Source organism: Streptomyces daghestanicus (genome assembly GCF_020521275.1).
GTDB lineage: Bacteria > Actinomycetota > Actinomycetes > Streptomycetales > Streptomycetaceae > Streptomyces > Streptomyces griseoviridis.
Genome location: NZ_BNDX01000002.1, coordinates 1,020,420 through 1,135,762, shown reverse-complemented (window position 1 = coordinate 1,135,762; position 115,343 = coordinate 1,020,420). Strand labels below are relative to the sequence as shown.

73 protein-coding genes and 3 pseudogenes (2 of these 76 cut by a window edge) are annotated in these 115,343 nt (G+C 72.9%); 41 read left to right on the top strand and 35 right to left on the bottom strand.

All coding sequences use genetic code 11. The features are described from left to right. From Sdagh_RS04940 to Sdagh_RS04930, 3 genes are all read right to left on the bottom strand, one after another. On the bottom strand, nt 1–887 hold the 5' portion of the coding sequence (locus tag Sdagh_RS04940) for a methylmalonyl-CoA mutase family protein (protein WP_190077813.1). Its footprint begins 415 nt before the window's first position; the window shows 887 of its 1,302 coding nt (coding positions 1–887); the start codon lies at nt 885–887; its stop codon lies beyond the left edge, outside the window. A 14-nt stretch (nt 888–901) separates the two neighbouring features. After that, nucleotides 902–1,792, bottom strand: a complete 891-nt coding sequence (locus Sdagh_RS04935) for an ROK family protein (protein ID WP_229879877.1) — start codon at nt 1,790–1,792, stop codon at nt 902–904. A 79-nt stretch (nt 1,793–1,871) separates the two neighbouring features. Beyond that, complete coding sequence (locus tag Sdagh_RS04930) at nt 1,872–3,278, bottom strand: FAD-binding oxidoreductase (protein WP_372478411.1); 1,407 nt, start codon at nt 3,276–3,278, stop codon at nt 1,872–1,874. A 287-nt stretch (nt 3,279–3,565) separates the two neighbouring features. Between Sdagh_RS04930 and Sdagh_RS04925 the strand changes: the two genes are divergently transcribed. After that, nucleotides 3,566–4,339, top strand: a complete 774-nt coding sequence (locus tag Sdagh_RS04925; protein ID WP_189422085.1) for a thioesterase II family protein — start codon at nt 3,566–3,568, stop codon at nt 4,337–4,339. Nucleotides 4,340–4,444: 105 nt separating this feature from the next. On the opposite strand, the gene Sdagh_RS04920 is transcribed toward Sdagh_RS04925, so the two are convergent. Further along, a complete protein-coding gene (locus tag Sdagh_RS04920) occupies nt 4,445–5,920 on the bottom strand; it encodes an MFS transporter (protein ID WP_190011061.1) in 1,476 nt (491 codons plus the stop codon). Nucleotides 5,921–6,030: 110 nt separating this feature from the next. After that, a complete protein-coding gene (locus Sdagh_RS04915; RefSeq protein ID WP_190077812.1) occupies nt 6,031–7,203 on the bottom strand; it encodes a 3-deoxy-7-phosphoheptulonate synthase in 1,173 nt (390 codons plus the stop codon). Nucleotides 7,204–7,449: 246 nt separating this feature from the next. Between Sdagh_RS04915 and Sdagh_RS04910 the strand changes: the two genes are divergently transcribed. Together Sdagh_RS04910 and Sdagh_RS04905 are read left to right on the top strand one after the other, a co-directional pair. Then, nucleotides 7,450–8,208, top strand: coding sequence for a hypothetical protein (locus Sdagh_RS04910; protein WP_190077811.1), 759 nt, complete (start codon nt 7,450–7,452; stop codon nt 8,206–8,208). Further along, nucleotides 8,205–9,242: a 3-dehydroquinate synthase family protein gene (locus tag Sdagh_RS04905; protein ID WP_189422089.1), complete on the top strand. Its 1,038-nt coding sequence runs from the start codon at nt 8,205–8,207 to the stop codon at nt 9,240–9,242. The genes Sdagh_RS04910 and Sdagh_RS04905 overlap by 4 nt, the downstream gene beginning before the upstream one ends. 64 nt (nt 9,243–9,306) lie before the next feature. On the opposite strand, the gene Sdagh_RS04900 is transcribed toward Sdagh_RS04905, so the two are convergent. Continuing rightward, nucleotides 9,307–9,741, bottom strand: a complete 435-nt coding sequence (locus Sdagh_RS04900) for a type II 3-dehydroquinate dehydratase (protein ID WP_189422090.1) — start codon at nt 9,739–9,741, stop codon at nt 9,307–9,309. A gap of 223 nt (nt 9,742–9,964) precedes the next feature. Here Sdagh_RS04900 and Sdagh_RS04895 point away from each other — a divergent pair, with 223 nt between their 5' ends. The 3 genes from Sdagh_RS04895 (at nt 9,965) to Sdagh_RS04885 (ending at nt 16,099) form a co-directional block, all read left to right on the top strand. Next, a complete protein-coding gene (locus Sdagh_RS04895) occupies nt 9,965–11,128 on the top strand; it encodes a DegT/DnrJ/EryC1/StrS family aminotransferase (protein WP_189422091.1) in 1,164 nt (387 codons plus the stop codon). Next, on the top strand, nt 11,125–12,882 hold the full coding sequence (locus Sdagh_RS04890; RefSeq protein WP_189422092.1) for an HAD-IA family hydrolase: 1,758 nt from the start codon (nt 11,125–11,127) through the stop codon (nt 12,880–12,882). Before Sdagh_RS04895 ends, Sdagh_RS04890 begins: the two co-directional genes overlap by 4 nt. 289 nt (nt 12,883–13,171) lie before the next feature. After that, complete coding sequence (locus tag Sdagh_RS04885) at nt 13,172–16,099, top strand: ATP-binding protein (RefSeq protein ID WP_190077810.1); 2,928 nt, start codon at nt 13,172–13,174, stop codon at nt 16,097–16,099. 7 nt (nt 16,100–16,106) lie between these two features. Here the strand turns inward: Sdagh_RS04885 and Sdagh_RS04880 are convergent, their stop codons facing one another. Both Sdagh_RS04880 and Sdagh_RS04875 read right to left on the bottom strand, forming a co-directional pair. After that, nucleotides 16,107–17,972 carry an FAD/NAD(P)-binding protein gene (locus Sdagh_RS04880; RefSeq protein WP_226534579.1) on the bottom strand — a complete coding sequence of 622 codons (1,866 nt, stop codon included), beginning with the start codon at nt 17,970–17,972 and terminating at the stop codon, nt 16,107–16,109. Beyond that, complete coding sequence (locus Sdagh_RS04875) at nt 17,969–18,454, bottom strand: GNAT family N-acetyltransferase (RefSeq protein ID WP_189422094.1); 486 nt, start codon at nt 18,452–18,454, stop codon at nt 17,969–17,971. Before Sdagh_RS04875 ends, Sdagh_RS04880 begins: the two co-directional genes overlap by 4 nt. Nucleotides 18,455–18,648: 194 nt before the next feature. Here Sdagh_RS04875 and Sdagh_RS04870 point away from each other — a divergent pair, with 194 nt between their 5' ends. Genes Sdagh_RS04870 through Sdagh_RS36420 form a run of 5 tightly spaced genes read left to right on the top strand, consistent with a single transcriptional unit; the run spans nt 18,649 to nt 25,252 of the window. After that, entirely contained in the window at nt 18,649–19,611 is a 963-nt protein-coding gene (locus tag Sdagh_RS04870; protein WP_189422095.1) for an amino acid ABC transporter permease, read from the top strand. Between the two features lie 8 nt (nt 19,612–19,619). After that, a complete protein-coding gene (locus Sdagh_RS04865) occupies nt 19,620–20,372 on the top strand; it encodes an amino acid ABC transporter ATP-binding protein (protein ID WP_190077837.1) in 753 nt (250 codons plus the stop codon). A gap of 19 nt (nt 20,373–20,391) precedes the next feature. After that, entirely contained in the window at nt 20,392–21,327 is a 936-nt protein-coding gene (locus tag Sdagh_RS04860) for an ABC transporter substrate-binding protein (protein ID WP_189422096.1), read from the top strand. Continuing rightward, on the top strand, nt 21,327–22,400 hold the full coding sequence (locus Sdagh_RS04855) for an LLM class flavin-dependent oxidoreductase (protein ID WP_190077809.1): 1,074 nt from the start codon (nt 21,327–21,329) through the stop codon (nt 22,398–22,400). The genes Sdagh_RS04860 and Sdagh_RS04855 overlap by 1 nt, the downstream gene beginning before the upstream one ends. Before the next feature lie 35 nt (nt 22,401–22,435). Next, nucleotides 22,436–25,252 (top strand): helix-turn-helix transcriptional regulator, encoded by a 2,817-nt coding sequence (locus Sdagh_RS36420; RefSeq protein ID WP_190077808.1) that lies wholly within the window; start codon nt 22,436–22,438, stop codon nt 25,250–25,252. Here the strand turns inward: Sdagh_RS36420 and Sdagh_RS04840 are convergent. After that, on the bottom strand, nt 25,219–25,611 hold the full coding sequence (locus Sdagh_RS04840) for a winged helix-turn-helix transcriptional regulator (protein ID WP_189422099.1): 393 nt from the start codon (nt 25,609–25,611) through the stop codon (nt 25,219–25,221). The genes Sdagh_RS36420 and Sdagh_RS04840 overlap by 34 nt on opposite strands. Nucleotides 25,612–25,691: 80 nt before the next feature. Between Sdagh_RS04840 and Sdagh_RS04835 the strand changes: the two genes are divergently transcribed. The 8 genes and pseudogenes from Sdagh_RS04835 (at nt 25,692) to Sdagh_RS04805 (ending at nt 52,415) form a co-directional block, all read left to right on the top strand. Beyond that, nucleotides 25,692–26,492 (top strand): shikimate dehydrogenase family protein, encoded by an 801-nt coding sequence (locus Sdagh_RS04835; protein ID WP_226534577.1) that lies wholly within the window; start codon nt 25,692–25,694, stop codon nt 26,490–26,492. Between the two features lie 150 nt (nt 26,493–26,642). Next, the gene (locus tag Sdagh_RS04830) at nt 26,643–39,857 is read left to right on the top strand and encodes a type I polyketide synthase (RefSeq protein ID WP_226534575.1); all 13,215 of its coding nucleotides are present in this window, start codon (nt 26,643–26,645) and stop codon (nt 39,855–39,857) included. Nucleotides 39,858–39,886: 29 nt separating this feature from the next. Next, nucleotides 39,887–43,435, top strand: a pseudogene (locus Sdagh_RS04825) (type I polyketide synthase); the annotation flags it as partial. Continuing rightward, a pseudogene (locus tag Sdagh_RS37155) lies at nt 43,409–44,464 on the top strand (beta-ketoacyl reductase); the annotation flags it as partial. The pseudogenes Sdagh_RS04825 and Sdagh_RS37155, both read left to right, overlap by 27 nt. Next, complete coding sequence (locus tag Sdagh_RS04820) at nt 44,461–48,381, top strand: type I polyketide synthase (protein ID WP_373301913.1); 3,921 nt, start codon at nt 44,461–44,463, stop codon at nt 48,379–48,381. The pseudogene Sdagh_RS37155 and the gene Sdagh_RS04820, both read left to right, overlap by 4 nt. Before the next feature lie 19 nt (nt 48,382–48,400). Next, nucleotides 48,401–49,189, top strand: a complete 789-nt coding sequence (locus Sdagh_RS04815; RefSeq protein ID WP_189424755.1) for an arylamine N-acetyltransferase family protein — start codon at nt 48,401–48,403, stop codon at nt 49,187–49,189. Nucleotides 49,190–49,203: 14 nt separating this feature from the next. Beyond that, nucleotides 49,204–50,802 (top strand): bifunctional 3-(3-hydroxy-phenyl)propionate/3-hydroxycinnamic acid hydroxylase MhpA, encoded by a 1,599-nt coding sequence (mhpA, locus tag Sdagh_RS04810; protein ID WP_190077804.1) that lies wholly within the window; start codon nt 49,204–49,206, stop codon nt 50,800–50,802. A gap of 200 nt (nt 50,803–51,002) precedes the next feature. Further along, on the top strand, nt 51,003–52,415 hold the full coding sequence (locus Sdagh_RS04805) for a pyridoxal phosphate-dependent decarboxylase family protein (RefSeq protein ID WP_189424758.1): 1,413 nt from the start codon (nt 51,003–51,005) through the stop codon (nt 52,413–52,415). A 21-nt stretch (nt 52,416–52,436) separates the two neighbouring features. Here Sdagh_RS04805 and Sdagh_RS04800 read toward each other — a convergent pair whose 3' ends face one another. Both Sdagh_RS04800 and Sdagh_RS04795 read right to left on the bottom strand, forming a co-directional pair. Further along, nucleotides 52,437–53,699: a hypothetical protein gene (locus tag Sdagh_RS04800; protein ID WP_190077803.1), complete on the bottom strand. Its 1,263-nt coding sequence runs from the start codon at nt 53,697–53,699 to the stop codon at nt 52,437–52,439. Nucleotide 53,700: 1 nt separating this feature from the next. Then, nucleotides 53,701–54,543: an alpha/beta fold hydrolase gene (locus tag Sdagh_RS04795; RefSeq protein ID WP_226534572.1), complete on the bottom strand. Its 843-nt coding sequence runs from the start codon at nt 54,541–54,543 to the stop codon at nt 53,701–53,703. Between the two features lie 217 nt (nt 54,544–54,760). On the opposite strand from Sdagh_RS04795, the gene Sdagh_RS04790 reads away from it, so the two are divergent. Beyond that, entirely contained in the window at nt 54,761–56,605 is a 1,845-nt protein-coding gene (locus Sdagh_RS04790) for an AMP-binding protein (protein WP_226534569.1), read from the top strand. Between the two features lie 283 nt (nt 56,606–56,888). On the opposite strand, the gene Sdagh_RS04785 is transcribed toward Sdagh_RS04790, so the two are convergent. After that, nucleotides 56,889–57,791, bottom strand: a complete 903-nt coding sequence (locus tag Sdagh_RS04785) for an alpha/beta fold hydrolase (RefSeq protein WP_189424762.1) — start codon at nt 57,789–57,791, stop codon at nt 56,889–56,891. A 103-nt stretch (nt 57,792–57,894) separates the two neighbouring features. Between Sdagh_RS04785 and Sdagh_RS04780 the strand changes: the two genes are divergently transcribed. The 12 genes and pseudogenes from Sdagh_RS04780 (at nt 57,895) to Sdagh_RS04720 (ending at nt 79,674) form a co-directional block, all read left to right on the top strand. Further along, on the top strand, nt 57,895–58,374 hold the full coding sequence (locus tag Sdagh_RS04780; protein ID WP_189424764.1) for a CGNR zinc finger domain-containing protein: 480 nt from the start codon (nt 57,895–57,897) through the stop codon (nt 58,372–58,374). 180 nt (nt 58,375–58,554) lie between these two features. Further along, nucleotides 58,555–63,960: a sacsin N-terminal ATP-binding-like domain-containing protein gene (locus Sdagh_RS04775; RefSeq protein WP_190077802.1), complete on the top strand. Its 5,406-nt coding sequence runs from the start codon at nt 58,555–58,557 to the stop codon at nt 63,958–63,960. A gap of 337 nt (nt 63,961–64,297) precedes the next feature. Next, complete coding sequence (locus Sdagh_RS04770) at nt 64,298–64,546, top strand: hypothetical protein (protein ID WP_190077801.1); 249 nt, start codon at nt 64,298–64,300, stop codon at nt 64,544–64,546. 877 nt (nt 64,547–65,423) lie between these two features. Then, nucleotides 65,424–65,723, top strand: a complete 300-nt coding sequence (locus Sdagh_RS04765; protein ID WP_189424768.1) for a DUF6342 family protein — start codon at nt 65,424–65,426, stop codon at nt 65,721–65,723. A gap of 547 nt (nt 65,724–66,270) precedes the next feature. Continuing rightward, entirely contained in the window at nt 66,271–66,924 is a 654-nt protein-coding gene (locus Sdagh_RS04760; protein ID WP_226534701.1) for a vWA domain-containing protein, read from the top strand. Nucleotides 66,925–66,958: 34 nt separating this feature from the next. Next, nucleotides 66,959–68,380 (top strand): protein kinase domain-containing protein, encoded by a 1,422-nt coding sequence (locus Sdagh_RS04755; protein WP_190077800.1) that lies wholly within the window; start codon nt 66,959–66,961, stop codon nt 68,378–68,380. A gap of 371 nt (nt 68,381–68,751) precedes the next feature. Beyond that, nucleotides 68,752–71,790 carry a DEAD/DEAH box helicase gene (locus Sdagh_RS04750; protein WP_189424775.1) on the top strand — a complete coding sequence of 1,013 codons (3,039 nt, stop codon included), beginning with the start codon at nt 68,752–68,754 and terminating at the stop codon, nt 71,788–71,790. Between the two features lie 124 nt (nt 71,791–71,914). Then, entirely contained in the window at nt 71,915–73,222 is a 1,308-nt protein-coding gene (locus tag Sdagh_RS04745; protein ID WP_226534567.1) for a hypothetical protein, read from the top strand. 4 nt (nt 73,223–73,226) lie between these two features. Continuing rightward, the gene (locus Sdagh_RS04740; RefSeq protein WP_190077798.1) at nt 73,227–75,593 is read left to right on the top strand and encodes a hypothetical protein; all 2,367 of its coding nucleotides are present in this window, start codon (nt 73,227–73,229) and stop codon (nt 75,591–75,593) included. Continuing rightward, nucleotides 75,590–77,524 (top strand): DUF2357 domain-containing protein, encoded by a 1,935-nt coding sequence (locus Sdagh_RS04735; RefSeq protein ID WP_190077797.1) that lies wholly within the window; start codon nt 75,590–75,592, stop codon nt 77,522–77,524. Before Sdagh_RS04740 ends, Sdagh_RS04735 begins: the two co-directional genes overlap by 4 nt. Before the next feature lie 779 nt (nt 77,525–78,303). Continuing rightward, nucleotides 78,304–78,908 (top strand): annotated as a pseudogene (locus Sdagh_RS36830) (transposase family protein); the annotation flags it as partial. Between the two features lie 265 nt (nt 78,909–79,173). Continuing rightward, nucleotides 79,174–79,674: a cupin domain-containing protein gene (locus Sdagh_RS04720; protein WP_189424784.1), complete on the top strand. Its 501-nt coding sequence runs from the start codon at nt 79,174–79,176 to the stop codon at nt 79,672–79,674. Nucleotides 79,675–79,767: 93 nt separating this feature from the next. On the opposite strand, the gene Sdagh_RS04715 is transcribed toward Sdagh_RS04720, so the two are convergent. Continuing rightward, the gene (locus Sdagh_RS04715; protein ID WP_189424786.1) at nt 79,768–80,622 is read right to left on the bottom strand and encodes an MBL fold metallo-hydrolase; all 855 of its coding nucleotides are present in this window, start codon (nt 80,620–80,622) and stop codon (nt 79,768–79,770) included. A gap of 158 nt (nt 80,623–80,780) precedes the next feature. Here Sdagh_RS04715 and Sdagh_RS04710 point away from each other — a divergent pair, with 158 nt between their 5' ends. Beyond that, nucleotides 80,781–81,677 (top strand): helix-turn-helix domain-containing protein, encoded by an 897-nt coding sequence (locus tag Sdagh_RS04710; protein WP_190011041.1) that lies wholly within the window; start codon nt 80,781–80,783, stop codon nt 81,675–81,677. A 619-nt stretch (nt 81,678–82,296) separates the two neighbouring features. Here Sdagh_RS04710 and Sdagh_RS04705 read toward each other — a convergent pair. Continuing rightward, nucleotides 82,297–84,300 carry an AfsR/SARP family transcriptional regulator gene (locus tag Sdagh_RS04705; protein ID WP_226534561.1) on the bottom strand — a complete coding sequence of 668 codons (2,004 nt, stop codon included), beginning with the start codon at nt 84,298–84,300 and terminating at the stop codon, nt 82,297–82,299. Between the two features lie 259 nt (nt 84,301–84,559). On the opposite strand from Sdagh_RS04705, the gene Sdagh_RS04700 reads away from it, so the two are divergent. Next, nucleotides 84,560–85,948, top strand: a complete 1,389-nt coding sequence (locus Sdagh_RS04700; RefSeq protein ID WP_190077796.1) for a dihydrolipoyl dehydrogenase family protein — start codon at nt 84,560–84,562, stop codon at nt 85,946–85,948. A 54-nt stretch (nt 85,949–86,002) separates the two neighbouring features. Here Sdagh_RS04700 and Sdagh_RS04695 read toward each other — a convergent pair whose 3' ends face one another. From Sdagh_RS04695 to Sdagh_RS04665, 7 genes are all read right to left on the bottom strand, one after another. Continuing rightward, the gene (locus Sdagh_RS04695) at nt 86,003–86,623 is read right to left on the bottom strand and encodes a histidine phosphatase family protein (protein WP_189424792.1); all 621 of its coding nucleotides are present in this window, start codon (nt 86,621–86,623) and stop codon (nt 86,003–86,005) included. 5 nt (nt 86,624–86,628) lie between these two features. Beyond that, entirely contained in the window at nt 86,629–87,507 is an 879-nt protein-coding gene (gene gnd / locus Sdagh_RS04690; RefSeq protein ID WP_226534552.1) for a phosphogluconate dehydrogenase (NAD(+)-dependent, decarboxylating), read from the bottom strand. A gap of 28 nt (nt 87,508–87,535) precedes the next feature. Then, on the bottom strand, nt 87,536–88,462 hold the full coding sequence (gene opcA, locus Sdagh_RS04685) for a glucose-6-phosphate dehydrogenase assembly protein OpcA (RefSeq protein WP_226534550.1): 927 nt from the start codon (nt 88,460–88,462) through the stop codon (nt 87,536–87,538). Then, nucleotides 88,459–90,036 (bottom strand): glucose-6-phosphate dehydrogenase, encoded by a 1,578-nt coding sequence (gene zwf / locus Sdagh_RS04680; RefSeq protein WP_226534699.1) that lies wholly within the window; start codon nt 90,034–90,036, stop codon nt 88,459–88,461. The genes opcA and zwf overlap by 4 nt, the downstream gene beginning before the upstream one ends. A 56-nt stretch (nt 90,037–90,092) precedes the next feature. Beyond that, on the bottom strand, nt 90,093–90,338 hold the full coding sequence (locus Sdagh_RS04675) for a DUF2630 family protein (RefSeq protein ID WP_189421643.1): 246 nt from the start codon (nt 90,336–90,338) through the stop codon (nt 90,093–90,095). 39 nt (nt 90,339–90,377) lie between these two features. Beyond that, nucleotides 90,378–90,851, bottom strand: coding sequence for a Dps family protein (locus tag Sdagh_RS04670; RefSeq protein ID WP_189421642.1), 474 nt, complete (start codon nt 90,849–90,851; stop codon nt 90,378–90,380). 455 nt (nt 90,852–91,306) lie between these two features. Next, nucleotides 91,307–92,095, bottom strand: a complete 789-nt coding sequence (locus Sdagh_RS04665) for a glycine betaine ABC transporter substrate-binding protein (protein ID WP_189421641.1) — start codon at nt 92,093–92,095, stop codon at nt 91,307–91,309. Nucleotides 92,096–92,207: 112 nt separating this feature from the next. Between Sdagh_RS04665 and Sdagh_RS04660 the strand changes: the two genes are divergently transcribed. Continuing rightward, complete coding sequence (locus tag Sdagh_RS04660) at nt 92,208–93,137, top strand: LysR family transcriptional regulator (RefSeq protein ID WP_189421640.1); 930 nt, start codon at nt 92,208–92,210, stop codon at nt 93,135–93,137. 49 nt (nt 93,138–93,186) lie between these two features. Here Sdagh_RS04660 and Sdagh_RS04655 read toward each other — a convergent pair whose 3' ends face one another. From Sdagh_RS04655 to Sdagh_RS04630, 6 genes are all read right to left on the bottom strand, one after another. Beyond that, nucleotides 93,187–93,714, bottom strand: coding sequence for a YbhB/YbcL family Raf kinase inhibitor-like protein (locus tag Sdagh_RS04655; protein WP_190011425.1), 528 nt, complete (start codon nt 93,712–93,714; stop codon nt 93,187–93,189). Between the two features lie 88 nt (nt 93,715–93,802). Continuing rightward, complete coding sequence (locus Sdagh_RS04650; protein WP_308288733.1) at nt 93,803–94,888, bottom strand: NADP-dependent oxidoreductase; 1,086 nt, start codon at nt 94,886–94,888, stop codon at nt 93,803–93,805. Nucleotides 94,889–95,115: 227 nt separating this feature from the next. Then, nucleotides 95,116–95,511, bottom strand: a complete 396-nt coding sequence (locus Sdagh_RS04645) for a GlcG/HbpS family heme-binding protein (protein ID WP_226534549.1) — start codon at nt 95,509–95,511, stop codon at nt 95,116–95,118. 165 nt (nt 95,512–95,676) lie between these two features. Beyond that, complete coding sequence (locus Sdagh_RS04640) at nt 95,677–96,339, bottom strand: NAD(P)H-binding protein (RefSeq protein WP_190078004.1); 663 nt, start codon at nt 96,337–96,339, stop codon at nt 95,677–95,679. Between the two features lie 256 nt (nt 96,340–96,595). Continuing rightward, entirely contained in the window at nt 96,596–97,039 is a 444-nt protein-coding gene (locus Sdagh_RS04635; RefSeq protein ID WP_190011424.1) for an SsgA family sporulation/cell division regulator, read from the bottom strand. Between the two features lie 133 nt (nt 97,040–97,172). Then, nucleotides 97,173–97,454: a WhiB family transcriptional regulator gene (locus Sdagh_RS04630; protein ID WP_189421635.1), complete on the bottom strand. Its 282-nt coding sequence runs from the start codon at nt 97,452–97,454 to the stop codon at nt 97,173–97,175. Between the two features lie 301 nt (nt 97,455–97,755). On the opposite strand from Sdagh_RS04630, the gene Sdagh_RS04625 reads away from it, so the two are divergent. The 3 genes from Sdagh_RS04625 to Sdagh_RS04615 all read left to right on the top strand — a co-directional run bounded on the left by Sdagh_RS04625 (nt 97,756) and on the right by Sdagh_RS04615 (nt 106,134). Next, nucleotides 97,756–100,473 carry an AAA family ATPase gene (locus Sdagh_RS04625; protein ID WP_226534547.1) on the top strand — a complete coding sequence of 906 codons (2,718 nt, stop codon included), beginning with the start codon at nt 97,756–97,758 and terminating at the stop codon, nt 100,471–100,473. Nucleotides 100,474–100,687: 214 nt separating this feature from the next. Continuing rightward, the gene (locus tag Sdagh_RS04620) at nt 100,688–103,528 is read left to right on the top strand and encodes a helix-turn-helix transcriptional regulator (RefSeq protein ID WP_190078001.1); all 2,841 of its coding nucleotides are present in this window, start codon (nt 100,688–100,690) and stop codon (nt 103,526–103,528) included. Next, the gene (locus tag Sdagh_RS04615; RefSeq protein ID WP_190078000.1) at nt 103,525–106,134 is read left to right on the top strand and encodes an AAA family ATPase; all 2,610 of its coding nucleotides are present in this window, start codon (nt 103,525–103,527) and stop codon (nt 106,132–106,134) included. The genes Sdagh_RS04620 and Sdagh_RS04615 overlap by 4 nt, the downstream gene beginning before the upstream one ends. Before the next feature lie 210 nt (nt 106,135–106,344). Here Sdagh_RS04615 and Sdagh_RS04610 read toward each other — a convergent pair whose 3' ends face one another. Continuing rightward, nucleotides 106,345–107,154 (bottom strand): class I SAM-dependent methyltransferase, encoded by an 810-nt coding sequence (locus tag Sdagh_RS04610; RefSeq protein WP_189421632.1) that lies wholly within the window; start codon nt 107,152–107,154, stop codon nt 106,345–106,347. Between the two features lie 126 nt (nt 107,155–107,280). After that, nucleotides 107,281–107,955, bottom strand: coding sequence for a TetR/AcrR family transcriptional regulator (locus Sdagh_RS04605; RefSeq protein WP_189421631.1), 675 nt, complete (start codon nt 107,953–107,955; stop codon nt 107,281–107,283). A gap of 64 nt (nt 107,956–108,019) precedes the next feature. Between Sdagh_RS04605 and Sdagh_RS04600 the strand changes: the two genes are divergently transcribed. Together Sdagh_RS04600 and Sdagh_RS04595 are read left to right on the top strand one after the other, a co-directional pair. Further along, nucleotides 108,020–109,459, top strand: a complete 1,440-nt coding sequence (locus Sdagh_RS04600) for an aldehyde dehydrogenase (RefSeq protein WP_190077999.1) — start codon at nt 108,020–108,022, stop codon at nt 109,457–109,459. A gap of 89 nt (nt 109,460–109,548) precedes the next feature. Beyond that, nucleotides 109,549–110,562: an aldo/keto reductase gene (locus tag Sdagh_RS04595; protein WP_226534546.1), complete on the top strand. Its 1,014-nt coding sequence runs from the start codon at nt 109,549–109,551 to the stop codon at nt 110,560–110,562. A 21-nt stretch (nt 110,563–110,583) separates the two neighbouring features. Here Sdagh_RS04595 and Sdagh_RS04590 read toward each other — a convergent pair whose 3' ends face one another. The 6 genes from Sdagh_RS04590 to Sdagh_RS36405 are packed head-to-tail and all read right to left on the bottom strand — an operon-like array spanning nt 110,584 to nt 114,284. Further along, on the bottom strand, nt 110,584–111,672 hold the full coding sequence (locus Sdagh_RS04590; protein ID WP_190077998.1) for a HoxN/HupN/NixA family nickel/cobalt transporter: 1,089 nt from the start codon (nt 111,670–111,672) through the stop codon (nt 110,584–110,586). Next, entirely contained in the window at nt 111,659–112,084 is a 426-nt protein-coding gene (locus Sdagh_RS04585; RefSeq protein ID WP_189421628.1) for a hypothetical protein, read from the bottom strand. Before Sdagh_RS04585 ends, Sdagh_RS04590 begins: the two co-directional genes overlap by 14 nt. A 4-nt stretch (nt 112,085–112,088) precedes the next feature. Beyond that, the gene (locus tag Sdagh_RS04580; protein WP_226534395.1) at nt 112,089–112,925 is read right to left on the bottom strand and encodes an aquaporin; all 837 of its coding nucleotides are present in this window, start codon (nt 112,923–112,925) and stop codon (nt 112,089–112,091) included. A 35-nt stretch (nt 112,926–112,960) separates the two neighbouring features. Next, the gene (nthA, locus tag Sdagh_RS04575; RefSeq protein ID WP_226534394.1) at nt 112,961–113,635 is read right to left on the bottom strand and encodes a nitrile hydratase subunit alpha; all 675 of its coding nucleotides are present in this window, start codon (nt 113,633–113,635) and stop codon (nt 112,961–112,963) included. Nucleotides 113,636–113,640: 5 nt separating this feature from the next. Continuing rightward, nucleotides 113,641–113,952: an SH3-like domain-containing protein gene (locus Sdagh_RS36410; protein ID WP_189421625.1), complete on the bottom strand. Its 312-nt coding sequence runs from the start codon at nt 113,950–113,952 to the stop codon at nt 113,641–113,643. Next, nucleotides 113,949–114,284: an SH3-like domain-containing protein gene (locus Sdagh_RS36405; protein WP_189421624.1), complete on the bottom strand. Its 336-nt coding sequence runs from the start codon at nt 114,282–114,284 to the stop codon at nt 113,949–113,951. Before Sdagh_RS36405 ends, Sdagh_RS36410 begins: the two co-directional genes overlap by 4 nt. A gap of 460 nt (nt 114,285–114,744) precedes the next feature. On the opposite strand from Sdagh_RS36405, the gene Sdagh_RS04565 reads away from it, so the two are divergent. Further along, on the top strand, nt 114,745–115,343 hold the 5' portion of the coding sequence (locus Sdagh_RS04565; RefSeq protein WP_189421623.1) for an alcohol dehydrogenase catalytic domain-containing protein. The gene runs 421 nt beyond the window's last position; 599 of the gene's 1,020 nt are visible here — the first part of the coding sequence; its start codon is at nt 114,745–114,747; its stop codon lies off the right edge, out of view.

The following is a 115,343-nucleotide window of genomic DNA, read 5'->3' as shown; positions in this document are numbered from 1 at the left end:
AGCGGGACCACCGCGGCCGTCGGGCCCGTCGCGCGGGCCGGGGCCGGCACCCGGGCGGGACGGCGCGGCATCCGCGCACGCGGGTTCTCGACGCCGAACTCCTCGCGCAGCACACGCGCCCAGACGCGCCGCGCGGCACGGAGGACCGCGGCCTCGTCCGGGGCCGTCGTGCGGGCCGCGAAGCGGAAGGACAGACGGGGCGCGAACTCGGCGGCGTCCAGGCCGGCCGCGATCGCGGAGCGCACATAGGCGACACCGTTGGCGAGGGTGAAGGCGATCTCCTGCGCGGGGAGGGCGCCCGCCTCGGCCATGCGGTGGCCCGAGACCACGATCGGGTTCCACCCGGGCATCTCGGCCCGGCAGTACGTGAAGACGTCCGCGGTCAGCCTGAGCGACGGCCCGGGCGGGAAGATGCACGCCCCGCGCGCGATGTACTCCGCCAGCACGTCGTTGCGGACGGCGCCGGTCAGGCGGCGCACGGCGACGCCCTGCTCCTCCGCCACCAGTTGGTACAGCAGCACGAGCAGGGCCGCCGGCGCGTCGATCGTCAGGGAGGTGGACACTCCGTCCAGCGGAACGCCGCTGAAGAGGACGCGCATGTCGTCGAGGGAGTCGACCGCCACGCCGGCCTTGCCGACCTCACCGCGGGCGCGCGGCGTGTCGGAGTCGTGCCCCCTGCGGGTGGGAAGGTCGAACGCGACCGACAGCCCTCTGACGCCCTGCCCGATCAGCTGCCGGTAGCGTTCGTTGGACGCCGTCGCCGTGCCGGAACCGGCGTACCGGCGCTCCGCCTGCCGCTCCGCCGTGTCCCGGCCGCCCGGCTCCTCCGGCCCGTGGACCGGCGGGACCCGTCGGTCCGGCTCCGCGCGTCGGCGGCTCCGAGGCATCACTCACTGTCCCTTCAGCCACGGGGCCGCGGGTGTTCGACGACAGCGGCGGCACCGGCCCGGTGCGCCGTCCCGAAGGTCTCCTCGGCGAGCAGGACGGCCCCCCGGAGCGAGGACCGTCCGCCGAGGGCGGCCGGCCGGACCTCGACCGGCGGGACACCGGGCCGGGCCAGTTCCCTCACCCGCTCGGCGACCGAGTCCACCAGTGCGGGCAGGCCCGCGGCGAAACCACCGCCCACGCGGATGACCTCGGGATGGGCCAGCTCGCAGATGCCGACCGCGGCACGGGCCAGGGCGGCGGCGGTCTCGTCCACCGCCGCCCTGGCCCACGGCTCGCGGGCAGCGAACGCCTCCACCAGTGCGGGGAAGTCGGTCTCCCGGCCGCGCAGTTCCGCGGCGCGGCGCAGGGTGGCCGGCCCGGAGGCGACCGCCTGCACACAGCCCCGGCGTCCGCAGTCGCATCTCGGTCCGTCGCGGTCGATCAGCAGGTGCCCGACCTCGCAGGACCCCCGGGCCGGCCCCGGCCACGACCGTCCCCCGACGACCAGACCGCCTCCGATGCCGGTTCCCACGCCGAGGTAGAGCAGGTTCGCGACGCCCGCTTCCCGGGCTTCGGCCAGCGCCGCGAGGTCGCCGTCGTCCGCGAACACCGACGGGGTGTCCGGGAACACCCGGCCGACGGCGGCCGTCAGGTCGAGACCGACCCAGCTCGGCCGTCCGGGCCAGGTGAGCACCGTACCGTCCGGGCCGCAGACCGCCGGCACGGCCAGTCCGACGCCCCGGAGCGGTGCCGGGTCGTTCCGCAGCAGCGCCCGGACCCGTTCGGCGATCAGGTCCATGTCCGCCGCGGCATCGCTGTCCGCGGGCCACCGGAACGTGTCCTCCAGCGCGCCCGCGCCGTCCACGCGGCCCTCGACGCGCAGGGCGACCTTCGTCCCGCCGATGTCGATACCGAGGTAACTGATGCCGCCTCCTCTCCTCGGGTCAGCTGCCCACGCTCTGACCGTGGTGGAACACGTTGCCCGGGTCGTACGACGTCTTCACCCGCAGCAGTCTGGCGTAGTTGTCGCCGTAGTACGCCCGCTTCCAATCGGAGAGACGCGGGTCGGGGAAGTTGATGTACGCCTCCCCCGTAGACGCCGGTTCGATGATGCGCGATCCCCGGTCCACCCAGTCGACCATGGCGGCCTCGTCGTCCGCGGGCGGCGTCGCCGACGACGTCATCGCGGCGAAGCCGGTCATGAACTGGGCGGTGCGGTGCCAGTACGCGGTCTCGGTCCGGCTCGTCTCGTTCGCCCGGCCGCCGGTCGCGGTGAAACTGAGCAGGCGGGTCTGCCCGGCGTACCGTTCCCGGTCGTAGAAGGCCAGTGCGTCCGCCAGGACCGATCCGGTCACCGGACGGTCGTAGATCCGGGTGCGTTCGCGCAGCACGCCGTTGCGGGGCAGTGCGGCGTCCGGGTTCTGGCCCACGAGGTGGCACTCACGGGTGGTCAGCTCTCCGCAGCCGTACACCCGGCGCATCACGTCGCCGTAGGAGAGTTCCGCGACCTCCTTGGTGACCGGCGCGGTGCCGGCCTCGGCGGCCATGGCGTTCAGCTCGTTCTCCAGTGCGCTCCGCTGCCCCCAGTAGGCCCCGCTGATCGTGATGGTCGGGATGTTCCCCGAGGCGGCGTCGGGCAGGACCACCAGCAGGGCGGAACCGAGGTCGTACGGGCCGGCGACGCTCCACTCCTGCCACGCCTCCAGCACCTCCTGGGCCTTGTCCCAGGGCCACTCGGTGTGGAAGAAGACCCCGCGCGGCTGCTCGATGGGGCGGACCTCGAAGTCCAGGACGATGCCGAAGTTGCCGCCGCCGCCACCGCGCAGCGCCCAGAACAGCTCCGGCCGCTCGGTGGCCGAAGCGGTGACCAGCCGACCGTCGGCGAGCATGACCTTGGCCGACACGAGCCGGTCGGACGCGGTGCCGTACTTGCGTGTCTGGTGTCCGACACCGCCGCCGGAGACGAACCCGCCGGGGCACACCGTCGGGCAGGTCCCGGTCACGATCTGACGGTCGTACGGTTCCAGTGCGGTGAGCGCGTCGATGGCCTTCACCGCGGGGCCGACGTGGACGCTCCGGCTCCCGACGCCGACGTGGTCGAAGGCCGACAGGTCGATGACCAGGCCCTCGCCCGTCGACCAGCCGGCGAGGTTGTGACCGCCGCTGCGAGTACGTACTTCCACTCCGTGCTGCTGTGCGAACAACAGGCACGTGCGGACGTCCGCCACGGTCCGGCAGTAGGCGACGCCCGCGGGATTCACGGCGCTGAACTCGCCGAGGTAGACGGTCTTGGCGTTCTGGTAATTGCCGTCGGACGGGCGTACCAGCTCCCCGTCGAGCGCATTCTCCAGGGCATCCCAGTCATTCGGAGCCGTGGTGCCCGAAACAGCGCCGGCGAAAGCCGCTGACGATATGGCTCCGGTCGTGGCGGCTGCGGCCAGTCCGCTTGCGACCCTGAGAAGAGTTCTCCTGCTCGGCATACTATCCGTCCCTTCGGTAACCCCCCGAACCGTAAGGACCGCGAAGCAGGGAAAGGAACCCCTATAAACCCCCTCAAGTGGCTTACCGATCGAAGCTTGCCGACTGCTCGGATACATGCGACGTTAGCCGCGGTGTGACGATTCCCGGAAGGACGCGCATGACTCTCTCTGCCATCGAAGCGAACGAATGGATACGCCGTTACCATCCCTCACCGGAAAGCCGGGCAGGTCTTGTCTGCTTCCCGCATGCCGGCGGTTCCGCTCCCTATTTCTCCCCGGTGTCCACCGCCCTCGCTCCGTCGTACGAGGTCACGGCCGTCCAGTACCCGGGCCGCCAGGAGCGCCGGCACACGCCCTGCATCGACGACATCGGCGAACTGGCCCGCCGCTCCCACGCCGCGCTGACGCGGGCCGGCGTCGTCGGGTCCGGGAGGCCGGTGGCCCTCTTCGGGCACAGCATGGGCGCCGTGGTGGCCTTCGAGGTGGCCCGGCTGATGGAACGGGAGGGGGGCGCCGGGCCGGTGGTGCTGTTCGCGTCCGGACGCCGTGCCCCGAGCCGCTTCCGGGAGGATCACGTCCATCTCCGCGACGACGCCGGCATCATCGAGGACATCCGCGCGCTGGGCGGCACCGACTCCCGCATCCTCCAGGACCGGGAACTGCTCGACCTGATCCTGCCCACCCTGCGCAGCGACTACCGCGCCGTCGAGCGGTACCGGCGGGGCACGGACGTCCGGATCGGTGCGCCGGTCACCGTCCTCGTCGGGGACAGCGATCCGCACACCACCCGTCAGGAGGCGCTCGCCTGGGGCGACCACACCTCGGGCGGCTGCGAGGTGCACACCTTCCCCGGCGGTCACTTCTACCTGGAGGACCAGCAGGCGGCGGTCCTGCGGACCATCACCGAGAACCTGGAACGCCTGCTGCCCTGACGGGCCGGGCGGCGGACGGACGGCGGCGGAGGCCGGGACGGTGTCCCGGCCTCCGCCGTGTGCGACCGGTGCGGCCGGGTGCGGGCCGCGGGCCGGCGGGGCCGGTCAGCCGGTGACGAGGTCCGACTCGGAGGCGTCCGTCGGACCGCCGGCCGGCTGCCGGCGCTCCGGCTCCTTCTTCGCGAGCATGACGGCCCCGATGACCAGGGCCAGCAGCACGAACCCGGCGGCGAGCAGGAAGGCCGCGTGATAACCACCGAGCAGCGCGTCCGGCTCGGCCTTGCCCGCGGCCGTGAGGTCGTCCGTGCGGGAGCTGACCACCGCGCTGAGCACCGCGAGGCCGATGGCGCCGCCGACCTGCTGGGTGGTGTTGAACAGGCCGGAGGCGATGCCCGACTCCTCGGGCGTGACGGAGGACATGCCGAGCCCCATCATCGCCGGGGCGGCCAGACCGAAGCCGGCGCCCATGAAGAGGCTGGCGGGCAGGAAGTCCACCACGTAGGTGCCGTCGACCCGGGCGAACGAGAGCATCACGAAGGCCGCGATGATGAGGACCAGGCCCGTGAACAGCATCGGGCGCTGCCCGAACTTGGTGATCAGCCGGGCGGACAGCCCCAGGGAGATACCCGCGATCACGACCGCGATCGGCACGAATCCGAGGCCCGCCTCCAGGGAGCTGTAGCCGAGCACGCGCTGGACGTACAGGGTGCCGAAGAAGAGCAGACCGAACATGCCCGCGATCATCATGAACTGCACGATGTTCGCCGCGGTCAGGCTGCGGGAGCGGAAGATGCCCAGCGGCAGCAGCGGCTGCGCGGCGGTGGCCTGGCGCACGACGAAGCCGACGAGCAGCAGGATCGACAGCAGGCCGAGGAGCAGCGTCTGGGCCGAGCCCCAGCCGGCCTGTTCGGCGTCGACGATCGTGTAGACCAGCAGTGTCATGCCCGCGGTGACCAGCACGGCGCCGAGGAAGTCGGTCCCCTTGCTCAGCCCCTGGCCCCGGTCGCGCTCGATCCGGCCGAGACCGACCAGGATGAGGACGGCACCGATCGGGGCGTTGATGAAGAAGATCCAGTGCCAGCTCAGCGTGTCGGTGAGCACACCGCCGAGCAGCGGTCCGACCGCGCCGCCGCCCGCCGAGGCGAAGCTGTAGGCGCCGATGGCCTGCGCCACCTTGCGCGGCTCGGAGAAGGTGGTCGCGACCATGCCGAGAATGCAGGCGGAGGCGACGGCGCCGCCGATGCCCTGGATGAACCGGAACAGGATCATCGTCGCCTCGCTGGACGCGAACCCGCACAGCAGCGAGGCGAGGCTGAACAGCCCGACACCCGTGAGGAAAACGACCTTACGGCCGATCAGGTCACCGAGTCGTCCCGCCAGGAGAAGCAGGCCGCCGAACGGAATGACATAGGCGTTGACGACCCAGACCAGATTTTCCGAGGAAAAGCCGATCCCCCGCTGTACCGCCGGAAGTGCCACGTTCACGATGTTCTGATCGAGCACGATCATCAACTGGCCGAGGCACAGAACGCTGATCGTCAGCCACGGCGATTTACTCTTTTGCAGGGCGGGCTGGCCCATCTCCGGTCGCCTCCATTAGTGCACCGTTTGTTACAGCAGCCATGATGCGTGCCCGTGGCGGGGAACGGAAGAAGGCACTTCTTTGTGCCACAGACACATCGGTGTGCCTTTCACGTCCGGCCCTTCGACAGCGCCGCCACGCGGTGGGCCACTTCCATCGCCTGGTCGGCGTTGAGCCGGGGATCGCAGAGACTCTCGTAGCGTCCGGTGAGGCCATGGGCAGTGATACCCCGGGTACCGCCGAGGCACTCGGTCACGTCGTCCCCGGTGAGTTCCAGGTGCACCCCGCCCGGGTGGCTGCCGAGCGCGTGGTGCACCGCGAAGAAGCCCTCGATCTCGTCGGCGATGTCGTCCAGGTGCCGGGTCTTGTAGCCGATCGCCGACTCACGGGTGTTGCCGTGCATGGGATCGCACTGCCAGACGACCTGGCGGCCGGTCGCGGCGACCCGTTCGACGAGGGGCGGGAGCACGTCCCGGACCCGGGTGCTGCCCATCCGGCTGATCAGGGTGAGCCGTCCGGGTTCGCCGTCCGGGTCGAGCCGCTCGACGTACTCGGCGACCTGGTCGGGCCGGGTACCCGGGCCGATCTTCACGCCCACCGGATTGGCGAGCAGCGCGGCGAACGCGAGGTGCGCGCCGTCGGGCCGGCGGGTGCGCTCGCCGATCCACAGGAAGTGCGCCGAGCCCGCGTACGGCCGGCCGGGCTCGTCCGGGTCCGTCACCAGCAGGGCGCGCTCATAGTCGAGGAGCAGGGCCTCGTGGCTCGTGTAGACGTCGGCGGGGTGCCCCGAGCGCAGCATGCCGAGGGTGGCGCGGGCGTTGCGGTAGCCCTCGATCATCCGCACGGGGTCGGGGACGCGCGACCCCGCGTCGGGGGCCGCCGCGTTGACGATGTCGCCGCGGTAGACGGGCAGCCCCAGACCGTCGACGGGCCGGGAACGCGGCTTGGCGTACTGACCGGCCAGCCGGCCGACCGTGATCACGGGCAGCCCCGCCTCGTCCGCCAGGACCGCGGCCATCCGCCCCAGGGTGGCGACGGTGCCCCGGACGTGGTCCGGGGTGTTCCCGGCGAAGGTCTCGGCGCAGTCCCCTCCCTGGAGCAGGAAGGCCTCGCCCCGGGCGACCTGCGCCAGGTCCCCGCGCAGCCTCCGGACCTGGTCCGGAGTGACGAGCGGGGGCAGCGTCGCCAGGAACGCGGAGACCGAGCGCACCTGCTCCGGGTCGGGCCACGGGGGCTGCTGCGCGGCCGGCCTGCCCAGGGCCTCGGAAATCCGGTCACGCATTTCTCGGGAAAGGCCGGATTGTTCCTCGGCCGCATTGTCCGTCTGAACAGTCGGATGCATAGGGTCATTGAAACGGCAGGGGCGAACCCCTAGCAGTACCCCTAACCACTCCCTCACTTTCTCCGGTACGGCTCCGGGGGCCTTCGTCAATTGCCCTCCGGTCACCGTGATCCCTAGGATCGGCGACGTCCAGGACCGGCCCCGCGAAGATCGAGGTGGATCGTTTTGGCGCGTCAATGGCTGTTCGTGCGCCTGTATGGCGCCGCAGGGGCGGCCACGTCCCTGCCCCCCGTACTGCCGCGCCTGGCGCGGTACCTCCGGTCGGCCGCCCCCGGAGCCTGTTTCTTCTTCTCCCGCGCCGACGGCCCGGCGGGCCCGGCGGTCGACGCCTGGGTGGACTGCGATCCCCGGGCCCGTCCGGAGGTGGTGGAGTTGCTGCGCGCGCGGACCGGACCGCCGTGGCGGCTCGCCGTGCGGCAGGACGTCCGGCGCACCGCCGACCAGGCGCTTGAGAGCGGCCGGGACGTGACGGACGAACTCGCGGCGGTGTCCACCGCCTTCGCCCTGGCGGTGCTGCCGGAGGGCGCGCCGGACCCGGAGGAGGCGTTCCGGCTGGGCGTGACCCACCTGCGGGACCTCGTCGGGCTGCTCCCCGAGGACGCCGGGCCGGGGTTCCTCTTCCAGTGCTGGCAGCTCTGGAGCGCGGCACTCCCGCCGAGGCGGCGGGAGGAACTGGCCGTGGAGGCGGACGTGCGGGCGGCCACGGTGCCGCACCCTCGGTCGGAAGCCCGGCATGCCTACCTGGAGGGCACGCGGCAGGTCCTGCGGCGGGGTCCGGCCGGCGGCCTGCCGGAGCCGTACCTGCTCCTGCACCACGCGGGCGCCACGCACGACCGGCTCGGCATACCTCCCGCCTGGGGTGCCGCGGCGGCGCTCACCGTACGCAACGAGCTGACCGCACGGCCCGCACGGCTGCCGGCCACCGCGTCCGGGGGCCGGATATGAGCGCCCCGGCGACGCGCGAGGCGGGCTCCCGTGTCCGGGTGGAGTTGCGGGAGCGCTCCTACGACGTGCACATCGGCGCCGGCACCCGGCACCTGCTGGCCGAGTGCGTGGCCGGAGTCGGCGCCTCGCGTGCCGTGGTCGTCTCCGCGCGCCCGGCTGAGTGGGTGCCGGACCCGGGGGTGCCCCACCGCGTGATCGAGGCGCGGGACGGGGAGCAGAGCAAGACGCTGGAGACCGTGGGGAACCTGTGCCGCCAGTTCGCCGACGCCGGGCTCAGCCGGGGCGACGTGGTCGTCTCCTGCGGCGGCGGGACCACCACCGACACCGTCGGCCTGGCCGCCGCGCTCTACCACCGGGGTGTTCCGGTCATCCATCTGCCGACCTCGCTGCTCGCCCAGGTGGACGCCAGCACCGGGGGCAAGACGGCCGTCAACCTGCCCGAGGGGAAGAACCTCGTCGGCGCGTACTGGCAGCCCAGCGCCGTCCTGTGCGACACCGACTACCTGCGCACCCTGCCCGAGCGGGAGTGGCTCAACGGCTACGGCGAGATCGCCCGCTGCCACTTCATCGGCGCCGGCGACCTGCGTCGGCTCTCCACGGTCGAGCAGATCACGGCGAGCGTGCGGCGCAAGGCGGAGATCGTCTCCTGCGACGAACGGGACACCGGCCTGCGGCACTTGCTCAACTACGGCCACACGCTCGGGCACGCCCTCGAAGTGGAGACGGGCTTCCGGCTGCGGCACGGTGAGGCGGTGGCCGTCGGCACGGTGTTCGCGGGCCGGCTCGCCGGGGCGCTCGGCCGCATCGGCCCGGAGCGGATCGAGGACCACCTCGCCGTCGTACGGCACTACGGGCTGCCCTGGCGGCTGCCCGCGGGCGTCGACGACGAGGCGCTGGTCCGCCTGATGAAGCTGGACAAGAAGGCGCTCGGGGGCCTGGCCTTCGTCCTCGACGGGCCGGCCGGCGCGGAGCTGGTCCCCGGCGTTCCGGAGGCCGTGGTGAAGGAGTGCCTGGCGGGGATGGACCGCGACTGAGACGGGACCCGGGGGCGGCCGGGTGCCGGGGCGTGACGCCCCGGCACCCGGCCGCCCTCGGGCGTCACTCGGGGACGAGGTGCAGCAGTGCCTTCGCCGCCAGGCGGTACCCGTACGCCCCGAGACCCACCACGACTCCCCCGGCGAGCGGTGCGATGACCGACTCGTGCCGGAACGACTCGCGCGCCCAGACGTTGGAGAGGTGCACCTCGATCCAGGGGCGCGGGTAGGCGGCCAACGCGTCGCGCAGGCTCCAGCCGGCGATCATCAGGGCGCCCGGGTTGACGATCGCGCCGACGGTGTCGGGGTGGTCGTTGACCGCCCGGACGAGGGTGCCCTCCGAGTCGTCCTGGACGCTGGACACCGTCCAGCCCCGGTCCGCGACCTCCTCCGCCACGGCCTTCTCGATGTCGGCCAGAGTGTCGGTCCCGTAGATCTCCGGCTCACGGCGGCCGAGGATGCCGAGATTGGGGCCGTTGAGCAGCAGCAGCCGGCTCATGACACCACCTTTTCAATCGACGATGCTCACCCCATTTCTAGCCCCAGATATACCGGGCGCGAAACCGTGGAAAAACGGACTGGACACAGGGGGGTTGTAGGGGGTGGGCCACCGAGTTCACGTCAGGTATTTTCGACAAGCGCGCGGTCGACCACTCCCGCCGCTTCCCGAGAGGCATATCCCTCCGTCGAAGAACTTCTCCAGTGAGTAAAGGACAGGGACCGTGAGCATTTCCCGAGACGTTCCGGAATTCCCGGCTTGGCCGCAGTTCGACGACGCCGAGCGCGTCAATCTCCTCCGCGCCCTGGAGCAGGGCCAGTGGTGGCGCATGGGGGGCAGCGAAGTCACCGAGTTCGAGCGCGAGTTCGCCGAGTATCACGGCGCCGAGCACGCGCTGGCGGTGACCAACGGCACCCATGCCCTCGAACTCGCGCTCCAGGTGCTGGGGGTGGGTCCGGGCACCGAGGTGATCGTGCCGGCGTTCACCTTCATCTCGTCGTCCCAGGCCGCGCAGCGTCTCGGCGCCGTCGCCGTGCCGGTCGACATCGACCCCGGCACCTTCTGCATCGACCCCGCCGCCGTCGAGCGCGCGATCGGGCCGAGGACGGCCGCCATCATGCCGGTGCACATGGCCGGGCACATCGCCGACATGGACGCCCTGGAGAAGCTGTCCGCCGACAGCGGCGTGCCGCTGATCCAGGACGCGGCCCACGCGCACGGCGCCCGCTGGCAGGGCCGCCGGGTCGGTGAGTTCCCGTCGGTCGCCGCGTTCAGCTTCCAGAACGGCAAGCTGATGACCGCCGGAGAGGGCGGCGCCGTGCTGTTCCCGGAGGGCGAGCAGTACGAGCAGGCGTTCCTGCGGCACAGCTGCGGGCGGCCGCCGGCCGACCGCGGCTACTTCCACCAGACGTCGGGCTCCAACTTCCGCATGAACGAGCTCTCGGCCGCGGTGCTCCGCGCCCAGCTGGGTCGTCTCGACGGTCAGATCAGCCTGCGCGAGGAGCGCGCGCCGCTGCTCACCCGGCTCCTCGACCAGATCGACGGCGTGACGGCGCAGAGCCGCGACGAGCGGTGCGACCGCAACCCGCACTACATGATGATGTTCCGGCTCCCCGGCATCACCGAGGAGCGCCGCAACGCCCTGGTCGACAAGCTGATCGCGCGGGGCGTGCCCGCCTTCGCCGCGTTCCGGGCGATCTACCGCTGCCCCGGCTTCTGGGAGACCGGCGCCCCGGAGCTGTCCGTGGACGAACTCGCCGCCCGGTGCCCCACCACCGAGGCCGTGCACCAGGACACCATCTGGCTGCACCACCGCACGCTGCTGGGCACCGAGGAGCAGATGCACCGGATCGCCGACGTCGTCGCCGACACCCTGGCCACGGCATGAGCCGGCGTACCGGCGAAGGGCCGCTGCGCGTCGCGGTCGTGGGAGCCGGCTGGGCCGCGCGCTCCATCTGGCTGCCGCGGCTCACCGCGCACCCCGCGTACCGCGTCGTCGCGGTCGTGGACCCCGACCCGGAGGCGCGCGAGGCCGCGAGCCGGGACGCCTTCCCGGCGCTGGCGTCCGTGCGGGACCTCGCGCCGGACACGGTGGACCTCGTCGTCGTCGCGGTCCCCAACCATCTGCACGCCGCCGTCGCCGAGACGGTCCTCGGCGCCGGTGTCCCGGTGTTCGTGGAGAAGCCGGTGTGCCTGTCGTCGGCGGAGGCCGACCGGCTGGCGGCCGCCGAGTCGGCCGGCGGCGCGGTGCTGCTGGCCGGGAGCGCGGCCCGGTACCGCACCGACGTGCGCACCCTGCTGGAGCTGGCGGAGTCGGTGGGCACCGTCCGGCACGTCTCGCTGGGCTGGGTCCGGGCGCGGGGCGTCCCGAGCGGCGCCGGCTGGTTCACGCAGGCGCGGCTGTCCGGCGGCGGCGCACTGATGGACCTGGGCTGGCACTTGCTGGACGTGGCCGGGCCGCTGCTGGGCAACGCCAAGTTCCGGCACGTCCTCGGAGCGGTGTCGGACGACTTCCTCACCGACGGCGCCGCGCGCGCCGGATGGCGCGAGGACGGCCCGACGGAGATCTCCGGTGACGTCGAGGACACCGCGCGCGGCTTCCTGGTGGCACCCGACGGCCCCTCCGTGTCGGTCACGGCCTGCTGGGCCTCGCACCGGCCGGACGACGTCACCACCCTGGTCGTGGAGGGCAGCACGGGCACGCTGAGCCTGACCTGCACGTTCGGTTTCAGTCCCGCGCGCCAGGAGCACTCGGTGCTCACGCTGACCCGGCGCGGGCAGGAGACGGTCGTACCGGTCTCCGGGGAGCCGGTCGGCGCCGAGTACGACCGGCTGCTCGACGGCCTGCCGGCGCTGCTGGCGGACCCCGCCTCCCGCGGTCTCGCGGTCCGCGAGGCCGCCCGCAACGTCGACGCCATCGAGCGGCTCTACGACTCGGCGGCGTCGACGCGCCGGACGGCGCGGCCGGCGGCACCGGTGCCGCACCGGGACCGGCCGCTGCGGGCGGTGGTCTTCGACCTCGACGGCGTCGTGGTCGACAGTTTCGAGGTCATGCGGCAGGCGTTCACCCTTGCCTACCGTGAGGTGGTCGGCGACGGCGAGCCGCCGTTCGAGGAGTACAACCGGCACCTCGGGCGGTACTTCCCCGACATCATGCGGATCATGGACCTGCCGCTGGAGATGGAGGGGCCGTTCGTCCGGGAGAGCGCGCGCCTGGCCGACCGGGTCACGCTCTTCCCCGGGGTCCACGACCTGCTGCGGCTGCTGCGCCACCATGGCGTGAAATGCGCGGTGGCGACGGGCAAGGCCGGCTGGCGGGCCAGGTCGCTGCTCGACCGTCTCGGCGTCCTGCCGCTGTTCGACCACGTCATCGGATCGGACGAGGTGGCCCGGCCCAAGCCGGCCCCCGACATCGTGCTGCGCGCCCTCGACCTGCTCCGGGTCGACCCCGAGGAGGCGATCATGGTCGGTGACGCGGTGACGGACCTGGCGGCGGCCAGGGACGCGGGCGTGGCGGCGGCTGCCGCGCTGTGGGGCGAGACGGACGAGCGGTCGCTGCTCGCCGCCGCGCCCGAGCACACCCTGCGCAAACCGGCCGATCTCGCCGAGTTGTGCCTGCCCGCCGAGGCCGCCCTGGCCTGATCCGACCGGACCCGGCCGGACCTCCGGCCGGGTCCGCGGACGCTCCGCTCCTCCTTGTGCAGCGCCGTCGTTCTCTCGCCCCGGGCGCGTGCGGTCCCCGATGATTTTGAGCCAGTTGGCCGTGGACCGACAAGAAAACGCGCTTGCGGTTTATTCTCCCTGAGGGTGTTCGTTGTCACGTACAGTCGCATCGGCGGGACTGACAGCCAGCTTCAACCGAGTGGGGGACCGGTGATATGAGAGCCAATGAGGAGTGTCCGTCACCAACTCCCGACGGACAGGGTGCTCGATGAGGTTCTCCATACTCGGGCCGCTGAACATAACCGACAAGGGACGTCCCGTTCCTCTGGGGAGCGTCACCCAGCGGGCCCTGCTCGGTTATCTCCTGTTGCACGCGAATACCGTGGTGGCGACCAGCAGACTCCTGCAGGCCCTGTGGCGTGAGGAACCGCCGCCCACCGCGAGGAAGATCGTCCAGAACGCGATCTCCGGCCTGCGCCGCACCCTGGCCGAACCCGACGGCGACCGCTCCAAGCTCCTGGTCACCCATGCGCCCGGCTATGTGCTGCGCGCGGACCCGGCGACCATCGACAACTGCGAGTTCCAGGAACTGGCCAGGACCGGCCGGGCGGCACTGGCCGCCGGGCAGTGGGACGAGGCCGACCGCCACCTGCGCCAGGCGCTGGCTCTGTGGAAGGGCCCCGCGCTGGCCGACCTCGTGGAGGACGGCTACGACTGGCCGGAACTGACCGCCTTGCAGAACGCCCGGCACTCGGTGCTGGAGAACCGGATGGACGCGGCCCTCGCCGCGGGCCGTCACCTCGACGTCATCGGCGAACTGGAAGCCGTCGTCAGCACCGACCCCCTGCGCGAACGCCTGTGCCGGCAGCTCATGCTGGCGCTGTACCGCTCCGGTCGGCAGGCCGAGGCCCTGCGCGCCTTCCGCCGCACCCGCGCCGCCCTGGTCGAGCAGCTGGGTCTCGATCCCGGTCCGGAACTGCGCGAGCTGGAACGGGCGATCCTCGATCACGACCCCTCGCTGGTCAGCGGCGGAACGGCGATCCGCATGGCCTCACGGGGGACGACGGCTCCCCCGCCCCCCGGCGGCGCCGAGACCGCCGAGCCGTCCGCTCCGGCGGCAGCGCCCGGCACGCCGCCGGACACGGCCGCCGGTCCCGGACGGACGGCCGGCGGCTCCCCCGACCGTCCCGAGGACGAGCACAAGCGGGTGACGGCCGTCTTCGTCCGCGTCGACACCTCGGACTGCTCCGTCCCTCCCGAGGTGCTGGACCGTCTGCTCCAGCAGGTCCGCTCCACCGTGCGGCAGCAGACCTGCCTGTACGGGGGACGGAACCACGGCTCCATGGGTCCGGTCATCCTGTCCCTGTTCGGCACCGCGCAGACCCAGGAGGACGACGTGCTGCGGGCGGTCCGGATGGCGCTGGACGTCGCCGCGTACGCCGAGCAGGGGGTCCGGCTGCGGGTCGCCGTCTCCAGCGGGGACGCCCTGGTCCTGCGGGCGCCCGCGACCGAGGCGGACGACGAGCCCGTGGACGTCGCGGGCCGGTTCATGGAGACGGGACTCGGCCTGCTCCTGGAGGCCGCCCCCGGTGTCGTACGGGTCTGCGACACCACCCGGCAGGCCTGCGCGGAGCATTTCGGCTTCGCGACCACCGGCGCGAGGCCCGGTGGGCACGACGTGACCGTGGCGCTGCGGCCCGCGCTGGCGAGCCGGACCCATCTGCCGTTCGTCCAGCGGGACCGCGAACTGGAGCAGTTGCGCTGGTGGGTCGAGGAGGTCCGGCGCAGCAGGCGTCCGCACCTGGTGACCGTGCTCGGTGTGGCGGGCATCGGCAAGAGCCGGCTCATGCATGAGCTGCGCCGGGACGTCACCGGGCGGCCCGGGATGGGCTGCCTGGTGGGCTGCAACCGGGCGCTGGGGCCCAAGGAGCCGTACACCGCGCTGGCCGGCGTGGTGCGCGCCTACCTCGGTACGAAGGACGACGACCCGGCGCCGGAGCAGAACGGCAGGCTCGACGCCGCGGTGACCGACCTCGTGGGCACCGGACCGATCTCGGCCCAGCTGGCCGACGCGTTGCGCCCCTTGCTCTGCGCGGCCACCGGGGACGAACCCGGCCGGCACGCGCTGGCCGACCCGGAGCGTCGGCAGGCGGTGTTCACCGCGTGGCGCAGGTTCGTCGAGGAACTGGCGGTGCGCGAGCCGCTGCTGATCATCCTGGAGGACCTCCACCGGACCGACGACGCGCTGCTGGAGTTCGTCGGCGACCTCACCGAGAACGTCGGCAGCCTCCCCCTGCTCGTCGTCGTCACGGCCCGGCCCGAGCTGGTCAACCGCTCGCCGTACTGGGCCAGCGGGCGGCGCAACGCCACCACGATGAGCCTGGAACCGCTCTCCCGCACGGGCATCGAGGCCCTGCTGAGCAGCGTGGCCCGCCCCGGATCGGGCGCGCACGGGGCCGAGTCGTATGCCACCTTGACGGAGCAGTCCGGCGGCAACCCGCTGTTCGCGCTGGAGTACGCCCGCACGCTGGACGGCGCGGCGGACGACGATCCACCGCGGTCGGCGTGTGTCCGTCCGCGGCGCTCCGGGGCCGAGCCGCCGGTGCCGCCCCGGGTGCACGGCATCATCTCGGCGCGGCTCGACACCCTGCCGGCTGCGGAGAAGTCACTGCTCTACGACGCGTCCCTGTTCGGCAGCCCCTTCTACGAGCTGGAGCTGGCCGCGCTCAGCGACCGGGACCCCGAGGAGATCCAGGAGTGCCTCAGGTCCTTGGAGCGGCGCGAGTTCCTCCAGCGCTGCCGGCTGGGGCCGGAACTCGGCTCCGTCGAGTACGACTTCGTCCACAAGCTCGTCGGCGCGGTCGCGTACTCGCGCATGTCCCACGCCCGGCGGGCGGAGAAGCACCGCAGGGCCGCGCAGTGGCTGGCGGACCATTCCAACCGGCCGCTGACGCTGCTGGTCCACCACTGCCGGCAGGCGGTGGGCCACACCCGCGACGCGAACCTGTCCGTCAAGGACATCTCCGCGCACGTCTGCGACATCCTGATCGGCGCGGGGCAGCAGGCGAAGCGGCGGCGGGTGCCCGGGGCCGCCCGGTACTGCTACCGCTCGGCGCTGGAGTTCTGCGCCACGGGTGACCCGCGGTGGGAGGTGTTGCGGCGCCGGCTGTACGAGGACGCGAAGTCTCCGGTCTGACACGCGGTCACCCCGGTGACACGGCGGCGGCCAGGGCGGAACGGGCCACCGCGTCGGTGAGGCGTGAGGAGACCGGGTCGGCGCCGGGACGGGTGAAGTTCCCGCCGGCGAGGGCGGTGGTGAAGGGGCCCAGCGCGAACCGCCGCGGGTGCCTTCGGCCCGCCGCGTCCAGCACGGCGCCGTCCCGGCCGTCCACCGCGGCCAGCCCCGTGCGGTGGCGGAACCCGTCCTCCGTGCCGCCGCTCTCCCACAGTCCGCCGCGCGCGTACAGGGACCGGAGCAGCGGGTCCCTGCTGGCGGGCAGGGCACCGACGGGCAGCCGGGCCTCGACCAGTGCCCCGGCGGTCACCGGATCGCCCGGCACGGCGGGGCTGCCCGCCTCGAACCGGCCGGCGGCGGCGCGCACCCACATGTCCGGTCCGACGAACCGCACCACACCGGCCTCGGCCAGGGCGATCAGCTCGCGGATCCGGCCCGGCGGCGGGCCGCTGGCCAGATGGTTGAAGAAGCCCGCCCACCATCCGTCCACGTCGGCCGCGCGCGAGCGGAGCGAGAACCGGCCGCCGTCCAGCAGGGCGGGAAGCCGGCCGAACACCGACAGCAGCCCGTGGACGGCGCCCAGGTGCGCGCTGTGCCGGGGGTCGGACCGGCGCTCCAGGGCGGTACGCAGATACCCGCCGACGCCTCGTCGCAGAGCGGCCCGGTCGGGGAACGCCGCCTCGCCGAGGGGACGGTCCAGGGCGGCGAGGTCCAGGACGTCGGCGGGGTCCACGACCGTGCGCCGCAGCAGGTCACGCAGCTCACGGCTGTCCCAGGCGGCCGCTGCGTACTGTTCCGCGAACGCGTCGAGACCGCACCGCACCCGGTCGGGGTGGGCGGTGAACAGTTCGTGGTAGTAACCCCATCCGATCTCCTTGGCCGCGTGCGGCCACACGTCGCGGAAGAACTCCAGTCGCCCGGGTGTCTCGCGCAGGACGCGCTCCGGATCGAAGAACCCGGGCGGAGGGGGCGGGGAGGACAGCGCGTAGGCCGGCTTGGGCGGGAACGGCACTCCGCGCCGGGAACCGGCGTACAGCACCGGCTCCTCGCCGCTCGGCAGGTACCGCAGGCCGTCCGGTCCGTCCTCGGTGTACCGGCCCCCGCGTCCCTCGGTGACCAGCACCATCAGGTCGACGAAGGCCAGGCCGAGTCCGCGTACGAGGACCCGGGCGCCGGGCCGCAGGACGGAGAGGTCCTGGTCGGCGGTGTAGCCCGGCGGGAGGTAGCACAGTCCGTGGCGCTCGGCGTGGGCGGCCATGGCCTTCTGATCGGGCGAGAGCTCCACCTCCTGGTGCCCGACGGCGAGCACCACGGCGTCGGCCTCCACGGCCCCTCCGCCCGCGAGCACGACCCGCTGGCGCCCGCCGTGGTCGCGCACGTCGACCGCCCGGTCGCGGTGGTGGTGGAACCGGGCGCCGGGGGGAAGGCCGGCCACCGCCCGTTCGAACACCCAGGTCAGATAGTGGCTCTGGAGCCGGCGGGTGGGGTACGAGGTCTCGGACAGGTTCTCCAGTTCCCGGGCCACGCCGGGGTCGTCGACGCCCTTCCCCCGCTGCCGGGCCCAGTCGTGCAGCGAGGGCCCGGACCGGATCGGCCCGGCGCAGGTCACACCGGCGTCGGTGAACATGGTGACGTGCGCGGCCATCGTGTTGAGCATCAGCAGGGGTGACTGGTCGTGCCGCCAGACCCGTCCCGGGCCCGGCCGGCACGGGTCGATCAGGTGCACGTCCAGGGGCCGCTCGCCGAGCAGTTCGGCGGCGTTGGCGCCCAGCCGCTCCAGTACCGAGACGCCGCTCGGTCCGGCACCGACGATCACCACCGTCACCGGCGTCACAGCGCCTTCTCGAAGCAGAGCGCGGGCCTGCCGTCGGCGGGCGCCGGACGGCAGGGCACCCGGCGGTAGCCGACGGAGCCGTACAGTCCGCTCGCCTCCGGCTGCCGGGGACCGGTCGTCAGGTACAGCCTGTGGTATCCCAGCCGCCGCGCGGCCTGCTCGATCTCGGCGAGGACGCGGCTGGCCAGCCCGAGCCGGCGGCGGCGCGGGTGGGTCCAGATCCGTTTCAGCTCCGCGGTCTCGGCGTCATGGCGGCGGAAGCCGCCGCCGGCCACGGTCTCGCCGTCGAGGGTGAGGACCAGGAAGCCGCCGTGGGGCGGGGCGAACTCGTCCCGTGCGGAGCGGCTCATCTCGTCGTGGGCCGAGGGTCCGTAGCGGGCCACGTACTCCTCGGTCAGGCCCAGGTGCAACGGCGCGACCCGGGGGTCGTCGGCCGGCACCCGGTGCACCTCGATCCGCGCCGCGTCCCACGTCGGTTCCATGCGCCCCAGTCGACCAATCCGGGTTGCTCCGGTCAACCGCGTATGAGCCCTCGGTAACCGGCCAGTGGGCGCGCCCACCGCCCGGTAACTCCGGGCGAACTGCCCGTCTGCGGCCGTTGAAACGTGATCGCCGTCCTCTTTAGGTTCGAGCACGACCGGGTCGGACCACGCCATGTCGCAACGGGGAAGTACTGATGACATCTGCGTCCTTTCACGCCACCGGCGATGTGGTGGACACATCGGGCCGACGCGGCGCCCACGAGCTGCTGGCCCTGCGCCGGGTCCCCGCGCCCAGACCCGGCCGCTGGCTCGCCAGCGCGTTCCTGCTCGTGCTCCTCGCGCAGTTCCTGCACGGGCTGGTGACCAACCCGGGGTGGGAATGGCCGGTGTTCCGGGAGTTCTTCGTCGAGGGCAGCATCATGCGGGCGCTCGGCCTGACGCTGGAACTCACCGCGTACGGCACCGCGTTGGGCTTCTCGCTGGGACTGGTCATCGCGCTGATGCGTCTGTCCGGCAGCTGGCTGCCGGCCTCGGTGGGCTGGCTGTACGTGTGGGTGTTCCGTTCGGTCCCGCTCATCGTCCAGCTGCTGTTCTGGTTCAATCTCGCCTACCTGTACGACCGGTTGTCGTTCGGCGTGCCGTTCGGGCCGGAGCTCGTCTCCGTGCCGACCATGCGCCTGGTCGGGCCCATGGGCGCGGCCGTGCTCGGACTGGCGCTCCATCAGGCGGCGTACGCGGCGGAGATCATCCGTTCCGGCATCATCTCGGTCGACCGCGGCCAGGTGCTGGCGGCGGCCGCCCTGGGCATCCCCCGCCGGCGCCAGCTCTCCCGGATCGTGCTGCCCCAGGCGATGCGGTCCATCCTGCCGAATGCCTTCAACGAGTTGATATCGCTCCTCAAGGGCACGTCGATCGTGTCCGTGATGGCCTTGGGCGACCTCTTCTACCAGACGCAGGTGATCTACGGCCGCAACGGCCGCGTGGTCGCCCTCGTCATGGTCGCCACGATCTGGTACGTGATCCTCACCGGGCTGCTCTCCGTCCTCCAGTACTACGTGGAGCGGCGGTTCGCGCGCGGCGGGTCCCGGGCCCTTCCCCCCACACCGCGGCAACGGCTGCGCGCGGCGCTCTCCGGTACGGGGAAGGCGGCGCGGTGAACACCCCGATGGTCGAGATCGTCGACGTGCACAAGAGCTACGGCGCCACCAGCGTGCTCAAGGGTGTCGATCTGGTGGTGAAACCGGGAGAGGTCACGGTACTGATCGGCCCGTCGGGCGCCGGCAAGTCGACCCTGCTGCGGATGATCAACCACCTGGAGAAGGCCGACCGCGGCCTGGTCCTGGTCGCCGGGGAGCTGATCGGGTACCGGCGGGCGGGCAAGCACCTGCGCGAGCTGCGGGAGAGGGAGGTCCTGCGGCAGCGGACCGGCATCGGGTTCGTCTTCCAGGACTTCAACCTGTTCGCCAATCTCACCGTCCTCGACAACGTCGCCGAGGCGCCCCGGTCCGCGCAGGGCCGTCCCGCCAAGGAGGTGTACCCGCTCGCCCGCGAACTCCTGGAGCGGGTCGGGCTCGCGGACAAGGCCGACGCCCATCCGCGTCAGCTCTCCGGCGGCCAGCAGCAGCGCGTCGCGATCGCGCGCGCCCTGGCCCTGGAACCGAAGCTGCTGCTGTTCGACGAGCCGACCTCGGCACTCGACCCCGAGCTGGTCGGCGAGGTCCTGGACGTCATGAAGTCGCTGGCCGCCACCGGCACGACCATGATCGTGGTCACCCATGAGATGGGCTTCGCCCGGGAGGTCGCCGACCAGGTGGTCTTCATGGCCGACGGCCGGGTCGTGGAGCAGGGGCCGCCGCAGCAACTGCTCAGGACTCCGGCACACGAGCGCACCCGCGCGTTCCTCAACAAGATCCTTTGATCCCACACGGAGACAACCAATGCGTCGATTCCTGGCGGGTGGCTGGGTGTTCCTGCTCCTGCTGACCGGGTGCGCCGACGGCAAGGAGCCGACGGCCGCCACGAGTTCCGGCCTCAATCTCACCCCGCAGCAGAAGCGGCTCACCGCCACCGAGGTCGACGAGGTCGCCGCGCTGGTGCCCGAGCGCGTGCGCCGGGCCGGTGTCCTGCACATCGGCGGCACGATCGACAACACACCACCGCTGAGCTGCTACGCGACCGACAACAAGACTCCCATCGGGTTCGAACTGGACATCGCCGTCCTGGTCGCGGGGGTGATGGGTCTGAAGCCGGACCGTGAGATCACCTCATGGGAGAACATGTTCCTGGGCGTGGACAGCGGGAAGTACGACGTGGCGTTCTCCAACATCTCGGTCACCGAGGAGCGGATGAAGACGTACGACTTCGCCAGCTACCGCCGTGACCGCCTCGGTTTCGAGGCGCGGGAGGGCAGCGACCTGAAGGTCGACGAGCCGGCCGATCTGGCGGGCAAGAGCGTCGCGCTGGCCTCCGGGTCGACCCAGGAGAAGATCATGCTGGAGTGGAGCGCCGAGAACCGCGAGGCCGGGCGCCCCGCGATCGACATCCAGTACTACCAGAAGGCGTCCGACTACTACCTGGCGCTCCAGTCGGGACGGGTGGACGTCTACGTCGGTCCCAGTTCCAGTGTCGTCTACCACGCCGAGACCACCGGCCAGACGGAGCTGGTCGGTGTGGTGGACAGCGTGACGGACACCATCGACAGCCAGGTCGGCGCCATGAGCCGCAAGAACGACGGAACGGCGAAGGCGGTCGCGGCGGCCGTGAACGAGCTGATCCGTGACGGCAAGTACCAGAAGGTGCTGGACCGCTGGGGCCTGGGCGACCAGAAGATCAGCGAGTCGCTGGTCAATCCGTCGGTCGGGGAGGGCGCCTGATGCGGACCCCGTTGTACCTCGGGGCCGCGCTCGACGGTCTCGGCGCCCACCCGGCCGCCTGGCGGCTGACCGGCACGCCTCCCGAGGCGCTGTTCGACCCGGAACGCGTCGTGGCGCTCGCGCGCCTCGCCGAGCAGGGCGGACTGGACCTGGTCACCCTCGACGACCAGGTTCCCGCCACCCCGGAGCCGGGGCACGCCCACGGTTCCCTCGATGCCTGGCTGGCCCTCACCCTGGCGGCCTGCCGGACCTCGCGCATCGCCCTGTTCCCCACCGGTGTCGCCCGGGGCGAGCCGGCGGCGACGGCGGCCAGGGCGGTCACCCTGGACCGCATCGCCGGGGGCCGCGGCGGCTGGCGTCCCCGGGTGGCGCTCAGCGACGATGAACGGCGCCGGGCCACCGCCGATCCGGAACGCTACGCCGCCTTCACCGAGGAACGCTTCGCCCACGCCGAGGAGTTCGTCGCCTCGGTCGCCGCGTTCTGGGACAGCCGGCGGGAGGAGTCCGTGCTCAGTTCGCACGCCGTCGATCTGTCGGGAGACCATCTCGCGGTGTCCGGGCACGCCCGGGTGCCGACGCCGTCCTCCGGTCCGCCGATGACCGCGGTCCTGGCCCACTTCAGCACGCCTTTCCGGCTTGCCGCGCGCCATGCCGACCTCGTCTTCGTCACCCCGTTCAGCCGTGCCGACGTCGACGCCGTCCGCGAGGAACTGGACGGGCTGTGCGCGGCCCTCGGAAGGGCACGGGCGCCGCTCGCCGTCCTCGCCGACCTCGACGTGGTGGTCGCGGGGACCGAGTCCGAAGCGGCCGAGCGCAGGGACCGCCTCGACCGCTGGATACCGTTCACCTCCGATTGCGCCACCTTCACCGGAACGCCGGAACAATTGGCGGACCTCATGGCGGAATGGCACAGAGACGGCGGGGTCGACGGTTTCCGGATTCGCCCGGCCGTGCTGTCCGACGACCTCACCGCGGTGGTGGAAACCGTGGTGCCGTGTCTGCGTAAACGGGGTCTGCTGGACGACGCGCCCCGTGTTCCACTGCGCGCCCGGCTCTTTGGCGCTTCAGTCTGATTCCGCGTTACCACGTTCACTCTGGGGGAGACGTCATGCTTTTACTGGAACGTGAGAAACACAAATCACTGCTGAAGTCGCTCGTCGGTGCATGTCTGGCCGGCCGGGGACAGGTGCTGCTGATCGAGGGCGTGGCGGCGAGCGGCAGGACGGCCCTGCTGCGCCAGGCCGTCGAGGACGCGGAGCGGGCGGGCCTGCTGGTCATGCGGGCCTCGTGCTCGCCGGTGGAGAAGGACCTGGCCGGGAGCGTCCTCAGCCAGCTCCTGCTCAGCATTCCGGCGCCGGGCGCCCTGGCCGATCAGGCGGTACCGGGCTACCACGAGTTCTGCCGGCAGATCCTGCGCCTGACGGCGCGGGCGCCGCTGGTCGTCGCGGTCGACGACATCCACCACGCCGACGCCGAGTCGGCACAGAGCCTGCTGTACCTGGCCCGCCGGCTGGGAGCGGCCCGGGTCCTGCTGGTGGTGACCTCCCAACGGGACGACGGGCAGGCACCGCCCCTGTTCACCGCCGAACTGCCGTGCGGACCGGGGACCCACCGCCTGGAGGTGGAACCGCTGTCCGAGGACGGCACGGCCGCCCTGCTGGCGGACCGCCTCGGCCCGCGGCCCGACACGGCCCGGCTCGCGACCGAGTTCCACCGGATCAGCGGCGGCAACCTGCGGCTGCTCGACGCGCTGACCGAGGACGTCCGTCGCGGCGGCCGCAACGGCCGCGACCACGTCACCGCCCGGGGGTACGGCGCGGCCGTGGTCGGGCTGCTGCGGCGCGGGGAGCCGGCCGTGCTGCGCACCGCGCAGGCGCTGGCCGTCCTGGGCGGGCGCGGCACTCCGGAGCGGGTCGCCCGGCTCACCGGCCTCGACCAGGAGCACGAGACGGGCACCGGAACCCTGACCGGGTCCGCGTCGGTGGAGCGCGCGATCGCCGCGATGACGGCGACGGGTCTCCTGCGGGACGGCCGGCTGCCACACCCGGCGGCCCGCGAGGCCGTCCTCTCCACCGTGACCGGCGCCGAACGCGCCACCCTCAACCAGCGCGCGGCACGGCTGCTGCACGGTCTCGGGGAACCGGCGTCGGCGGTGGCGTGCCACCTCGCGCAGGCACGCCGGCGGGTGGAGCCCTGGGCGGTGCCGGTGCTCGTCGAGGCCGCGGAACAGGAACTGCTCGCCGAACGGAACGAACGTGCCGCCCGCTATCTGGAGCTGGCACACGAAGCCTGCCCCGACCCGGCCGACCGCGCCGCCGTGCTGGCGAAGCTGACCGACGCGCGGTGGCGGGTCAGTCCGTCGGCCGCGGCCGGGCACCTGACGCCCCTGGTGGCCGCGGCGCGGACGGGAGACCTCGGTGACGACTGCCTGCCGGACCTCGTGCGGCAACTCCTGTGGCACGGCCGGCACACGGACGCCGCCGCGGTGCTCGGCCGGCTGCGCGAGGCGGCCGCCTCGGACGCCCCGCTGGCGCAGGAGGTCCGCCACCTCGACTCCTGGCTGGCCTTCTCCCACCCCCGGTTCGCGCACCGGCGGACCCAGCCGGCCGCCCGAGCCGCGTTCGGCGGCCCCCCGGCCGCCGGCCGCGCCCTGGCGACACCGGCCGGCAACGACCCGTGGCTGGCGCTGGCCGGATCACTCTGCGACCAACTGGTGAGCGGTGGCGGCGGCGACCGGGCGGCCGCACTGGAGCGGTCCCTGCGCAACCTCCGTTCCCGCGGCAACCCGGCGTGGGCGCACGAGACCGCGGCCCTCGCCCTGCTCGGCCTGCTCGACCTGGGCCGCTACGACCTGGTGCTGCAGCGGTGTGCCGCGCTGGGCGCGGCCGGCGGCGAGGACGAGGCACCGACCTGGCACGCCGTACTGGCGAGCCTGCGCGCGGAGGCGCTGCTGCGCCGCGGCGATCTGGAAGACGCGCTGCGGACGGCGCGGGAGGCCCTCACCCTGCTGCCGGCCCACGCCTGGGGGGTGGCCGTCGGGTTCCCGCTGGGCACCCTGATCACGGCGGCGGTGCGGTCGGGCGACACGGAGACGGCCGAACGGTACCTGGCGTTCTCCCCGCCCGAGGCGATGTCCCAGAGCCGTTTCGGCCTCTACTACCTGCACGCCCGCGGCACCTACCACCTCGCCGTCCAGCGGGCCTACGCCGCGCTCGCCGACTTTCTGGCCTGCGGTGATCTGGTCCCGGCCCTGGGGCTGGAGGCCGCGGCGCCGGTCCCCTGGCGCACCAGCGCCGCCGAGGCGTGGCTGCGGCTGGGCAACGACGACCGGGCGCGCCGCCTGGTCCGGGAGGAGCTGGCCTGCTCGGACGCCTCGGGCGGCGTCGGCAGTGCTCGGGGCCGGTCGCTGCGGATGCTCGCCGCGGTCAGCACTCCCGAGCGGCGACCGCAGTTGCTGCTGGAGGCCGTCGAGCTGTTCGAACAGTACGGGGAGCAGTACGAGCAGGCGCGGGGCCTGGCCGACCTCGGCTACGCCTACTCGGCCCTGGCCGACAACCGCCGGGCCAGGACGACGCTGCGCCGGGCCCGGTATCTCGCCACGTCCTGCGGGGCGGCGCCGCTGGGCGAGGAACTGCTCGCCTTCCAGGGGACCTCGGACACGTCGGTGTCCTGCGAAGACGACGGCAGCCGGCTGACGGAGGCGGAGCGACGCGTCGCGCACCTGGCCGTGCTCGGCTACACCAACCGGGAGATCGCGGCGAAGCTCTACATCACGGCCAGCACCGTGGAGCAGCACCTGACCAGGATCTACCGGAAACTCGACATCAAGCGCCGCCGGGATCTCCCGGCCGACCTGGGCACCACCACCCTGCACGGGCGTCAGCGGCACGCTCAGCGGCCGTCGACCAAGCGCTCGGCGTCGTAGGCGTGCCGCGCGGCGGAGATCTCTTCGCGGTGCCGGGTGGCCCAGTCGGTGAGCGAGAGGAGTGACTGATGCAGTTCCTGCGCCATGTCGGTGAGCCGGTACTCGACCCGGGGCGGGACGGTGGCGTACACCGTGCGGGTGAGCAGGCCGTCCCGCTCCAGGTTCCGCAGGGTGAGCGTGAGCATCCGCCTGCTGATGCCCTCGATCGACCGCTCCAGCTCCGTGAACCGCACCGGGCCGCGGGCCGCGGCGACGATGATCAGGATGCTCCACTTGCCGGCCACGCGGTCCAGCACCTCGCGCACCGGACATGCCTCGCCGACGATCTCGTGCGGCGCTTCCGTCTTCACCTGCGGCATGGGACAGCTCCTTCCCCCACCTCCCATGGTGCCAGCCCGGTGTCCCCTGTTACAACCGCGTGCCCGACGGGAGGCCGGAAGTGACCGGAACCCCTCTGTCAGGCACGACGCGGCTGTACGCGGTCCTGGGCGACCCGGTGACCCAGGTCCGGGCGCCGGAGCTGGTCAACCCGGTCCTCGCCGCCCTCGGCGTCGACGCCGTGGTGGTGCCCGTGCACGCCCCGGCGGAGCATCTCGCCGCCGTCGTGGGCGGCCTGGTCCGGGCGGGCAACGTCGACGGGCTGCTGGTCACGGTTCCCCACAAGGCCGCCGTGTGCGCCCTGGCGGACGAGCTGGGGCCGGCCGCCGCGCTGAGCGGTACCGCCAACGCGATGCGGCGCGGTGCCGACGGCCGCTGGCTCGCCGACAACTTCGACGGGCTGGGCTTCGTCCGCGGGCTGGAGGCGTCCGGGCATCCCGTGCGGGGCAGACGGGTGGTCCTGGTCGGGGCGGGCGGGGCCGGGAGCGCCGTCGCGGTGGCCCTGCTGATGGCGGGCGCCGGGCCGGTCTGCGTACGGGACGTCGACGAAGGCCGGCTCGCCGGGCTGCTGGCGCGGCTCGGCTCCCGGTGGCCGCGGACCGTCCGTGCCGAGGCCCCGGGGGACCTGGCGGCGGCCGACCTCGTCGTCAATGCCACACCGCTCGGGATGCGGCCGGGGGACCCGCTGCCCTTCGACCCGGCCGCCGTCCGGGCGGACGCGGTGGTGGCGGACATCGTCATGAAGCCCCACGAGACCGCCCTGCTGCGGGCGGCGGCCGCCGCGGGCCGGCGGGTCCACCACGGTGTTCACATGCTGGAGCAGCAGGTGCCATGCTACCGGGAATTCTTCGGCTGGCCCTGAATTCGGTGCCGCCTTAGGGGTATTGCCTCCGTCCGGCCGTCAAGTCAGGGATGACTTAGGGGGTTTGATAGGGGCTCCGCACTCCGGAATTCACGCGAGACTCGAAGTCGCGCTCACGCGCTTCTCGCCGTGCCTAGGAGTGATTACCGGATGCTGCGCACAGAACTGATTCGGCCCCTGCCCGAGACTCTGATCGAACACGCCGCCCGACTCGGCGGGAAAATCGCTTTCGCCGACGCCCGGCGTCAGGTCAGCTACGCCGAACTGGAGCTGCGGACCCGGTTCATCGCGGGACACCTGACCGGGTTGCGCGTGCATCCGGGCGACCGGGCGGCGCTCTACCTGGGCAACTGCGTGGAGATGGTCGAGAGTTACCTGGCCCTCACCCGGGCGAACGTGATCGGCGTCCCGCTCAATCCGCACTGCACCGACGCCGAGCTGGAGTTCTTCCTCTCCGACAGCGGCGCCCGCGTGGTGATCACCGACGCCACCCACGTCGAGCAGCTCCAGCGCGTGCTGGGAGACGCCGAGTACCCCCGGATCGTCGTCACCGGCGATCGCCGGGTCCCGGCCGGGACGGTGGCCTTCGAGGCCCTGGCGGGCGCGGAGCCGGAGACCGGTGCCCGGGACGACCTGGGCCTCGACGAGGTCGCCTGGATGCTCTACACGTCGGGGACCACCGGAAAGCCCAAGGGGGTGCTCTCGACCCAGCGCAACTGCCTGTGGTCGGTGGCCGCCTGCTACGTGCCGGTGCCCGAACTGACCGCCGACGACCGGGTGCTGTGGCCCCTCCCGCTGTTCCACAGCCTGTCGCACATCGCGTGCGTGCTGGCGGTCACCTCGGTCGGCGCCACCGCGCGGATCACCGACGGGTACTCGGCCGACGAGATCCTGTCCGTCCTGCGCGAGGAGTCGCCGACCTTCCTCGCCGGCGTGCCCACCATGTACCACTACCTGGTGCAGGCCGCGCAGCAGCAGGGGGTGCGGGCTCCGGACCTGCGGGTCGGCCTGGTCGGCGGGGCGGTGACCACCCGGTCGCTGCGCGCGTCCTTCCAGGAGACGTTCGGCGTCCCCCTGCTGGACGCCTACGGCAGCACGGAGACCTGTGGTTCGATCACCATCAACTGGCCCACGGGGGCTCGGGTCGAGGGGTCGAGCGGCCTGCCGGTGCCCGGACTCAACGTGCGCCTCGTCGACCCGGAGACCGGACGTGACGTGTCGGCCGACGAGGAGGGCGAGGTCTGGGTCAGCGGCCCCAATGTGATGGTCGGTTACCACAACCGGCCGGAGGAGACCGCGCAGGCGCTGCGCGACGGCTGGTACCGCACCGGTGACCTGGCCCGCCGTGACGAGGCCGGCTACTTCACCGTCACCGGCCGGATCAAGGACCTCATCATCCGGGGCGGCGAGAACATCCACCCGGGTGAGATCGAGGACGTGCTCCGGGGAGTGCCCGGCGTGGCGGACGTCGCCGTGGCCGGCAAGGCCCACGACATCCTGGGCGAGGTCCCCGTCGCCTTCCTGGTGCCGGGTCCGGAGGGGCTCGACACGGACGCGCTGTTCGCGGCCTGCCGCGAACGGCTCTCCTACTTCAAGGTGCCCGAGGAACTGTACGAGGTCACGCGCATTCCGCGTACCGGTTCCGGCAAGGTCACCCGGCGCCTGCTGCTGGACCGGCCCGCCCGGCTGCGGGCCGCCGGCAGCAGTTCCTACGAGCACCTGTTCCGGGCCGACTGGCTGCCGCTGCCGCCGGAGGGGCCGGCCGTACCCGGCGCCAGCAGCGCACCGGCGGGCGCGGACCCGGCCGGTCCGCGGTGGGTGATCGCCGGTGAGGCCGGCGCGGACCTGGTCGCCGGCCTGGAGTCGGCCGGTGCCGAGGTGACGCACCTGGTCGACGGAGTGCCCCCCGCCGAGGCCGCGCCGGCCGATGTGGTGGTGGTGCCTGCGGGCGCGCCGGACGCGGAGCCGGCCGGTCTGGTGGCGGACGTTTCCGCCCGGGTCCGGGCCTGGCTGGCGCAGGAGTGGCCCTCCCCGGCGCGGTTGGTCGTCCTCACCCGCGGTGGGGTCGCCACCGGTCCGGCCGAGACGCCCCACCCCGCGCAGGCCGCGGTGGCGGGGCTGGTACGCGGGCTGCGGGCCGGACACGGCGACCGGCTCGTGCACGTGGACCTGGAGGCCGCGGCCGGCTCCGGTGGCACGCTGCCCGCGGAGCTGCTGCGTGCCGTGGCGGCGGGGGACGAACCGCAGGTGGCCGTGCGGGCCGGCAGCGTCGTCCGGCCGTCGCTGGAGCGGCTGGCCGTGCGCTCCGGCGGGGAGACGGTGTTCGGTCCGGCGCGTACCGCGGTGGTGGCGGGCGCGGACACGGTGGCCGGTGCGGCGGTGGCACGCCACCTCGTCACCGGTCACGGGGTCCGGCACCTGGTGCTGGTCGGTGACCGGGGCGAGGACGACCTCTCCGTCGCCGGCCTCGCGGCCGAACTGACCGGGCTCAAGGCGACGGTGACGGTGACCGGCTGCGATCTCACCGATCGCGCGGCGCTGCGTGAGGTGCTGACGGGCCTGCGCCGCCCGCTCGCCGGTGTGGTGCACGTCCCCTCCGGTCCCTTCCGGCTCGCGGCCGCGCAGGCGGCGGCGCTGGACGAGGTGACCGCCACCGTCGAGGGGGCGGCCCTGGTGCTGCTGCCCTCGGCCGCGGGCACGCTGGGTACGGCCCACGACCCGGAGGACGCGGCGGTGGCCGCGTACTGCGACGCGCTCGCGCTGCGGCGGCGGGCCGGGGGGCGGGCGGGGCTGTCGCTGTCCCTGGGACCGTGGGCCGACGAACCGGAGGCGACCCTGCCGTCGGGTGTGGGCACCCTGGCCCTGCGTGAGCTGCTGACCGTGGTGGACGCCGCGCTGATGTCCGGCGAGGCGGTGGTCAGCTCGCTGAAGCTCGACCCGATGACGCTGCACGGCGGCGACACCGTTCCGGCGGTGCTGCGCGGACTGATCGACACCTCGGCGGGGGCGTCGGCGGACACCGGGCGCGCGGAGGAGTTCCGGGCGCGGCTCGCCGGGCTGCCCGAGGCCGAGCGGCTGCACATACTCGTCACCGCGGTGTGCGACGCGGCGGCGGAGACCGCCGGGCGGGCCCGGGGCACCGTGTCCCCGCAGCGGGCCTTCAAGGAGATCGGCTTCGGCTCGCTCCAGGCCGTGCAGTTGCGGAACCGTCTGGTGGAGGTGACGGGTCTGCCGCTGCCGACCACTCTGGCCTTCGACCGCCCGACCCCTGGGGCGGTGGCCCGGTTCGTGCTGGACGAGCTGTCCGGTGGCGCCGAGGAGACCACTGCCGCGGCGGTGGAGGGCCGCGGTCCGGCCGAGGACGACCCGGTCGTGATCGTCTCCATGGCGTGCCGGCTGCCGGGCGGCATCGCCTCCCCCGAGGACCTGTGGACCTTCGTCGACCAGGGCCTCGACGGGATCACCGCGTTCCCCTCGGACCGCGGCTGGGACCTGGCGGGGCTGTACGACCCCGACCCCGAGCGGTCCGGCAAGACCTATGTCCGCGAGGGCGGTTTCCTCCAGGACGCCACCGGGTTCGACGCGGACTTCTTCCGGATCTCCCCGCGTGAGGCGCTGTCGATGGACCCCCAGCAGCGGGTGTTCCTGGAGACCTCGTGGGAGCTGTTCGAGCGTGCGAGCGTCGACGTCACCTCGCTGCACGGCAGCAGGACCGGGGTTTTCGCCGGCGTGATGAACCAGGAGTACGGCATGAGCCTCGCGGGCTCGGACGACGACACGGAGGGCTACCGGAGCACCGGGACGGCCTCCGCCGTCGTCTCGGGCCGGGTGGCCTACACGTTCGGGTTCGAGGGTCCGGCGGTGACGGTGGACACGGCGTGCTCGTCGTCGCTGGTGGCACTGCACCTGGCCGCCCAGTCACTGCGCTCCGGCGAGTGCGACCTGGCCCTGGCCGGCGGTGTCGCGGTGATGGCCCAGCCGACGTCCTTCGTGGAGTTCTCGCGGCAGCGGGGGCTGGCACCGGACGCCCGCTGCAAGGCCTTCGCCGCCGCGGCCGACGGCACCGGCTGGTCCGAGGGCGTCGCCCTCGTCCTCCTCGAACGCCTCTCCGACGCCCGCCGCAACGGCCACACCGTCCTCGCCGTCGTCACCGGCTCCGCCGTCAACCAGGACGGCGCCTCCAACGGCCTCACCGCACCCAACGGCCCCTCCCAGCAACGCGTCATCAACCAAGCCCTCGCCAACGCACACCTCCAACCCCACGACATCGACCTCGTCGAAGCCCACGGCACCGGCACCACCCTCGGCGACCCCATCGAAGCCCAAGCCCTCATCAACACCTACGGCCGCCACCGCGACCCCGACCACCCCCTCTGGCTCGGCTCCCTCAAATCCAACATCGGCCACACCCAAGCCGCCGCAGGCGTCGCCGGCATCATCAAAACCGTCCTCGCCCTCCACCACCGCACCATGCCCCGCACCCTCCACATCGACCGGCCCACCCCCCACGTCGACTGGTCCACCGGCACCGTCCAACTCCTCACCCAACCCCGCCCCTGGCCCCACACCACCCGCCCCCGCCGCGCCGCCGTCTCCGCCTTCGGTGTGAGTGGGACCAACGCGCACGTGATCCTGGAGGAAGCACCCGCCACCCCCGACACCACCGACACCACCACCCACGACGAACCCGACACCACCGGACAGGTCATCGACTGGCCCCTGTCCGCCGCCACCCCCCAAGCCCTCACCGACACCGCCCGACGCCTCCTCCACCACCTCGAACAACACCCCCACCACACCCCCACCCACATCGCCCACCAACTCACCCACCGACCCCACCACCACCACCGCGCCGTCATCACCGCCACCCACCACGACGACCTCCACCGCGCCCTCACCGCCCTCACCACCAACACCCCCGACCCCGCCCTCACCACCGGCACCCCCACCACCACCGGCAAAACCGTCTTCGTCTTCCCCGGCCAAGGCACCCAATGGGCCGGCATGGGCGCCACCCTCCTCGACACCCACCCCGTCTTCACCCACACCATCAACGCCTGCGACACCGCCCTCGCCCCCCACCAGAACTGGACCGTCACCGACGTCCTCCGCCAAACCCCCGACGCCCCCACCCTCGACCGCGTCGACGTCGTCCAACCCGTCACCTTCGCCGTCATGACCGCCCTCGCCCGCATGTGGCAACACCACGGCATCCACCCCGACGCCGTCATCGGCCACTCCCAAGGCGAAATCACCGCCGCCCACATCGCCGGCGCCCTCACCCTCGACGACGCCGCCCGCATCATCGCCCTCCGCAGCCAAGCCATCGCCCGCCGCCTCGCCGGCCACGGCGCCATGATGTCCGTCCCCCTCCCCCACACCGAACTCACCCCCTGGACCACCCCCCACCAGCACACCATCGACATCGCCACCATCAACGGCCCCACCACCACCGTCATCGCCGGCGACCCCACCACCATCGACCACCTCCACACCCAACTCAACAACCACAACATCCGAGCCCGCAAAATCCCCGTCGACTACGCCTCCCACACCCACCACGTCGAACAACTCCACGAAGAACTCACCCACCTCCTCCACGACATCACCCCCCACACACCCACCACCCCCATGTACTCCACCACCGACACCACCTGGATCACCGGCCCCCACCTCAACGCCGACTACTGGTACCGAAACCTCCGCCAGACCGTCCACTTCCACACCGCCACCACCACCCTCGCCGACACCGGCCACCACACCTTCATCGAAATCAGCCCCCACCCCGTCCTCACCCCCGCCATCCAGGAAACCCTCACCCAACACACCACCAACCCCACCACCACCATCCCCACCCTCCGCCGCAACCAACACGAACCCACCACCTTCCACACCGCCCTCGCCCACCTCCACACCCACACCCACCACACACCCACCTGGCACACCACACCCACCCCACCCACCACACCCCACACCCCCCTCCCCACCTACCCCTTCCAACACCACCACTACTGGCCGGAGCCCGCGACCCCGGACTCCGCCACCGTCGCCGACCCGTACGAGGCGCGGTTCTGGGAGGCGGTGGACCGGGCGGACGTGGAGGCGCTCACCAGCACGCTGGACGTCACCGGCGAACGGGAGCGCGAGGTGGTCGCGTCCGCCCTGCCGGCCCTGACCGACTGGCGGCGGCGCACGCGGCACGAGCACGCCGTGGAGTCGTGGCGGTACCGCGTCGTCTGGCGCCGGCTGGGGGTCGTCACCTCGGACCGGTTCTCCGGCACGTGGCTCACGGTCGTTCCCGCCGGCTTCACCGAGGACGCCCGGGTGACCAGGACCCTGGACGCCCTGCGGGGCTACGGCGCGGACTGCGTGGTGCTGGAGACCGCGGACGACGACCGGACGGCGGTGGCCGACCGGCTGGCGGCCGAGGGAGTGGCGTCCGCCGGGTACAGCGGTGTCCTGTCGTTCCTCTCCCTGGACGAGCGGCCGCACACCGGCTTCCCGGCCGTGCCCAACGGCCTGATGCTGCTGGCCGCTCTGGTACCGGCGCTGGCGGACCTCGGTGTCACCGCGCCGCTGTGGTCCGTGACGATGGGCGGGGCGGAGGCGGAGGACGGTCCGTGGATCGGCCCGTCGGACGCGCTCACCTGGGGGTTCGGCCTGGTGGCCGGGCTGGAGTACCCGCGGCTGTGGGGCGGTTCGGTGGACCTGCCGGCGGAGCCGGACGAGCGGGTGCTGCGGTACCTCGCCGGTGTGCTGCGCGGTCAGGGGGACGAGGACCAGGTCGCGATCCGTCCCTCCGGTGTGTTCGGGCGGCGGCTGGTGCGGGCGGCGTCGGACGGGCCCGCCGGACGGCGGACCTGGACGCCGCGCGGGACGGTGCTGATCACCGGCGGTACCGGCGGTGTCGGCGGGCAGATCGCCCGCCGGCTGGCCGCCACCGGCGCGGAGCACCTGCTGCTGGTGAGCCGTGGTGGCGCGGAGGCCGAGGGCGTGCGGGAACAGGTGGCCGCGCTGGAGGAGTCGGGTGCCGCCGTGACGGTGGCCGCGTGCGACGTGGCCGACCGGGACGCGCTGGCCGCCGTGATCGAGGCCGTACCGGACGACCGGCCGCTGACCGCCGTCATCCACGCGGCGGGCGCGGGCCAGCAGAGTTCGATCGCCGAGACCTCGCCGGAGGAGTTCTCCCGCATCATCGCGGGCAAGGTGCTCGGCGCCCGGAACCTGGACGACGTGCTCGGCGACCGGACACTCGACGCCTTCGTGCTGATCTCGTCCAACGCCGGGGTCTGGGGCGGTGGCGGCCAGGGCGCCTACGCCGCGGCGAACGCCTTCCTCGACGCGGTGGCCCGGCAGCGGCGTGCCCGTGGCCGCACGGCGACCTCGATCGCCTGGGGCTCCTGGGCAGGAGCGGGACTCGGTGCGGTGGACGGTGCCGCCGAGCGGCTCGCCCGGCTGGGTGTGGTCGCCATGGATCCGGAGCCGGCCCTGCGGGCGCTGGTGCACGCGGTGGAACACGACGAGACGACCGTGTCGGTCGCCGACATCGACTGGTCCCGGTTCGCCCCCGGCTTCACCGCCGCCCGGCCCAGCCCGTTGCTGAGCGAACTGCCGGAGGTGAACGCGGCGTTGCGGGAGCTGGACGGTGCGGCGGGCGGTGACCGGTCCGGTTCGGACCTGGCCGGCCGGCTGGCCGAGCTGTCCGAGGGGGACCGCGAGGCCGCGGTGCTCGACGCGGTGCGGACCCACGCGGCGGCCGTGCTGGGGCACCGTGACACCACGAACGTGGCCGCGGAGACCGCGTTCACGGACCAGGGTTTCGACTCCATGACGTCGGTGCAGTTGCGCAACGCCCTGGTCAAGGACTTCGGGCTACGGCTGCCGACCACCCTGCTCTTCGACCACCCGACGCCGCGGGCGCTGGCCCGGTTCGTGCTGGACGAGCTGTCCGGCGACGCGGAGGAGGCCATCACCCCGGCCAGTGCCGGTCCGGCCGAGGACGACCCGGTCGTGATCGTCTCCATGGCGTGCCGGCTGCCGGGCGGCATCGCCTCCCCCGAGGACCTGTGGGAGCTGCTGGCCTCGGGCGGGGAGGCGCTGTCCGACTTCCCGACGGACCGCGGCTGGGACATCGACGCCATCTACGACCCCGAGCCCGGGGTGCCCGGCAAGACGTACACCCGCAGGGGCGGTTTCCTCGACGGCGCGGGGGACTTCGACGCCTCGTTCTTCAAGATCTCCCCGCGTGAGGCGCTGGCGATGGACCCGCAGCACCGGGTCTTCCTGGAGAGTTCCTGGGAGGTCTTCGAGCGGGCCGGCGTCGATGTCACCGCGCTGCGCGGCAGCCGGACGGGGGTGTTCGCCGGTGGGTTCCACACGGGGTACACCATCGGCGCGGATCTGATCGGGGAGGGGGTGGACGGTTACACGTCGCACAACAACCTGCCGAGTGTGCTGTCCGGCCGGGTGGCCTACACGTTCGGGTTCGAGGGTCCGGCGGTGACGGTGGACACGGCGTGCTCGTCGTCGCTGGTGGCACTGCACCTGGCCGCCCAGTCGCTGCGCTCCGGCGAGTGCGACCTGGCCCTGGCCGGCGGTGTCGCGGTGATGGCGCGGCCGTCGACGTTCGTGGAGTTCTCGCGGCAGCGGGGGCTGGCCGCGGACGGCCGGTGCAAGGCGTTCGCCGCCGCGGCCGACGGCACCGGCTGGTCCGAGGGCGTCGCCCTCGTCCTTCTCGAACGCCTCTCCGACGCCCGCCGCAACGGCCACACCGTCCTCGCCACCGTACGGGGAAGCGCCACCAACCAGGACGGCGCCTCCAACGGCCTCACCGCGCCCAACGGCCCCTCCCAGCAACGCGTCATCCGCCAGGCACTGGCCAACGCGGGGCTGCGGCCCAGGGACGTCGACGCCGTCGAGGCGCACGGCACCGGCACCGTGCTGGGCGACCCCATCGAGGCACAGGCGGTGATCAGCACCTACGGGCAGGACCGGGAGCCGGGACAGCCGCTGTGGCTGGGTTCGCTCAAGTCCAACATCGGCCACACCCAGGCGGCCGCGGGCATGGCCGGTGTCGTGAAGTCTGTGCTGGCCATGCGCCACGGTGCGCTGCCGCGGACCCTTCACGTGGACGCGCCGACACCGCATGTCGACTGGTCGGCCGGCGAGGTACGGCTGCTGACCGAGGAGGTGCCCTGGCCGGAGGCGGACCGCCCGCGGCGTATCGGCATCTCGGCCTTCGGTGTGAGTGGGACCAACGCGCACGTGATCCTGGAGGAAGCACCCACCACCCCCGACACCACCGACACCACCACCCACGACGAACCCGACACCACCGGACAGGTCATCGACTGGCCCCTGTCCGCCGCCACCCCCCAAGCCCTCACCGACACCGCCCGACGCCTCCTCCACCACCTCGAACAACACCCCCACCACACCCCCACCCACATCGCCCACCAACTCACCCACCGACCCCACCACCACCACCGCGCCGTCATCACCGCCACCCACCACGACGACCTCCACCGCGCCCTCACCGCCCTCACCACCAACACCCCCGACCCCGCCCTCACCACCGGCACCCCCACCACCACCGGCAAAACCGTCTTCGTCTTCCCCGGCCAAGGCACCCAATGGGCCGGCATGGGCGCCACCCTCCTCGACACCCACCCCGTCTTCACCCACACCATCAACGCCTGCGACACCGCCCTCGCCCCCCACCAGAACTGGACCGTCACCGACGTCCTCCGCCAAACCCCCGACGCCCCCACCCTCGACCGCGTCGACGTCGTCCAACCCGTCACCTTCGCCGTCATGACCGCCCTCGCCCGCATGTGGCAACACCACGGCATCCACCCCGACGCCGTCATCGGCCACTCCCAAGGCGAAATCACCGCCGCCCACATCGCCGGCGCCCTCACCCTCGACGACGCCGCCCGCATCATCGCCCTCCGCAGCCAAGCCATCGCCCGCCGCCTCGCCGGCCACGGCGCCATGATGTCCGTCCCCCTCCCCCACACCGAACTCACCCCCTGGACCACCCCCCACCAGCACACCATCGACATCGCCACCATCAACGGCCCCACCACCACCGTCATCGCCGGCGACCCCACCACCATCGACCACCTCCACACCCAACTCAACAACCACAACATCCGAGCCCGCAAAATCCCCGTCGACTACGCCTCCCACACCCACCACGTCGAACAACTCCACGAAGAACTCACCCACCTCCTCCACGACATCACCCCCCACACACCCACCACCCCCATGTACTCCACCACCGACACCACCTGGATCACCGGCCCCCACCTCAACGCCGACTACTGGTACCGAAACCTCCGCCAGACCGTCCACTTCCACACCGCCACCACCACCCTCGCCGACACCGGCCACCACACCTTCATCGAAATCAGCCCCCACCCCGTCCTCACCCCCGCCATCCAGGAAACCCTCACCCAACACACCACCAACCCCACCACCACCATCCCCACCCTCCGCCGCAACCAACACGAACCCACCACCTTCCACACCGCCCTCGCCCACCTCCACACCCACACCCACCACACACCCACCTGGCACACCACACCCACCCCACCCACCACACCCCACACCCCCCTCCCCACCTACCCCTTCCAACACCACCACTACTGGCTGAAGACGGACGGCACGGCCACCGACATCGGTGCGGTGGGCCTGGACGGCAGCGGGCATCCGCTGCTCGGCGCGGTCGTACGGCTTCCGGAGTCGGACGCGGCCGTGTTCACCAACCGCGTCTCCCTGCGCACCCAGCCCTGGCTGGCCGAGCACGCCCTCTCCGGGACGGTGCTGGTGCCGGGCACCGCGCTGCTGGAACTCGTGGTCCGCGCGGGTGACGAGCTGGGGGCGACCGCGGTGTCGGAGCTGGTGGTCGAGGCGCCGCTGACGCTCCCGGAGACCGGCGGGACACAACTGCGGGTCTTCGTCGGCGAGGCCGACGACACCGGCCTGCGGCCGGTCACCGTGCACTCGCGCGCCGACGACGCCGACGTGGACGCGGCCTGGACCCGGCACGTCGCCGGACAGCTTCACACCGAGCCCCGCCCGGCACCCGCCGCCGGCCCGGAGAGCTGGCCGCCCGCCGGCGCCGAGCCCGTCGCGGTGGACGGCTTCTACGACGCACAGCGCGCGGCCGGCTACGAGTTCGGCCCGCTGTTCCGGGGCCTGCGGGCCGTCTGGACGCGGGGCGAGGAGGTCTTCGCCGAGGTGGAGCTGCCGGACGACACCGACCTCTCCGCCTTCCTGCTCCACCCGGCGCTGCTGGACTCGGCCCTGCACGCCGCCGCGTTCCTGCCGAGCCGGCGCGGCGAGGAGACACCGGCCCGGCTGCCGTTCGCCTGGAACGACGCCGTGCTGCACGCGACCGGTGCCACCGCCCTGCGGGTGCGGGTCAACCCGGTGGGCGCCGACGACATCGCGGTGGAGGCGACCGACCCGACGGGCGCCCCGGTCGCCTCGGTCGGCAGGCTCGTCACCCGTCCCGTCGACACCGACCGGGTCGGCGCCGGGGCCGGCGTCGCCGACATGCTGTTCACCACCGGCTGGACCCCGCTCCCGGTGGACGGCGCGCGACCGCCGGCCGAGCCGGAGCCGGACACCGTGCTGGACCTGACGGACGACCGCGCCGCGGACGAGGACCTGCCCCGGCGCTCCAGGGACCTGGTCACCCGCGCGCTGGAGGCGATCAAGGCGCACCTGGGCGCGGCCGAGCCCACCGCCCCGCTGGTGATCCTCACCCGCGACGCGCGGCACGACCCGGCCATGGCCTCGGTGTGGGGACTGGCCCGGGTGGCGCAGTCGGAGAACCCCGGGCAGGTGGTTCTGGCCGACGTGGACGACACGGCCGCGTCCCGGGCGCTGCTGCCCGCCGCGGTCGCCACGGGCGAGCCGCAACTGGCCCTGCGCGACGGTGCCGTCCTTGTACCACGGCTGACCCGGCTGCGGTCCGAGGAGACCGGACCGGTCGGACTGGACGCGGAAGGCACCGTGCTGATCACGGGAGGCACCGGCACGCTGGGCGCACTGGTCGCCCGGCGGCTGGTCACGCACCACGGTGTACGGCACCTGCTGCTCACCAGCCGGCGCGGCTCCGACGCACCGGGGGCCGGGCGGCTGCGCGACGAACTCACCGCCCTGGGCGCCACCGTGACCGTCGCGGCCGCCGACATCGGTGACCGCGCGGCGGTCGCCGGCCTCCTCGCGGGCATCCCGGCGGACCACCCGCTCACCGCCGTGATCCACAGCGCCGCCGTACTGGACGACGGAGTGCTCACCTCGCTCGACGCCGAGCGGGTCGACAGGGTCTTCGGCCCGAAGGTCGACGGCGCCTGGAACCTGCACCTGCTCACCGAGCACCTGGGCCTGTCGGCGTTCGTCCTGTTCTCGTCGGCCTCGGGCACGCTGGGCAACGCGGGCCAGGGCAACTACGCCGCGGGCAACGGGTTCCTCGACGGTCTGGCCGCCTACCGCCGACGGCTCGGGCTGCCCGGGCTCTCGCTGGCCTGGGGCCTGTGGGAGCAGGCCAGTGAGATGACCGGCGCGCTCCTGGACGGCACGCGCGGGCACCTCAAGCGGGAAGTGCTCGCGATGAGCGACGAGGAGGGCCTGCTGCTCTTCGACGCCGCGCTGCGCGGGGACGGCTCGGCTCAGGACCCCTCCGTGGTGGTGCCGGTCAAGCTCAGCCTCACCGCGCTCCGGCAGTCCGCGAACCCGCCCGCCGTGCTCGGGGACCTGGTGCCCCGCACCCGGCCCACCGCACGGCAGGCCGCCGCCGAGCCGTCGGACTCCTTCCTCGACCGGCTGCGCCGGGTCACCGCGCCGGAACGGTCGAAGCAGCTCCTCGACATGGTGCTCGCGCACACGGCGGCCACGCTGGGCCACGCGGCGCCGGGGGCGGTCGACGGACGCCAGGCCTTCAAGGACCTGGGCTTCGACTCGCTGGCCGCCGTCGACCTGCGCAACCGCATCGGCGCCAGTACGGGTCTGCGGCTGCCGGCGACCCTGGTGTTCGACTACCCCACCCCCACCGCGCTCGCCCGTCACGTGGAGCAGCAGCTCGGCCTCGGCGAGGAGGGGGGCGGCGACTCGGGTGTGGACGGCACGGCCGCCGCGGTCCTCGCGGAACTGCACCGGCTGGACGCCTCGCTCGACCGGCTGCTGCTGGAGCCCGACGACCGCGCGGAGGTGGCGGACCGGCTGCGCAAGCTGGCGGCCAAGTGGCACGGCTCCGGCGCTGCGGCCGACTCCGACCTGGAGCTGGCGACCGACGAAGAGATCCTGCGGCTCGCGGAAGCCGAACTGGACCTGCCCCAGGCCCCGAACGCGTGAAGGAGTCCGCCGTGACCAATGACACCAAGCTTCGTGATTACCTGAAGCGCACCCTCGTCGAACTGCGGCAGGCCCGCGAGAAACTGCGGGAGGCGGAGGCCGCTTCCCAGGAGCCGGTCGCCATCGTGGGTATGGGCTGCCGGCTGCCCGGGGGCGTCGCCGGCCCCGAGGACCTGTGGCGGCTGGTCGACTCCGGGACGGATGCCGTCGGGCCCTTCCCCGACGACCGCGGCTGGGACGTGGCGGGCCTGTACGACCCCGATCCCGACGCGCCGGGCAAGGCGTACGTCCGCGAGGGCGGGTTCTTGCACGACGCCGCCGGGTTCGACGCGGAGTTCTTCGGCATCTCCCCGCGTGAGGCGCTCTCGCTCAACCCGCAGCAGCGGCACCTGCTGGAGGTGTCCTGGGAGACCATCGAGCGGGCCGGCATCGACCCGGCCTCCCTGCAGGGGAGCCGGACCGGGGTGTTCGCCGGCGTGATGTACCACGACTACGCCCCTCCCCTGCGGGAGACGCCTCCCGAGGTCGAGGGCCTGCTGAGCATCGGCAATTCCGGCAGCGCGGCCTCGGGCCGGATCTCGTACACCCTCGGGCTGGAGGGTCCGGCGGTGACGGTGGAGACGGCGTGCTCGTCGTCGCTGGTGGCACTGCACCTGGCCGCCCAGTCGCTGCGCTCCGGCGAGTGCGACCTGGCCCTGGCCGGCGGTGCGGCCATCATGGCGGCGCCCGACACGCTCGTGCATTTCTCGCGGCAGCGGGGGCTGGCACCGGACGCCCGCTGCAAGGCCTTCGCCGCCGCGGCCGACGGCACCGGCTGGTCCGAGGGCGTCGCCCTCGTCCTCCTCGAACGCCTCTCCGACGCCCGCCGCAACGGCCACACCGTCCTCGCCGTCGTCACCGGCTCCGCCGTCAACCAGGACGGCGCCTCCAACGGCCTCACCGCACCCAACGGCCCCTCCCAGCAACGCGTCATCAACCAAGCCCTCGCCAACGCACACCTCCAACCCCACGACATCGACCTCGTCGAAGCCCACGGCACCGGCACCACCCTCGGCGACCCCATCGAAGCCCAAGCCCTCATCAACACCTACGGCCGCCACCGCGACCCCGACCACCCCCTCTGGCTCGGCTCCCTCAAATCCAACATCGGCCACACCCAAGCCGCCGCAGGCGTCGCCGGCATCATCAAAACCGTCCTCGCCCTCCACCACCGCACCATGCCCCGCACCCTCCACATCGACCGGCCCACCCCCCACGTCGACTGGTCCACCGGCACCGTCCAACTCCTCACCCAACCCCGCCCCTGGCCCCACACCACCCGCCCCCGCCGCGCCGCCGTCTCCGCCTTCGGAGCCAGCGGGACCAACGCGCACGTCATCGTCGAAGAGGCACCCGCGCCGCCCGAGACCACCGACCACGAGCCCGTCTCCGCCGCCGTCGAGGTGGTCGCCTGGCCCCTCTCGGCACGGACGCCGGCCGCCCTCGCGAAGGCAGCCGGGCGGCTGGCCGACCACATGGCGGCCGCCGAGGACACCGGAGCGGCCCGCACGGCCCGCGCGCTCGCCACCACCCGGGCCCACCTGGACCACCGGGCCGTGGTCGTCGGGGCGGACCGGGAAGAACTGCTGGACGGGCTCCGGGCGCTCGCGGCCGGCGCCTCCCCCGAGTCCGTGGTGACGGGACGGGCGGGGACGGGCAGGCTCGCGTTCGCCTTCTCCGGGCAGGGAAGCCAGCGGCTCGGCATGGGCCGGGAGCTGCACCGGCGGCTGCCGCCGTTCGCGGAGGCGTTCGACGAGATCTGCGCGGAGCTGGACAAGCACCTCACCGTTCCGCTGCGCGAGGCCGTGTTCGCGGAACCCGGTACGCCCGCCTCCCGGCTGCTCGACACCACCGCGTACACCCAGCCCGCGCTGTTCGCGCTGGAGGTCGCCCTGGCCCGGGTCCTGGCCGGGTGGGGGGTGCGGCCGGACGTCGTGGTGGGGCACTCCATCGGCGGGATCGCCGCGGCGCATGTCGCGGGTGTCCTCTCCCTCACGGACGCGGCCGTACTGGTCACCGCGCGGGGCCGGCTGATGCAGGCCCTGCCCGCCACCGGCGCCATGGTCGCGGTCGGTGTGAGTGAGGAGGCGATACGGCCGTTGCTGGCCGGGCATGAGGACGCCGTGGCCCTCGCCGCCGTCAACGGGCCGGAGTCGGTCGTGCTCTCCGGGGACGAGGACGTGGTGCTCGCCCTCGCGGAGCGACTGCGCGAGCGGGGACACCGCACCAAGCGGCTGGCCGTCAGCCACGCCTTCCACTCGCCCCACATCGACGCGATGCTCGACGAGTTCGGGCGGGTGGCGGCCGAGCTGGCGTACACCGCCCCCGTCGTCCCGGTGGTGTCCGACGTCACCGGTGAGCCCGCCGACCCGGCCGAACTCGCCAGTGCCGCCTACTGGGTCCGGCACGCCCGCGCCGCCGTCCGGTTCAGCGCCGCCGTGCGCACCCTGGAGAGCACCGGGGTGACGACGGTCCTGGAGCTGGGGTTCGGCGACACCCTCGCCGCGCTGGTGGGGGACAACAGCGAGACCGTCGGCGCCGTTCCCGCACTCCGCCGCGGCCAGCCGGAACTGCGGTCGCTGACCGGCGCCCTCGCCCAGGTGTACGTCCGCGGGCACACGGTCGACTGGCCGGCTCTGTACCCGGCACCCGGCGCGCACCCGCCCCTGCCGACCTACCCGTTCGAGCACCGGCGGTTCTGGCTGGAGCCGGTGCGCACGGCCGATCTCGGTGCCGTCGGCGCGGACCCGTCGGGGCACCCGCTGCTGGGCGCGGCGGTCGCGCTGCCCGGGTCGGACGGGGTGGTGTTCGCCCACCGCCTCTCCCCGGCGTCCCATCCGTGGCTCCGTGAGCACGTCGTCGCCGGGGCCGTGGTGGTTCCCGGTGCCGCCCTGGTCGAGGCGGCCGTCCGGGCGGGCGACGAGGTCGGGGCGGGCACCGTCGACGAGCTGGTGATCGAGACGCCCGTGGTGCTCCCCGAGGACCGCGGGCTCCAGCTCCGGGTGACCGTGGGCGCGAAGGACTCCGACGGGCTGCGGCCGGTGGCCTTCCACTCCCGGCCCGACGGGGCCAGGGACGCCGAGTGGACCCGGCACGCGACCGGATTCCTGTCCGGGACCCCGGTGACCGGCGCGGAGCTGCGCGACTGGCCGCCCGCCGGGGCGGAGCCGGTGCCGCTGACGGACTTCCACGAGCGGCTGGCGGAGACCGGCCTGGAGCTGGGTCCGCTGTTCCGGGGGCTGCGGACGGTGTGGGCCGAGGGTGACGAGGTGTTCGCCGAGGCGGAGTTCCCCGGCGACGGTGTGGAGGGTTTCCTGCTGCACCCCGCGCTGCTGGACTCGGCGCTCCAGGCGGCGGCCCTCGCCGCGGGGGCCGAGGAACGGGGGACCGTCCTGCCGTTCGCCTGGAAGTCGTTCGCCGTGCACTCCTCGGGCGCCACAGCGCTGCGGGTGCGGATGCGCACCGGCGACGGCGGTATGGGCCTGGACATCGCGGACGCCACCGGCTCCCCGGTGGCCACGGTCGGCTCGCTGGCCACCCGGCCGCTGGACCCGGACCGCATCGCGGCGGCCGGCCGCTCCGACGACCGGCTGCTCGCTCTCGACTGGGCCGTGATCCCCCTGCCGGAGAGCGGGGCCGGGGCGGCCCCGCAGCGCGTCCTCGACCTCACCGGGCCGGTGGCCGGCGGACCCGTGCCGCAGGCGCGCACTCTCGGTGTCCTCGCCCTGGAGGGCCTCCAGCGGAAGCTGGCCGAGCCCGGCGGCGACCCGCTGGTGGTACTGACCCGGGACGCCCGGCGGGACCCGGCGGCGGCCACCGTCTGGGGCCTGGTCCGCTCCGCACAGCTCGAACACCCGGGCGAGTTCGTGCTCGTGGCCGTCGACGACGACTCCCGGGACCTGCTGCCGGGCGCCCTCGCCACCGGCGAACCGCAACTGGCGTTGTCCGCGCGCACGCTGCGCGTCCCCAGGCTCTCCCGGGCCGCGGCCCTCCCGCCCGGCCGCGACGGCCGTGCCGGCGGAGGCCGCCCGCTGGACCCGGCCGGCACCGTACTGATCACCGGTGGCACCGGTGCCCTGGGCGCGCTCGTGGCCCGCCATCTGATCAGCGAACACGGTGCCCGGCACCTGCTGCTGACGAGCCGGCACGGGCCGAGCGCCCCGGGCGCCTCGGAGCTGCACGCCGAACTCACCTCGCTCGGCACCTCGGTGACCATCGCGTGCTGCGACGTCTCCGACCGGCAGGACGTGGCCCGGCTGCTGGCGTCGGTCCCCGCCGAACACCCGCTCACCTGCGTGGTCCACACCGCCGGGGTGCTCGACGACGGTGTCGTGTCGGCCCTGACCCCGGGCCGGATGGACACCGTGTTCCTCCCCAAGGCGGAGGGCGCCTGGCACCTGCACGAGCTGACCCGTGGCGCCGACCTGGCCTCGTTCGTGCTGTTCTCCTCCGCCGCCGGCACGCTCGGCAGCGCCGGCCAGGGCAACTACGCCGCCGCCAACGCGTTCCTCGACGGCCTCGCCGCGCACCGCGCCGGCCTGGGTCTGCCCGCGGTCTCGGTGGCGTGGGGCCTGTGGGAGCAGGACAGCGAGATGACCCGGTCGCTGCGGGACGGCGCGGGCTTCCGCGACCGGTACGTCCTCCCGCTCCCGGCGGAGCAGGCGTTGCGCTCGTTCGACGCGGCGGCGTCCGCGGGGGCCCCGGCGGTGCTCGCGGCGAGGTTCGACCTGGCCGCGGTGAAGCGCTCGCCCGCCGCGCCCGCGGTCCTGCGGGGCCTGGTTCCGCAGGACCGCCCCACGGCACGGCGGGAGCGGGCGCCGGAGGACTCCTTCGTACGGGAGCTGGAGCGGCTGACCGCCCCGCAGCGGCTGCGCCGGCTGGTCGACCTGGTGCGTACGCAGGCCGCGCACACGATCGGGCACGAGGACGCGGACGCCATCGACCGGGAACGGTCGTTCAAGGAGATGGGGTTCGACTCGCTCGCCGCCGTCGAGCTGCGCAACCGGATCGCCACGGCGACCGGCATCCGGCTCCCGGCCACCCTGATCTTCGACTACCCCAACCCCGCGGTCGTCGCCCGGCAGCTGGCCGAGCGGCTCTTCCCGGAGCCGGTGGACGAGGAGGAGATCGACGGCCCGCGCGAGGAGCGGCTGCGCGGGGTGCTGGCGTCGGTGTCGCTGGAGCGGCTCCGGGAGCTGGGCCTGCTGTCCGGGCTGCTGCGGCTGGCGGACGAGACCGACGGGCCGGTGCCCGTCGGCGGCTCCCCGGCCGGGGAGCCGGTGAGCGAGATTTCGACCATGAGCGTGGAGAACCTGGTCGCCAGGGCTCTGGGCGAGCGCGACCACTGACGGTCATCGACGATGCGGAGAAAAGCATGAGCACGCACGACAACACGGTCGTCGAGGCACTGCGCGCGTCCCTCCTGGAGAACGAGCGGCTGCGCCGGGAACTCACGGCGGCCACCGATCGGGCCGGCGAGCCCATCGCGATCGTGGGCATGGTGTGCCGGCTGCCCGGCGGCGTCCGTTCCCCGGAGGACCTGTGGGAACTGCTGGAGCGGGGCGGTGACGGCATCACCCCCTTCCCCGACGACCGCGGGTGGGACGTGGAACGCCTCTACGACCCGTCGCCGGACGCCCCCGGCAAGAGCTACGTCCGCGAGGGGGGGTTCCTGCACGACGCCGGTGACTTCGACGCCAGGTTCTTCGGCATCTCCCCACGGGAGGCGTTGTCGACCGACCCGCAGCAGCGGCTGTTCCTGGAGGCGACGTGGGAGGTGTGCGAGCGGGCCGGTATCGACGCGCACTCCCTGCGTGGCAGCAACACGGGCGTGTTCGCGGGCGTCATGTACCACGACTACGGGACCGGGCTCGCGAGCACCCCGGCCGAGGTCGAGGGGTTCCAGGGCGCCGGTGTGGCCGGCAGCCTGGTCTCGGGCCGGACCTCGTACTGCTTCGGTTTCGAGGGGCCGTCCGTGACGGTCGACACCGCGTGTTCGTCGTCGCTGGTGGCGGTGCACCTGGCCGCCCAGTCGCTGCGCGCGGGCGAGTGCGACCTGGCGCTGGCCGGCGGTGTGGCGGTCATGGCCCAGCCGAACACCTTCGTGGAGTTCTCCCGGCAGCGCGGGCTGTCACCCGACGGGCGGTGCAAGGCGTTCGCCGCCGCTGCCGACGGTACGGGGTGGTCCGAGGGCCTGTCCCTGCTGCTGCTGGAACGGCTCTCCGACGCGCGGCGGAACCACCATCCCGTCCTGGCCGTCGTCCGGGGCAGCGCGGTGAACTCGGACGGCGCGTCCAACGGCCTGACCGCGCCCAACGGACCGTCCCAGGAACGGGTGATCAAGCGGGCCCTGGCCGCGGCGGGCCTCACCGTCGCGGACGTCGACGCGGTCGAGGCGCACGGCACCGGCACCAGGCTGGGCGACCCTATCGAGGCCCAGGCCCTGATCAACACCTACGGGCGGGGGCGGAGCCCCGAGCGGCCGCTGTGGCTGGGCTCCCTGAAGTCCAACGTCGGCCACACCCAGGCCGCCGCCGGGGTCGCCGGCATCATCAAGACCGTACTGGCGATGCGCCACGGCACACTGCCGCGGACCCTGCACGTCGACGAGCCGACCCCGCATGTCGACTGGTCGGCGGGGACCGTGCGGCTGCTGAGCGAGGCGCGGCCCTGGCCTCGTACCGGACGGGCCCGGCGCGCCGCCGTGTCGGCGTTCGGCGTCAGCGGGACCAACGCGCACATCGTCATCGAACAGGCCCCGCCCGCTCCCGGCGCGGGCGAGGACACGGGGCCGGCCCCGGAACGGGACGACACCCCGGTGCCCTGGGTGCTCTCGGCGCGGACACCGACCGCGCTGGCCGCCCGTGCGGAGCAGTTGGTGCGGCACGTGGAGGCGCACCCGGAGCTGGACACCGCGGCCCTCGGCCGTGCGCTGGCGACGACCAGGGCCGGGCTGGAGCACCGGGCCGTGCTCGTCGGCGGCGACCGTGCCGAACTGCTCGCCGCCGCCCGGCGTGTCGGGGAGGGCAAACCGTCGCCGCGTGCGGTGACCGGCAAGGCGGTGCCCGGCCCGCTCGCGTTCCTCTTCTCCGGCCAGGGCAGTCAGCGTCCCGGCATGGGCCGTGAACTGTACGACGCCTTCCCGGTGTTCGCCGCGGCCTTCGACGAGGTGTGCGAGGAACTGGACGCCCGGCTGCCGCGGCCGGTCCGCGAGGTGGTACTCGCGGACCCGGCCTCCGAGCGGGCCGCGCTGCTGGACCGGACGGAGTTCACCCAGCCGGCCCTGTTCGCCTTCGAGGTGGCCCTCGTACGGCTGCTGGCCTCGTGGGGGATCGAGCCGGACATCGTCGCCGGGCATTCCATCGGGGAACTGGTCGCCGCGCAGGTGGCCGGGATGCTGTCGCTGAGCGACGCGGCGGCCCTGGTGGCGGCCCGCGCACGGCTGATGCAGGCGTTGCCGGCCGGCGGGGCCATGGTGGCCGTGGCCATCGGCGCCGAGCAGGCCGCGGAGGTACTGGCCGGCCACGAGCACGAGATGAGTATCGCCGCGGTCAACGGACCGGCCTCGGTGGTGCTGTCGGGGGTGGAGGAGCCCCTGCTCGCCCTCGTCGAGCGGCTGCGCGCCGACGGCCACCGCACCAAGCGGCTCCGCGTCAGCCACGCCTTCCACTCCCCGCTCATGGAACCCATGCGGGAGGAGTTCACCCGGGTGGCGCGTGAACTGTCCTTCGGCGCGCCGCGCATTCCGCTGGTCTCCAACGTCACGGGACGGCTGGTGGAACCGGGTGAGCCCACCGCGCCGGAGTACTGGGCCCGCCACGTGCGGGCGACCGTCCAGTTCGACACCACCGTGCGCACCCTGGAGGCCGAGGGCGTCCGCACGTTCCTGGAAGTGGGACCCGCGGACACGCTCACCGCCATGGTCCAGGAGAGCCTGACCGGGCTCGGCGACGCGATCCCCGCCCTGCGGCGCGGACAGTCCGAGACCTTGTCCCTGCTCACGGCGCTGGGACGGCTGCACGTGCGCGGCCACGACCTCGCCGTCGCGCCGAACCGCGACCACATTCCCCTGCCCACCTACCCGTTCGAACGCAAGCGCTACTGGCTGGAGAGGACCGTCATGCCCCAGGAAGACCTGGCCGTCACCCCGCAGGAACCGGAGGAGGAGGACGCAGTGGAGACGCCGGAGCAGACCCTGGTGGACCGGCTGTCCGAGCGCCCCGCCGAGGAACGCAGGAAGGAGCTGACCCAACTCGTCATCGAGCTGGCGGCCGCCGCGCTGGGCCACGAGACGACGGACGAGTTCGACGAGGAGACCGGATTCTTCGATGTCGGGTTCAGCTCGCTGACCGCGGTGGAGGTCCGCAACCGGATCAACGACCTGTGCGGTCTGGAGACGACCCCGATGCTGCTGTTCGACCACCCGACCCCCGCCATGCTCGCCGAGCACCTGGACGAGCTTCTCTTCACCCCGCAGAACACCTGACCCGGAGGCGGAACCAGACATGTTCGTACTCGACACCTACCTGAAGCACCTCGGCTACACGGGCTCGCTGGAGCCGACCGCCCAGACCCTGCGCGAGCTGCACAAGAGGCACATGATGACGGTGCCGTTCGACAATTCCCGCAACGCCCCCAAGGGGCTGGCGATCTGGGACGACGTGGACGCCGGGGCGGACGTGTTCTTCGACGCGCTCATCACGGAGCGCCGGGGCGGGATCTGCCACGAGCACAGCGGTCTCTTCCGCGCGGTCCTCACCGAGCTGGGGTACGACGTGACGGTCATCTCCTCGGGCGTGCGCGGCGCCAACGGGGAGTTCGGACCCGACCTGGAGCACATGCTGAACCTCGTACGCGTCGGCGACGAACTCTGGCTCGCCGACGTCGGCTTCGCCGGCCCGTCGTTCATCGAGCCGGTCCGGGTGTCCGAGGAGGTGCAGACCCAGTTCGGCTTCGACTACCGCGTCCTGGAGGACGGCGCCCACCTGGTGCTGGAGCGGCGGACCGCGGGCGGCGAATGGCTGGCCGTGTACCGCTTCACCACGACCGAACGCGAACTGGCGGAGTGGAAGGCCATCTCCAGCGGCGAGAACGACGACCCGTTCTGGCACTGGGCGGGCGAGATGATCGCGGCGGGCACCCTGATCTACGGCCGCGCCTACGAGACCGGCCAGCTCCTGCTGGTCGGGCGGCGCTACCTCAAGGCGGAGAACGGCCGGGACGAGACGCGGGTACTGGCGAAGAACGACGAGTACCAGGCGGTCATCCGGCACGTCCTGCTCCAGGACGCCTGAGGGGTGAGCTGACCATGGACGTGGAAACGGACGTGCTGATCGTCGGCGACGGCCCCGTGGGGCAGACGCTGGCGATCCTGATGGCCCAGCGGGGCTGGCAGGTCACCGTGGTGGACCGCTGGCCCGAGCCGTACACGCTGTCGCGGGCCGTGGCCTTCGACAGCGAGGCGGCCCGCACCCTGGCCACGCTGGGCCTCAGCGAGTACATCGCCACGGAGACCGAGCCCTCGGGCCGGTACGTGTGGCAGAACGCGGACGGACAGATCCTGCTGGACATCCAGGGATCGCCCACCGGCTGGTGCCACTGGCCCGACTCCAGTTCGATGTTCCAGCCCGGGTTGGAGAGTGCGCTGTCCGCCCGCGGCGCGCGACTGCCGACCCTGCGGGTCCTGCGCGGGCTGGAGGCGGTCGAGGCCACCGACCACGGCGGCCATGTCGAGCTGACCTGTGTGGACCGGGCGGGCGAACGGCGGGTGCTGTCGGCCCGCTGGCTCGTCGGCTGCGACGGGGCGAACAGCTTCGTCCGCGAGTGCATCGGCCCCGCCATGCGCGACCTGGGCTTCTCGCACGACTGGCTGATCTGCGACGTCGTGCTGCACCAGCCCCGCGCCTTCGACCCCAACAACCTCCAGATCTGTGACCCGGCCCGGCCCCGGACCGCGGCCTCCGCCGGACCGGGCCACCGGCGCTGGGAATTCATGCGGCTCGAGGACGAGCCGATCGAGGAACTCGACACCGAGGAGAGCGCCTGGCGGCTGCTGAAGACCTTCGATCTCAGCCCGGACAACGCCACCCTGTTGCGCCACGCCGTCTACACCTTCCAGGCCCGGTGGGCGGAGCAGTGGAGAGCGGGCCGCATGCTGATCGCGGGGGACGCGGCCCACGTCATGCCGCCGTTCGCCGGTCAGGGCATGTGCTCGGGCATCCGGGACGCGGCGAACCTGTCCTGGAAGCTGGACCTGGTGCTGCGTGGCAAGGCCGGCGACCACGTCCTGGACACCTACGTCGCCGAGCGCGCCCAGCACGTGCGGCACGGCGTGCGGATGTCGGTGGACCTCGGGAAGGTGATCTGCCAGCTCGACCCGGTCGGGGCCGCCGACCGCGACGTGGCCATGATGGCCGCGCGGGAACGCGGAGTGGGCAAGGGCGCCCCCCAGGCCCCGGTGCACCCGCTGCGGACGGGGCTGCTGCAACGCGGCGGCGGGGCGGCCGGCGGGCGGTTGGCCGGGCGGCTCAGCCCCCAGGGCCGGGTGCGGCGGGGCACCGAGACCGGGCTGTTCGACGACATCGTCGGAACCGGCTTCGTCCTCCTCTGCGCCGAGGACCCCCGCCGTCACCTCGACGCGCGCACCGAGGAGACGCTGAAGGAACTGGACGTACGACTGGTCACGGTCGTCCCCGACGACGCCCCGTCCGGCGCCGCGGTCCCGGACGTCGTGGCCGACACCGATCGCCTGTACCTGCCGTATCTCGCCGAGGCGGGGGCCCGCGCGGTACTGGTCCGGCCCGACCACTACGTGTACGGCCAGGTCGTCGCGGACGAGGACTACGTGGCTCTCTTCGACGATCTGCGGCAGCGGTTGTCGGCCCCGGCCCCCGTGCCGGCCGCCTGAGGGAAGGCACGGACCGGCGGCCCCGCGGAACCCGGGGCCGCCGGCGGCCCGCGCCGGAGCGGGCTGTCGCCCCGCCGCGCCACGGAGTGCCGGACAGGTGCCGGACATCCGTACGGACGGGGGCACCCGCGCGGGGCCGTACGGGTGATCGTGACTCGATGGGACGCGGCCCCAGGGCGCCGCGCCTCTAACGTCCGCTCATGAACGAGCACGCTTTCCGGTCCGCCGCGGCCGACGCGGCGGACCGCCTGGCCGACCACTGGCGGTCCCTGGCCGCCTGCGAACTCCCCGTGGTGCCGCCCGGCCCGCCGGGCACCACGCTCGGGGTGCTTCCGGAGACGGCGCCCGAGCGGGGCGAGGACCTGACCGACATCCTCGACGACACCTGGCGCACGATCGTGCCGCAGCTGGTGCACTGGCAGCACCCGAACTTCCTCGGGTACTTCCCGGCCGGCAACTCGCCCGCCTCCGTCCTGGCCGAGCTGGTCACGGCGGGTCTGGGGGTGCAGGGCATGATGTGGTCGACGTCGCCCGCCGCCACGGAACTGGAGCAGCGGGTGTGCGACTGGCTCGCCCGCGCGCTGGGCCTGCCGGCCCGTTTCACGCACGCCTCCGGGCGGGGCGGCGGCGTCATCCAGGACTCGGCGTCGTCGGCCGCGCTGGCCGCCGTGGCCGCCGCCCTCGACCGGGCCTCCGGGGGCCGGTGGCGCGAGCACGGTACGGAGGGCAGGCTGCGCGTCTACTGCACGGACCAGGCCAACCACAGTGTGCGCAAGGTGGTCCGCGTGGCGGGCGTCGGCGCGCCCGTCCTCGTCCCGACCGTGCCCGGTACCCACAGCATGGACCCCGCCGCCCTGGCCGGCCGCCTCGACGCCGACCGGGCCGCGGGTCTGGTGCCCGCCGCCGTCGTCGCGACCGTCGGCACCACCGCCACCTGCGCCATCGACCCGGTGCCCCGGATCGGTGCCGTCTGCCGGGACCGCGGCGTCTGGCTGCACGTCGACGCCGCCTACGCCGGCAGTGCTGCGCTCTGCCCCGAACTGCGGGTGGCGGACGCGGAGCCGGACCTCGCGGACTCCTACGCCGTCAACGCGCACAAGTGGATGCGGACCGGCATCCCCTGCGACATCCTGTGGGTCGCCGACCGCGGGGAACTGACCGGCGCCCTCGGCGCGACCTCCTCCTATCTGCGCAACGACGCCACCGACTCGGGGCAGGTCGTCGACTTCAAGGACTGGCAGCTCCCGCTCGGCCGCCCGATGCGGGCCCTGAAGCTCTGGTACGTACTGCGCGCTCACGGCCTCGAAGGACTGCGGGAGGTGATCCGGCACGACATCCGGCTCGCCGGCCTGCTCGCCTCCCTGGTCGAGCGGGAGCCCGGCTTCCGCCTGGTGGCCCACCGGCTGGGGCTCGTCGTCCTCCGCGCGGAGACCGACGAGATGACCCGGGAGGTCACCCGGCGCCTCACCGGGAGACCCGGCGTGCTGTGCACTCCCGCCGTCGTGGACGGCCGGCCGGTGCTCCGCGCCGCCCTGGGGTCCGCGTACGCCGATGAGACGACCGTCCGCCGGGTCTGGGACACCGTCCGGGCCTGTGCCCCGCCCGCGCCTTGACGGGACCGCGCCGGGCGACCGCTACGCAGGGTGCGCCGCGCCGAGGACCTCGGTCATCACCGCCTGGACCGGGTCGCCGTCCAGCAGTTTCCCGAGTTCCCCGGCGCCGTGCCGGCGTTGCGCCGGGGTGAGGGAGAGGTACTGCTCGATGCGTTCGTTGAACCTCCGCCGGTACGTGGCGTAGAGCCCGCTGTCCTCCTGTACGCGCCCGGCCAGCTCGGCCAGGGCGGCGGTCCCGGCGAGGTCGTCCTCCGGCAGCGGGTGGTCCGGCACCACGTCGGTGAACCGGCACCCGGCGTGGCCGAACAGCGTGCCGTCCAGGGCGCGCATGGTGAAGACGTGGGCGTAGTGCTGCTCGTGGAGGGCCAGGGGCAGCCGTCCCAGGGCGACCGCTTCGTGGAGTGCCGTGAGCCCGGGGGCCATCAGGTAGTCCGCGGTGCCCGCCGCCACCTGGAGCAGGTCCCGCTGGCGCAGCAGGCGGCAGTCGGCCCGGCCGCCTCCCGCGCTCCGCACGGTCCGTTCCCGGCCCTCACCGAAGGGGCCGCCGCAGACGAGGACGCGACGGAATTGGGGCCAGTCGCGCAGCAGGTCCGGAAGCCACTGGTGCAGCAGCCGTACGTAGGCGTTGTTGACGTCGAAGTCCAGGAGGAAGTTCTTGAAGCCGCCGATGTTGATCAGCAGGTCGTACTCGGGCCCGGTGGCGCCCGCGGCGTTCCGCGCGCCCTCGACGTCGATGATCGAGCCGGTCAGATGTATCTCGGGTCCCCCGCCCAGGGCGGCGAGGCCGGCCGCGCGCTCGGTGACGCCGGGGAAGTTCTGGACGACGCTGTGGGTGGCGAGCAGATGGGCCGCGACCACCCGCTCGTGCGGTGACAGACCAGCCAGGTGCCGGTCGGCCGCCGAGTAGCGGGAACGCGGCATGGTCGCGCACACCTCGCGGATGCGGGCGGGCGGCCGGGTGAGCTGCCAGAAGCTGAACAGGCTGTCCACCATGGTCACGGGCCGCCGCGCCACGACGGACCGGACCACCAGTTCGGCGTCCATGACGGAGACCACGTGATCGCTGCCCCGCAGCAGATCGTCCATCACCGCCGACCTGGCGTCCCCCGACAGCCCGCCGATGTCGTGGACGGTGTCGAAGGCGTCGGGGTTGCGCCGGGCGAAGACCGCGGCGACGCCGTCACCGACGAACACCCGCTCGTGTGCGTGGAGCGGCCGGGAGACCGCGACGAGTTCGGCGACCGGACCGAAGCCGCAGTTCTGCGCTCCCATCACGATCCGCACGTCAGCGCCCTCCGCCGGTGGTCTCCCGCGTGGCGTCCGCCGCGCCGGCCGCGAGGGTGAGCACCTCCACGAGCCGCTCGGCGAAGTCGGCGGGGTACCGGGCGTAGCCGACGTGTCCGCCGGGGAACAGCTCCACGTCGCGGCCGAACCGGTCGGCGAGGACACGTGCCGGGCGGTGCACCAGGTCCTCGCGGGAGGCGTGGCCACCGGCCCACACCACCTTGCCGGCCACTTCCTCCAGCGCGGCGGGGTCGGGTACGAAGCGGGTGAACGGCCGGACGAAGCGGGTCAGGAAGAAGTCGGTGTTGTCGTGCACGTCGGGGAGGGCCGGCGCGGGCCGGCCGCCGTGGAGCGCCCGCAGTTTGGTGAGGGCGGGGGCCATCCCCTCGCGGAGGTACGTCTCGCAGACGTCGTCGAGGAGCGCCAAGTGCCGCTCGGCGTCCGGCAGGATGCTCAGCACAGGTGGCTCGTGGGCGACGGCCAGCCGGATTCTCTCCGGCCGGCGGATGGTGAGTTCCAGGGCGACGAGCCCGCCCGAGCAGCTCCCGAAGACGTGCGCGGGCTCGTCCGGGCCGGCGAGGTGGTCGATCAGACGGTAGGCGTCGTCGGCGTGCTCCTCGACCTTCTGGTCCACCGGCGGGCCGTCGAGCACACTGCGTGAGTTCCCGCGCGGGTCGTACGTGACGACGCGGTGGCTCCGGGCCAGGACGGCGGCCACCCGCTTGAACACCGCCGCGTCGGAGTTCCCTCCCCCGATGAGCAGCAGCAAAGGCCCCTCGCCCCGCGTCTCGAAGTAGAGGGTCGCGCCCGGTACCGCGAGCGTCCCGCTGTTCACTGGGTTCATCACACTCCAGGGGCGAAACCGGTGTGGTGACACAGCGTCGCACGGCTGGAACCGGCCGTGCAGGGCGTGCGGGAGTGGGACCGCCGACTCCCCGAGCCCCTCCTCGCCCCCCGCGCTTCCCTCCGCCCCCGCGCGCCGGTCTCAGATCGAGACGCATCGGGCATACCGGTGACACCGGCCCCTGCGCTCGCCACGGCCCTCAGGCAAGGAGGCCCGGTTGACGGGCATCGACGTAGTACGGAAGATCCTCCGTGACCTGGGGATCGAAGAGGAACTGCTCCGCGAGGACGCGCGGTTGCGCGCGCATCTCGGGCTCGATTCCGTCGACCTCACCCAGATCCAGCTCGACCTGGCCGAGCGCTTCGACACCCGCGTCGATCTCTGGGCGGACCACGACTTCACCGTAGGGCAGCTCGCCGGCCTCGTCGGCGACCGCCGGCCCGGCGCGGGGGCCTGCGGGGAGTACCGGGACCGCGGCTGGTGGCGCCCGGAGTTCCTGGACGACACCGTGCTGAGCACCCGCCTGCACCCGGGCCACCGCGTGGCGGTGGTCGACGCCGAGCACAGCTTCACCCGGGCCGAGCTGGACGCGGCGGTGTCCGGCTGCGCCGCCCGGCTGGCGCACGCCGGCGTCCGGCCCGGTGACACCGTGCTCGTGCAACTGCCGAACGACGCCCGCATCCTCGTCCTCACGTTCGCGCTGATCAGGCTCGGTGCGCGCCCGGCCCTCGCGCTGCCGGCCCTCCGCGCGCACGAACTCGATCCGGTCATCGCGGCGTTGGAACCGGTCGCGCTCGCCGTACCGGCCCGGCAGCAGCGCTACGACCTCCTGCGGCTCGCCGAGGAGCTCCGCGCGCGGCACCCGTCGCTCCGCACCCTGCTCGTCCCGGGGGCCGGCGGCCGGGCCGCCGGCCACCTGGACCTCGACCGTCTCGTCGAGCCCGGTGCCCCGGCCCCCGCCCACCCGGACCGGCGCCCCTCGGACACCGCCCTCTTCCTGCTGTCGAGCGGAACCACGGGCGCGCCCAAACCCATCGCCCGCACCCATGAGGCGCTGGGTCATGTGATCCGTTGCGCGGCGGCGGTGTCGGGGCTGACCCCCGCCTCCGTGTTCCTCGCCGTGCTGCCGGTGACACACGCCTTCGCCTTCTCCGCTCCGGGGGTGCTCGGCACGCTCGCCGGCGGCGGAAAGGCCGTACTCGCCGCCCCGCACGACGCGACCGCCGCCCTGGCGCTGATCGAGCGAGAACGTGTCACGCACTGCGCGCTCACCCCCGCGCTCGCCCGGCAGTGGCTCGCCGCCCGCGCCGCCGCCGGCGGCCTCGACCTGTCGAGCCTGCGCGTCCTGCAGGTCGGCGGCGCGCGCCTGGACGAACAGACGGCGGCCCGGCTGGCCGAGGTCTTCGACTGCCGCGTCCAGCAGGTGTACGGCATGAGTGAGGGCCGGCTGCACTTCACCCGGCTCGACGACCCGCCCGAGGTGGCGTTCACCACGCAGGGGCGCCCTTCCTCGCCCGGTGACGAGACCCTGGTCGTGGACGGCGAGGGCCGGCCCGTGCCCGCCGGTGAGATCGGGGAACTGCTGGTGAGGGGACCGGGTGTCATCACCGGGTACCACGGAGGCGTGGCACCCTCGTCCTTCACCTCCGACGGCTTCTACCGCACCGGCGACCTGGTCCGCCGCCACCCGTCCGGGAACCTCGTGGTCGCCGGACGCGTCAAGGACGTGATCAACCGCGGCGGGGAGAAGATCCCGGCGGACGAACTGGAGGCGCTGGTGACGGCACACCCCGCTGTGCGGGCCGCCGCGGCCGTCGCGATGCCCCACCGCGTCCTGGGTGAGGCCGTCTGCCTGTATGTCGTGGGCGGTGACGAGGGAGCACCGTCCCTGCGGCAGCTCCGCGGGTACTTGGAGGACAGCGGACTGGCCCGGTTCAAGCTGCCCGAGCGACTCGTCGAGGTCCCGGCGCTCCCCTTGACCCCGGTCGGCAAGACGGACAAGGCACGGCTGCGCCAGGACATCGCGGCCCGGCTGGCGACCGAGGGCCGGCCTTCACCGTAGAGGCCGGGGGGCGGCGACGAGCGCCGGCCTGCCCGCCACCGGTGACGCCCGCTCCGGCACCGCCCCGGCCCGGGCCGCCCGCCGTCACCACCGCTCCCGGACCGGGGCCGGCCCGGACACGGTCGCCCGGGCGGGTGCCGGCGGGCAGTCCGCTCGACGCGATGTGCTCCACGACGTGTGCGGCCGTCCGGCGGGAGCGCGGGCGGGGCCGTGGGCCGTGGGTCGTGGGCACTGTCGTCGTCCGGTGGCTCCTTGTGGTCCTCCGTCCGCGGCGACAAGCGGCTCACCGAGGCCGGGAGCGAGGGGTGAGCGACCCGGCCGGTCCCAGCACTCGTCCGAGGAAGCCCCGCAGGTGACCCGCGACGACGTCGAGGTGGCTCTCCAGCAGGAAGTGACCGCCGTCGACCAGGTGCACCTCCGCGTCCTCGGCGTCGCGGGCGAAGGCCCGCGCGCCGGCCGGGCCGAAGATCTCGTCGTTGCGGCCCCACACGGCGAGCACCGGGACGTCGCCGGTGCGAAGGAACGCGTGCAGCAGCGGGTAGAGCGGGCGGTTGTTCCGGTAGTCGCGGAACAGCGCCAGCTGGATCTCGTCGTTGCCCTCGCGGGAGACCAGGGCGAAGTCGTGCTCCCAGGTGTCCGGACTGACCAGACTCGGATCGGGCACGCCGTGCACGTACTGCCAGCGGATGGCGTCGAGGCTCAGCGCGGCACGGACGGCGGGTTCGGTGTCGGGGCCGGGGTTCGCCCCGTAGGCCCAGACGTCGCTCCAGAACGACTCGACGAAACCGTCCTCGTAGCCGTTGCCGTTCTGGGTGACGAGGGCGGAGATCCGTTCGGGGTGCTCGAGCGCGAGGCGCCATCCGATGGGTGCGCCGTAGTCCTGCACGTAAAGGGCGTAGCGGTCCAGGCCCAGGTGATCGAGCAGCCCGGAGGTGAGTCCGGCGAGGGCGTCGAAGGTGTAGGTGAACTCCTCCACCGAAGGGGCTGCGGAGTGGCCGAAGCCCAGGTGGTCCGGCGCGATGACGTGGTAGTCGCCGGCCAGCAGGGGGATGAGATCGCGGAACATGAACGAGCTGGTCGGATAGCCGTGCAGCAGGACGATCGCCGGGGCGTCGGCGGGACCCGCCTCCCGGTAGAAGATCTCCTGGCCGCCGACGGTGGCGGTCCGATGGTGCACCGAGCCCATACCTAACCCCTTCAATAGTTCGATCCGGTTAGTTCTCGGCATGCAAGCACGGGTGAGCTAACCTGTCAAACAACTCGATCCGGTTAGAGGGAGGTGGGGTCCGATGGACCCGCTGCTGGACCTGCTCAACAGCAGGCCGCTGGTCGACGGCGCCGAACGGGACGCGCTCGGCGACCCGGACGGAGGCAGGCGCTGGGCGCGGGAACACGGCGGCGACGGCAGCCTCGCGGAACTGGCGCTGCTGCGCGAGGCGCGCGACGCCCTGCGGGACGTAGTACGCGGAGACAGCTCGCCGGCCGCGCTGGCCCCGCTGCTCGAAGGGGTCCGCCAGATCCCGGAGATCACGTCGGACGGCCTTCGGTGGACGGTCGAGACTCCCCCGCACGCCCGGCTGGCCGTGGACGCCGTTCTCGCCTGGGCCGCCACCGAGCAGCACATGCCGGGCCGGCTACGCCCCTGCGCCAACGACGAGTGCCGGCTGTTCCTGCTCGACCGCAGCCGCGCCAACCGCGCCCGCTGGTGCTCGATGGCCGCCTGCGGCAACCGCGAGAAGGCCCGACGCCACTACGCACGCACCCGCTGACCCGTCCCCGCCCTGACCCGCCGGTGCCGGCCGAGGAGCGGGGCGATCGCCTGTCCGTCCTCCCTCCGGTCGGCTTCAGTGGCCTGTCGTCGCCCTTGACCAGGGGATGGCCGGACGGCCCTGCGCCGTCGGCGACTCACGCGTTACGGTCTGCTCGGATCACCATGAAAGCGGGGGGACATGGCCGGCACGACGTACGAGAACGCTCCGAGCGGTCGGTGGGCGCGTGAGCTGTGGGACTACGCCCGGACCGTGCTCAAGGAGTGGCAGTCCACCAAGGTCTGGCAGCCCGCCCAGCAGTTGCGCGCGGCTTCGCACGGCAACGCGCGCGACTACGCCGGCCGCTTCCTCCTGGAACTGCTCCAGAACGGCCACGATGCCCACCGCGGAGGCCGCGACGACGGACGCGTGCACCTCCTGCTCGACGAGGACGAGGGGACGCACGGCACGCTCTACGTGGCGAACGGCGGCACGCCCTTCACCTGGGCCAGCATCCAGGCCGTCTGCAAGCTCGCCCGGAGCGAGAAGACCGTCGGCGAGGGCATCGGCAACAAGGGAGTCGGCTTCCGCAGCATCCTGGAGATCACGGACGCCCCGGAGATCTACAGCGCCGGCCCGGCCGGCGGGGGACCGGCCGCGCTGGACGGATACTGCTTCCGCTTCGCGGTACAGGACGACCTGCGCGTGCTGCTCGGCGACGAGGACCTCGTACGCAGGGCGGAGGAGGAACTACCGCCCTTCCAGGTTCCCTTCCCTCTCTCGGACGTGCCCCCGACGTGCGAGGAACTGGCCGCCGACGGACATGTGACGGTCATCAGGATCCCGTTGCGCAACGAGGCCGCCCGTCGCTCGGCCGTCCGCCGCCTCGACGAGCTGAGCGCCGCGAAGGCCCCGGTGATGCTGTTCCTGGACCGGCTCGACCGACTGGTCATGGAACGGCGGGGAGGCGAAAGCCCAGGGCTCACGGAACTCACCCGGCGGGAGGTCGGCTTCGAGCTCGCCGGGGACCGGCCCCAGGGACAGAGTGTGCTCGCCGGCGCGGCACGCACCGTCCCGGCCGTCTCCCTCGCCCGGGTGGAGCTCGGCTCTCTGGGCGCGTACCTTCTGGCCAGGGGCCATGTCCCCGTGGCGCGCCTGCGCGACACGATCGAGGCGGCGACCGGGCTGGGACAGCTGGACGACTCGTGGGGTGACTGGACGGAACCGGCTGTCGTCGAGGTGGCGCTGCCCCTCGACGGCACCGAGTCGCTGCGCGGTGGCCGGATCTACACCTTCCTCCCCCTGGGCGAGGACGCTGCCGCGCCCCTGCGCGGGCACCTCAACGCCCCCTTCTTCACGAAGGTGGACCGTACGGCCCTCGACCGGGAACACCCGTTGAACAGCATGCTGTTCGCGGCGGCGGCCGAGACCTCGCTGGCGGCGGCCGCCGCGCTGCGGGAGCGAGCCCGGCCCTCCGACCGCAGGCTGGCGGTCGATCTCGTGACCTGGGAGCACGACCCGCGCCATCACGGCCTCCTGCGCGAAGCGGCGCTCCAGGTGCACGGGGCCGAGTTCGCGGACGTTCCCGTCGTACCGCTCCTGAACCGGCAGGCCGCGGCCGGTTCCTGGGGCACGCCCCGCGATTCCGTGCTCTGGCCCGAGCTCGCACTGTCGGTACTCACCGCCGAGGCGGTCGAATCGGTGGGCGTCGCCGTGGCCGATCCAGCCGTCGGAGCCAGGACCCTGAGACGTCTCGCGAGGTTGTGCGAGGCGCTCAAGTGCCCCCTGGAGCCCTCGGCACAGGAGCGGGCCGACCACGTCGAGCGGATCGTGGGGACCCTGCCGCTGCCCGCTGCCGACGCTCCCGTCGACGACTGGAACGGCGTCTACGCCGATCTGGCCCTGCTGTTCAAGGACGAGGGCGGGGTGCTGCGGGGCAGGAAGCTGTTGCTGGCGGACGACGGGAAGCTCCGGCATGCCAACGGCGGCTCCCCCAGGGACACGAAGGGCGGCTCGCGACGCACGGCGGCCAGGCGGGAGGCCTTTTTCCAGCCGGCTCGCGGCGAGACGACGGGCGACGAGGGCCTGTCCGTGCCGGACACCCTGAAGAAACGCATGTTCTACCTGCACCCGGGACTGAACTGGGTGGAGGAGGAAGGTCACGTACGACGTCAGGAAGCCCGGCTGTTCCTGGAACGCTTCCGGCTGGTCCGCCGGTTCGACGCCGGCGGCCTGCTCGACCACGTCCGCCGCGCCCTCACCGAGAGCAACTCGGCGCGGCTGCGCGAGCAGGCCCTCCGCTTCGTGTTCCGCCTCTACCGGTCGAGACAGTCCGCGCAGTCCCTGCAACTGCGCCCTCTGGGGCTGTACGTCCCCTCCGCCGAGGGCCCCGCTGTCAAAGCGGCCGGCGCCGCCTTCGGGGCCGGTTGGGCCGGGACCCACGGTGACGAGCTGGCCTCCGTGGTGGCCGAGGGGCGAGGCTCCTCGGCCGGCCTCCGCTTCATGGCCGAGCGGCTCGTGGCGCCCCCCGAGGACTTCCTGAGGAGGGGCGAAACCCGTGAGGAGTGGCGGCACTTCCTCAGCGATCTCGGTGTCACCGACGGGCTGCTCCCCGTGGTGTCCCCCGGCGCGGAGACGCGGGCCGAGGGGGGCACGCTCACCACGAGCAACTTGATCAGCATGGCGAAGGTGTCCGAAGAGGTCGCCGATCAGTGGCGGCCGTTCATCGACCGCGCGCGGAGCCGTGCCGCCCATCGCTTCACGCCGTACGCCGGAACCCCCGCCTTCCGGCTGCCGGGCCAGGAAGTCGCCGGACGGCTGAGCGAACCGGGTCGGATCGCCTATGCGCGACTGGTCCTGCACGGCCTGGCCCGGTGGGGCGACACTCACCTCACCAGCGTCTGGAACCGGGACCGGACGGGCAACCAGGATCTGCAGTACGTCCCGACGCCCCTCTCCGCCTTCGTCCGCGGCCAGCGCTGGCTCCCGGTCCGAGGCCGTGGCGGCACCGTCCGCTTCGTCCGGCCGGACGAGGCGTGGCATGCCCCCGCGAACCTCGAGCAGGAGCCGGCTTTCGCCCCGACGGTCCTGCGGCGGCTTCGCCCCTTGCTGGACGACGATCAGTCCCTGCGGCGGCTGCGCGATGCCGGGTTGCCGACCTGGGGCGACCCCAGGGACAGCGCCCGCCTCATCGCCGCCCTGGGCGAGCTGGTGAAGTCGGATGCCGTGGACGACGGGGACCGGCCCGCCCTCCAGCGGGCGAACGAGCGCGCCTGGCAGAACCTGGCCACGCGGACAGCGCCGATCGAGCCGCTCATCGGCTCGGCCCTGCTCGCGGAACGGGGCAAGCAACTCATCGCGGTCGACTTCGCCGCGCTCCTCGCCGGGGCGGAACGGCTGTACGTCACCGGGGACCGGGACAGTCTGAAGGCACGCCTGGCCAGGGAGCTCAAGCTTCCGATGCTCGTGGTGCCGGGGGCGGCGACCGACGTCGCCCGTGTCCTCCGCCAGCACTGCCCGGACGCGATTCGGCACGCCGACGACGCCGACTTGTCGGTCGAGAGTGTCAGCGCCTCCGGCACCGCCGTCGTCGGAACCGCCGGCACCGCCGAAAGGCTCGGAACGCCACTCGTCGAAGAGCTGCCGTGGCTTCCACTCGTGGTGGGCGTCCTGGCCGACCATCCGCCCCGGGGAGGCCGCCCGACCGACGCCCAGCTCAGCGACTTCGTCGCCGCCGTCCGCCGCGTCCGCGTCCACCGCTACGTCTCGCTCAGGATCACCCTCGACGGAGCCGCCGTGGAACTCCCGGAACGGCAGAACGGCATGCTCCCCCTGCCCGACCCTTCCCACCCGCTGATCCTCACCCCGGACCTGCCCCTCTCCTGGGATTTCGTGGCCCGGATCGGCTACGCGGTCAGCCAGGTCCTGGACCGTCCGGAACACACCGTCCCGCTCAAGCTCGCCGCCCGCGAACTGGAACGGGAGCACGCGTCCCTGGACGAGCCGGCCGAATGGCAGCTCGCGGCGGCCCTCGATCTCTCCGTCGACCAGGTCAGGGAGACCGCTCACCGCCTCGACGGGTCCCTCGCGGGGGTACTGGAGCGCAGCCGTCCCCTCCTCGTACACGCCCTCGGCGCCGACCGGGCCGGGAAGCTGACGGACCCGGCTCCGGACGACGCCCGAGAGTTCCTCGCCCGCCTCGAACCGTACGCGGACGCGCTTCCCCTGCCCGCCGAGCGGTTCATCGGTGCCGCGCGCGACGCGCGGGACATCGACGACCTCCGCGCCCTGGCCGAAGTCGACTTCGCGGAGCTGAACCGCACTCTGGCGGGGCTCGCGCCCCGGTACCGGCCGATCAGCCACGCCGAGGCCCACGACGAGGCCGTACGCCGGTACGTGGATTTCGGTCGCGCCCTCCTCGTCGACCGGCTGCGCTGGGCCTGCCGGGAGGAGTTCGACGCCCGCAGACCCATCGCCGACTGGCCCGCCACCCGCTCGCTGAAATGGATCACGGCTCCGCAGGAGTGGGCGTTCACCGTCGACACCGCCGATGACGGCCTCCTGCGGGCCCTCGTCGAAGAGGCCCTCACCGCCCGTCTCGGGGCGCCCGCCCCGGCCAAGGGCGAACGGCTGGCCGCCATGGACAGGGTGCGCAGCCACAACCACGCGGTCGTGGCCAGGACGACGCCCGGCCTGGTCGCCCTGGTCAAGGCCGCCAACCGGACGCTGCCCGCGGCGCTGGCCAAGGCGACCGCCGCGGAGGAGATCACCTCCCTGCTGGACGAGGCGGGCGCGCTCGACTTCCGCGAACTCTCGGCCGACGACGTCGTCGGCTGGCTCGCGGCCCTGGGGCAGTGGCCGGTCGGCATGGCCGTCTCCTCGGAGCCCCAGGCACACGGGCTGACTCCCGCCGAACTGGACGGAGCGCGGGACGCCGTGGAGCAGGCCCGCGCCGAGCGGGCCAGGCGCAAGCGGATCATCTCTCTCGGTGAACGGACCTTCGACATCGAGACCGGCGACTTCACCGAGCTGGCCTCGGAGCTGCGCCGCGCACTGGAATCAGACCCGCCTCCCAGCGGCACTGCCCGAAGGCGCTGGGCCGCGTTGCAGCCGATCCCGCCACGGAGGGCGGCCGGTCCTTCAGGGGGACGGCCGGGTGCGCGCGTCGACGGTGAGCGCGGCCTGTCGTCGGCCCAGCGCTCGGCGATCGGCTTCGTGGGCGAGTGGCACGCGTACCAGTGGCTTCGCGAGCAGGACCCGGCGACCGACGAGAGCAGCTGGGTCTCCGGCAACCGGACCCACATGTTCCCCGGATCCGCCGGAGACGACAGCCTCGGCTACGACTTCGAGGTCGGCTCCGGCGCGAGTCCCCGGTTGTACGAGGTCAAGGCCACCCAGGGGCCGGGCGGACAGGTGGAGCTCGGCGAGACCGAGGTACGGGCGGCGCAGAGATACGGCGGCGGTGACCGCTGGCGGATCCTGGTGGTCACCTCGGTACTGGTCGCGGAGCACCGGCAGGTGCGCATGCTGCCGAATCCGTTCAGCGCACGCGGCCACGGGCTCTACCGCGAGGAGGGCGGCGTCCTTCGCTTCGCCTACCGGCTGTGAAGTGCTGCCCGTCCGTCCGGCCTCGCGGGCGCGCGGCGCCGTACTGAAGGCGCGGTCGCGGCGGTGGACGTGCCGTCCGCCGGTGCCGTTCCGCGGCTCTGTGACGCGTACCGGTGGGCGTCGGGGTGCGATACCGTCCGCGTCCTGCCCGGGACGGCCCTTCACCCGCCGGCTGCCGGCTCCACGGGCTCCGTACGGGCGTCGGGTGCGGCGGGAGTCGGTTCCCGGCGAACCAGGAGGGTGATCCGGACGGTGGTGGCCGGCGGTACCGCCGCGCTGCACACCGTGGCGGAGAAGGCGACCGGGCGAGCGCCCCCCGGTCGACCGGGACGGGCTCGTGCGCCTGCCGGGGGTGCGGGAAGCGCAGGCCGGGCAGAAGGACGAGCAGGGCGGCGCCGAGCGCGATCCAGAACACGCCGTGCCGTCCGGCCGGGCCGGCCGGGCGGTGGTGGCGCTGACGTCCAGCTCGCGCGCGCTCGACGGGACGGCGACGCTGAGGGTCGTCCCGTCGAGCACGACGAGGAACGTACCGCCGGCCGGCGGCAGCAGCGCCTTCCCCGGCTCGGCCGGTGCGGGAGCCGGCTGAGCGGAACGGACGCGGGGACGCGAACCATGGGCCGCGAAGCGCGGACCGCGGGCGGTAACTGCTTCCCTTCGGACCGGCGACCTGCTGGAGTCGCTGTGGTGGCATCCCGCACACGAGCGGGACCCCGCCCGCACCTGGCCGCGTCACACGGCCTCGCAGGCGGGACGGGTGTGGAGCAGTCCTCGGCCGCGTTGCGCCCGTCGCGCACCCGTCCAGGGGGCACCCGTGGCCACGGACGCCGAACTGGCCCCGCCGTGCGGGCGGCGCTGCTGCGGCGGACACCGAGCACGTCATGCGGTTCGTCTACCGGGCGGTGCCGCTCGGGCCGCCTCGGCTCCGCCGCCGCCCGGCCTGAGCACGGCCCTCGCCGTCCTGCCCGGCGCCGTACGGCGAGGGTTTCCGAAGGTGACGTCGGCAAGCCAGCCGCGCCGCACCAGTTACCGGCTCCCTCGACGACGTCGAGGTCGGGTGCGTAGGGCGGCGGGGAGCAGGCGGCCGGCCGAGTCCCGCGCATACTGCGAATTCCCGCAGACCGACGGCTTTGTGGACGTCGGTACGAGATCGCCCCGGACGAGGACGGCCGGGCCGTTGACTGCTGGTGGCCTGCGGCCAGAGGGTGCCGGTGGTCCCGTCAGGAGACGCTCATCAGTCCGTCGCACCGGCCATCGTCCGGCGGGAGCCCTCACCGCATGGCGCCTGCCTCACGGAGAGAGACGTCGACCGGTCCGTCTCGATCAGAAATTGCCTTTTGTCATGAAAGGGCCACATGCACGGGTCTTCTCCACCTACGCTCCCCAGTGGATCGGGATCGTTCACGTCCTGGTCCGGCAGGTCTTCCGCGGGCGGACGCGCATCCGCCACAACCAGAGGGGGAACCATGGCCGAACTCGATCTCGGGCCGGCGACGCAGTGGAATGAAGGAGAGACCCACGGCCGGGTCAAGCTGGTGGGGAACGAGACCTACCCGGAGACACCCGAGAAGAACGTGGCGATCATCTCCCCGAACAGTGTGGAGATCCAGCTGAACTCGAACCTTTCCTCCTCCCAGGAGGCGGACAAGGTCTACTTCACCACGTACCACGGCAGCACGAAGAAGGTCGTCGGAATCCTCGACTCCGAAGGCGACCTGTACATCGCCGGGAAGGTCATCACCGACCAGAAGAATCTGTCGCTCTAGCTCTCGCCGAGGGCCGAGCATGGTTTCTCTCATGCGAGCGCGCGCCGCACGGGGAATCGACGGCACGACCCACCGGACCCTGCGCTCGGTGTTGTCGACGTCGGTGTCCGCCAACCTCCCCGTCAAGACAATCGGCCAGTGACGACACGGGTGGGGTGACGCAGGGACGGCTCACACCGCGTGGGGCGCCGGGCGGCCTCGGCTCGCCTGCGAAAACCGGCTCTGCCCGTGCCCGTGCCACTTCGAGTGCGGAGACGTGGTTGCGATGACTTCCCTCCTCAGCACCGCCCCATACGGGGCACACCTGGCACACGAGAACATAGCGGCGCGGAGAGCCCCATACGCGATCACCTGCGGGATTCACCACATATCCCGCGGGCGTCCTCCCTCATGAATCTGTTGGTACTTCTGATCACCACCACGCATGATTCGTAGTATCTTGTCTGCTTCAGCGTCAGGATAACCTTGCCGCAACTAGGTGTACGACGTGCAGCGCTTGGTGCGGTGAAAGCGATGGGGGGACATCGTGGGTGCCGCGCCGCGTTTCATGGCCGCGAAGGCTCGTCCGTTACCGGTGCTTGTACTGGCGGACGTGAGCGGAAGCATGGGGGAGCCCCGGGAGAAGATCGATGTACTCAATGAGTGCATCCGCCACATGCTCGACGATTTCGCTACCGCCGATGTCGGGCGAGGCGCCATTCATGTCGGCGTGATCGCCTTCAGCCAGAACCGGGCCGAATTGCATCAGGACATGGTGCCCGCGGCCGAGGCTTCCTGGACCGACATGGAAGCCCGGGGCGGCACCCCGCTCGGCGCGGCTCTCGAACTCGCCGACGAGGTGCTGCGCGACGAGTCAGCCGTCCCGGCCCGCTCCTTCTCCCCCACCCTCGTTCTCGTCTCCGACGGACTGCCCACTGACGAATGGGAAGAGGCCCTCGACCGTCTGCTCGACTCCCCCAGGGGTTCTCGAGCCAACCGGCTGGCCGTCGCCATCGGTCCCGACATGACCGAACAGGCGAAGGCCGTACTGCGCCGGTTCGTCAGCGACGAGGCCAACGGCGTGTTCGAAGCACATGACGTCGGGCGTATTCAGCAGTACTTCCGCTGGGTCACGGTCACCGTCACTCAGCAGGCCCGAAGCACTCGCCCGGACCGGGCACCGGTACTGCGCCCCGACGATCTGTCCGACTTCGGCGCCTGACCCTGTCGAAGAACAGAGCGAGAGGAAAGCACCCGTGGCATCGCGCTGGGACCTCGGCGGTCTGCTGCGGCCCGTCGAGGACGAGTACCACCAGTTGTGGCCGCTGTCCCACTCGATAGGTGCCGGCGGCCAGGGCGAGGTGTGGCTGGCCCGTGGCGGACGTACCGCCATCAAGATGATCACTGCTCCGACTCAGGAAGCAGCAGAAGCCGTCCACACTCGGCTGCGCCGCATCCAGCGCCTGCCGCTGAGCGACGTTCCGTTGGCCGGCGTCCTCGCCCTGCTCGCTCCGCCGAAGCTCGGCTACGTGATGGAACTCGCCGACGAGATGGTCCCGCTGGACACCTTGTGTGTGCCCGACGAGGAAGACCTCGCGGCCTGGTACCTGCGTACCGGCGGCCTGGAACGCCGACTGCGGCTGCTCGCCAGACTCGCGGACGCCGTCGCCCGGCTCCACTCACGCGCCATCGTGTACCAGGACCTGTCACCCTCGAACGTGCTGGTCTCCGCCGCTCCCGAGCAGCAGGAGATCCGCCTCATCGACGTGGACAATCTCGGTCTTGTCTCGACTGTCGCGTCCGCGCCGGTGCACACCCCGGGATACGGGGCACCGGAGATCGTGTCGGGGCGCGGTGGTGCCACGACGCTGGCCGACGCACACGCACTCGCCGTCCTGATCTTCGAGACCCTCACCGCGAGCCACCCGTTCCGGGGTGACGAGGTCCTGGACTCCGACCCCGCCTACCAACAGGAGTACGCGGACTGCTTCCGCCTCCCCTGGATCGACCACCCCACTGACCGCACCAACGAGTGCACCTTCGGCATAACACCACGTGAAGAGGTGTTGTCCGGTCAGCTGTGGGGCCTGGCCACCCGGTGCTTCGTGGACGCCGTGACCGATCCTTCGGTCCGGCCGTCGGCTGCCCGGTGGGCCGCGGCACTGCACTCCGCAGCGGGACAGACGGTCAAGTGTCCGGAGTGTCGCTGGAGCTACCGTGCCGCCGCCTCCTCCTGCCTGGCCTGCGGAAGACCCCGAGACCGTGTCTGGCTGCTGCGCCACGGACTGACCGGCCCGGTCGGTACCGAACCGGGGGACGGGTCAGGGAACGAGGACGACACCCCCCGGGTGGAGCTGTCGGAAGTGCCTCTGCCCGACTTCACCGTACTGCGCCCCGACAGCGAGACGACACTGACGGCCCGTCACAGCCTCCCGGCTCCGGACCGGCTCGATGCGATGGTCGCGCAGTTGCGGTCCCAGGGCCGGGACGTGACTGTGTCGAACGTCTCGCGCGACAGTCTCTGGCTCGACCACCAGGACGGTCGGCCGTGGCGTGAGATCGGCCAGGGAAGCCAGGCGACTGTGCCGGTCGACGGCCGCCCCTGGACGCTTCACTTCGGCAGGCAGGGTGTGATCCATCGCTGGGTACGTCTGATGGCGCTGGAGGCGAGCGGGTGAGCGCGCGTCCCAAACGGCCCGCCATGCCGGCCCGTATGCCGGGGGAACCCGTGCTCGTGTCCTTCCTCTGGCATCGAGTACCACAGGGGTTCACCGACCGGACGATCCCCGACGGCAGCGAGGTGCGCCTCTATCGCCGGCCCACGGGCCAACTGGACCTGGTCACCGATGCCGCTACATACGGGATCAAACCGGCGGCTCCGGAGGACGAGCGGAAGCTCGACCTGATCCCGGTGGCCGGGACCACGTGTGTAACGGTCACCGCGCATCCGGTCCGCCCCCAGCCGCCCACGCCCGTCCCGTCACCTCGACGCCGTACCGGAAACCCGCGTCAGACTGCGCCGGCGGCCGACAGCCCTTTCACCTTGCGTGTGCACGTCTACGCCCCTGCCGTAGGACTCGCGGTACCGCTCAGCACCGGACTGCTCCTCGATGTCGATGACGCCGTGCTGGAGGACGCCACCAAGTACGCGGACCGCACGGACACCGTCAACGTCGGTTCACTCATGGAGTTCATGGCACGCGAACTCCTCCTGGAGCCCCGTCCCGGGGCTCCAGCGGACGCGCGGCGCATGGTGGTCTCGGCCGGACCGGCCGGAAGCTTCGCAGCCGGCTTCCGGGTGCACGGACCAGGGCTCATGGCCGATGTCGAGAAGCACAGTGCCGGCTACCGCGTCGTCCGCCTGCTCAGCTCGGTCCACGATCGGCACGGCACCGTTCAGAAAGCACTGGCCGTCGGGTCCATCGAGTTCCGCGACATGACCGCCAGGCAGCGGGACCGCGCGCGAATACAGCAGGGCCTCGACCTGGTGGCCAGCCAGAACGGCTACCTGGCCATGTGGGACAGGTACCAGGAGCTGGAGGCGCGCCACATCAGAAGACGCCTGCGTGACTTCGGAACCATCCGCTACACCGACGTCAAGGTCGAGTCCGACGGCCGCTGCGCATTCACCGTGGACCTCAGCCGGGCCCTGCCCCGTACCCGAGCCGCACTGGAGAACACAGCCGCGGCCGAACGCGTCGAGCTGGAGGCCGCCGAGGAACTCCCGGCCTCCGTGACGGACACCGCGATGACCGACCGGGAGTGGCTCGTCGCGTCCCGCGCGCAGAAGGCGCAGGCCTGGGTGGGAGAACCGCTCGGATACGACAATGTCACCGAGGTCCTGAGGCTCACCGCGACGCTCAACAGCCAGCACGACCCGCCCCCTAGAGGGTGGCTCTACCTGGCGCACCGCGGTGATCAGCGTCGGCTCGACCGGCGCGAGAAGGCCATGCAGCAACTGCGCACCGACGGAACGCACATTCCCGCACTGCCGACTCTCCTGGAGGGAGGTGTCTGGCCGCAGCCGGCACGCCAACGGATCACCAAGCTCTCCCCCTCCGCACTCAGCTGCTTCGCTCCTCACGGACCGACGCCGGCCCAGCGGGAGGCGGTGCTCACCGCCCTCAACACCCCTGACGTCGCGATCATCCAGGGACCACCGGGCACCGGCAAGACCCAGGTGATCGCTGCTCTGGTCAACCAGCTGGGCGACCTCGCCCAGGGGGGAGACGTGGCCGGGAGCACCCTGTTGACGAGTTTCCAGCATGCGGCGGTGGACCACCTCGTCACTCGTGGCTGGGTCTTCGGGCTTCCACCGCTCAAGGTGGACTCCCGCGGCCGGGGCAGCAAAGTGGCACTGGACACCTGGCGCATCGAGGCGGCCCGCGCTGCCGACCTGCGGTTGCGTGAGCGCCCGGCAGGACCTCATCTGGCCGCCCGGCGGGCCGCCGCCGAGCTGGCCGCCACCTATCGGGCGGCACCGGTCCCGCCCGAGTTCCTGCCGCACTTCCTGGACCAGGTGCTCACCCAGGTCGGGGACATCGCGGAACCGTCCCTGGCCGGAGAACTCCGCCGGCACAGGGACCGAGCCGAACAGCAACGCATGCGAGCCGCCGCCATGGCCGACCCCGACGTGCGCGCGGATCTGCTGCCCTACATCCGGTCGCTGCGCTGCACCGCGACCGGCTTCCACGATGACGGCCCCCGCACAGCCCGGGCGCTGTTGACCCGGCTGGAACTCGCCGGCAGTCCGCTGTTCGACGGCATCTCGTACCAGGAACCCCTGCGCGCAGCGATCGGCGCCACCACACCACAGACCGAACTGCTCGACGCGCTGACCGCGTTGCGCGACGACCTGATCGACCGTCTCACCGCGCGTATCCGGCTGCCGGAGGTCACCGTGGCCGATCCCGCGATCGTCGACCTCCTCGACCGGCTCGCGGCACAGCTCGCGGAAGCGGTGACCCGGTCGCCCGACGCCATAGCCGCGGCACTGCTGGATTACCGGGATGATCTGCGCAGCGATCCAGAAGGTGTCGACGACACACTCCGCGCCTACACCGTCTCGCTGGCCTCGACCTGCCAGCAAGCCGTCTCCAAGGCCATGGTCGAGGTCGGCCGCCGGGACGGAGCGTTCGAGTCGGTCGTCGTCGACGAGGCAGCGCGGGCCAACCCGCTGGACCTCCTCATCCCCCTCGCCCAGGCCCGCCGCCGGATCGTGCTGGTCGGTGACCACGCCCAGCTTCCCCACATGCTGGAACCCGACGTGGAGCGCGAGCTGGGTTCGCTCGGCGACGACGTCCGTGACCGGCTGCAGGAGAGCCTGTTCCAGCGACTGGCCCGTCAGTGGGAGCACGGCTCATCCGACGGGCACTCCCGGTTCGTCCGCCTCGACACCCAGTTCCGCATGCATCCGGTACTCGGCAGCTTCGTCAGCGACAACTTCTACCAGGGACAATTGCGCAACGGCCGTGAGGCGAGTGACTTCACCCACGGGATCGAACGGTACGGGGAGGTTCCCGCGGTATGGCTTCCCGTGCCGCAGTCCGCCGGCGGTGAGACCCAACGGGGAACGAGCCGTGCCCGTCACGCCGAAGCCGTCGTCATCGCCCGAGAGATAGCCGCGCTGATCGAGCGCTGCCCGAGGATGACCTTCGGTGTCATCTCGTTCTACGCCGCACAGGTCACCGAGGTGTGGAAGGAGCTGAAGAAGGCCGGGCTCGCCGAGTTCACCGATGCGGGCGGGTGGCGCCCCGTGCCCCGGCTCAGCCGCGATGAGGACGGCACACCGCTCGACCGATTGCGGGTGGGCACCGTCGACGCCTTCCAGGGCATGGAGTTCTCGGTCACCTACCTGTCCACTGTGCGCAGCTGTGCACCAGCCGCACGGACCGACGCCAAGCGCGCTTACGGGCACCTGACCGTCGCCAACCGGCTGTGCGTGGCGATGAGCCGCCAGCAGCGGGTGCTGGCCGTGGTGGGCGACGACGACATGTTCGGGCCCGGCAGTCCGGAGGCGGTCAAGCCTCTTGCCGCGTTCCTGGAACTGTGCCGGAGGGGAGTGGACGGCCGTGTCGTTCGACCGTGAGACCCCTGTCTTCCAGCTGGCGCTCCCGCCCCGCCAACGGTACCGGCCCGTTCTGCTGCCCGTGTGGGTTCACCAGGTGACGGCACCGACCGGCTACTCCCGGACGCTGGACGTCTTTCAGACCGTGGTGCTGCGCCTGTGTGCCGCCGGGGTCCGGGATGTCGGTGACCTGTCCCGGTTGATCGGGCTGGACACCGCACTGTGCCGCACGGTGATCGCCCGGCTCGTGGAGGGGCAGCTGATGGCACAGGGGCTGCGGCTGACCGAGGCGGGGCGGCGCACCGTGGCCGAAGGCGAAGTCGCGGAGACGGACCCCCGGCTCGTCCGTGTCTTCCAGGACCCGGCCACCGGTGTGCTGTTGCCTCGTATCCTGGTCGCCGATCCCGTACGCGCTGACCTGCGAGCGCATCGCGGCCGCTGGGTCACCATCCAGTTCGGTACTGCTGGTGCCTCACGCGAGGTCAGCGCGCTGACGCTCCGAGCCGGCGGCTCCTGGATGCGCCCGTCGGAACGTGATGTCCTCGAAGCCTGCAAGAGTCACGACCTGGCGGCGCGGGGCCTGCGCGGTGCTTCCCGCGATCCGGCCGGCTCTGTGGGAGCGGCCCGGCGGATCGGATTTCACGGTACGGCGAACCCGGCCCATGTCGTGTGCTACGTCATCGAGGGCAACGACGGGTCCGGGCGCATGTGGACCGTCGAGGACCCGTTCGCGGTGGGCGACGGGCGTTTCTTCGCCGATCTTCTGGCCGCCCGTGCAGAGGCGGACGAGCAGTTGGCCCGGCTGATCGACGACATACTCGGAAAGGGCCGCCGCGAGCGGACCACCGCCGCCCGCAAGGTCGACCGGGAGCTCGCCGAGGACGCCCGCGCCGAAGTGGTACGTATGCTCGGCGAGGAGGTCCGGAACCACTCGGAGGTGTTGACCCACCTCGCGGACATCGAGCTGGCGCTGCTGAAGGACACCGCGCGGGAACGGGAGAACGCCGCACGCAACGCCATCCGCGTCTTCGAGTGCATACTCCCCGAACTCAACGAACGGTTCCCCGCCCGGATCCCACCGTCCCGGGAGCCGGGGGTGCGGGAGCGCACGTTCGTACTGACCGCCCAGCGCCTGGGCGCCACATCCGTGCCGCCGGAGATGCGCAAGTACTGCTCCAGACCGGCCGGCGGGCTGGCCGGGGACATCATCAGAGCCGTCTGGGCGGCCGGGGAGAACACGCAGCATCCGTTCGCCGCGTTCCTCCGCGAGCGCCCCACCCTCCTGGAGGATCTCGACCGGTCGCGCATCCTGCGCAACAACGCGACGCACGGACCTACCGGCGCCCCGGCCCCTGATGAGCTGGAGCACATCCGGATTCTCGCTTACGACGCGGCCCGCCACTTGCTCGGTCTGAGCAGCGGCCGAACCACAACCGGCAAGAGGGTGAACTGACGACATGGGGAAGAGGCAGACGCGACCGCGTCAGAAAGGCAAGGGTACGGTCTGGCCGGGGCAGCCGCCCGCTCCCGAGCACACCGGGGCCGCCCGTGCCCGTCAGCCGGCCCCGCTGGCTTCCCGCACCGACCCGAAGACCGCCGACGACACCGCGGCGCTGCTGGCGGAGATACAGCAGGTCGCGAACGAGGCCCACGTGGTGGTCGAGGCGGGGGCCGGGTCCGACGGCGCGAGCTCCGACCTCGCGTCGGCCTGGCAGCGGTACCGTGCACTCGCCGAGCGCCAGGCAGACGCGGCGAACACGCTGTCGGTGCGGGCGGAGACGCTCCGTGCCGAGCAGGAAGGACTCACCGCCGCGGCCGCCCGACGGGCCGAGGAGGCCGCAGCCCTGGAGGAGAGGAGCGCCGCGCTGGATGCCCGCTCCGAACTCCTCGACCGCAGGGAACGCGACCTGTCCGACCGCGAGCAGGCAGCCGAAGCGGCATTCACCGAACGCCGCCTGGAGGCAGGCCGGGAGCTGGAGGCCTGGCTGACGGAGCAGCGCCGGACGGCAGCGGCCGCGCTCGACACCGAACGCCAGGACCGGCAGGCACGGTGGAGCGAGGAGCAGCGTCGCCTGGCCGACACGCAGACGGCCCTGGACCAGCGGGAGAGTGAACTCGCCCAGCGCGAGAGGGATCTGCGCACCGCCCGGCTCCGGCTGGAGGACGAACGTGAGGACATCGCCCATCTCAAGGCCGCCCTCAAGGAGCAGCAGGCCACCCGGGCGGAACGGTTCGAACATGAGGTGACGAGCCGCACCGGCCAGTTGCTTCAGCGGATGGAGGAGAGCCGGCACAGGATCGCTGTCCTCACCGAGAGCAACGAACGTCTGGGCGCCCGGCTCAACGAGTACGACGGCGCACTGGCGTCCCTGGGTGGCATGACCTTGGAGCAGGTCGTCGAGCGCCTGACCGAGCTTCGCGCCGAGAACGCCCGTCTCCTGGAGGAGAACGCCGCCGCGCCACACGCCGACGCCCTCCTGCTCGAGCAGCTGCGGCAGCGAGTCACGCGCCTCGCCGCCGACAACGAAGAGCTGGTGCGGGAGCGCGGGGAACTGGAGTCCGCGCTGCAGCGTGATCGCATCGCGGTCAACGAGCGCCAGAATTACGTCGAACACAACAACTGGCTGCGCGCCGCCAACGACCAACTGCAGCAACTGCTCAACGAGGAAGCGGCCAAACTCAGAGCCACAGCCCAGGCCGGCAAGGAGGGCCACGCCTTCCCGGCCTGCTCGCACATGGACCGGGAGTTCGGCACACCCCGGCCCTTCGACGCACGTACGCCGGACATGCCCGAGCTGGTGCACCAGATGCAGGCGGTCATCCACCGGCAGGCCGGTCTCTCCTACCGTCTGTCCGACCTGCGCCTGGTCCTGGCGGGCATGGCGATGAGCCGTCTCCATCTCTTCCAGGGCATCAGCGGTATCGGGAAGACCGGTCTGGCCCGCGCGCTTGCCGTCGCCTTCGGCAGCGACACCAGTGCCGCCGTGGTGCCCGTCCAGGCCGGCTGGCGCGACCCACAGGACCTCATGGGCTACTACAACAGCTTCGACCGGATCTTCTACGAATCCGAGTTCACCAAGGCTCTGTACCGTGCCCAGTGCCCCGCTTTCAAGGACCGGCCCTTCTTCATCGTCCTCGACGAGATGAACCTCTCCCATCCCGAACAGTACTTCAGCGGAGTGCTGTCGGCCCTGGCCATCAAGGATCGGCCCAGTCTGGCACTGACCACGGCGCCGGTCAGAAACCCTGCCGCCCTGATCATCGGCGGAACGCACATTGCCGTCCCGGACAACGTCTGGTTCATCGGCACAGCCAATCACGACGAGACAACCGTTGGCTTCGCCGACAAGACCTACGACCGGGCCTTCGTCCTGGAGTTGCCCTGGCAGCACCCGGACGTGCCGGAGACGGCACCCGCATTCCCTGAACCGCTCGGCCATCAGGGTCTCACCCAGTCCTTCGACAAGGCGCAGGCCACCTACGGCGCGCAGGCCGACGGCATCATCGAATTCCTCGACACCCACTGGCGCGGTCGCCTCGCGGAGGAACTGCGCGTCGGGTGGGGCAACCGGCTCGAGAGGCAGATCAAGCAGTTCGCACCCGTCGTGGTCGCCGCCGGAGGCAGCCCGGGCGAGGCGTTGGACCACCTTCTGGCCACACGCATCCTGCGCTCGGTCCGGGGACGGTACGACATCCATGCCGACACCCTCGATACACTGCGCACCGATCTCGTCGAAAGCCTGATGCGGTTCGACAGCGCTCACGAGCCGGCGGCGACGCGACGGCTGCTGGACGACGAGCTCCGCTCGCGTGGTCGGCAATGAAGCGGGAAGCTGTCGAGCCGGAACTCGACTCCCTCCTCGTCCGCCATCTTCTGGCGCTGTCGGCCCGTCTCGGCGAAGCCACCACGCTCGACGACTGGTTGGCCATGCCGCCGATCATCCTCGATGTCACCGAGGAGGCCGAGGCATTGCCGCTGGAGGACGTCTTCGAGCGCGAGTCCGGTGCGCTGCGCGCGGTCTGCAACCGCCCGTACACGCGTCTGCGCACGGTGGAGGAGGTGGTGCCGACGTCCCGGGTCCGCTCGATCGCCTCCGGCGCTGCGGCGCGCCTGGCTTCCCGGCCCGAGGACTGGGCCTCGCACACCCTCGCCGGCGTGCGCCCCAGCCGTCTGCTGGCCCGGCGCAGTGAGGAGGACGCCGACATCTACGAGAACCGAGTCGCCGTGGCCGTCCTCCATGTGATGCGGTCGCATCTGCAGCAGCGGATCGCCCGGCTGAGGGGCCTCAGCCGGATGGTGGACGATGTACACGGTCTGCTCGTGCCCTCGGAGGAGACCTCCTGGCGGGCCCGGTGGGACCTGGCCGGGCTGCTGAGGAACATCGAGGACTCCGGTCGGCAACGGGCGGCTGCGGGAACGCGCCTGCGGACACTGGAATCGCTGCTCGCGGTAGTCGAGATCATGCTGGATTCGCCGTTGGCGCGCGCGGTCGACCACCGCTCCGCACCACCCCGCGAACTGCATCCCACGAATCTGCTCAGCAGCGACCCGCACTACCGCAGGGTGGCCTCACTCTGGCAGTCCTGTATCGCCAGCGCCACCGTACGCCCCGGGAAGGCGGAGACCACCCGGCGCCGCCAAGAGGTCCGCGTCGCCTTCGAACGGTTCACCGGCCTCCTGCTGCTCCTCGCCTGCACGCTGCTTCAAGCCACCCCGGACGCCCATCAGCCGGCCCCCGCTCCCGGCCGGACCACCCGCTTCCGCATGCGCGGTGAGCAGTTGACGGTCACCTGGTCCCGGACAGGCGACTTCACCCTTGCCTGGCGTGACCGCCAGGCGCTGCGCGTCATTCCGCTCACGACCGACCTGTGCACGGCTCCCGACGCGGCCTCCGTCGCCGCGTTGGTCTCAGGCGTCCGCCGAGACCGGCCGGCCACCGAGTGCGACGACGACCTCATCGTCCATCCGGGGCTGCTCCGAGATCACCAGGACGTGGAGCCCGACGTCGCCGGGGCCGCGTACCGGATCGGGCACGGCGACGGCGACGCGTCCGGGCGACATGTCGGCGTCGCCCCGCTGTCCCCACTGGACATCTTCAGCGTCAGCCGTCTGGTGCGGGCCGTTCAATGGTCCACCTTGGGTGCCGACGCACGCCGCTACCCTCACACCGTCTCCATGCCCGCCGGCATGCGTTCCGCCGTGGCGCACTGTGACTGGCTCGAACCCCGTCCCGGCGGTGTGGCGGTCGTACGCGCCCCGAGTCCGGGAGAGTCGGAGCACCTCTCCGTCCTGCTCAAGACGGCCCAGGGGCGGCATGGCGGCAGTCGAGCGGCAGAGCACGAAGTCCAGCGACTGCGGACTGTTTCCGAGACGTTGAAGGACGCAGCCGTCCAGGCCGAACTGCTCGAAGTGTGCCCGGTGTGTGCCAAGACCGGCTCTCAGCGCCAGACCGTGTTCGAGCCCCGCGAAGGGGGCCTGTTCGCGGCACTCTGCTCCGCGTGCCGCACCCGGTGGGAGCTCCGCCGCTGCCTGGTCTGCACACGGACGTTCCCTCTGCTGGAACCGGATGGCTCCGCCGCTACCGGAGCCGCCGAGTCCGACCTGGACCGCCGTCTCGGTGGTGCCTTCCTGGCAGTCCCGTGCTGGGCATCGCGGGGCACCGGTAAATTCATCTGCCCGGCATGCGGCACCTGCGGCCAGGCGACCCGAGCCGTCTCCTGCCCACGCGGATGTTCGACTCGGGCACCGGTCTGATGGAGCGTCTGGTCCTGTCTTACCGCGGCCTGGTGGCGGACTGGCGGGCGTGCCGGCTCGGGCCAGAGGAGGCCGCTGAGCCGACCGGTGCGGGATCCGGCGGGAGAGGTCCGTCTCGTCCTGACGTCTCCTGTCTCCTCTCAGGACGACGCGATACCCCCCCTTCCGGCCCTCGCCGAGCCGGCCGCCGCGCAGTTCACCGAAGACGTGATTCCCGCGACCGGTACCCCAGCGACTCGTCCGACGACCGCCGGAAGCTGACCGAACCCGCGCTCACCGCCTGGCAGGCCCGGCGCCGCCGTGAAGCCCTCGGTTCCGGCCACCCGCCCGAGCACGGCCTCCGGCGCACCATCCGCTACGTCGACCGCACCGGCACCTGTCCCACGACTTCCCGCCCCACCGGACCACAGACACGGCGCTACCCGAGAAACGACAGCCGCACCGTACGGTCGGGATTCGAGACGTTCGCGTCCGCCAACCTCCGTTGCGGCGACATCCACGGTAGTCGATCCCATGCGTGCGCACGGGCGGGCAAGGAGCACGCATGGGCGGTGAGCCACACGGTGGTCATGCGCCGTACACCTCGGCGCGCCGCTCCCCGTGACCGTGTCCGCCGACGTCTGTGCCGCCCTCGCCGACCGGGCAGCGCCACCGACGTCGCGTCACGCGGTGTACCGTCCTGACGGCCGCCGCAGTCCTCCATCGGCCAGAAGCTGCGGGGAGAACACCCTCTGCTCGTCCTTCCTTCCCAGCCGCTTCAGCCCCGGCTGAAAGCGCCACGAACGGTCCGCGAGCGTGGTGCGAGGGGCGTGGCTGGGGTCGGCTGTGGCGGCTGCCGCCGGCCGAGCGGGTCCTGCTGGTGGCCGTGCACTACCGCACGAACCTCACCGTGCGGCGACCGGCCCCGCTGTTCGGCGTCTCACCGGCGACCGTGTGCCGAGTGTTCCAGAGGCTCGGCCCGCTGCTCGGGCCCGAGCCGGCCCGCACCTCCCAGGAAGCGGTCGAGTGCTGTGGACCGTGGACGGCACCCTCGTCCCGCTCGGCGACCGGTAGGCCGGCGCGTCCTCACGCACCTACCGGTTCTCGGCGAACATACGGCTCACCGCGGAGGCGGAGACACGCCTGGTGGTGACCGCAGCCCGTACGGTGCCCGGCAACACGGCGGACGCGAAAGCCCGGCGGGACTCCGGCCTGATCGTCCTGCACCGCAGACGTCCCGGACACCCGTTGTTCGAGAGCGAGGAGGAGAAGAACGCGCAGCACTGCAAGGTCCGCGCCCCCGTCGAGCACACCTTCTCCCGGCGACTGCCGGCAACGCGGTGACGGCCTCCACCACACGGTCCAGGCCGTCGCCCGCATGCACGCTCTCGCCCTCACCGCATGACCGCACACGGCCCTGCCGACATCGGAATCCGGACGCGTCGCCGGCCCACCCGCCTCAGACATGTGCGTGATGGAACACTTTCGCGGGTCAGGCCGCCGAGGACGGCGGGATGACGTCGTCTCCGGCTCCCGGGGCCAGAAGCAGAACAACGGGGGCCGTCCCATGCCGTGTCGGCATGGGGCGTTGCGGGAACGGTCTTGGACGGCTCGGGATTTCCTCTGTTCAGATGGTCGGGCGACAGACCGGAAACGAAACGAGGAACAACATGACGTCCCTTTCGGGAAGTATCGGAACCCCCGTCCTGACCGACCCCGACACCCAGAGTGCGGTGAACTTCCTCGGCGGTCTGGTGCGTATGCGGGCCACGGCGGCGGACACCGCGGGAGCTTACGCACTGCTGGAGCACAGCGGAGAGCGGGGATACATGTCTCCGCTGCACCTGCACGAGTCGGACGAGGAGACGTTCGTGGTCCTCGAAGGCACACTCCGGGTCGAAGTCGGCACCGAGGTGCACAGTGTGGGTGCGGGCGCTCTGGCCCTGCTGCCCAGGGGCCTGGCCCATGGTTTCGTGGTCACCTCCCCTCAGGCACGGTTCCTGACGTTGCACACGCCCGGCGGTGGCTTCGACGAGTTCGTCGCCGAGATAGGTGTGCCCCTCGCGGGGAGCGCCCGGGCGCAAGCCGGTCCCGGTCCCGACCCCGAGGAACTGACCCGGATCGCGGCCTCTCACGGCATCCAGATCGTGGGCCCCCCGCTGCTTCCCTGACCGCTTCCCCACAGATCCGCCGGTCAGACGGCGGACCGTCACCCTCGCGGCCCGGTGGACAGCCGGGCCGCGAGGGCAACGCCGTGTCGGCGGTCAGACGTCGGCCCAGGTCCGTCCCGCACCTTCCACACGGACGCGCTGGAAACCCCGGCCGGGGAAATGGGCCGTACCGACGGCGGCGTCGGTACGGCCGGCGATCCGGGCGAGGAGTTCCTGACGCGTTCTCAAGGTGTGTTCGGGATCGACGTCGGTCAGGAAGGAGATGGCGGTGCTGTCGAGCTGGAGCGGGTGGTGCACGGCGTCTCCGGTCAGGTACACCTCCTGGTCCCCGCCGGTGACGCGCACGACGTAGTGTCCGGGGGTGTGACCGGGCGTGTGATGGGCGACGACGCCGGGGGCGATCTCCACCACGGCGGCGTCGACGGGGCGCAGGACACCGGCCTTCCTGGCTCCCTCCATCACGATCCGCGCAGGATCCTCCTGCGGCGCGGTGGCGATCAGAGCGTCCCAGTCCGCGGCACCGTACACGACCTCCGCACCGGGGAAGAACGGCTTTCCGCCAGGGGCGGCCCAGCCGACGTGGTCGGCGTGCAGGTGAGTGAGGAAAACGGTGGTCACGTCCTGTGGTGCCACACCGACCGCTGCCAGGGCTTCCGGCAGCGCTCCGCCGGCCGCGATGAACTCCGGGGCCGGATCCAGACCGGCGGCGGCCGCCAGTTCGGCCGGGAAGTGTATGTTCTGCGGTCCGATACCGGCGTCGACCAGAACGGTGAAGCCGTCGCCTTGGACCAGGAAACACCTGGCGGGGATGTGGTAGGTGCGGTCGGCCTCCAGCAGGCCGGGGTGGGCCTCGAAGTCCAGCCCCGGGTAGAACAACGGAGGCAGGTGACTCACTCCGTCGTCGAGCGCGGTGACGGTGATGTGCCCTATCCGTAGGGATGTCGCCATGGTGTACTCCTTCGACCGTTCGGGACGGCGCGGAGCGGAAGCCCCGCCGTTCTCCCAGACAACCACGCCCACCGCGTCGGACACTCCCGTGAGAGGGGCACCAACGAACCCCCTCGGGCCACCGCCGGTTCTGGGGCCGCCGCTGTAAACTCACACGTATGAACAGCGGAACACCCGGCGACCGGAGCGACAACCGCGAACTGCGGGATTTCCTGCGTGCGCGGCGCGCCCGGCTGTCCCCACAGGACGCGGGTCTGCCACCGACCCCGGGCATCCGGCGGGTACCGGGCCTGCGTCGCGAGGAAGTCGCCCGACTCGCCGGCATCAGCGCCGACTACTACATCCGCCTGGAGCGCGGCCGTGACCTGAACGCCTCCGACAGTGTCCTGGATGCCGTCGCCCGCGCACTGCGTCTCACCCCCGCCGAACACGCCCATCTGCGTGCTCTCTCCAGGTCCCGGCCCTCCCGCCGCGGCACCGCGGCAGCACCGCAACGGCTGCGCCCGTCGCTGCGGCTCATGCTGGACGGGCTCGGTGATGTCCCCGCCCTCGTCCTGGGCCGCCGCGCTGATGTGCTGGCCGTGAACCATCTGGCCCGCGTGCTGTTCACCGACTTCGAGGCCCTTCCGACCCGCGAGCGCAACATGGCCCGCTATGTCTTCCTCGACCCGGAGGCCCGCACCCGGCTGTCCGACTGGGAGCAGGCCGCGCGCGACACCGTCGCCTCGCTGCACCTCTACAGCGGCCGTCACCGCAGCGATCCCGCCCTGCACACGCTCGTCGGCGAACTGTCCGTCCGGAGCGACGACTTCCGGCGCTGGTGGGGGCGGCACGAGGTGGCTGCCTGTGTCCACGGCACCACCCGGTTCCGGCACCCCCTCGTCGGCGACCTCACACTGAGCAACGAATCGTTCGTTCCCTCCGACGACCCGGACCTTCGCCTGCACCTGCTCACTGCCGAGCCCGGCAGCCCTGATCAGCAGGCACTCGGCCTTCTGGCCAGCTGGACCGCTTCCCCGTCCGAGGGGCCTCCGCACGCCAAGACCCCGCGTTGAGGGCACCCGGCATCGGCCTGCGTCCGTACACAGGACGCGTCGGGTCGGCATGCCGACGACGCGGTTCTCCGTGACCTTCGGCAGGCGAGCCGCGGCCTCCCCCTGATCGCCTGGACCTGACGGCGCACGCGGAGCGGACCCGTCCCGAAGGGGGAGGCGTGCATGGACCTCGCCGCGCTCGGAGTCCTCCAGGTGTGTGACGCCGGCCTCGGATTCCTCCTGGGACCGCCCCCCCTACGTCCGTCACCGGCTGCACGGTCCACACCGACCAGGGCGCCGAACCGCGGTACATCCGGCCCGGCCCCGCCCTGATCGTGGACCGGCTGGAAAGCTCAGACAACGGCCCGCCGGACGACCGGCGGACGCCGGAGTCGGCCGCCGGAGCCCCTCGCGTCCGGGCAGGGCGCGCACTCCTCCGGGACGGGACCGGCCGCCGCACGGGAACTGCACGACCGAGGGGCTGCTGGCCCTTGTCGGGGAACAACCCCGCGCGGGCGGCCCGTCGGATCGTCGAGCAGACGATGACGCGGCAGTCGCACCGGCCGGGCGGCGTGACCCGCGCCGACGCTGGAGACGCTCACCCTGCTGTCGCAGGCCCTTCCCTTCGCCGCCACGGCGGTCAGCGAAGCGCCGGCCTGCCCCGGGGCGGCACCCCCGCGCGGCTGGCGCGCGTTCGCCGTCCGGCGAGCGGGACGACGACGCGCCCCGCGCCGGCCCGCGCGATCCTGGGGACACTCGTCCGCCGCCGTGCCTCGCGCGCCAGCTCCGCCGCGTACGCCAGCACCAGGGGATGTACGTCGTACAGGTCCGGCCGTACGGGTGTCAGCAGCCGGGCGCGCACCAGTTCGACGACGGCTCCGGCGACCGTGCGGGCCGGCACCGGGACGAGTCCGGCCAGTTCCGCGGTGCTCAGCTCGCCCCGCCCCCGCCGCGGCAGGGCCCGGAACAGACGGGCCGCGTCGGGGCTCAGGGTGCGGTAGGACCAGGAGAACACGGAGCGCACCGCGTTGCCCCGGTCGGCGTCGCTGAACGCCTCCAGTCCTTCCCCGGCCGCCGCCAGTTCGTCTGCCGTCCGCCGCAGCGGCACGTCCGGGAAGGCCGTCACCCGGGCGGCCACGATGCCCAGGGCGAGCGGCAGCCGCCCGCAGTGCTCGACGATGTCGGCGACCGTGGCGGCGTCCGTGCCGGGGCGTCCGGCGCCCACTCGCTGGACGAAGCACCGGGCCGCCTCCGCCGCGGAGGGGGCGTCGAGCGACAGGAGCCGGGCCCCGTTCATGGTGGCGAGGTCGGTGAGCCGTCGCCGGCCGGTGATCAGTACCGTGCACCGGGACGAGCCCGGCAGCAATGGCCGTACCTGCGCGGCATCGTGGGCGTTGTCCAGCACCACCAGCACCCGCCGCGTGGCCAGCACGCTGCGGAACAGCGCCGCTCTGGCATCCGTATGGGCGGGGACGCGGGCGGCGTCGATCCCCAGAGCGGCCAGGAAGCCGGCCAGTACCTCGCCGGCGTCCGCCGGGCCGCCCGCCGGGCTGAAACCGCCGAGGTCGGCGAAGAGCTGGCCGTCGGGGAAGCGGGCCGCGATCCGGTGGGACACGTGGACGGCCAGGGCGGTCTTGCCGACGCCGGCGATGCCGTCCACGGCCAGCACGTGCAGCGTCCCGTCGCTGTCCGTCGCGAAGCGCGCCACCTGTTCCAGGACGTCGGCACGCCCCGTGAAGCAGGGCAGATCCGCGGGGAGCTGGGCCGGGGTGAGGTGCGGTGCCGGCCCGTCCGGGGCCGGGCGCGCGGGGGCAGGGCCCGCCGGGCCGGGGCCGGATTCCCGGGGACCGCGCAGGATGCGGTCGTGGGCGGCGCACAATTCCTTGCCCGGTGACATCCCCAGCGTGTCCTTCAGATCCGCCCGGAGGCGGTGGTACAGCGTGAGCGCCTCGGCCTGCTTGCCGTCCGCGGTGAGCAGCAGCATCGTCTGGGCCAGCAACCGCTCGTTGAACGGGTGCCGTTCCGCCGTCTGGCGCGCGGCCGGCAGGACCGCGCCGGGCCGGTCGCAGCGCAGCGCGGCGGTCGCGGCCGCCGACACGGCGGCGACGTACTCGTGGTCCACCGCGGCGAACACCCGGGGGGCCGGGTCCTCGGGCACCACGTCCGCCGCGCACCGCCCCTGCCACTGGTCCAGCGCGGCGACGAACCGGTCCACGGCCTCGCTCGCGTCCCGGGCCGCGCGGGCCTGCTGGACCAGCCGCCGGAAGACCAGCAGGTCGAGTTCGTCCGGGCCGACGCGCAGCAGATAACCGCCGGGTGCGCGGACCAGCCACCGGCCCGGCGCGCGGGCCGGCAGTCCCGGTTCCAGCAGGCGCCGCAGCCCTCCCACGTACCGGTGCACGGCGTTGGCCGCGCTGCGGGGCGGGTCCTCCTCCCACAGCAGGCCGACCAGTTCCTCCAGGGAGACGGGACGTCCGGCCCGTGCCAGCAGTGTCGCCAGGACGAGCCGCTGCTGCCGGGGTCCGGTGGGCAGTTCGGCACCGGCCGCCCACACGCGCACCGGGCCGAGGACGCGGAAGCGGACGCCGGTCGCCGTCTCCCGGCCCGGTCCGCCGGGGGTGGTGTCCCTCGGCTCCATGGTCATGACGGCCTCCGCTCATCGCTCCCGTGCCGCCCGCCGCACCGGGTCTCCGGCGGCCGGGTCCACCGTATGGCCGCCGTCGCGGGACGCGCATCGGTCGGATGACTCACCGCCGCCGCTCGCCGTGCGCCGCGCGGAGACGAGTCATGTGACCGATGCGCGGTGGCCCGGCCGGGACGACGCTGGGCCCGACGGTGTCGGCCGGACCGCCGGGCGACCCGCCACGTTTCCCACTCGTATCACCTTGAGGAGTGCACGCCTGATGATCGGTTCCGAGGACGTCGTGGAGGACGTCGACCTGCTGGTGGTAGGCGGCGGCAAGGCCGGCAAGACCCTGGCCATGGACACCGCGCGGGCCGGCCGCAGGGTGGTCATGGTCGAACGCGGCATGATCGGCGGCACGTGCATCAACGTGGCGTGCATCCCGACCAAGGCCCTGGTCACCAGCGCCCGGCTGGCCCGCCGCGTGGCGACGGCGGAGTCGCTGGGGCTGAACCTGGGCAAGCTGGAGGTCGATCTGCGGCTCCTGCGCTCGCACAAGGAGGGCGTGGTCTCGGAGATGGTCGATCTCAATCACCGGCAGTTCCTCGACAGCGGGATGGACCTCGTCCTGGGCGAGGCGCGTTTCGTCGCGGAACGGACGGTGGAGATTCGCCTGAACGAGGGCGGGCGCCGCGTCGTCCGGGGCGGCGACGTGGTGATCAACACCGGGACCGTGCCGCATGTGCCGGCCGTCCCCGGCCTCGCCGAGGCGGGGGCCCTGAGCAGCGAGACGATCCAGCAGCTCGACCGCATCCCGGAGCGCCTGGTGGTGCTCGGCGGAGGCTACGTCGGCCTGGAGTTCGCACAGATGTTCACCGCTTTCGGCAGCCGGGTGACCGTGCTCGACCGGAACCTCACGCTGCTGCCCCAGGAGGACCCGGACATCACCGAGGTCCTCGCCGAGTACCTGCGCGAGGACGGCGTGGAGATGCTCGGGGGGGTCTCGGTGAAGGAGGTCGTCCGCGAGACGGACGGGGTGCGGGTCTTCCTGGAGGACGGCCGCTCCCTGGTCGCCGACGACATCCTGGCCGCGACCGGCCGGGACCCGGTCACCGCCGGGCTGGGGCTGGACGCGGCGGGCGTGCGCACCGACGAGCGCGGCTTCATCCGGGTGGACGACCGGCTGGCCACCGACGCGCCGCACACCTGGGCGGTGGGCGACGTGGCGGGCAGCCCGCAGTTCACCCATGTCTCCCTCGATGACTACCGCGTGGTGAAGGAGAACATCGCGGGCGGCAGCCGCAGCACCGCCGACCGGCTGGTCCCCTGGAACCTGTTCACCGACCCGGAGCTGGCCCGCGTGGGCCTCACGGAGGCGCAGGCCCGCGCCACCGGCCGGAACGTCCGCGTCGCCAGGCTCCCGGTCAAGGCCATTCCCCGGTCCCGTACGCTGCGGGACACCCGGGGCGTGTGGAAGGCGGTCGTGGACCGCGACACCGACGAGATCCTGGGCGTGGCGCTGCTGGGCCCGGAGTCCTCCGAGGTCCTGACCGTGGTGCAGACGGCGATGTGGGCGGGTCTGCCCTTCACCGCGCTGCGCGACGGCCTCATCGCGCACCCGACCATGGCCGAGGGGCTGAACGCCCTCTTCACCGCCTGGACGGACTGACCGCAAGGGGTGGCCACGGACTCGTGGCCACCCTCTCGGCCCCGCTCCGGCCGGTCAGCCCACGACTTCGAGCACGGCCGCGCCCGTGGAGTTCCACGCCATGAGCGCGGCCCTGCCGTGTTCCCTGCCCAGCCGGGACAGTGAGCCGGTGCCCAGGACGAACAGCCCTCCCGCGGCGGCCGGTAGACCCAGGTACCGGGCGGTGAGGACGCGCAGGACGTGGGCGTGGGCGACAAGCACCACGTCCGCCGCGTCCGGGGCCGCCAGCCAGGTCTCCACCCGGGCGAGCACCCGGTCGGCCCGCGCGGCGACCAGGCCCGGGCTCTCCCCGTGGCGGCCGTCCGCGGACCTCGGCACACCGTCGGTCCACAGGTTCCAGTCGGGGCGGGTGCGGTGGATCTCGGCGGTGGTGACGCCTTCGTAGCCGCCGTAGTCCCATTCCCGCAGGTCGCGCTCCTCCCGCGGCCCGGTGAGACCCGCCAGTGACGCGGTGCGCACGGCCCGCCGCGCCGGACTCACCAGCACTGCGCCGATGCGGCGGCCGGCCAGCAGCGGCTTGAGCGCACGCGCCTGCGCCTCCCCGGCCGGGGTGAGGGGCACGTCGGTGAAACTGGTGTGTCTGCGCGAGCGGGTCCACTCCGTCTCGCCGTGCCTGATCAGCAGCAGCTCGCCCACCGTGCTCACCTCGCCCGTTCGACGGCGTGGCCGCCGAACCGGTTGCGCAGCGCAGCGATCATCTTCATCTGCGGGGAGTCGTCCTGCCGGGAGGAGAACCGGGCGAAGAGGGACGCGGTGATCGCGGGCAGCGGCACGGCGTTGTCGATGGCGGCCTCCACCGTCCAGCGGCCCTCGCCGGAGTCGGCGGCCCGGCCGCGGAGCTTCTCCAGGTGCGGGTCGTCGTCCAGGGCGTTGACGGCGAGGTCGAGCAGCCAGGAGCGGATGACGGTGCCCTCCTGCCAGGAGCGGAAGACCTCGCGGACGTTGTCGACGGAGTCGACCTTCTCCAGCAGCTCCCAGCCCTCGGCGTAGGCCTGCATCATGGCGTACTCGATGCCGTTGTGGACCATCTTCGCGAAGTGCCCGGCGCCGACCTTGCCGGCGTGGACGTAGCCGTAGGGGCCCTCCGGCTTGAGCGCGTCGAAGACCGGCTGGAGGCGGTCGACGTACTCCTTCTCGCCGCCGACCATCAGCGCGTAGCCGTTCTTCAGGCCCCAGACGCCGCCGGAGACACCGGCGTCGACGAAGCCGATGCCGCGCCTGGCGAGTTCCTCGGCGTGCTTCTCGTCGTCGGTCCAGCGGGAGTTGCCGCCGTCGACGACGATGTCGCGGGGCTGGAGGATGGAGGCGAGCTGGTCGATGACGGCCTGGGTGGGGCCGCCGGCGGGGACCATCACCCAGACCGCGCGCGGTCCTTCGAGGCGGTCCACGAGGCCGGCGAGGCTGTCGACGTCGGACAGTTCGGGGTTGGTGTCGTACCCGACGACGTCATGGCCGGCGTCGCGCAGACGCTCGCGCATGTTGCCGCCCATCTTTCCGAGACCGATGAGACCGATCCGCATGATTGCTTCCTTTTTCCGAGGTCGTGTCTCAGTGGGTCCGGTGAGTGCCGTGGCCGCGCAGGGCGATGGCGTACATCTCGTCCGCGTCGAGGCGCCGCAGCTCCTCGGCGATGAGTTCGGCGGTGGAACGCACCTTCAGCGCCAGGGTGCGCGGCGGCCGGCCGGGCAGGGTCAGGGTGGCCACCGGGCCCTCGGGCCGGTCGATGACGATCTCGCCGGCGGCGGTGTTCAGCCGGACGGTGGTGACGGCGGGGCCGTCGCTGACCCGCCGCTCGGCGCCGACGCCGAGGCGGGCCTCCAGCCAGCGGGCCAGCAGTTCGGCGGCCGGGTTGTCGGCCTCGGCCTCCACGACCGCCGAGGTGACCTTCATCCGGGCCTGGTCCAGGGCGGCGGCCAGCATCGAGCGCCACAGTGTCAGCCGGGTCCAGGCGAGGTCGGTGTCGCCGGGGGCGTAGCTGCGCACCCGCTTGCCCAGGGTCTCCATCGGTTTCTCGACCGCGTACAGGTCGGTGATCCGGCGCTGGGCGAGCGCGCCGAGCGGGTCCTTGGCGGGGTTGTCCGGGGCGTCCACCGGCCACCACACGACCACCGGCGCGTCGGGCAGCAGCAGCGGCAGCACCACCGAGTCGGCGTGCCGCGAGACCTCGCCGTACATGCGCAGCACGACCGTCTCACCGGTACCGGCCTCCGCCCCCAGGCGGACTTCCGCGTCCAGACGGGGACGTGGGCGGCCACGGGTCCCCCGGCCCTGCCGCCCGATGACCACCAGGGTCCGCGAGGGGTGTTCCCGCGAGGCGTCCTCGGCGGCCTTGATCGCGTCGTAGGCGTTCTCCTCGTCCGTGACGATGACCACCGTCAGGACCATGCCCACGGCCGGGGTGCCGAGGGCCCGGCGGCCCTGTACGAGGGCGCGTTCGACGGCGCCCGCCGTCGTGTCGGTCAGCTCGGTCTTCATGGCCGGCGCCAGCTCCGTCCGTCTCGCTCCAGCATCTCGTCCGCCTCGACCGGGCCCCAGGTACCCGCCGGGTACTGGGCCGGAGTGCCGTGGGTGTCCCAGTACTCCTCGATCGGGTCGAGGATCTTCCAGGACAGCTCGACCTCCTCCGTGCGCGGGAAGAGGTTGGCGTCGCCGAGGAGGACGTCCAGGATCAGCCGCTCGTACGCCTCGGGGCTGGACTCGGTGAAGGACTCGCCGTAGGCGAAGTCCATCGACACGTCCCGGATCTCCATCGAGGTGCCCGGCACCTTGGAGCCGAAGCGGACGGTGACGCCCTCGTCGGGCTGGACGCGGATGACGATCGCGTTCGACCCGAGTTCCTCGGTGGCCGTGGAGTCGAAGGGGGAGTGCGGGGCGCGCTGGAAGACGACCGCGATCTCGGTGACCCGCCGGCCCAGGCGCTTGCCGGTGCGCAGGTAGAAGGGGACGCCCGCCCAGCGGCGGTTGTCGATCCCGACCTTGATCGCGGCGTAGGTGTCGGTCTTCGACTTCGGGTCGATGCCGTCCTCCTCGAGGTAGCCGACCGCCGCCGCGCCGCCCTGCCAGCCCGCCGCGTACTGGGCGCGGACGGTGTCCCGGCCCAGGTCGGCGGGGAGCCGGACCGCGCCGAGGACCTTGGTCTTCTCCGCGGCCAGCGCGTCGGCGTCGAAGGAGGCGGGCTCCTCCATCGCGGTCAGCGCCAGCAGCTGGAGGAGGTGGTTCTGGATGACGTCACGGGCGGCGCCGATACCGTCGTAGTAGCCGGCCCGGCCGCCGATGCCGATGTCCTCGGCCATGGTGATCTGCACGTGGTCGACGTAGGACCGGTTCCAGATCGGCTCGAACATCGTGTTGGCGAAGCGCAGCGCCAGGATGTTCTGGACGGTCTCCTTGCCCAGGTAGTGGTCGATGCGGAAGACCTGGTCCGGGGCGAAGACCTCGTGGACGATGGCGTTGAGCTCCTCGGCCGACCTCAGGTCGTGGCCGAAGGGCTTCTCGATGACCGCGCGCCGCCAGGAACCGCCCGACTGGTCGGCCAGCCCGTGCTTCCTGAGCTGCTGGATGACCACGGGGAAGGACTTCGGCGGGACGGACAGGTAGAAGGCGAAGTTGCCGCCGGTGCCCTGGGCCTGGTCCAGTTCCCCGATGGTGTCGCGCAGCCGTTCGAACGCGTCGTCGTCGTCGAAGGTGCCCTGGACGAAGCGCATCCCCTGGATGAGCTGCTGCCAGACCTCCTCGCGGAACGGCGTACGGGCGTGCTCCTTGACGGCGTCGTGCACGACCTGGGCGAAGTCCTCGTGCTCCCAGTCGCGGCGGGCGAAGCCGACGAGCGAGAAGCCCGGCGGCAGCAGACCCCGGTTGGCGAGGTCGTAGACGGCGGGCATGAGCTTCTTGCGGGACAGATCGCCGGTGACGCCGAAGATGACCAGACCCGACGGCCCCGCGATACGCGGGAGCCGTCGGTCTGCGGGGTCACGCAGCGGGTTGCTGCTCGCGGGTGTGCGGGCGGCGGTGCGGCCGGTGGGTGAGGGGTGCCTGCCCCGGCGGGGCATGTTCACGGTTGCTCCTGGGTGGTGTCGGTCGGCCGGGACGCGGGTGCGCGCCGTGCTCAGGACTCGTATCCCTCGACCAGTGACTGTGGCCGCGTGTGTGCTTCGTCGGGGTCCTGTCCGAACTCCGACTTGGCCCGGCGCTGCCGCAGCAGGTCCCAGCACTGGTCCAGCTCGCGCTCCAGCTCGTCCAGCCGGCTCCGCTCGGCCGATCCTCCGGAGCGGCGGGTGCCGAGGGAGCCGCGCAACCTGCGCTCCTCCTCGGCCATTTCGGTGATCCGGTGCAGGATCTCCGGGTTCTTCATGGTTCCTCTCCTCGTACTCGGGCAGCTCTCGCCGCCGGTTCAGCCCCGGTTCTCCGCCTGGAACATCCAGCTCTGCTTCTCGATCTCGGCCGTGAGCCCGATCAGCAGGTCCTGGCTGACGGGGTCCGCCTCCGCCGTGGCCCCGATGCGCGCGCGCAGGCGGTCGATGAGGGCCGCGAAGGAACGGACCAGCGCCTCCACCGCGTCGTCGTCGGTGATCCACCCCTGCTGGAATCCCGGGAGTCCGCTGCCGGCCGCGACGGTCACGGCCCGCCCGTCCGGGCTGATGCCCAGGGCCGCGGCCCGCTCGGCCACCTGGTCCGCGTAATCGCGTGCCGTGGTGACGACCTCGTCCAGTTGCTGGTGGACGGTGCGGAAGCGCGGTCCGTAGAGGTTCCAGTGGGCCTGCTTGGCCACCAGGGAGAGGTCGAGCAGGTCGACCAGGGTGCCCTGGAGGGCCGTGCCGGTCACGGCGCGCTCCGCGTCCGGCAGCGGACTGGAGATGATGCTCATGGTGGGCTCCTCGCGAGGTGTGGTGCCCGGCCTCCGGTGGTCACCGGACCGGCCGCGCCTTGCTCACCCATCCTTTCGGGGGGCCGTCCGGGGACGATCCGTCGATTGACTTACGGTCCGTGCGAGCAGTCACGGGGATGGTCCGGGAACAGGGAACGGCGGCCCCCAGCGATGGGTGGGGACCGCCGGAGGTCCTCTTCCTCGACCTGGTCGCCCTGTCGGCGGCGCCGTGCCGGAACCGGGTGGCCCGAGGCCGGTCCGCCACTGGCACCAGCCGTAGGACTGCCGCCCGCACCAGGCCCCGGTGGTCTCGCCTCGGGCGGACGCCGTGCCGCCGGCGGCGAACTCGCTGCGCGCAACCCCGCCGGTGTGGAAGACGTCGGAGTCGGTGAGGACCGGGTTCGCGGCCACCGCTCCCGGACGGTCGAGCCCGTTTCCCGGATGCCGTGCTCCTGTCACCGCCGTGCGGCGAGGAAGCGGTCGGCCGCCCGCAGAGGGGGGAGGCCGTCCACGTTGATGAGGCTGTCGATCTCCTCCACCCCCTCGTTGCCCAGGCGCAGGGCGTCCAGCTCGGCGACGGCGGCGGGGTCGATCCGGTCCAGCGCCTCGTGCGTGACGACGGGGGCGGCTGCGTCGACGGTGCCGAGCAGCCCCTTCGGTTCGGTGAGGCTCCGCAGTCCGTGCAGCCGGTTCAGGTACTGGGGCCGCCACAGCGGGACGACGAACCACTCCCGGTCGGCGACCCCCCGGTCGACACGGGCGACGAACTCGCTCTCGCTGCCCGGCACGAACCCGTACCCCGCCCGGTCCAGCCCGTACTCGCGGACCATCCGGGCGGAGAAGCGGCTGATACCGGCCCCCGGGTTGATGCCCTGGACGGTGGTCGTCATCCGTTCCGCCACCTCGGGCCGGAGCAGGTCCGCGACCTCGCCGACCGCCTCCTCGGGCACGTACGGCGGTACCGCCCAGACACAGTACGGCTCGTAGTGCGGCGTCAGTACGCGGACGCGGTCGGCGTACCGGGAGAGGTAGATGTCATGGCTGGACGGCAGCCAGGCCGACACCAGGATGTCCACCGCGCCCTCTTCCTGGAGGCGGAACATGCGCTCGTGCGGTGCCTCGACACTGCGCACCTGATGGCCGTGTTTCTCCAGTATGCGGCGGGTGACCGCGGCGGCCGCCCGGTGGAAGGAGAGCGCGATGTTGCCCACGGTGACGGTGGCATCGTTCCGGTACTCGGACATGGCAACCCTTCGACGATCCGGTGTGCGCGGGTGTGCGCGGCACCTACGATCCTGTGCCGCCCCGGGTCATAAGTCCAAGACATGTTTTTGATGTGGCCCATATGCTGAGCGCATGGCGACTTTGCGACAACTGGAGTATCTGGTGGCGATCGTGGACGCCGGCTCGTTCACGCGGGCCGCGGAGCGGCTGAACGTGACGCAGCCGGGGCTCTCCCACCAGTTCCAGGCCCTGGAACGGGAGGTCGGCGGCCCCCTGCTGGAGCGTCTGCCCCGCGGGGTACGGCTGACGTCCGCCGGACGGTCCATGCTCCCGCACGCCCGCGCCGCCCTCGCCGAGGCCGGCCGGGCCACGCTCTCCGCGCGCCGCGCGGCGGGTGTGTCCACGGGCGAACTCCACCTGGCCACGCTGTACTCCGTCAGCGCCGGCGTGCTCCCCGCCGTCCTCGGCCTCTGGCGCAAGCGGCATCCCGGTGTCCGGGTCCGCCTGTTCGAGTACCGCAGCTCCGACGACCTCGCCCAGGCCATGGTGGCCGGCATCGCCGATCTCGCCGTGGGGCCGCTGCCCGACCGGTGGGAGGGCACCGCCCGGCATCTCGGCACAGAGGAGTTCGTGGTGGTCACCGCCGCCGACGGCCCCCTCGCCGGCCCGGGGACCGCGGCGCGCGTGCGGCTGGCGGACCTCGCCGACCGGCCGTGGGTGCACTTCACCCCGGACAGCGGGCTCGCGCGGTTTCTCGACGATGCCTGCGCGCGGGCGGGCTTCCGGCCCCGTGCCGCGGTCCGCACCGAGCAGGCGGCGGCCGCCGTCGGCTACGCCGCCGCAGGTCTGGGGCCCACGCTGGTGCCCGCCAGCAGCGTCCCCCGGCACTTCCCGGAGGCGGTGCTGCGCCCGGACCCGCCGGTCACCCGGGTACTGACCGGATACACCCGCACCAGCCCGGACTCCGTCGCCGCCTCCTTCCTGGACCTGCTGGAGGAACACGCGGCCCTGATGCCCCGGCACGTGGCCCGGCGGCTGGGCCTGCGGACCCGGACCTCCTGAAGGCCGGCCCACCGGGCGCCGCCCGCGCGGGGGACGGCGCCCGCCGGACTCAGCTCGCGGAGAAACGCGCGGTGATGACGGCGCGGGCCAAGGTGTGGCCCGAGAGGTTGAAGCCGAGGAAGGCCGGTGTGGCGCCCCGGTCCAGGCCGAGGGTCTCGACGTCCACGGCGTGCACGGCGATGTAGTAGACGTGTTCGCCGTGGCCGGCCGGCGGAGCGGCCCCCAGGTAGCGCTTGAGCCCGGCGTCGTTGGCGAGCTGCCACGCCTTCTCCGGCAGGCCCTCGGCCGGGTCGTCACCGGCGCCGGCCGGCAGCTCGGTCACCCTCGCCGGGATGTCGGCGACGGCCCAGTGCCAGAAGCCGCTGCCCGTCGGCGCGGTGGGGTCGTAGACGGTGACGACGAAACTCTTGGTCTCCGCGGGGAACCCGGACCAGGCGAGCTGCGGGGAGACGTCCTTGCCGCCGGCTCCGAAGATGCCGCTGGCCTGGGCGAGGGGAAGGACGTCGCCGTCGGCGAAGTCGGCGCTGGTGACGGTGAACGACGGGACCTTCGCGATGAGGTCGTAGGGAGTGGACATGAATGTTCCTTTCAGTGGCTTGCACCGGCCATCCTCGCGGCGGCACGGCTTCGGGTGATCTGTCGATCGACTGACGTGTGCCGCACGGTCATTCGGCCGTGAGCACGAGCTTCCCGGTGGTGGTGCGCCGCTCTCCCCGGCGGTGCGCGACGGCGGCGTCGGACAGCGGGTAGGTGCGGTCGAGCACGGGGGTGAGGTGTCCGGTCGCCGCCAGCCGGGCCACCTCCCGCAGGGCGGCCCGGTCCGGCTTCACCAGCATGGTCGCCACCCGCAACCCGGTGCCGTGGCCGAGGCCGCGCGGGGCGTGGTGGGCGATGTCGACGAGGACACCTCCGGGGCGCAGCAGCCGCAGGGACCGGGCGGCGTTGTCTCCTCCGCCCAGTTCGAGGATCGCGTCGAACCCACCGGTGATCGTCTCGATCGGCGTGGTCCGGTGGTCGACGACCTCGTCGGCCCCGAGGCCCTTGAGGAAGTCGTGCTTCTCCGCGCGGGCGGTGCCGGTGACGTGGGCGCCGAGCGACTTGGCGATCTGCACGGCGAGGTGTCCCACTCCCCCGGCCGCGGCGTGGATCAGCACGCGGTCTCCCGCGCGCACGGCCGCCTTGGCCGTCAGCGCGGTCCACGCGGTGAGTCCGGCCAGGGGCAGGGCGGCGGCATGGACGAGGCCGAGCCGGGCGGGCACCGGGGCCAGGTCCCGTACCGGGACCACCGCGTACTCGGCGTACGCCGCGGCCTGTGCGGGGAAGCGTGACATCCCGAAGACCCGGTCGCCGACCCGCAGTCCGCCGGCGTCGGCCCCGAGGGAGACGACCTCGCCGGCCAGGTCCCAGCCGACGGTGAACGGCGGCGGGCCCAGCCGCGCGGCCACTCCCCCGCCCGCCCGGGTCTGCCAGTCGACCGGGTTCACCCCGGCCGCCCGGACCCGGACGAGTGCCTCGGCACGGCCCGGTTCGGGGACGGGACGCTCGACGAGGGTGAGCACCTCCGGCCCGCCGAGTGTGTGCTGCGTGATGGCGCGCACGGCTGAGATCCCTTCGTACTGGGCGACGTACAGACCGGCGTCGTAACCGGTGAGGGTGGCCGGCCCGGTGTCGGTGACCGTCACGTCGGCCGTCTGCACGGCCCGGGGGCGGCCGGGGCGGGGGTCGACCGGACGGCCGGGCGCTCCGGGCACGAACGCCCCGGCCTCCAGCCGACGGCGGGGGCCGGTGATGTCGACCGCCCGCAGGCCGGTGTTCGGGGAGGTGGCGTGGACACCGGGAACCCGCCGGAGAAGAGGGGGCCGACCTGGACGTGGACGTACTGCACCTGCGTGGCGTCCGGTCGTCCGCCCTGGCCTGAGTGTCCGACCGGCACGACCCCCCGGCTGAGCACCGGGGTGAGGGGCGGAGACGGTCACGGTCACAGCACGGTCAGAGCGGCCGAGGCGACCTCATGGTCCTCGTCCGGTGTGCCGCCGCCGACCCCGATGGCACCGATGACGACTCCGTCCTGGACCACCGGGACGCCGCCCGCGACGAAGACGAGCGGGTCCCGGGTGCCCGCCTCGATGCCGAACAGCGGGGCTCCCGGCTGCACGTCGGGCGCCAGGTCCCGGGTGGTCCGGGCGAACAGCACCGCCGTACGGGCCTTGCTCCGGCTGGTCTCGACGGCGGCGAGGGCCGCGCCGTCCATCCGCGCGGCGGCGATCAGGTGGGCTCCGGCGTCGACGACGGTGACGGTGAACGGGACGCCCAGTTCGGCGGCCTTGTCCTTGCCGGCCTGGACGGCCCGTTCCGCGGCGGACAACGTGATCACTGGTGGCTCCTGGTGAGGTCGGGGTGCGGGACGCCGGTCGCCGTCCACGGCGCTGCTCCGTGGACGGCGACCGGCGCATGCAGTGTGACCCGGAGCCGTGGGCACACGTATCTGTCGGATGACTGCCGGGTGCGTCTCGGTGACCATGGCGCCCGGAGGGTGCGGTCAGCCGTCCGCCGCGGTCCGTACGGCGGCTGTCACGGGTGTGCCGCCCGCGATCAGGTCCAGCGTCCGGCCGGCGGTGCGCGGTTCGTCGAGCAGCGCCAGCAGGACGGCGGCCACGTCGTCCCGGGCCACGCTGCCCTCGGGGGTCGAGGGGCCCAGCGTCACGTGTCCGGTGCCCGGCTCGTCGGTGAGGCGTCCCGGCCGCAGGATCGTCCACCCCAGTGACGCGTGGGCGCGCACGTGGTCGTCGGCCTCCGCCTTGGCCCGCAAGTAGGCGGCGAACACCGGGTCGGTGCCGGCCGGGGGGCTGCCGTCCACGCCCTTCCCCGAGATCATCAGGAAGCGCCCGGTGCGGGCGGCCAGCGCCGCGTCGGCGACGAGCACGGCCGCCCCGCGGTCGACGGTGTCCTTGCGTTCCGCTCCGCTGCCCGGACCGGCGCCGGCGGCGAAGACCACCGCGTCGGCGTCCCGGAGATGGGCCGCGACCTCCGCCACCGACGCCGACTCCAGATCGCACAGCACGGGGACCGCGCCGGCGTCCCGCACGTCGCCCGTCTGCTCAGGACGGCGCACCAGACCCACCGCGGTGTCGCCGCGCTCCGCCAGGAGCCGCTCCAGCCGCAGGGCCACCTGCCCGTGCCCGCCCGCGATGACCACTCTCATGTCCTCTGTCCTTTCATCGTCCGTCGTCCGTCGTCCGTCGTCCTCGTCCTCGTCCTGGAGCAGGAGGAGCGGCGGGGGCGGGAGGCCGGCCACGCCGGAGCGGCGATCGGCGTACCGCACACCGCCCCCGGCTTCGATCACCTGGTTCGGGGCGTCGACATACATCTCGGTTCCCCATCATGGGGGCGCCGTGCCCGGCGGCGGCCACACGGCATGGTGACCGCAGACCGTCCGCGGTGTGTCCCGGTGACCCGCGTCAGCGGGGCGGCAGCAGGCAGCAGGCCAGGGCGTCCCAGTCGACCAGCCGGCTCTCGCCGCCCCTGGGTACGAGGTCGTACGTCCGCTCCAGCCACGCCCGGATCGGAGCCAGCTCGGTCATGAACGCGGCCGAGGCGTAGGTCCGCTCCAGCCGCAGGTAGAGGAACGGCGTGTCGTCGTGCCGCCGGGACGGCCATACCTTGACGTCGGCCTCGCCGCTGAGCCCTTCGGTCCCCTGCGTCAGGAGGTCGCGCCCGATGACCCAGGAGATCCGCGGTGCCGACGGCGTCATGAGGTCCAGCCGCACGGAGAAGGGGTCCGCCGGGTCGAAGGTGAACCGGCAGGGCACCGAGGCGTTCTCCGGCGGCGCGAACAGGTTGTGGAGGGTGACGTCGAGCGTCAGGGGGTCCTCATCGCTGCGGGCCCACGGCTGCTGACTCATAGGTCTGTTCCTTTGCGCTGTTCATCGACGGCCCCGTCTCCCGGCACAGCCTGACCGGGGTGCCGCAACTCGGTGAGGCATCGGCCCACGCGAGTGTTCCGGACCGCAGTGGAAAATATGTGGAAGCCCCGGGTCAGGCTCCGTGGGCGGATCGGCGGTATCTCCGGCGTGCGGCGGAGCGGCGCATGACCCGGCGCTCCTGCTCGCTGAGGCCGCCCCAGACACCGCTCTCCTCGCCCTGGCCGAGCGCCCACTCCCGGCAGGCACGGGTCAGCGGGCACCGTCCGCAGATCCGCTTCGCCTCCGCGGTCTGGACGAGTGCGGGTCCCGCCTCCCCCACCGGGAAGAACAGCTCCGGGTCCGCGGTGCGGCACAGGGCCTCCCGCCAGGCCGGCCGCGTGAGCGCGCTCCTCATGACAGCCGCCCCGCGGGCCGTGCCGTGCTGGTCATCATCCGTCCTCCTCGGACGCCGGAATCGTTGGTGTGCGGGCCCACTGTGCGACGGCACGGCCGGGGCGGGCATCGGTCGACCGACTGCCTCGTGACCTACGGTCCCGCGCTACGGGGGCTCGGCGACCGGCGGGCGGTGGCACCGTCCCCTCTGGTCAAACAGGCGCAAAGAGGTAGGATGCGAGCTTGTCGGGAGCGGCAGTGCTGACGACTGGCGGCTGCGGACGATCTCACGTCCGGAGGTTCCGAGAAGTAGGTACGTGTACGTGATTGGGCGCGAATCGCAGGTCGATCAGCTGTCCGCTCTCCTTGAGGCGGCACGCGAGGGACGCGGGTCCTCGGCGCTGGTGTACGGCGAGGCGGGGATAGGGAAGAGCAGCCTGGTCTCCGCGGCCGTCGACGCGGCATCCTCCTCGGGCTTCCAGGTGCTCTCCTGTCACGGCATACGCGGCACGGGCGCGGTCGGTTACGAGGGGTTGCACGAGCTGCTGCTGCCTCTCCTCCACCGCGTGGAGGCCCTGTCACCGCGCCAGCGCACAGCCCTGGAGGTGGCCTTCGGCGCCGAGGGGGAGCCGGCCGACCGGCTCGTCACGGGACTCGCCGCGTTCGGGCTGCTGGAGGAAGCGGCGGCGCACGGACCCCTCGTCGTACTGGTCGAGGACCTGCACTGGCTCGATGTGTCCACGGCCGACATCGTCACCTTCCTCGCGGCCCGTATGAGTGTCATGCCGGCCTTGCTGCTGGCCACCACTCGCGACGATCGCATCTATCCCGATCGCAGTCCCCGCTTCAAGCACCACATACCCCTGGACCCCCTCGGGCAGGACGATGCCTTGCGGCTGGTCGCCCTGCACGCGCCCGCGCTGACGGTGCCGCAGCGGCAGCGGCTCGTGGAGCGGGCCATGGGCAACCCGCTCGCGCTGACCGAGTGGTCGACCAGCACAGCGCACGTCGACGGCGCAGCGTCAGCCGAGCGCGGGCGGGTCCCGATGGGCAAACGCCTGGAGGACTCGTTCCTCGCCGAGGTCGCCCTGCTCCCACCCGCGACGCGACAGGCCCTCCTGGTCGTCGCCGCGGGCCAGGATTCCAGCAGTCACGAAGTGCTCACCGCGGCCCGCGGTCTGGGCTTGGAACAGAGCGACTTCGCACCAGCCGAAACGTTTGGCCTGATCACGCTGGGCAACGACTCCTTCCGGTTCCGCCACCCGCTGGTGGGCTCCGCGGTGTACGACAACGCCGACTCCCACGTCCGGTCCCAGGTGCACACCAGCCTGGCGGCGGTCGTCGTCGACCCGGCGCGTGCCGTCCAGCACCGGGCCGCGGCGGTCACCGGCTGGGACGAGAACGTCGCCGCCGAACTGGAGCGGCTCGCCGTGGCGACCGGGCGGCGCGGTGCACGGACCGAGGCGGCCGCCGCCTGGCGGCGTGCGGTCGCGCTGACGCCGGCGCCGCGGGAGCGAGCCCGGCGCACGGTGATGGCGGCGGAAGCCGCGCGGCAGGCCGGCGCCACGGCCGACGCTGTCGCCCTGCTCGCCCGGGCGAGGCCGTCCGCCGCGGACGAGGCGTCGGTCGTGCAGCTCGCGCGTACCGAGTGGATGCTCGCCAGCACCAGTACGACACTCCCCGACCGGGGCGGTGACGAGCTGATCGCGCTGTCGCGGGCACTGAGCGACCCGGACGACCAGGTCGAGGTCCTCACCTGGGCGGCGGTGCGCAGCTACACCCGGCAGGACCTGTCCACCGAGGTCAAGGCGGCGGTCGCCGAGGAGCTGCGCCGGCCCGGCCTCGCCGTCACCGGGCGGCAGCGTCTGCTGCGCAGCATCGCGCTGGCCCTGATCGGCTCGGCCGACCGGCTGCCCTCCGTCGAGGAGGCGTTGTCGGTCCTCCGGCCTCAGGTGCGCGAGACGGACGCGACACTGATGAACTGCCTGGCGTTCGCCTTCGAGGACGCCCACGACCTCGAAGGCGCCGAGCGGGTATGGAGCGCCGAGGTCGACCTGTTCCACCGGTCGGCGCGGACGAGCGACGAGACGGTGGCCCTCGCCGGACGCGGCACGGTACGCATGAACGCCCACGCGATCGCCGCCGGCCTCGCCGACTGCGAGCAGGGCCTGCGGCTCAGTGCCGACCTCGGTCTGTCGGTCGTCGGGGCGCTCTGCGCGGCGAGCATCGCCCTCGCACGCGCGTGGCGGGGTGAGGACTCACTCGCGACCGCCGCCCTGGGGACCTCCACCGAGTTGTCCGGGCTGGCTCCCTTCGCCAGGGTCGCCGCCATCGCGTCCTGGGCCTCGGCGGAGCTGGCGGCGAACGAGGGCCGTCATGAGGACGCGGTCGTCCATCTGCTGCGCAGCATGGAGCACCCGCCCATCGGCCTGTGGGCGGGTGGCGGCCTCGCCGACGTCGCGGTGCGGGCGGGACGGCCGGAGGCAGTGGAGGGCTGGCTCGGCATGGCGACGGCCGCGCTCGCGTCCAGCGGCTCCGACCGCCTCGCGATGCTGGTCGAGCGGACCCGGGCGCTGCTGTCGCCGGACGGCGGGGCGCGCGACCACTTCGAGCGGGCGATCGAGCACGGTGAGCGCTCCTCCGCGGTCCTCGACCTGGCCAGGACCCGGCTGTTCTTCGGTGAATGGCTGCGGCGTGAGCGCCACATCATGGAGGCACGCGGCCACCTCTCGGCGGCCCTGCACGTCTTCGAGTCGCACCACACGGCGCCGCTCGCGCGGCGCACGGCGCGGGAACTGGCCGCAGCGGGCAGTGTCCGGCCGACCCGCTCACCGCAGGTGTTCGACGCCGGTGCGGTGCTCACCGCCCAGGAACTGCACGTCGCCCGGCTGGCCGCCGAGGGGTACTCGAACAAGCAGATCGCCGACCAGCTATATCTCTCCCACCGCACCGTCGGGGCGCACCTGTACAGCGCCTACGCCAAGTTGCAGATCAACCGGCGGGCGCAGCTCACGTCCGCGCTCGCGGCCACCCACGACTGATCCGGCCCGCCCCTGACCAGGGAAGGCATCCGGCCGGTCCGGCGGGCAAGTCGCATCACGGTCGAATTACCTAGGGATCTTTCCGGCCTCATTTCCTAGGTTGGGACACGTTCCGTCCCACCCGTCCGTCGGACACGGCCGGCCGCACACGGCACACCTGTGACCACGCGTACGGGATGGGACGGACGATCGTCACGCTCCCGAGGAGGCTGGCATGAGGCCATTCGCGTTCACCGGCGGTACGGTGCGACCCGCCCGGGAGGAGCCGCCGCGGACGGCGGTACGGCCGCTCGGCCGGGACCGCGTGCTCACGGCGGTGCGCACGGCCCTGGCCGGGACCGGTGACCGCCACGGCACCGCGCTGGCCCTCCACGGCGAGAGCGGCAGCGGCAAGAGCACCCTGCTGCGCTGGGCGGCCGGCACCGCCGCCGACGCCGGCGGACAGGTGGTGCGGGTCGCTCCTCGCCCGGGCGGCGCGGCGTACTCCGCGCTCCGCTCGCTGACGGCCCCGCTGCTCGCCGTCCCCGGCGCCCGGTCGGCCGACGTCCGCGCGGCGCTGCCGGACGCGCTGCGCCGGCACGTCGCCGGCGGCGACGAGACGGCCGTCTGCTCAGCGCTGTGGCGGACGCTGGCCGCCATGGCGGAGCGGCGTCCGGTGCTCGTCTGCGTGGACGACTGGCAGCTACTCGACCCGGCCTCACGCGGGGCACTGGCGTTCCTCGCCCGTCGGCTCGAGGGGACCCGCGTCCTGTTGCTGGCCGCCTCGGACGGGCAGGGGGCGGTCTCCCCGGCCGAGGACGGTATGACCGGGCTGCCGCTGCCGGACCTCGGTGAAGAGGCGGCACGCGGCCTGCTGTCGGAGCGTCATCCGCGGCTGTCCGCCGAGGTCCTGACCGCCGTCCTCACCGTGGCGGAGGGCAATCCTCGTGCGCTGGTGGACCTCCCCACGGCACTCACCCCCGAACAGCGGGCCGGCCGGGCACCGCTGCCGGACCCCTTGCTGCCGGGGGCGGCCCTGGAGCGCCGCCTCGGCCGGCGGTTCCGCGCGCTGCCCGACAGCACCCGGGTCCTGCTGGCCGCGCTGGCCTTCCTGGAGGACGACGCCGAACCAGGGGACGTCGCGTGGCTGGCCGGTGCGCTCGGGCACGACCTCGACGCCTTCGCCCCGGCCGAGGAAGCGGGGCTCGTCTCCTCGGACCGGACGCCCCGCTTCGTCCGCCGGGTACACCGGTGCCTGGCCCACGCCACCGCGCCGGCCGCCGTGCGGCGGCGGGCGGGCCGCGCCTGGGCCGAGCTGGCCCTGACCCGGCTCGGTGGCGGACCGTCCGGCACCGGCCCGGCCGGTCCCCGCCCCGACGGCCCGACCGGACTCGACGAACCGCCACCGGACGCCGGCGAGGCCGGCCCGCACCACGAGGACGCGGCCCGGCTGGAGGTGCTCGGTCACGCGGCCGTGGCGGGCCGGCGCTGGTCCACGGCGGTCAGGGCGTTCCGGCAGGCCGGTGACCTCAGCCCCACTCCCTGGGAGCGCTCCCGCCTGCACACGGCCGCGGCGTCCGCCGCCCTGTGCGGTGGCCGGCCGCGGCTGGCGCTGGCCCTGGCCCGGGGGCCGGGCGCCGGCCCGGCCACCACCACGGCGCACGCGGTGCGCGCCGTCCGGGCCGGCGCGCTGTTCGACGTCGCCTTCCACGCGGAAGAGAGCTTCCGCGGCCTCTCCGCGGCGCTGGACGCGGGACCGGTCGCCGGCGCCGACGCCCGGGACTCGGCAGCGTTCCAGCTGTCGGCCCTGACGTCCCTCACCCACGACCCCGCACCGGCCAAGGCGGCCCTGGAAGCGCTGCCCGCCGACGCCGCCGATGCCCTGCGTATCGCCGTGACCGCCCGGCTGGACCCGGTGTCCCGGGCGGAGGAGATCCGGGGGCGGCTCGCCACCGCGGCCGAGCGGTCACTGCGGACACCCGGCGCCGGCCCCCGCGAACTGACCTGGCTCGCGGACGCCGCGTGGCAGGTCGACGACCTGGCGTCGAGCGGCCGGCTGCTGGCCGCCGCCCTGCACCGGTCGGGCACGGAGCGCGGGCACCTCCCGCACTGCTGGGAGCTGCGGGCCGAACTCCTGACTGCCGCAGGGCGCTGGGAGGAACTGCGCGACCTGGTGGCGCGTCGGCTCACCGAGGGCGGTGCCGAAGCGCCCGAACGGCATGTCGTCGCGCTGAAGTCCCAGCTCCTGCTGGTCTGCGCGTACCAGGGCCGCCGGGAGGAGGCGCGGGAGCTGGCGCGGGAGGTCCGGCAGTGGGCCCGCGACCGCGGCTCGGCCCACCACTCGGGCCTGGCCCGGTACGCCGCGCTCCTGCTGGCCCAGACCGGTGACGCGGAGCCGGCGGGCGGTGCCGACTGGCCGGCCGATGCCGACCCGTGCCTGGACGCGGTCACCCGGCAGGCTCATGCCGTCCTCGTACGCGGCGCGCTGCTGCGGGACGACCCCGCGGCGGCCCGCGCGCGCCAGACGCGCGCGCAGCGGGCCGGGCTGACGCGCTTCTCCGACGGAACGACCCTGCTGGTACGGCACGGCCGGGCACTGCTGGCCGCGTACACCGACGAGGCCGGCACCGACGAGCTGTTCGGCCTGGCCGAGGACGCGGCCACGGCATCGGCCCGTCCGTTCGACCGTGCGCTGCTGGCCCTGGACCACGGCAGGTGGCTGCGCCGCCGGCGGCACCCCGCGGCGGCACGCGCTCGCCTGCGCGCCGCCTACGAGACGTTCGGCCGGCTGGGGGCGACGCCCTGGCAGGACCGGGCCCGCACCGAACTGCGGGCCCTCGGGGCTCTCCCGCCGGGCACGGCACGCACCACCACCGCGGGGCCCGCGCTGTCCGCACACGAGCGGCGCGTCGTCCGCCTGGCGGCCTCCGGCCTGTCCAACCGGGAGATCGCTGAGCGGCTGCTGGTGTCACCGCGGACGGTCGCCTCCCACCTGTACAAGGTGTTCCCCCGGCTGGGCATCAGCTCACGCCGGGAACTCCAGGACACCCTGCTCGGCGGCGGTGAGGTCCTGTGACTCCGGACGGCGACGCGGCACGGCTCCCCCTGATCGGCCGCGTCACGGAACTCGCCGCGATCGGGGCGTTCCTGGAGCGGGCGCGTGGGTCGGGCGGCGTCATGACGGTCCACGGTGAGCTGGGCAGTGGCAAGTCCGCGCTGCTCCGGGAGGGCCGGCGTGCCGCCGAGGCCGCAGGCCACGCCGTCATACCGGTCCGGGGTCACCGGACCGAGGCTGGACTGTCCGGCGCCGGCCTGACCCAGCTCGTGCCGGGCCCGGTCGGCGGCCCGGACGTGCGGGGCGCGGCGGCCGAGGCGCTCGCCCGGCTCGCCCGTGCCGGGCGGCCTTTGCTGGTGGTCCTGGACGACGCACAGTGGTTCGACAGCCTTTCGCTGGAGGCGCTGCTCACCGCCTGCCGCGAAGCCGGTGGCGCGCTTCTCCTGGCAAGCCGCCCAGTAGGGCCCGAGGGCGCGCGGCCCACGTCCGAACCGGCACCGGACCTCGTCCTCGGGCCGCTCGCCGGGGCCGACGCCGAGCGGCTGCTGCGCCGGTACGGCCCGGACGTGCCGCCCCTGCTGGCGAGCCGTGTGCTCCGGGAGGCCGGGGGCAATCCGGCGGGACTGGTGTCCGTCACCGGACTGCTCGCCTCCTCGCCCCCGCCGGCCGAGGCGCTGCTCGCCCCGCGGCTCCCGCTCGGCGAGGCCCTGCACACGCGGGTGACCCGCCTCCTGGCCGGCGTACCGGAACCCGTGCGCGACGCCCTGCTCCTGGCCGCCGTGGCCGACACCGGCCGGCCGGACCTGCTGCGGGAGGCCGCCCGCGCCGTGGACCCGTCGGGCCACGCCCTGGAGACGGCCGAGGCACGCGGTCTGCTCCTGCGGGAGGCCGGCACGGTCCGCTTCGGCCATCCGCTGCTGTGCTCGGCGGTGTACTGGGCGGCTTCCCGGGCCCAGCGGCGGCGTGCGCACCTGGCGCTGGCCGAACGGGACGAGCCGGGCGCGTACCGGCGGGCGCTGCACCGGGCCCTCGCCTCCGCCGCCCCGGACGAGGCCACGGCACGCGAGCTGGAGGCCGGTGTGCCCGGGGACCTTCCCGAGGCCGCCGCGGTCCACGAACTGGCCGCCGACCTGAGCCCGCGGCCCGTGGACCGGGCACGCGGGCTGGTCCGGGCCGCGTGGGCGGCCCAGGTGCGCGACCAGACCGGGGAACTCCGGCGGCTCGTGGCCCGGATCACCACCCTCTCCGCCGGCCAGTGCCCCGAGACCGCCGCGGCCGTCGCCGCGCTCGGCCCACTGGGGGCCGCCGGTGAACCGGCCGTACCATGGCCGCCGTTCCCCCCGCCGGCCGCCGGACCCGCCCCATGCGGCCTGTCCGCCCCGCGCGTGTCGGGGGCCCGGCCGCCCGACACGCGTCACGACCGGTCCCCCTCCCCGCTGTCCGCGCTCTGCTGGACCGACCGGACGGCCCACGCCGACCGGGGCAGGGCCCTGCTGAGGACAGCCGGTGCCGCGCTCGCGCGGGGGCGGTTCCCGGTGGAACCGCTCCATGGCGCCGCGGTGGTCTCGGTGGCGACGGCGCTGGACGACCCGCTCGCCGCCGAACGCCTGGGCGGGGCCGTGCTGGAATCGCTGACCGGCCACGGGTACTTCGGTACCGCCCGGGCGGTCCTGGTCCACCGCCAGCTCGCCCGCCTGCACCTCGGTGACCGGGAGGGCGTGCTGCGGGACGCCGGCACCGGCGAGCGCTGGAGCCGAGCGGCGGACGATCCGCACGCCGCCGCCGTCTTCCGGTGCGGTGTGGCGCAGGTGCGGGCGTGGGAGGGAGCGGAGGAAGGGCACGCAGCGCTCACCGACGGCATCCTGGCCTTCGCGCTGCCCCGCGGTCTTCCCCTGCCGGCGTCCAGGGCCCGCTGGGCGAGAGGGCTGATGGCGCTCGCGCACGGCAGGCCGGAGGACGCGTACGAGGAGCTGCGGATGCTGTCGGACCCCGGCGGTGACGCGCGGCACCCGGTGGTGGCCGCCTGGGCGCTCGGTGATCTGGTCGCCGCCGCGGTCGCCTCCCGCAGGGGGGACGCCGTACGGGACCGGGTGCGGTGGGCGGCCGAGGTCAACCGGTCGCTGCGGTCGGCTCCCCTGGAGCACCTGCTGGCCCGGTCGCTGGCGCTGCTCGGCGAGGGTGACGCGCCCGAGGAGCACTTCACCCGGGCGCTGGCCGTGCCGGGAACCGGTGCGCTGCGGTACGAACGGGCCCGTACGCGGCTGGCGTTCGGGGAGTGGCTGCGGCGACGGCGGCGGGTGCTGGAGGCACGGGACCAGTTGCAGCGGGCCCGTGACGGCTTCGCCTCGGCCGGGGCGCGGGTGTGGGCGCGGCGGGCCGACTCCGAGCTCCTGGCCGCCGGGGACGCGACGGCGGCGGACCCGCTCCGGTTCACGGCCGGGTTCGGGCTGACGCCGCGTGAGGCGGAGGTCGCCCGGCTGGCCGCCCGGGGGCTGAGCAACCAGGGCATCGGGTGGCAGCTCGGACTGACCCACCGGACGGTCGCCAGTCATCTCTCGCGCGTCTTCGCGAAGGCCGGGGTGACGTCCCGCAAGCAGCTCCCGGCGGTGCTGGGGATCGGGATCTGACCCGCCCTCGGCGCACACGCGGGCCGGCGGCGGACCGGGTCGGTCCGCCGCCGGCGGGTCACTGGCCGCCTGACGTGTCCCCGGCTCCTGGGCCGGGAGGTGTCCCGGCCAGGGCTGGGGTCAGGCCGTCGCGGTGACTACTCCTTCCAGTCGGGGAGCATCATGGCGGTCACCTCCTTTCCGTGCCGACGGGCCTCCGGCGGGGGTCCGTCACGCGTCCGCGTGACCGGCCGGAGGAAGCGCACGGGCCAGTACGAAGTACTTGCGGTGCAGGTCCTGGTCGGCCTGTTCCATCAGCTCTCCGTCGTACAGGCCGTAGACGTGCTCCACGGCGAAACCGTGGGCGGTGAGGAGTTCCGTCACCCGTTGCGGCGCGAACCAGTGCAGCCGGGCCCGCTCCTGGACGCGGGACCACGTGCCCGCCCGCCCGGTGGCCGTGAAGAGGTCCACGGTCAGCTCGGTGGTGTGCGCGGTGGGGTCGGCGGGCCGGCCTCGCGTGAGGACCACCATCCCGTCCGTCTCGTCGATGGTCTGCCGTGCCGCCGCCCGGTCCTGGAAGCCTGCGGTCGGCAGGTCGAACAGGAACAGGCCACCGGCCCGCAGGGATCGCCGTACGCCCGGGAAGACCCGTGCCAGCTGTTCCTCACCGGGCAGGTAGGTCAGCGGTTCGCCCATGGTGACGACGGCGTCGAAGGTGCCGAGCGCGGGCAGCGAACGGGCGTCGGCCGTCACGAAGACCACCTGGTCGGCGCCGTCCTTGTGCCGCGCGGCCTCGATCATCTCCGGCGACAGGTCGACCCCGGTGACGGTGAAGCCCAGCCGGGCGAGTTCGAGTGCGGACTTGCCCGTCCCGCACCCCACGTCGAGCAGCCGGCGCCCGGGCACGGCGTGTCTCTCCAGGAGGTCGCGGTAGAGCCGGGCCCATCTCGCGTAGTCCTGGACCCGGGTGATCGCGTCGTAGTGCGCGCCGAGTCCGCGGTAGAAGTCCTGGGCCGAGTCGTTGGAAGCGTCCGAGTGCACGGCGTCCCTCGCACATCTGTCGTTCGGTGGGTGTCCCGTCTCCGGGGCACTACTGTGCCCCGGCTCTGTGGAAGGTCAGTGGAACGTGTGTGGACGGACCCGGCACGGGAGCGGACGCCGGTGGGTTCAGCCGAGGCCGGCGCGGGCGGCCAGGCCGGCGGCCATGGTGCGGGCGTTGTGCGTGAGGCGGGGCAGGAAGTCGACCACCGCGTGGGCGAGCCGCGGCTCCTCGGCGTAGAGCCGGGCGAGGGCCGCCGGCGGGGTGGAGATCTGCCACAGCGCCCCGGCGAGCAGGCTGACCGTGCTGACGAGGTCACGGGTCGCGGCCCGGTCCAGGACCGGCTGGAAGGCCGAGCCGGCGTCCGCCATGTCGTCCAGGGCGCCGAGTGCGGCCAGTTTGTAGGTCAGGACCGCGTCGGCCGAGACATGCCGTTCCAGATGCAGCGGGGCGTGGGCCAGGAGGTCGCACAGCAGGGGCTGTCCCACGACCGTACGGGCCAGGGTCGCGGCCAGTTCGTCGGGGGTGCCGTCCACGCGCCCGTCGAGCGCCTCCGCCAGCGCGGCGGCCCACCGGGTCCAGCACTCCGCGGTCAGGCGCAGGTAGATCTCCTCGCGGGTCTCGACGTAGCGCAGCACCGCGGACTTGTTGATGCCGGCCCGGGCCGCGATGTCGGTGAGCGTCACCTCCCGGACGCCCTTCTCCAGGGCCAGGGAGCGGGCCGCGTCGACGATCGAGGCGAGCCTCAGTTCCTTGTGCTCCGGCCTGCGGGCGCGTCGTACGTGAGGAGGCAGCTTGTCCATGCGGCCATTTTAACGGAACGTCGTTCTCTTGACTTAGAGAACGCTGTTGCCTTAAGTTGTCGGGGTGATCAGTTACGAGAAGCTGTACATCGGCGGACGCTGGACCGCGCCCACGAAGGACGAGCTGCTGGAGGTCCGCTCCCCGCACGACCGGTCTCTGGTCGGCCGGGCCGCCGAAGCCACCGAACCCGACGTGGACCTCGCCGTCGCCACCGCCCGCGAGGCGTTCGACCACGGCCCCTGGCCCCGGCTGGCGCCGGCCGCCCGGCAGGAGGTCATCGCCCGCTTCAACACCCTGTACGCCGAGCGCGCCGAGGAGATAGCCGACCTCACCACCGCGGAGAACGGCAGCGCCCGCTGGTTCACCGGCTGGACCGCCGCCGCACTGCCCGAGCAGACCGACGCCTATCTGCGGGCCGCCGCGGCCCTGCCGTGGGAGGAGGAGCTGCCGCGGACCGAGGGGAGCACGGCCCGCACCCTGGTACACCGGGAACCGGTGGGCGTGGTCGCGGCCGTCATCCCCTGGAACGCCCCGCACCAGTCGGCGCTCACCAAGCTCGTCCCCGCACTGCTGGCGGGCTGCACCGTCGTCCTGAAGTCCTCACCCGAGAACGCGCTGGTCACCCTGCTGCTGGGGGAGATCTTCAGCGCGGCGGGCGTCCCGGAGGGCGTGGTCAGCATCCTGCCGGCCGACCGCCGCACCAGCGAGTACCTCATCTCCCACCCCGGCATCGACAAGATCGCCTTCACCGGTTCGACCGGTGCCGGACGCACCATCGCGGCCATCGCCGGACGGCAGCTCAAGCGGGTGAGCCTCGAACTCGGCGGCAAGTCCGCCGCCATCGTCCTGGAGGACGCCGACCTCGACGCGATGGTGGAGGGACTGAAGTTCCTCTCCCTCGCGAACAACGGTGAGTCCTGTGTCGCGCACACCAGGGTCCTGGTGCACCGCAGCCGTTACGACGAGGCGGTGGCCAGGCTGAAGGAACTGGTCGAGTCACTGACCGTCGGTGACCCGGCCGACCCGGACACCTTCATCGGACCCATGGTCCGCGCCGACCAGCAGGAGCGCGTCCGCTCCTACATCGAGACCGGCATCCGCGAGGGCGCCCGGCTGGTCACCGGCGGTCCCGAGGTCCCGGCCGGCCTGGAGGACGGCTACTACGTCACCCCCACCCTCTTCGCCGACGTCGACAACTCCATGCGCATAGCCCAGGAGGAGATCTTCGGCCCGGTCCTCGTGGTCATCCCGTTCGAGGACGACGAGGACGCCGTCCGCATCGCCAACGACTCCCCCTACGGCCTCGGCGGCGGGGTCTGGACGGCCGACGAGACACGGGCCCTGGCCATCGCCCGGCGCATCCGCACCGGCACGTTCTCCGTCAACGGGGCACCGCCCTCCCTCGACGGTCCCTTCGGCGGGTTCAAGGACAGCGGCATCGGCCGGGAGTTCGGCACGGCCGGGCTCACCCAGTACATCGAGTACAAGACGATCTCCGTCTGACCAGCCCGCCCCACACACAGCGCCGCGGCGGTGCAGGGCGTGCCCGATCGGGCACGCCCTGCACCGCCGCGGCAGACGGGAGCATCACCGTGCACACCTCACACGTCACCCTCGGCGTCAGCGGCCCGCGCGTCGGCCCGATCGGGCTCGGCTGCATGGGCATGTCCCAGTTCTACGGGCCCGCCGACCGCGCGGGATCGATCGCCACCGTGCGGCTCGCCCTCGACCTGGGCGTGAACCTCCTCGACACCGCCGACGTCTACGGTGCCGTCGGGGCGGCGGCGGACACCAACGGGTTCGGTCACAACGAGACACTGCTCGGCGAGGCGGTCCGGGGCCGCCGGGACCGGGCCGTGATCGCCACCAAGTTCGGCGCCCGGCCCTCGGACGACGGCCGGGTGGTCTACGACGGCACCCCCGCGTACGTCCGCTCCGCGTGCGAGGCCAGCCTGCGCCGGCTCGGCACCGACCACATCGACCTGTACTACTGCCACCGGCTCGACCCCGGCGTCCCGGTCGAGGAGACCGTCGGCGCCATGGCCGAACTGGTCACGGAGGGCAAGGTCACGGCGCTCGGGCTGAGCAACGCCGGCCCCGACGAGCTGCGCCGCGCGGCCCGTACCGCACCCGTCTCCGCCCTGCAGAGCGAGTACTCCCTGTGGGAGAGGGGGGTGGAGGACGAGATCCTGCCGCTCTGCCGGGAACTGGGCATCACACTGGTGCCGTACAGCCCGCTCGGCAGGGCCGCGCTGACCGGCCGGGTCGGCCCCGGCACCCGCCTGGACGGCGACGACTTCCGCAGCACCCTGCCGAAGTTCTCGCCCGGCAACCTGCCGCACAACCTGCGGCTGGTGGACGGACTGAAGCGGTTCGCCCGGGAGCGGGGGGCCACACCCGGCCAGGTCGCCCTGGCCTGGCTGCTGGCCCAGCCGTACGCCGTCGTACCGGTCCCGGGGACGAAACGAGCGGAGTTCCTGCGGGAGAACGCCGCGGCGGCGGACCTCACCCTGGAAGCCGGTGAAGTCGCCGCGCTCGGCGCGCTGTTCGCACCGGAGCGTGTGCGCGGCGGTCAGTACGGCGAACTGCCCGTGGCCGGGCGGTAGGTCCACCGGGCGGGCGCCGGCTCACGCCTCCGGGTCCGGCGACGGGGCCAGGGCACGTCCACCGACGGCCTTCCAGTGCAGGAAGGAGCTGAGCCAGGCCGTGAGGAAGAGCGCGCCGATCAGGTAGCCGACGGTGTTGAGGTCGATGCCGACCAGCCAGGGCAGGGCCCGGCGGAGGGCGGGGACGCCGTCGCCCAGCAGCGTCACCAGGTTCACGGCGGCGACCAGGAGGGCCGCGGCGGCCGAGAGGCCGGTGGTGGTGAGGTTGTAGTGGATGCGGCGCAGCGGATGGACGAACGCCCACCGGTACGCGGCCGACATGAAGGCTCCGTCGAGGGTGTCGAAGAGCGTCATCCCGCAGGTGAACAGGAGCGGGAGGAGCATCAGCGCCCACCAGGGGACGCCGGAGGCGGCACCCGCGCCGGACAGGACCAGCAGGGACACCTCGGTGGCCGTGTCGAAGCCCAGACCGAAGAGCAGGCCGAGCGGGAACAGGTGCCAGGGACGCGTGGTCGACGCGGTCAGCCGGCGCAGCAGGCGCGAGAGCAGCCCCCGGTCGTCCAGCACCTCGTCCAGGCGCGCCTCGTCATGGTCGCCCCGGCGCGCGGAACGGTACAGGGCCGCGATGCGGCGCAGGGCCAGCAGGTTGAGGACGCCCAGCGACAGCAGGAAGGCCGTGGAGACGGACGTGCCGAGCACGCCCAGGACCTGGTGGGCGGTGGAGGAGTCGTCGGTCAGCCGGGAGGCCAGGCGGGCCCCCAGGGCGGTCAGCAGGCTGAGCAGCACGACCACCGAGGAGTGGCCCAGGGCGAACCAGAAGCCGAGGTGGGCCGGGGGCCGCCCTTCGGCCAGGAACCTGCGGGTGGTGTTGTCGATGGCCGCGATGTGGTCGGCGTCGAAGGCGTGCCGCACACCGAGCAGGTACGCCGTCAGGCCGAGGCCGGTGCCGAAGACCTGGGCGCCGACGGAGAAGCGGTGCCCGGACACGGCGCCGGCCAGCACGGCGAAGGCGGCGACGGTGACGGCGACGACCGCCGAGACCAGCAGGACCGTGCCCCGGTGGCTCGTGAGCGCCCGGGCGGACCGGGTGGCCGTCTCAGTCCGAGGCACGGGACCCCCAGGGCTGGACCTGGACCGAGTGGGAGGCGCCCAGCCGTTTGGCCCGGAAGCCCAGGGCCCGCACGGTGTCCAGCAGCGCGCATGTCATGAGGCCCTCGACGTGGGTGACGCGCGGGTCCAGCGGGGTGTACGCCGCCTCGTGCGGGGCCCAGCTGACGAGGAGGGACCCCGGCCCGTAGTGCTCGGGGCAGGAGCGGATCTCCACTCCCCCGGTCAGGGCACCTCCGGTCGGGGTGTCGGCCTGGATGCCGAAGCCCGCGCGCAGCAGGGCGTGGACGAGGCCGGGTGCCAGTTCCACGTCGTGGAGGTCGAGCGAGGTGACGATGTGACGCGCCTGCCGGCACAGGATCTCGTCGGTGTGGTCGGGGACGGCCGTCGCGGGGCCGTTGTGGGTAGGGAGCATGGGATCACCGGGAGGAAGTGGGAGCGCGGTGCCGCGAACGCGGCGGGCGCAGGTGGTAACGGTGGATGTCGTGGGCGCAGCAGACCCGGTGGGTCCAGGCCCGGCGGGCGCCCAGGAGGGCCGGTACGGAGGCGGCCACCGCGGCTCCGGCCAGGGGCGCCAGCATGTAGGCCCAGAACAGGTGGTAGTCGCCCGAGACGACGTGCGGGCCGAAGTTGCGCGCCGGGTTGAAGCCGGCCCCGGTCCGGGAGCCGGTGAACGTGATCAGCGCCGCGACGACGGCGCCGAGCACCCATGGTGTGGAGCGCGGCCGGGGCCGGCTGGTCATGGCGGCCAGGACCTGGAGCAGGACGGCGGTGCTGAGGAGTTCGCCGAGGACCACGACGACGGGGCCGCCCCAGCCGGCGCCGGGCTGGATCAGACCGTAGTCCACCTCGGTGACCCGATCCCCCCAGAGCGTCCGGGTGAGCAGCACCCCGAGGACGGAACCGGTCAGCTGGAAGACTCCGTAGGCGATCAGGTCGGTGACGCCGAGGACGCCGCGCAGGGCCATGAAGAGGCTGATCGCCGGGTTGAGGTGGGCGCCGGACTCCTTGCCGGGCGGGGTGAGGGCGAACACCGCCACCGCGCCGCCCACCGAGACGCCGACGACGGCCAGGCGCGGCAGGAGCGGCCACGAGGAGAGGTAGGCGCCGTCGGCCCGCATGGTGAAGGAGACCGCGGTGAGCGCGGCCACCACGAGCCAGGCCGAGCCCAGCGCCTCCGCGAGGTACGAGGACAGCGGCCGGCCGCGGACCACCCACCGCACGGCGGGCGCGGCGGGCGGGCCGTGAATGTCCACCGCCGTGGGGCCGTCCGGCCGCCGGCGGAACCCGGTCACGGCAGCCTGGGCGTGGTGACGCCGATCATCGTGTCCCGGGTGACGAGGGCGGCGAGCTCCTCCTCGCTCATGCCCTCGGTCCCGGCGGGGCGCATCGGCAGGACCAGGTAGCGCATGTTGGCGTTGCTGTCGTGGACGCGGATGGTCACGTCCTGCGCCACCTCCGTGCCGAACTCCCGCAAGAGCGCGCGCGGTTCACGGACGGCGCGGGCCCGGTAGGGACGGCTCTTGTACCAGTCCGGGGGCAGGCCCAGCACGGGACGCGGGTAGCACGAGCAGAGGGTGCACACCACGAGGTTGTGCACCTCGGGTGTCTGTTCCAGCACGATCAGCCTGGTGCCGTCGTAGTTGTCGATGCCGAACTCCTCGATGGCGGCGGTGCCGTCGGCGAGCAGGCGTTCCTTGAAGTCCGGGTCCGTCCAGGCCCGGGCGACCAGGGCGGAGCCGAGCGTGGGCCGGTGCGCGTCGAGCGTCTCGACCATGGCGCGCACCTCGTCCGCGGTGATCAGGCCCTTGTCGACGAGGAGTTCGCGGATGGCCTGGTGCAGGACGTCGAAGTAGTCGGGTTCCCCGGCGGCCGTCTCGATGGGGGCGTGCGGGTCCGGGGCGCCCGGGGCGCCGTGCGTGTGGTCACCGTGGCCGACGACGCCGGTCTCGCGGGGGTTCGTCATCGACGTCATCGTCCTTCCACGCCGGAGCGGTCGTCGACCTGTTCCAGCCAGTGCTCGTAGATCTCCAGTTCCAGCACGTCGTCCGCCGGCCCGTCGTAGTCGGGCCAGAGCGCCGACTGCTCGATGCGGACCCGGTACAGGCGGACCTCGCCGCCCTCGTTGACGCCGTACGCCTCCCGCTCGGGGTTGAGGAAGCGGGGCAGGACGCGTTCGATCCGGCCCTCCTTGCCGCGGACGTAGACCGGGGTGCGCACATGGCCCGGAGCGTTGCGGTCGGCGATGCGGACTCTCTGGTCCGGCGCGAAGCGGGGGCTCATGCTGCGGCCTCCGTGAGCCGGTCCCGGATCTCGTTCATCCTGGCGCCCAGTTCCTCGGAGGTGATGACGCCCTTCTCGATCAGCACCTTGGAGGCGGAGACGGCCCACCGCTCGTAGTAGGTGAGGTCGCCGATGATCTCGGCTCCGAGGTCCTCCACCCCGCGGCGCTTCTCCTCGGTGTTGACGAGCTTGTGCGCGGCGAGGACGTTGAGCAGCGCGTGGCAGCTCTTCTCGAAGGGCGTCATCTCGTGGTCGGACGGGACGACCGGTCCGGCCGGCAGTCCGCCCAGGTCGTGCGCGGGGCGCACGATCATGTCGCGTTTGGTGGCCACTGCTCCTCCTTGGCTGGGTGGCTTCTGTCGCGTATGCCGGGAATAGCTTGCGGAGGACGAGTGGTGCGGGGCATCCGTCAAACGACTACCGGTCCCAGGCGAGACACATATGAGCGGGACAGGTGTGCCGTTGCGAGCTTCCCGGACCGACCGCCGCCGCCTGTCCGGTCGTCCCGGGCCGGGAAGGGGACACCGGCCCGCGAGGCGGTACGTCGGATGACGGATGGCCCCGCCGCTGGGCCGCGCGATCCTGGCGAGGACCCGCGGAAAGTCGTCCCGGGTGTCCCGGCCCGGTCGCCACCGTCACGCACCTGGAGGACCTCGAAGGCGGCCCGGGTCCACTCACGCGTCACCCTGCCGGGCGGCGCCCCGCTCGCCCTGCTGACCGGAACCGTCGAGGTCCCGGGCTGAGGGCCGTACCGCGGTTTCCCCCGTCGTCGAACAGCAGGAGGTTCCTGTCATGTCATCTGTCCGCGCGGTCCTGGTGGACCAGCCGGCCGGTGCCCTGCGCACCGGCCGGCGCGACGTCCCCGACCCCGGCCCCTTCGAAGTGCGCGTCACCGTCGAGGCGTGCGGGGTGTGCCACACCGATTCGCTGATGGTCGAGGGGCTGGTGCCCGGCCTGGCCCACCCGGTGACCCCGGGACACGAGATCGCCGGCCGGATCGACGCCGTCGGCGCTTACGCGACCGGCTGGCAGGCCGGCGACCGGGTCGCCGTCGGCTGGTTCGGCGGCCACTGCGGCCACTGCGTGCCCTGCCGCCGAGGTGACTTCATCCACTGCACCGAACTCAAGGTGCCCGGCTGGGCCTACCCGGGCGGCTACGGCGAAGCTTTGAACGTCCCCGCCAACGCCCTGGCCCGGATTCCGGACGGGATCAGCGCGGTGGACGCGGCGCCCCTGGCCTGCGCGGGGGTGACCACCTTCAACGCCCTGCGCCGCTCGGGCGCGGGGCCGGGCGACCTGGTGGCGGTCCTCGGACTGGGCGGACTGGGGCACCTGGGAGTGCAGTTCGCTGTCCGGATGGGCTTCGAGACGGTCGTCATCGCGCGGGGCGC

Bases quoted from the DNA above. Each gene is read 5' to 3' on its own strand.
- Sdagh_RS04925 (WP_189422085.1), top strand. From the start codon at position 3,566: ATGACTCTCTCTGCCATCGAAGCGAACGAATGGATACGCCGTTACCAT.
- Sdagh_RS04920 (WP_190011061.1), bottom strand. From the start codon at position 5,920: ATGGGCCAGCCCGCCCTGCAAAAGAGTAAATCGCCGTGGCTGACGATC.
- Sdagh_RS04915 (WP_190077812.1), bottom strand. From the start codon at position 7,203: ATGCGTGACCGGATTTCCGAGGCCCTGGGCAGGCCGGCCGCGCAGCAG.
- Sdagh_RS04905 (WP_189422089.1), top strand. From the start codon at position 8,205: ATGAGCGCCCCGGCGACGCGCGAGGCGGGCTCCCGTGTCCGGGTGGAG.
- Sdagh_RS04900 (WP_189422090.1), bottom strand. From the start codon at position 9,741: ATGAGCCGGCTGCTGCTGCTCAACGGCCCCAATCTCGGCATCCTCGGC.
- Sdagh_RS04890 (WP_189422092.1), top strand. From the start codon at position 11,125: ATGAGCCGGCGTACCGGCGAAGGGCCGCTGCGCGTCGCGGTCGTGGGA.
- Sdagh_RS04885 (WP_190077810.1), top strand. From the start codon at position 13,172: ATGAGGTTCTCCATACTCGGGCCGCTGAACATAACCGACAAGGGACGT.
- Sdagh_RS04875 (WP_189422094.1), bottom strand. From the start codon at position 18,454: ATGGAACCGACGTGGGACGCGGCGCGGATCGAGGTGCACCGGGTGCCG.
- Sdagh_RS04870 (WP_189422095.1), top strand. From the start codon at position 18,649: ATGACATCTGCGTCCTTTCACGCCACCGGCGATGTGGTGGACACATCG.
- Sdagh_RS04865 (WP_190077837.1), top strand. From the start codon at position 19,620: ATGGTCGAGATCGTCGACGTGCACAAGAGCTACGGCGCCACCAGCGTG.
- Sdagh_RS04860 (WP_189422096.1), top strand. From the start codon at position 20,392: ATGCGTCGATTCCTGGCGGGTGGCTGGGTGTTCCTGCTCCTGCTGACC.
- Sdagh_RS04855 (WP_190077809.1), top strand. From the start codon at position 21,327: ATGCGGACCCCGTTGTACCTCGGGGCCGCGCTCGACGGTCTCGGCGCC.
- Sdagh_RS36420 (WP_190077808.1), top strand. From the start codon at position 22,436: ATGCTTTTACTGGAACGTGAGAAACACAAATCACTGCTGAAGTCGCTC.
- Sdagh_RS04840 (WP_189422099.1), bottom strand. From the start codon at position 25,611: ATGCCGCAGGTGAAGACGGAAGCGCCGCACGAGATCGTCGGCGAGGCA.
- Sdagh_RS04830 (WP_226534575.1), top strand. From the start codon at position 26,643: ATGCTGCGCACAGAACTGATTCGGCCCCTGCCCGAGACTCTGATCGAA.
- Sdagh_RS04815 (WP_189424755.1), top strand. From the start codon at position 48,401: ATGTTCGTACTCGACACCTACCTGAAGCACCTCGGCTACACGGGCTCG.
- mhpA (WP_190077804.1), top strand. From the start codon at position 49,204: ATGGACGTGGAAACGGACGTGCTGATCGTCGGCGACGGCCCCGTGGGG.
- Sdagh_RS04805 (WP_189424758.1), top strand. From the start codon at position 51,003: ATGAACGAGCACGCTTTCCGGTCCGCCGCGGCCGACGCGGCGGACCGC.
- Sdagh_RS04795 (WP_226534572.1), bottom strand. From the start codon at position 54,543: ATGAACCCAGTGAACAGCGGGACGCTCGCGGTACCGGGCGCGACCCTC.
- Sdagh_RS04785 (WP_189424762.1), bottom strand. From the start codon at position 57,791: ATGGGCTCGGTGCACCATCGGACCGCCACCGTCGGCGGCCAGGAGATC.
- Sdagh_RS04780 (WP_189424764.1), top strand. From the start codon at position 57,895: ATGGACCCGCTGCTGGACCTGCTCAACAGCAGGCCGCTGGTCGACGGC.
- Sdagh_RS04775 (WP_190077802.1), top strand. From the start codon at position 58,555: ATGGCCGGCACGACGTACGAGAACGCTCCGAGCGGTCGGTGGGCGCGT.
- Sdagh_RS04765 (WP_189424768.1), top strand. From the start codon at position 65,424: ATGGCCGAACTCGATCTCGGGCCGGCGACGCAGTGGAATGAAGGAGAG.
- Sdagh_RS04760 (WP_226534701.1), top strand. From the start codon at position 66,271: ATGGCCGCGAAGGCTCGTCCGTTACCGGTGCTTGTACTGGCGGACGTG.
- Sdagh_RS04740 (WP_190077798.1), top strand. From the start codon at position 73,227: ATGGGGAAGAGGCAGACGCGACCGCGTCAGAAAGGCAAGGGTACGGTC.
- Sdagh_RS04735 (WP_190077797.1), top strand. From the start codon at position 75,590: ATGAAGCGGGAAGCTGTCGAGCCGGAACTCGACTCCCTCCTCGTCCGC.
- Sdagh_RS04720 (WP_189424784.1), top strand. From the start codon at position 79,174: ATGACGTCCCTTTCGGGAAGTATCGGAACCCCCGTCCTGACCGACCCC.
- Sdagh_RS04715 (WP_189424786.1), bottom strand. From the start codon at position 80,622: ATGGCGACATCCCTACGGATAGGGCACATCACCGTCACCGCGCTCGAC.
- Sdagh_RS04710 (WP_190011041.1), top strand. From the start codon at position 80,781: ATGAACAGCGGAACACCCGGCGACCGGAGCGACAACCGCGAACTGCGG.
- Sdagh_RS04705 (WP_226534561.1), bottom strand. From the start codon at position 84,300: ATGACCATGGAGCCGAGGGACACCACCCCCGGCGGACCGGGCCGGGAG.
- Sdagh_RS04700 (WP_190077796.1), top strand. From the start codon at position 84,560: ATGATCGGTTCCGAGGACGTCGTGGAGGACGTCGACCTGCTGGTGGTA.
- gnd (WP_226534552.1), bottom strand. From the start codon at position 87,507: ATGCGGATCGGTCTCATCGGTCTCGGAAAGATGGGCGGCAACATGCGC.
- opcA (WP_226534550.1), bottom strand. From the start codon at position 88,462: ATGAAGACCGAGCTGACCGACACGACGGCGGGCGCCGTCGAACGCGCC.
- zwf (WP_226534699.1), bottom strand. From the start codon at position 90,036: ATGCCCCGCCGGGGCAGGCACCCCTCACCCACCGGCCGCACCGCCGCC.
- Sdagh_RS04675 (WP_189421643.1), bottom strand. From the start codon at position 90,338: ATGAAGAACCCGGAGATCCTGCACCGGATCACCGAAATGGCCGAGGAG.
- Sdagh_RS04670 (WP_189421642.1), bottom strand. From the start codon at position 90,851: ATGAGCATCATCTCCAGTCCGCTGCCGGACGCGGAGCGCGCCGTGACC.
- Sdagh_RS04665 (WP_189421641.1), bottom strand. From the start codon at position 92,095: ATGTCCGAGTACCGGAACGATGCCACCGTCACCGTGGGCAACATCGCG.
- Sdagh_RS04660 (WP_189421640.1), top strand. From the start codon at position 92,208: ATGGCGACTTTGCGACAACTGGAGTATCTGGTGGCGATCGTGGACGCC.
- Sdagh_RS04655 (WP_190011425.1), bottom strand. From the start codon at position 93,714: ATGTCCACTCCCTACGACCTCATCGCGAAGGTCCCGTCGTTCACCGTC.
- Sdagh_RS04640 (WP_190078004.1), bottom strand. From the start codon at position 96,339: ATGAGAGTGGTCATCGCGGGCGGGCACGGGCAGGTGGCCCTGCGGCTG.
- Sdagh_RS04635 (WP_190011424.1), bottom strand. From the start codon at position 97,039: ATGAGTCAGCAGCCGTGGGCCCGCAGCGATGAGGACCCCCTGACGCTC.
- Sdagh_RS04630 (WP_189421635.1), bottom strand. From the start codon at position 97,454: ATGAGGAGCGCGCTCACGCGGCCGGCCTGGCGGGAGGCCCTGTGCCGC.
- Sdagh_RS04620 (WP_190078001.1), top strand. From the start codon at position 100,688: ATGAGGCCATTCGCGTTCACCGGCGGTACGGTGCGACCCGCCCGGGAG.
- Sdagh_RS04605 (WP_189421631.1), bottom strand. From the start codon at position 107,955: ATGGACAAGCTGCCTCCTCACGTACGACGCGCCCGCAGGCCGGAGCAC.
- Sdagh_RS04585 (WP_189421628.1), bottom strand. From the start codon at position 112,084: ATGCTCCCTACCCACAACGGCCCCGCGACGGCCGTCCCCGACCACACC.
- nthA (WP_226534394.1), bottom strand. From the start codon at position 113,635: ATGACGAACCCCCGCGAGACCGGCGTCGTCGGCCACGGTGACCACACG.
- Sdagh_RS36410 (WP_189421625.1), bottom strand. From the start codon at position 113,952: ATGAGCCCCCGCTTCGCGCCGGACCAGAGAGTCCGCATCGCCGACCGC.